This is a genomic window from Pseudomonas sp. LBUM1644 (genome assembly GCF_059716195.1).
Genome location: NZ_CP166812.1, coordinates 4,026,077 through 4,137,591, shown reverse-complemented (window position 1 = coordinate 4,137,591; position 111,515 = coordinate 4,026,077). Strand labels below are relative to the sequence as shown.

Below are 111,515 nucleotides of genomic sequence, written 5' to 3'. Positions count from 1 at the left end.
TCTTCAGGCTTGAAGCGCGCGGCTTCTTCCTCAAGCTGTTGCTTGGCCAGGTTCAGGGTGAACGGGTCGAATTCGGTGGCACGGGCCGGGAAGTCCTTGCGCAGCGGGTGACCTTCCCAGGTCGGCGGCATCATGATGCGGGTCAGGTGCGGGTGGCCGGCAAAGTCGATGCCGTACATGTCCCACACTTCACGCTCGTACCAGTTGGCGTTCGGCCAGATGCCGGTCACGGTGGGTACGCTGAGGTCGCCCTCGGACAAGGCGACCTTGATCATCACGTCACTATTACGTTCGATCGACATCAAGTGATAGAACACAGTGAAGTCGGCGCCGCTTGGCAGCCCTTGACGCTTGGTGCGCAGACGCTCGTCCACGCCGTGCAGGTCATACAGCATGACGTACGGCTTGGGCAGGTTGCGCAGGAAAGTCAGGACTTCGACGAGTTTGGCACGGGCAACCCAAAGCACCGGCATGCCGGTGCGGGTAGGCTGGGCGGTGAACGCCTCGGGGCCAAAACGGTTATTCAGTTCGACGACCACATCCTGGTCGTCTGCCTTGTAAGGCGGGATGTACAGAGCACTGCCTGTAGTCATGGTTATTTATCGCTTTCGGTCAACGTAAAGAATGAAGCCAGTGTCTCGTTCTATTAAAGAAGCAGATCTGGATCAGACTTCGTCGGGGCTGCGCAGGTTGGTGACTGCGATTCGCTGTTCGCGGCGCTGTTCCTTTTGCGAAGGCATCTCGGCGCGATACACGCCTTGATCACCGACGACCCAGGAAAGCGGACGACGCTCCTGTCCAATCGACTCCTGCAGGAGCATCAAGCCTTGCAGAAAAGCTTCAGGGCGGGGCGGGCAGCCAGGCACGTAGACGTCCACGGGCAGGAACTTGTCCACCCCTTGAACGACGGAGTAGATGTCGTACATGCCACCGGAGTTGGCGCACGAACCCATGGAGATCACCCATTTAGGTTCGAGCATTTGCTCGTACAGACGCTGAATGATCGGCGCCATCTTGATGAAGCAGGTACCGGCGATAACCATGAAATCCGCCTGGCGCGGCGATGCCCGGATAACCTCGGCGCCAAAGCGCGCGATGTCGTGGGGCGCCGTGAAGGCGGTGGTCATTTCCACGTAGCAGCACGAAAGACCGAAGTTATACGGCCACAGGGAGTTCTTGCGCCCCCAGTTGATCGTGCCGTTAAGCACGTCTTCGAGCTTGCCCATGAAGATGTTTTTGTGAACTTGATCTTCTAACGGATCGGAAACGGTTTCCCGTTCGCCAATCGGATACTGCTCGTTAGGAGCATCGGGGTCGATCCTGGTGAGATTGTATTGCATTGCCAAAGCCTCATTGTTTCAGCTTCGCCTGCCGCTTGCGACGAGCTTCCGGAGCCCAGTCAAGGGCGCCCACTCGGAACAGGTAGACAAGACCTGCCAACAGAATTGCTATGAAAACGAGAGCTTCGACGAATCCGGTCCAGCCGCTTTCGCGGACGGACACAGACCAGGCAAAGAGAAAGAGGGCTTCGATATCGAAGATCACGAAGAGCATCGCGACCAGATAGAATTTGGCTGAGAGCCGCAAGCGGGCGCCACCTGTAGGTAGCATGCCGGACTCGAACGGTTCGTTTTTGCTGCGGCCCCAGGCTTTTGACCCGAGGAGGCTGGAAACGCCAAGCATGAAGGCGCAGAGGCCGACAACGCCCAGAAGGAAAATGGCAAAGCCCCAGTTGTGGGCCATGAGTCCTGTCGCTTCGGGCATGCTGGTAATCCTTAACAGAGAGCAAAGGTCTCTGAGCTTGAAAAAGAAACAACGCAGTGACGATATGTCGCAGCAATCAATCCCGCTGATTTTATGGCACAACACCGTGCAAGTAAAATTCAGATAGCGAAATTATTTAATGGAATAAGGACATAGCATGCCTTCATAGCCCCGCAGCCCATGCGTTGCGGGCATTAGCCGGCATTTCATCAATTATGTTTTGTGGGGAATGTAACGAACATAGTTGCGTCTAAATGATAATCAATATTGTTTGGATTGGTTTTTAATCTGTTTAACGAGTGGATGGTCAGGAAGTTGACTTATATGCGACTTGTAGGAGCTGTCGAGTGAAACGAGGCTGCGATCTTTTGATGTTGTTTTACCAGCAAGATCAAAAGATCGCAGCCTCGTTTCACTCGGCAGCTCCTACAGGGTTGTGTCGTATCGAAAATCGTCGGCAAAAAAACGCCCCGAACCAGTCGGGGCGTCAGATGTGCGACGTTGCGGTTAGCTTTCTATTCGGTCCGCAACGGCCGTTTGCTCAGGCGAAACAGATCAGTGGAACTGTTCTTCTTCAGTCGAACCGGTCAGCGCGGTTACCGAAGACGAGCCACCTTGAATCACAGTGGTCATGTCGTCGAAGTAGCCGGTGCCCACTTCCTGCTGGTGAGCCACGAAGGTGTAACCCTTGGAAGCGTCAGCGAACTCTTGCTCTTGCAGCTTCACGTAGGCAGTCATGTCGTTGCGGGCGTAGTCGTGCGCCAGGTTGAACATGCTGTGCCACATGTTGTGAATGCCGGCCAGGGTGATGAACTGGTGCTTGTAACCCATGGCAGACAATTCGCGCTGGAACTTGGCGATGGTCGCGTCGTCCAGGTTTTTCTTCCAGTTGAAGGAAGGCGAGCAGTTGTACGACAGCAGTTGGTCCGGGTATTCCTTTTTGATCGCTTCAGCGAAGCGACGAGCCTCGTCCAGGTCCGGCTTGGCGGTTTCGCACCAGATCAGGTCGGCGTACGGAGCGTAAGCCAGGCCGCGGGCGATTGCCTGGTCCAGGCCAGCGCGCACTTTGTAGAAGCCTTCCTGAGTACGTTCGCCAGTCACGAATGGCTGGTCGTACGGGTCGCAATCCGAGGTCAGCAGGTCAGCTGCGTTAGCGTCGGTACGGGCCAGGATGATGGTCGGAGTACCGGCAACGTCAGCCGCCAGACGGGCAGCGGTCAGCTTCTGTACAGCTTCCTGGGTAGGAACGAGTACCTTGCCGCCCATGTGGCCGCATTTCTTCACGGAAGCCAGTTGGTCTTCGAAGTGAACGCCGGCGGCGCCTGCTTCGATCATGCTCTTCATCAGCTCGTAAGCGTTCAGTACGCCGCCGAAACCGGCTTCGGCGTCAGCCACGATTGGAGCGAAGTAGTCGATGTAGCCTTCGTCGCCCGGGCCTTTGCCGGCTTTCCACTGGATCTGGTCAGCACGACGGAACGAGTTGTTGATGCGCTTGACCACGGTTGGAACCGAATCCACCGGGTACAGCGACTGGTCCGGGTACATCGATTCTGCGGAGTTGTTGTCCGCAGCGACTTGCCAGCCCGACAGGTAGATTGCCTGGATACCGGCTTTAACTTGTTGTACAGCCTGGCCGCCGGTCAGGGCGCCCATGCAGTTGACGAAATCTTTATCAGGGCGGAAGGACGGCTTGGCACCCTGGGTGACCAGGTTCCACAGCTTCTCGGCGCCCAGTTTTGCGAAGGTGTGCTCAGGTTGAACCGAGCCACGCAGGCGGACGACGTCAGCAGCGGAGTAAGCGCGTGTCACGCCTTTCCAGCGTGGGTTTTCAGCCCAGTCTTTTTCGAGGGCTGCAATTTGCTGTTCGCGTGTCAGTGCCATGGAGATAAACCTCGTCGCGTCTTTTACGGAAAGTTGTGAAGCGGTGGAAAATTCATGCGCTCGCAGACCAGAAGCTTGGGTGGTCAAGTCGGATTCGGCGGGGGTGGCGACAGGATGAACGATGGGCTCGAGGGGAAGTGAGCAGGTAAGGGCGAACTGGCGAGCGCATTCGGGCGTCGTGGGCCTTGGTGCGAACTTCAGTGTGGAGCCGGGTTACCTAATTACGCTTCCGTCCCTCGGGACAACTTCGTTCCAGTCGGCAACCTCGTCAAACACACCTTGTGGGCGGTACAGACACGAAGCGGCTCGCGGAGTAGGTGCGAGCATCGCCTCGAAGGCCCTTGCCAGGGCCCCTGATTAGCGGGAGCGAGGCCATCATGCCTTTGCTTTTTTCGATCGTCAAATGTTTTGTAGTGCTTTTTTTTGAGCACTACATCTTTGGTCTAATACGACTAATCAGTCAGTTTTAGGTGGTTTAGTCCAAAGTATCGACTTTCACGCGCAGGGTCATGTCATCCCGGCCCTGAGTCGAGTAGCTGCGGGTCTGGCCCTGTTTGTCGGCCTGAGTCTGGCGGTTTACGCCGGCCAGGGTGATCCACTCACCGACCCGTCCCGTGACAGTTGTGTCTGTACTTTGCACATTCACTACATCGGGACGTTCCTGGCTCATACGGTCACGGTTGGTACTGATCGACAAGTGAACGATCTCGCCGGTAATGCTGGCGGTGACGTAGAAACCCTGGGTGACGTTGCGGTACTCGGTCTGGCTGCGAAGATCGCCGTAGGAATCGGTCTGCGAGCTGGTCAGCGGCACGCTTTGGCCGACCTGGATCAGTGCGGGTGCACCTTCGCTGGCCTGGACTTGCTGGATACCACCGTCGCGACTGTCGGTGCTGCGATTGATGATTCGGGGCTGGCTGGGTTTTGCCCCATTCACCGAATAACCCTGATCGCCCTGGAAGTTGTTTTCATTGGTGTCGACGGTGATCAGCAGGCGCTTGGGTTGGGTATCGAGTTGCGAGATAAGTGCTTTAAGTTCGTCGATCTTGCGCTGATCGGCATTGACGATCAACTGATTACCATAGGCGCTGACCTGGCCGTCCTTGCCAATAAAATCCTGCGCCATCGGCAGCATGTCGGCACTGGTGTGGTAGTTCAGCGGCACGATCTCGGTGGCGGCCATGACCGAAAAACTGCAGGTCAGCAGCAGCGTGCAGAGCAGGGTGCGTAGGGACATATCCGTTATCTCCGACAACATAAAGTGTTGATATTGCCAGTTTGTCGGCCCGGCGTGGGGCAAGTTGAATCGTAGACAGCAAAACGCCCCGGCATCCGAAGATGGCGGGGCGTTTTGAGGTGTTCTTCAGCGCCATTGTGGCGAGGGGGCAAGCCCCCTCGCCATAGGGTTTAAGCGGAGTGGCGTACCATGTCCACGTGCGGAATCCCGGCTTCCAGGAACTCCTCACTGACCATGCTGAAGCCCAGGCGCTCATAGAACGCCGTGGCTTGAACCTGAGCACTCAGCATCTGCTGCTTCAGCCCGCGCTTCTCGGCTTCCCCGATCACCGCTTGCATCAGCGCATCGCCGACTTTCAAGCCGCGCCAGTCCTTGAGCACCGAGACCCGGCCGACATGCCCATCGGGCAGCAGGCGGGCGGTGCCAATCGGGAAGTCGCCTTCGAAGGCCAGAAAATGCACCGCTGTCGCGTCATCGGCATCCCATTCCAGCTCGGGTGGAACGGATTGCTCGGCGATGAACACCGTCTCACGAATGCGCCGGATCTCGGCGTTGTCCTTTTGCCAGTCTGCGACACGTACGTGAATTTTATTCATCAGCAAACCCCAGGCTTCCTTGCTTGATCAGTTCACACAGCAGGCCGCGACCGTCTTCGTCGCTCAGCCAGTCGCCAAGATTGTCGACGTGCAGCGCATCGGCGGCGCAAATCATTTTCAGCAGCTCGCGCAGCTTGCCCGGCAGGTAGCGGCTCTGGCCGCTGGCGAACATCAGCAGGTCGTCATCGACTTCGGACCAGGCCATGCGTGCGCTCGGGTTACGAATCAGCACCGCACCTTGCTCGAGGCTGGCGAGCAGGTCGTCTTCTTCGATTTCTTCCGGGCCCACCACCAGTTCCGGGTAGCGCGGCTCGGTCATGAACTGGCCGAACCAGGTCAGCAGCAGGCGCTCATCGCTCATGTGCTCGGCCAGCAAGCCTTTCAAGCGATCAAGGGCGTCGTGCTGGATCTGGTGCGGGTCGACGGATGGCAGCGCGTCGGCGTCGGTGTAGCGCTCTTCGTCCGGCAGGAACTGGCTGAGGAAGTCGGTGAAGTGGGTCAGCACTTCAGCGGCGCTCGGCGCGCGGAAACCTACGGAGTAGGTCAGGCAATCGTCAACGGCTACGCCGCAGTGGGCCAGGCGCGGCGGCAGGTAGAGCATGTCGCCCGGTTCCAGGACCCACTCATCGGTGGCTTCGAAATCAGCCAGGATGCGCAAGTCTGCGTGTGGCAGCAGCGGGCTCTCGGAATCGCACATCTGGCCGATTTTCCAGTTGCGCTTGCCATGGCCCTGCAGCAGGAACACGTCGTAGTTATCGAAATGCGGGCCCACGCTGCCACCCGGAGCGGCGAAGCTGATCATCACGTCGTCGATGCGCCAGCTCGGCAGGAAGCGGAAGTGCTCCAGCAACTCGCTGACTTCCGGCACGAATTGGTCAACGGCTTGAACCAGCAGGGTCCACTCGCGTTCCGGCAATTTGCTGAATTCGTCTTCGGCGAACGGGCCACGACGCAATTCCCAAGGGCGCTCGCCGTGCTCGAGAATCAGGCGCGATTCGACTTCTTCTTCCAGCGCCAGGCCGGCCAGTTCGTCGGCGTCGATCGGGCTTTCGAAATCAGGAATCGCCTGGCGGATCAGCAGCGGTTTTTTCTGCCAGTAGTCGCGCAGGAATTCGCGTGCCGTGATGCCGCCCAGAAGTTGAAGAGGAATGTCAGGATTCATGTGTAACCTATTGAAAAAAAGCACTTTTCAGACGGGAATAAAAACGCCCGGCGCTGCCGGGCGTCTCAAACGGGTAAAACGGTCGATCAGATGCGCTTGGCTTGCTCTACAGCGTTACCGATGTAGTTCGCCGGGGTGAGCAATTTCAGCTCGGCCTTGGCGGCGGCTGGCATGTCCAGGCCATCGATGAAAGTCTGCAGCGCTTCAGGGCTGATGCCCTTGCCGCGGGTCAATTCTTTCAGCTTTTCGTAAGGGTTTTCGATGTTGTAGCGACGCATCACGGTCTGGATCGGCTCGGCCAGGACTTCCCAGCACGCGTCCAGGTCGGCAGCGATTTTCTGAGCGTTCAGCTCAAGCTTGCTGATGCCCTTGAGGCTGGCTTCGTACGCGATCACGCTGTGGGCGAAGCCGACACCGAGGTTGCGCAGCACGGTGGAGTCGGTCAGGTCACGCTGCCAGCGGGAGATCGGCAGCTTGCTCGCCAGATGCTGGAATAGTGCGTTGGCGATACCCAGGTTGCCTTCGGAGTTTTCGAAGTCGATCGGGTTGACCTTGTGCGGCATGGTCGACGAGCCGATTTCGCCAGCGATGGTGCGCTGCTTGAAATAACCCAGGGAGATGTAGCCCCAGATGTCGCGGTCAAAGTCGATCAGGATGGTGTTGAAGCGGGCGATCGCGTCGAACAGCTCGGCAATGTAGTCGTGCGGCTCGATCTGCGTGGTGTAAGGGTTGAAGCCCAGGCCCAGCTCGTCTTCGATGAAGGCGCGAGCGTTCTCTTCCCAATCGATCTCAGGGTAGGCCGACAGGTGAGCATTGTAGTTGCCGACAGCGCCGTTGATCTTGCCCAGCAGCGGAACGGCAGCGACCTGAGCGATTTGACGCTCCAGGCGGTAAACCACGTTCGCCAGCTCTTTGCCCAGGGTGGTTGGCGAAGCCGGTTGACCGTGGGTGCGCGACAGCATCGGCACGTCGGCGAAACGGATCGCCAGTTCGCGGATGGCTTCGGCAGTCTGGCGCATCAATGGCAGCATCACCTCATCACGGCCTTCGCGCAGCATCAGGGCGTGGGACAGGTTGTTGATGTCCTCGCTGGTGCAGGCAAAGTGGATGAATTCGCTGACGGCGGCCAGTTCCGGAAGCTTGGCCGCTTGCTCTTTGAGCAGGTACTCGATGGCTTTGACGTCGTGGTTGGTGGTGCGCTCGATCTCTTTGACACGCTCGGCGTGCTCCAGAGCGAAGTTTTCCGCCAGGGTGTTCAGCACTGCGTTGGCTTCGGCGGAGAATGCCGGCACTTCGCTGATGCCAGGGTGAGCGGCCAGGCGCTGGAGCCAGCGCACTTCAACCAGAACGCGAGCACGGATCAAACCGTATTCGCTGAAAATTGGGCGCAGGGCCTGGGTTTTGCCGGCGTAGCGGCCGTCAACAGGGGAAACCGCAGTGAGCGAAGAAAGCTGCATGGGGTGTTCTCGGACAGTCGGGCAACGAAATGGGGCGCGTATCATACATGAAAAAATCCGACGGTCCGTTGCCAACTGACCGGCGTACTACGCGTTACAGATTAAAAAACGTGTTGCGGGCGCGGTTCAGCTGCTGCGCATCAGCGGGTAAAGCTCTTTGAGTAATTTGCGCCGGCTGACCACCAACTGCCAGCGATGACCGCCCAGCTGTCGCCACAAGCGCGCCGAACGAATCCCTGCGAGCAGCAAGGCGCGGATCTTCGAGGCGTTGCTCGGTTGTTGCAGGTTGCGCATGTCGCCGTGAACCTGGATCCGTTGGCGCAGGGTGCTCAGGGTGTCCTGATACAGCGCACCGCAGGCAGCGATCACGTTCTCGTGCGCCGGGCCGAAGTGTTCGACCTGGGACTGAATCTGCGGCAGGCGCTTGCCGATCACGTCCAGCATGTCACCGCGTTTGGCCAATTGGCGCTCCAGGCCCAACATCGCCAAGGCATAACGCAGCGGCTCACGCTGAAGGGCGCTCGGGTCGCGTTCCAGGGCGCCAATCAAGGCGCGATAGCCCTCGCGCAGATTGATGTCGTCGCCGCCGTAGACTTCCAGCGTGTCCTTGGGGTCGCGAATCAACAGGCTGCCGAGCATGCAGGTCAAGCCGGCTTCGGCGGTCTGGCCGGTCTTGGCAATCTTGTCGACGAGGACGGCGGCGAGAAACACACCGCCCAGCGCCGTCAGTTGCTCCTGGGTCGGGCTCATTGTTGCTGGCCTTTGCTGGTCCACGGTTCGGCAATTTCGATCACGCCGCCGCCGAGGCAGATTTCGCCGTCGTAGAACACCACGGATTGTCCCGGGGTGACTGCGCGCTGCGGATCGTCGAAGGTTGCGCGGTAGCCGGTGGCGGTCTTCTCGAGTGTGCAGGGTTGATCGCTCTGGCGGTAACGGACTTTGGCCGTCAGCTTGCGCGGCTCGCTCAGGTCGATCGGGTTGACCCAATAGATGTCCGAGGCGAGCAGGGCGCGGGAGAACAGATACGGGTGATCATTGCCTTGGCCAACGATCAGCTCGTTGTGCTCCAGGTCCTTGATCAGCACGTACCACGGCTCGTCACTGGCGTCTTTCAAGCCGCCAATGCCCAGGCCCTGGCGCTGGCCGATGGTGTGGTACATCAGGCCGTGGTGGCGGCCGATGACTTCACCTTCGGTGGTCTTGATTTCGCCCGGCTGCGCCGGCAGGTACTGCTTGAGGAAGTCGCTGAAGCGGCGTTCGCCGATGAAGCAAATCCCGGTGGAGTCCTTTTTCTTTGCAGTCGCCAGTTCGTGTTTCTCGGCAATCGCGCGGACTTCGGGTTTTTCCAGCTCGCCGACCGGGAACAGGGTCTTGGCGATCTGTTCGCCGCCGACGGCGTGCAGGAAGTAGCTCTGGTCCTTGTTCGGGTCCAGGCCCTTGAGCAGTTCGGTGCGGCCATCAATGTCACGGCGACGCACGTAGTGGCCGGTGGCGATCAGGTCGGCGCCGAGCACCATGGCGTAGTCGAGGAATGCCTTGAACTTGATTTCGCGGTTGCAGAGGATGTCCGGATTCGGCGTGCGGCCGGCCTTGTATTCGGCCAGGAAATGCTCAAACACGTTGTCCCAGTACTCAGCGGCGAAGTTGGCGGTGTGCAGCTTGATGCCAATCTTGTCGCACACGGCCTGGGCGTCCGCCAGGTCATCCATGGCGGTGCAGTATTCCGTTCCATCGTCTTCTTCCCAGTTCTTCATGAACAGGCCTTCCACCTCATAACCTTGCTCGATCAGCAGGAGAGCGGAAACGGAAGAGTCCACGCCGCCGGACATGCCGACAATGACGCGCTTCTTTTGTGTGTCAGAAGGGGCTGGATCACGCATAGGGATTCAATGAGTGTCTTGAAAAAGGACGCGATTCTAGCAGGCCGAAGCCCACAAGGCTAAAGAGAAGGGCGGATCAGTTCGAGACCGAAGTGAAAGCCTTCCAGGTAATCATCGATGCAACGGATGATCAGCTCACTGCGCCAGTTTGCGCGCTGGGCGAGCAGTTCGTCACGCGTCAGCCATTTTGCGCCGACAATTCCGTCGTCGAGCTGATAGTCGGGGTGGTGCTTGAGCGGTTTTGCGCTGAAACAGACCCGCTGATAGGTCACACCGTTGCTCGGGGCAGTGTAAAGGTAAATCCCCACCACGCCGGTCGGCTCGACGTCCCAGCCGGTCTCCTCGAGTGTTTCGCGCACGGCGGCGTCGATCAGGGTTTCGTCCGGGTCGAGATGGCCGGCGGGCTGGTTGAGTACCGCTCGTCCGCCCTTGAGTTCTTCGACCATGAGGAAGCGGCCATTGTCTTCGACGATGGTGGCGACGGTGATGTGGGGTAGCCAATCCATAGGACTTCCTCGGTTGCAGATGTTGCGAAACGCTAATGTGGGAGCGGGCTTGCTCGCGAAAGCGGTGGGGCAGTCAACATTGAAGTCGGATGATAAACCGCTTTCGCGAGCAAGCCCGCTCCCACATTTAATCCGGTTTCGACAGACGGAGTAGTGTGAAAGCCACAAACAAAAACCCCGGCACGAGGCCGGGGCTTCTTTGCATCGTTACAACCTTAAACCAACGCAGCGATCGCGGTGTTGAAAGTGTTGCTTGGACGCATGGCCTTGCTGATCAGTTCGGCATTGGCGCTGTAGTAACCGCCGATGTCGACTGGCTTGCCCTGAACGGCGTTGAGCTCGGCAACGATGGTTGCTTCGTTCTCGGTCAGGGTCTTGGCCAGTTCGCCGAACTGCGCTTGCAGTGCAGCGTCTTCAGTCTGGGCGGCCAGGGCTTGAGCCCAGTACAGCGCCAGGTAGAAGTGGCTGCCGCGGTTGTCGATGTTGCCGACGTTGCGCGATGGCGACTTGTTGTTGTCCAGGAACTGGCCGGTGGCCTGATCCAGGGTCTTGGCCAGAACCAGCGCCTTAGGGTTGTTGTACGTCACACCCAGGTGCTCAAGGGAGGCGGCCAGGGCCAGGAACTCGCCCAGGGAGTCCCAACGCAGGAAGTTTTCTTCCAGCAGTTGCTGCACGTGCTTCGGTGCCGAACCGCCAGCGCCGGTTTCGAACAGGCCGCCGCCATTCATCAGCGGCACGATCGACAGCATCTTGGCGCTGGTGCCCAGTTCCATGATCGGGAACAGGTCAGTCAGGTAGTCGCGCAGTACGTTGCCGGTCACCGAAATGGTGTCGAGGCCTTCGCGGGTGCGGCCCAGGGTGAACGCCATCGCGTCGACTGGCGACATGATGCGGATGTCCAGGCCGGAAGTGCCGTGATCCTTCAGGTAAGCCTGAACTTTCTCGATCACTACGCCGTCGTGAGCGCGCATCGGGTCCAGCCAGAAGATTGCCGGAGTGCTGCTTGCGCGAGCGCGATTGACGGCCAGTTTGACCCAGTCCTGGATCGGCGCGTCTTTGGTCTGGCACATGCGGAAGATGTCGCCAGCTTCAACCGACTGTTCCAGCAACAGGCCGCCTTTGCTGTCAGTAACGCGGACAACGCCGTTGGTCTTGATCTGGAAAGTCTTGTCGTGCGAGCCGTACTCTTCGGCTTTTTTCGCCATCAGGCCAACGTTTGGCACGCTGCCCATGGTGGTTGGATCGAAAGCGCCGTTCACCTTGCAGTCTTCGATCACCGCTTGGTAGATGGTGGCGTAGCAGCGATCCGGGATCACCGCCTTGGTGTCGTGCAGCTGACCGTCGGTGCCCCACATCTTGCCGGAGTCACGGATCATCGCCGGCATCGAGGCGTCGACGATCACGTCGCTTGGCACGTGCAGGTTGGTGATGCCTTTGTCGGAGTTGACCATGGCCAACGACGGACGAGCGGCGTAGACCGCCTGGATGTCCGCTTCGATCTGCGCTTGTTGCTCAGCGGGCAAGGCCTTGATGCGAGCGTACAGGTCACCGATGCCGTTGTTCAGGTTGAAGCCGATTTGCGCCAGCACGTCTGCGTGCTTGGCCAGGGCGTCTTTATAGAACTCGGCAACGATCTGGCCGAACATGATCGGGTCGGAGACCTTCATCATGGTGGCTTTGAGGTGAACCGACAGCAGCACGCCCTTGGCTTTGGCGTCTTCGATCTCGGCAGCGATGAAGCTGCGCAGAGCGTTTTTGCTCATGACCGCGCAATCGAGGATCTCACCGGCTTGCACGGTGGTTTTTTCTTTCAGGACGGTGGTGGTGCCGTCTTGAGCGATCAGTTCGATTTTGACGGCGTCAGCGGCGTCGATCAGGGCAGCTTTTTCGCTGCCGTAGAAATCACCGGTGCTCATGTGCGCGACGTGCGACTTGGAGTCCGCAGCCCATGCACCCATTTTGTGCGGATGCTTGCGTGCGTAGTTCTTGACCGACAGCGGGGCGCGACGATCGGAGTTGCCTTCGCGCAGAACCGGGTTCACGGCGCTGCCCTTGATCTTGTCGTAACGCGACTTGGCGAGCTTGTCGGCGTCGCTGGTCACGGTTTCCGGGTAGTCCGGCAGTGCGAAACCTTGGGCTTGCAGCTCTTTGATCGCGGCTTGCAATTGCGGAACCGAGGCGCTGATGTTCGGCAACTTGATGATGTTGGCTTCAGGCGTAACGGCCAGGTCGCCCAGTTCGGCAAGGTGGTCGGCTACGGCTTTGTCGCCCAATTGCTCGGGGAAGCTGGCCAGGATGCGCCCTGCAAGAGAGATATCGCGGGTTTCCACGGCGATATCAGCCGAGGCGGTGAAGGCCTCTACGATAGGCAACAGTGAATAGGTGGCGAGGGCGGGAGCTTCGTCGGTGAAGGTATAGATGATCTTCGAGCGGGTGGGCATATTCGGATTAACTCTCTCTTCTATGCTAAAGCGTGCGCAGAAACTCGAGGGCGCCGGGTAAGCGCGTTCGTTCAAAGTCATCCATGAGCCGAATGTCGAGATTTGTGCGCGATGATGTTGGGTGCATCAGTCGAGCGGCAAGCGGGTGGACTGCGATAACAATCCTGCTTTTTCGGGTCCGAAGTCTCGTCGTAGAGAGGTCGGCCGTAGTGACTCTGTGGTCAGCGGGCGGCATTATACATAGGTAGCTGGCAATCTGCCGATGGTTCATACGCAACGAATATCGTCCATTGGTCTAAAGGTCGCAGGGGCGGGTGGGGCGTAGAGTCTTGCACCGTGCTTGAGTTTGGCGCTTTTCCCTTTGCTTTCAGGCTTGTACGCCGCGAACTGTGCAGCTTTGCGGCAGATGGATGGAACATAGGGTTTGCGTGCCGATTTAACTGGGGTACGCTCGAACGAAGCCAGATGTTCAATCCAAACAATGGAGTTCAGCATGGGATACAAGAAGATTCAGGTTCCAGCAGTCGGCGACAAAATCACCGTCAACGCGGACCATTCTCTCAATGTTCCTAACAACCCGATCATCCCCTTCATCGAAGGCGATGGTATTGGCGTTGATATCAGCCCGGTCATGATCAAGGTTGTCGATGCTGCTGTTAAGAAGGCTTACGGCGGCGAACGCAAAATTTCCTGGATGGAAGTCTACGCCGGAGAGAAAGCGACTCAGGTTTACGATCAGGATACCTGGCTGCCCCAGGAAACCCTGGACGCAGTCAAGGATTACGTGGTTTCCATCAAGGGCCCGTTGACCACACCGGTTGGTGGCGGCATCCGTTCCCTGAACGTTGCCCTGCGTCAACAGCTCGACCTTTATGTGTGCCTGCGCCCGGTGCGCTGGTTCGAAGGTGTGCCTAGCCCGGTCAAGAAACCAGGCGACGTCGACATGACGATCTTCCGTGAGAACTCGGAAGACATCTATGCCGGTATCGAATGGAAAGCCGGTTCGCCGGAAGCCACCAAGGTCATCAAGTTCCTTAAAGACGAAATGGGCGTTACCAAGATCCGTTTCGACGAAAACTGCGGTATCGGCATCAAGCCGGTTTCCCTGCAGGGCACCAAGCGTCTGGCGCGTAAAGCGCTGCAGTATGTGGTTGATAACGACCGCGACTCGCTGACCATCGTGCACAAAGGCAACATCATGAAGTTCACCGAAGGTGCCTTCAAGGAATGGGCCTACGAAGTGGCCGCTGAAGAGTTCGGCGCGACCCTGCTCGACGGCGGTCCGTGGATGCAGTTCAAAAACCCGAAAACCGGCAAGAACGTCATCGTCAAGGACGCCATCGCCGACGCCATGCTCCAGCAGATCCTGTTGCGCCCGGCAGAGTACGATGTGATCGCGACCCTGAACCTGAACGGCGACTACCTCTCCGACGCCCTGGCGGCGGAAGTGGGCGGTATCGGTATCGCGCCAGGTGCCAACCTGTCCGACACCATCGCCATGTTCGAAGCGACCCACGGAACCGCGCCGAAATACGCCGGCAAGGACCAGGTCAACCCGGGCTCGCTGATCCTGTCCGCAGAAATGATGCTGCGCCACATGGGCTGGACCGAAGCGGCCGACCTGATCATCAAGGGCACCAACGGCGCGATTTCCGCGAAGACCGTGACCTATGACTTCGAACGTTTGATGGAAGGCGCGAAACTGCTGTCTTCTTCAGCGTTCGGCGACGCGCTGATCTCACATATGTAAGCAAGTCGGCACAAAAAAACCGCCTTCGGGCGGTTTTTTTTTTGACTGGATGATCGGTTGCGTCAACTCGATACCTTTTCGTGGTGAGTGGAAGGCGTGGCCGGTTCATTCACGACATCCGCAGACGTGATTTTCACCGCGTGCAGGCCTTTGGGTCCCTGGACGATCTCGAAGTTTACGGCTTGTCCGGCCTTGAGGGTCTTGTATCCTTCCATTTCGATGGCCGAATAGTGGGCAAAGAAGTCGATCTCTTTGCCATCCTCGTCGCGTCCTTCCCTGGCTTCGGTGTTAATGAAGCCGAACCCCTTCGCATTGTTGAACCACTTCACCTTGCCGACTGCCATGCTCATATCCCTCTGCAACAGACTCCATCACTGGAGTATCATCCAGTACATCCGCAGTCGAATCTTAGAAATAAGATTGACTCCGCGGACCTTTTTTACCCACTGTGGGCTCTATTGGTTGTAACACCGTTTTGCCGATAGTCAAGTTGACCAGGCGCTCGGAGTTGAAAACGTTCATAACCGTCCCCACTACTGTATTCGCACAACTGACGAACCTTTCTTTCCATGCATGCAATCAGCCAGATTCGACTAACATTCAATCAGGATCGCCCGACTCTCCAGAAGGACCACCCGGAGGAACACGACGACGATTCCGCAGGCATTGCTGTTCAGGAGGCGAAGCCTGCTTTACAGGCACCGCCGATGTACAAGGTGGTTTTGTTTAATGATGACTACACACCGATGGATTTCGTCGTCGAAGTGCTCGAGGTGTTTTTTAACCTGAATCGCGAGCTGGCGACCAAGGTCATGCTGGCCGTCCACACAGAAGGACGGGCAGTATGTGGAGTGTTTACCCGCGACATCGCCGAGACCAAGGCCATGCAGGTCAACCAGTACGCCAGGGAAAGCCAGCATCCGCTACTCTGTGAAATCGAGAAGGACGGTTAATCGCCGGACACTTGGGTATGAGGTGAAGCTATGTTAAACCGCGAGCTCGAAGTCACCCTCAATCTTGCCTTCAAGGAGGCTCGTTCGAAACGTCATGAGTTCATGACCGTCGAACACCTCCTGCTGGCCCTATTGGACAATGAGGCTGCCGCCACCGTTTTGCGTGCCTGCGGCGCAAACCTCGACAAACTCAAGCATGACCTGCAGGAGTTCATCGACTCCACCACGCCGTTGATCCCTGTCCATGACGAGGATCGCGAGACCCAACCAACCCTGGGCTTCCAGCGTGTTCTGCAGCGTGCTGTTTTCCACGTACAGAGCTCGGGTAAACGCGAAGTGACTGGCGCCAATGTGCTGGTTGCGATCTTCAGTGAGCAAGAGAGTCAGGCAGTGTTCCTGCTGAAACAGCAGAGCGTTGCGCGCATTGATGTCGTCAACTACATCGCTCATGGCATTTCCAAAGTGCCCGGGCATGGCGATCACTCTGAAGGTGAGCAAGATATGCAGGACGACGAGGGCGGTGAGTCTTCTTCTTCAGGCAATCCTCTGGATGCTTATGCCAGCAACCTCAACGAACTCGCACGCCAGGGTCGAATCGATCCATTGGTAGGCCGTGAGCTCGAAGTCGAGCGTGTCGCGCAGATCCTGGCGCGTCGTCGCAAAAACAATCCGCTGCTGGTGGGCGAGGCAGGCGTGGGTAAAACCGCGATCGCCGAAGGCCTGGCCAAACGCATTGTCGACAACCAGGTGCCGGATCTGCTGGCCAACAGCGTGGTGTATTCCCTCGATCTGGGTGCCTTGCTGGCCGGGACCAAATACCGCGGCGATTTTGAGAAGCGCTTCAAGGCGTTGCTCAATGAGCTGAAAAAACGTCCGCAGGCGATCCTGTTCATCGACGAAATCCACACCATCATCGGTGCGGGTGCCGCGTCAGGTGGCGTCATGGATGCCTCGAACCTGCTGAAACCGTTGCTGTCGTCCGGCGATATCCGCTGCATCGGCTCGACCACGTTCCAGGAATTCCGCGGGATCTTCGAGAAGGACCGAGCCTTGGCCCGGCGCTTCCAGAAGGTCGACGTGTCGGAGCCTTCGGTGGAAGACACCATCGGCATCCTGCGCGGCCTGAAAGGTCGTTTCGAAGCGCACCACAACATCGAATACAGCGATGAAGCGTTGCGTGCCGCTGCCGAACTGGCATCGCGTTATATCAATGACCGGCACATGCCGGACAAGGCCATCGACGTGATCGACGAGGCGGGTGCCTACCAGCGCCTGCAACCGATCGAGAAGCGCGTAAAACGCATCGAAGTGCCTCAAGTCGAGGACATCGTCGCGAAAATCGCGCGGATTCCGCCTAAGCACGTCACCAGTTCCGACAAAGAACTGCTGCGTAATCTTGAGCGTGACCTGAAGCTGACGGTGTTTGGTCAGGATGCGGCGATCGACTCGCTGTCGACCGCGATCAAACTGTCCCGTGCCGGCCTCAAGTCGCCTGACAAGCCTGTCGGTTCGTTCCTGTTCGCAGGGCCTACCGGTGTCGGTAAAACCGAAGCGGCGCGGCAGTTGGCCAAGGCGTTGGGCATCGAACTGGTCCGTTTCGACATGTCCGAGTACATGGAGCGCCACACCGTATCGCGTCTGATCGGTGCACCTCCAGGTTATGTCGGGTTCGATCAGGGCGGTCTGCTGACCGAAGCCATCACCAAGCAGCCTCACTGCGTGCTGTTGCTCGATGAGATCGAGAAGGCGCATCCGGAAGTCTTCAACTTGCTGTTGCAGGTGATGGACCACGGTACGTTGACCGATAACAACGGGCGCAAGGCGGACTTCCGTAACGTGATCGTCATCATGACGACCAACGCCGGTGCCGAAACCGCAGCGCGTGCGTCGATCGGTTTCACCCATCAGGACCACTCGTCCGATGCGATGGAAGTGATCAAGAAGAGCTTCACGCCGGAATTCCGTAACCGTCTGGACACCATTATCCAGTTTGGTCGACTCAGTCATGAGGTCATCAAAAGCGTGGTGGACAAGTTCCTTACCGAGCTTCAGGCGCAGTTGGAAGACAAGCGTGTGCAGCTGGAAGTGACAGACGCTGCGCGCAGTTGGCTGGCGGCGGGAGGTTACGACTCGGCAATGGGTGCTCGGCCGATGGCGCGTTTGATCCAGGACAAGATCAAGCGTCCGCTGGCGGAAGAGATTCTCTTTGGCGAGCTGGCCGACCATGGTGGGGTGGTGCACATCGATCTCAAGGACGGCGAGCTGACCTTCGAGTTCGAGACCACGGCTGAAATGGCCTGACGTTAACCGCAACAAAACATAAAGGCGCCGAAAGGCGCCTTTTTGCTGCCCAAAATCCCTGTAGGAGCTGCCGAAGGCTGCGATCTTTTGATCCTAAAAATCAAAAGATCGCAGCCTTCGGCAGCTCCTACAGGGATATTCGTCAAATCGCAGACAAACAAAAACGCCCGGCAAAAGCCGGGCGTCTTGTATTGACTTGATTAGCGAGCGGGCCCTATCAGTGTAGGAGCGAGCTTGCTCGCGATGGTCGTCAACGATGAAGCGGGGAATCTGACTTGACGCGGTGCTCTCAGGTTTTTCGCGAGCAAGCTCGCTCCTACCTTAGCGAGCGCGGTAAGTGATGCGCCCTTTGCTCAAGTCATAGGGCGTCAGCTCGACGCGCACTTTGTCACCGGTAAGAATACGGATGTAGTTCTTGCGCATCTTGCCGGAGATATGCGCGGTTACGACGTGCCCATTTTCCAACTCCACACGAAACATGGTGTTGGGCAGGGTGTCGACGACAGTGCCTTCCATTTCGAAGCTGTCTTCTTTCGACATGCAGTAAAGCCCTCGGTGTCCAATGAATGGCCCGGTGCAACTGCGCCAGGCAAAAGCGGCGTGCATTGTGCCCGAAAAATGGGGTTTACGCCAAGGGGTTTAGGGCCTGCTCTAGTTCAGGATGACCCAGCGCTGATTAATCAGCAGTTCGATAGGGCGATATTGCGTCTTGTAGCTCATCTTTTTGCAGTTTTTGATCCAGTAGCCCAGATAGACCGCTTCCAGTCTCAGCCGCCGGGCCTCGGTGATTTGCCAGAGGATCGCGTAACGCCCCAGGCTGCGGCGTTCTTCGGCGGGCTCGTAGAAGGTGTAGACCGCCGACAGGCCGTTCGGCAGCAGGTCCGTGACGGCGACTGCGAGCAAGCGGCCGTCGAGGCGGAATTCGTAGAACCGTGAAAATGGCAGATCTCGGACCAGGAACGTCGAAAACTGATCGCGACTGGGCGGGTACATGTCGCCATCGGCATGGCGCTGTTCGATATAGCGCTGATAGAGGTCGAAATATTCTTCGCTGAATTGCGGTTTGGCCGGGCGCACCTGCAAATCGACGTTGCGCTTGAAAATGCGTTTCTGCTGACGGTTGGGCTCAAACTGCGCCACAGGGATCCGCGCCGGTACGCACGCATTGCAATTCTGGCAATGAGGCCGGTAGAGATGATCGCCACTGCGACGAAAACCCATTTCGGACAGGTCTGCGTAGACATGCACATCCATGGGCTGGCTAGGGTCGAGAAACAGCGTAGTGGCCTGTTCCTCGGGCAGATAGCTGCAAGAGTGGGGCTGAGTGGCATAAAACTTCAAACGCGCCAACTCGGTCATGATCAACCCTCGGGATAAGCTTTGAATTAAGTGTAAGCCACTCGCGCAAAAGTCGCTCAGCAAACCCAGGTGGCGCTGTTGCGTTGGTCCAGATGCTGGGCAAGGTAGCCGGCAAACGCGCTGCGCGGAATCGCTCGGGCGCCGAGACTGTGCAGGTGGTCGGTCGGCATCTGGCAGTCGATCAGCACAAAACCCGAGTCTTTCAGATGCCGGACCAGTGTGGCAAAGCCAAACTTCGAGGCGTTGTCGGCGCGACTGAACATGGATTCACCGAAAAACAACTGGCCCATCGCCAAGCCATAGAGCCCGCCCACCAGTTCCCCGTCGTCCCAGACTTCCACCGAATGCGCGTAGCCGCGCGTGTGCAGGTCGAGATAGGCGTTTTGCATCGCTTCGGTGATCCAGGTGCCATCGGCGTAATCCCGTGGCGCGGCGCACGCTTGAATGACAGCGGTAAAATCCCGATCGAAGGTCACTTGATAGCGCTGTTGGCGCAGCAGCTTGTTCAGGCTGCGCGACACATGCAGTTCGTCGGGAAACAGCACCGTGCGTGGATCCGGCGACCACCAGAGAATCGGCTGGCCTTCCGAGAACCATGGAAAGCAGCCGTGGCGATACGCCTGGATCAAGCGATCGGCGGACAGATCGCCGCCCGCCGCCAACAGCCCGTTGGGGTCGCGCATGGCTTTTTCCAGGGGCGGGAAGGTCAGGGTGTTGCGTTGTAACCAAGTCAGCATGGTATCCGGGCTTACAGAAGGGGAGGGCAGTGGCGGGCTGATCGGCCCGCCGTGAAGTGTGCCGTCAAACGGTCGGAATGTCGTCGAGGTATTTTTCGGCGTCGAGGGCGGCCATGCAACCGGCGCCGGCCGACGTGACGGCCTGGCGGTAAACGTGATCGGCCACATCACCCGCCGCGAACACGCCTGGGATAGCGGTGGAAGTGGCGTCACCTTCGCTGCCGCCCTTGATCAATAGATAGCCGTTACGCATGTCCAGTTGGCCTTCGAACAGATCGGTATTGGGCTTGTGGCCGATGGCGATGAACACTCCGGTCAGCGGCAATTCACTGGTTTGTCCTGTATGGCTGTCCCGCAGGCGTGCGCCGGTGACGCCGCTGGCATCACCCAGTACTTCGTCGAGATTCTGGTTCCAGTGCAGGCGAATATTGCCGTTGGCGGCTTTTTCAAAGAGTTTGTCCTGAAGAATCTTCTCCGAGCGCAACTTGTCGCGGCGGTGGATCAGATGAACTTCCTTGGCAATGTTCGACAGATACAGGGCCTCTTCAACGGCGGTATTGCCGCCGCCAATAACCGCGACCACTTGATTGCGGTAGAAGAAACCATCGCACGTTGCGCAGGCAGAAACGCCTTTGCCGGCAAAGGTTTCTTCCGACGGCAACCCCAGGTATTGCGCCGAGGCGCCGGTGGCAATGATCAGCGCATCACACGTGTAAGTGCCGCTGTCGCCGGTAAGTTCGAACGGGCGTTGTTGCAACTTGGCAGTATGGATGTGGTCGTAGACGATCTCTGTGTCAAAACGCTCGGCGTGTTTTTGCATGCGTTCCATCAGCACAGGTCCGGTGAGGCCTTCGACGTCACCAGGCCAATTGTCGACTTCGACGGTGGTGGTGAGCTGGCCACCTGCCTGTATGCCGGTGATGACAACGGGTTTGAGGTTGGCGCGGGCGGCATAAACGGCTGCGCTGTAACCGGCAGGGCCGGAACCCAGAATGATCAAGCGTGAATGCTTCGCTTCGCTCATAAAAACACCTCATAAGCCTTTGTCACAAAAGAGAATGCATGCTCAAATTGAACCGCGCGTAATGCGCAATTGGCTATGCTGCAACCAAGAGTCTCAAGCATGGCATCGGACGAACAAACCCGTACAATGCCTGCTTGTTACGTAATATTCAGTGTGCGCCGTGTTTATAAAAACCGGGGCGCAGTGTTAAAAGTAGTCCCAGTTACGCCTGTTAACTTTTTTACCTGCCTGGATTGGGCAGTTTTTTATAGTCATTCAACAGATGGACGCGCCATAGGCGCAGGAAAAGTAGCGTTTTGAAGAAATCCACCGCAGCACCCAAAACAGTCGTCGTTCCGCTCTGGCGCCAACACTTGCACTACCGGCTCAAGGAAGGTGCATTGATCGCCATCGGCGGGTTGTGCCTGTTCCTGATGATGGCCTTGTTGACCTACGGCAAGGACGATCCGGGCTGGAGCCATAACAGCAAGATCGACGATGTGCAGAACTTCGGTGGGCCGGTCGGCTCCTACAGCGCCGACATCCTGTTCATGGTGCTGGGTTACTTCGCCTACATATTTCCGCTGTTGCTGGCGATCAAGGCGTATCAGATCTTCCGTCAACGCCACGAGCAGTGGCAGTGGAGCGGGTGGCTGTTTTCCTGGCGCCTGATCGGCCTGGTGTTCCTGGTGCTGTCGGGCGCAGCCCTGGCGCACATCCACTTCCACGCGGCGACCGGTCTGCCGGCCGGTGCTGGCGGCGCGTTGGGCGAAAGCCTGGGTGACCTGGCCAAGAATGCCCTGAATATCCAGGGCAGCACGCTGCTGTTCATCGCGCTGTTCCTGTTCGGCCTGACGGTGTTCACCGACCTGTCGTGGTTCAAGGTGATGGACGTCACCGGCAAGATCACCCTCGACCTGTTCGAATTGTTCCAGGGCGCGGCCAATCGCTGGTGGGCGGCCCGTGTCGAACGCAAGCACCTCGTTGCACAGTTGCGTGAAGTCGACGACCGCGTGCATGACGTGGTCGCGCCGACCGTTACCGACAAGCGCGAACAAGCCAAGGTCAAGGAACGTTTGATCGAGCGTGAACAAGCGCTGAGCAAACACATGCTGGAGCGCGAGAAGCAGGTGCCGCCAGTGATTGCGCCTGCGCCGCCCAAACCCGCCGCTCCGAGCAAACGCGTCGAAAAAGAGAAACAGGCGCCACTGTTCGTCGACAGCGCCGTCGAAGGCACCTTGCCGCCGATCTCGATTCTCGACCCGGCCGAAAAGAAACAACTCAACTATTCCCCGGAGTCGCTGGCAGCCGTCGGCCACTTGCTGGAAATCAAGCTCAAGGAATTCGGCGTCGAAGTCTCTGTGGACTCGATTCACCCGGGCCCGGTGATTACCCGTTACGAAATCCAGCCAGCGGCGGGCGTCAAGGTCAGCCGCATTTCCAACCTGGCGAAAGACCTGGCGCGTTCCCTGGCCGTGACCAGCGTGCGCGTGGTGGAAGTAATCCCAGGCAAGACCACCGTTGGTATCGAGATCCCGAACGAAGACCGCCAGATCGTGCGCTTCTCCGAAGTGCTGTCGACGCCTGAGTACGACAACTTCAAATCCCCGGTCACGCTCGCCCTCGGTCACGACATCGGCGGCAAACCGGTCATCACCGACCTGGCAAAAATGCCGCACTTGCTGGTGGCCGGTACGACCGGTTCCGGTAAGTCGGTGGGTGTGAACGCGATGATCCTGTCGATCCTGTTCAAGTCCGGCCCGGAAGATGCCAAGCTGATCATGATCGACCCGAAAATGCTTGAGCTGTCGATCTACGAGGGCATTCCGCACTTGCTCTGCCCGGTCGTGACCGACATGAAAGACGCAGCCAACGCCCTGCGCTGGAGCGTGGCGGAGATGGAGCGTCGCTACAAACTGATGGCGAAGATGGGGGTACGAAACCTGTCCGGCTTCAACGCCAAGGTCAAGGAAGCCCAGGACGCCGGCACGCCGCTGACCGATCCGTTGTATAAGCGCGAAAGCATTCACGACGAAGCGCCGCTGCTGACCAAGCTGCCGACCATCGTCGTGGTCGTCGACGAATTCGCCGACATGATGATGATCGTCGGCAAGAAAGTTGAAGAACTGATCGCCCGTATCGCCCAGAAGGCCCGTGCTGCGGGCATCCACTTGATCCTCGCGACCCAGCGTCCGTCGGTCGACGTGATCACCGGTCTGATCAAGGCCAACATTCCGACGCGCATGGCGTTCCAGGTGTCGAGCAAGATCGATTCGCGGACCATCATCGACCAGGGCGGCGCCGAACAATTGCTGGGCCACGGTGACATGCTCTACATGCCACCGGGCACCAGTCTGCCAATTCGTGTCCACGGTGCTTTCGTCTCCGATGACGAAGTTCACCGAGTGGTCGAGGCCTGGAAGCTGCGCGGTGCGCCGGAATACAACGACGAGATCCTCGCCGGTGTCGAAGAGGCGGGCAGTGGCTTTGAAAATGGCGGTGGCGGCGGTGATGACGATGCTGAAACCGATGCCCTGTACGACGAAGCGGTGCAGTTCGTCCTGGAAAGCCGTCGCGCCTCCATTTCTGCGGTTCAGCGCAAGCTGAAAATCGGCTACAACCGCGCTGCGCGCATGATCGAATCCATGGAAATGGCCGGGGTCGTGACGTCCATGAATACCAACGGTTCGCGTGAAGTCCTGGCGCCTGGCCCGGTACGCGACTGATTTGAATTGAAAAAGGGTGGCGCCGATGCGCTACCCGCTCTCCCCACGAATGTTAAGAGGACTCCCATGCGTCTTATCCGCATGCTGTTGCTGCCGGTACTGGCTTTGACCACGCTCCAGGCTAACGCCGATGACAAGGACGTGGCGCGTCTGACCCAACTGCTGGAAAAATCCCAGACCCTGACCGCGCGTTTCTCCCAGCTGACCCTCGACGGTAGCGGCACCCAGTTGCAGGAAACCGCCGGTCAGATGTCGCTGCAGCGTCCGGGCCTGTTCTACTGGCACACCGACGCACCGCAAGAGCAAACCGTGGTCTCCGACGGCAAGAAGGTGACGCTGTGGGACCCTGACCTGGAACAGGCCACGATCAAGACGCTCGACCTGCGTTTGAGTCAGACCCCGGCGCTGCTGCTGTCCGGTGATGTGTCCAAGATCAGCCAGAGCTTCGATATCAGCGCCAAGGAAGCCGGCGGCGTGATCGACTTCACCTTGAAGCCGAAAACCAAGGACACCCTCTTCGACAGCCTGCGCCTGTCGTTCCGTAACGGCCTGGTCAATGACATGCAACTGATCGACAGCGTCGGCCAGCGCACCAATATCCTGTTCACCGGTGTGAAGGCCAACGAGCCGATCCCGGCGTCCAAGTTCAAGTTCGACATCCCCAAGGGTGCCGACGTCATCCAGGAATAAAACGCAGAACCCTTGTAGGAGCGAGCTTGCTCGCGATGGTCGTCAACGATAACGATGGCCGCGCTGACACAGCGCGGCGTACTCAGGTTTTTCGCGAGCGAGCTCGCTCCTACAGGGTATGTAAAACCAGTGAGGTTTCATAAGAGTGATGGACCTGTTTCGCAGTGCCCCGATTGCTCAGCCCTTGGCCGCCCGCTTGCGTGCGGCCAATCTGGACGAGTACGTCGGTCAGGAACACCTGCTCGCTCGCGGCAAGCCTTTGCGCGAGGCGCTGGAGCAGGGTGCCCTGCACTCGATGATTTTCTGGGGCCCGCCGGGCGTGGGTAAGACCACCCTGGCGCGGTTGCTGGCGGAAGTCTCGGATGCGCACTTCGAGACGGTGTCGGCGGTATTGGCTGGCGTGAAGGAAATCCGTCAGGCCGTGGAAATCGCCAAGCAACAGGCCGGTCAGTACGGCAAGCGCACCATCCTGTTCGTCGATGAAGTGCACCGTTTCAACAAGTCGCAGCAGGATGCATTCCTGCCGTATGTCGAAGACGGCACGCTGATTTTCATCGGCGCGACCACCGAAAACCCCTCGTTCGAATTGAATAACGCCTTGCTCTCCCGGGCGCGCGTCTACGTGCTGAAAAGCCTCGACGAAGCGGCCCTGCGCAAACTGGTGCATCGCGCGCTGACCGAAGAACGTGGCTTGGGCAAGCGGCAACTGACCCTCAGCGATGAAGGCTTCCAGATGCTGTTGTCCGCCGCCGATGGCGATGGCCGGCGCCTGCTAAACCTATTGGAAAACGCCTCGGACCTCGCCGAAGACAACAGCGAAATCGGCGTCGATCTGCTGCAAAGCCTGCTGGGCGATACCCGTCGGCGGTTCGACAAGGGCGGCGAAGCGTTTTACGACCAGATTTCCGCGCTGCACAAATCGGTGCGTGGCTCCAATCCCGACGGCGCGTTGTACTGGTTCGCGCGAATGATCGACGGCGGTTGCGATCCGCTGTACCTGGCCCGACGCGTGGTGCGCATGGCCAGCGAAGACATCGGCAATGCCGACCCGCGCGCGCTGAGCCTGTGCCTGGCCGCGTGGGAAGTGCAAGAGCGCCTTGGCAGCCCCGAAGGCGAGCTGGCGGTGGCCCAAGCCATCACGTATCTGGCCTGCGCGCCGAAAAGCAACGCGGTCTATATGGGTTTCAAAGCTGCGATGCGCAGCGCCACCGAACACGGTTCTCTGGAAGTGCCGCTGCACCTGCGCAATGCGCCGACCAAGCTGATGAAGCAGCTCGGCTATGGCGACGAATACCGTTATGCCCACGATGAACCGGACGCCTACGCCGCTGGCGAAGACTATTTCCCGGAAGAACTCGAACCGCAGCCGTTCTATCAACCGGTGCCACGTGGCCTGGAATTGAAGATCGGCGAGAAGCTCAATCACCTCGCACAACTTGACCGTCTAAGCCCCCGGCAGCGGAGAAAATAGTGATTCCTTTGATCGTTGCGGTTTCCGTCGGCGGGATTGCCGGCACACTGTTGCGCTTTGCCACCGGTAATTGGGTCAACGCAAATTGGCCACGGCACTTCTATACCGCTACGCTGGCCGTTAATATCGTGGGCTGTTTGCTGATCGGCGTTCTATACGGCCTGTTTTTGATACGCCCGGAAGTGCCGATTGAGGTGCGTGCCGGGTTGATGGTCGGCTTCCTCGGGGGGCTGACCACTTTTTCATCCTTTTCACTGGATACGGTGCGCCTGCTGGAAAGCGGGCAAGTGCCGCTGGCCCTGGGCTATGCGGCGATCAGCGTATTCGGCGGGCTGCTCGCCACCTGGGCTGGCCTATCCTTGACCAAACTTTGATAAACGAGAGACCGACATGCTCGATTCCAAACTGTTACGTAGCAACCTTCAGGACGTAGCGGACCGCTTGGCATCCCGTGGCTTTGCCCTGGATGTTGCGCGCATCGAAGCGCTGGAAGAACAGCGCAAGACCGTCCAGACCCGCACCGAAGCACTGCAGGCTGAGCGTAATGCGCGTTCCAAATCCATCGGTCAGGCCAAGCAGCGCGGCGAAGACATCGCGCCGTTGATGGCGGATGTCGAGCGCATGGCCAACGAGTTGGGCGCCGGTAAAGTCGAGCTGGACGGGATCCAGACCGATCTGGACTCGATCCTGCTCGGCATTCCAAACCTGCCGCACGAATCGGTGCCGGTCGGTAAAGATGAAGAAGACAACGTCGAAGTGCGCCGCTGGGGCACCCCGGCTGCGTTCGATTTCCCGGTTCAGGACCACGTTGCGCTGGGCGAGAAATTCGGCTGGCTGGACTTCGAAACCGCGGCCAAACTGTCCGGCGCGCGTTTTGCCCTGCTGCGCGGCCCGATCGCGCGTATGCACCGCGCCCTGGCACAGTTCATGATCAACCTGCACACCAGCGAACACGGTTACGAAGAGGCCTACACGCCTTACCTGGTTCAAGCGCCGGCGCTGCAAGGCACCGGTCAACTGCCGAAATTCGAAGAAGACCTGTTCAAGATCGCGCGCGAAGGCGAAGCCGACCTGTACCTGATCCCGACCGCTGAAGTGTCGCTGACCAACATCGTGGCTGGTGAGATCGTCGATTCGAAACTGCTGCCGATCAAGTTCGTCGCCCACACGCCGTGCTTCCGCAGTGAAGCCGGTGCGTCGGGTCGCGATACGCGCGGCATGATTCGCCAGCACCAGTTCGACAAGGTCGAGATGGTCCAGATCGTTGAGCCGTCGACCTCGATGGAAGCGCTGGAAGGCCTGACTGCCAACGCCGAGAAAGTCCTGCAATTGCTGGAACTGCCTTATCGCACGATTGCCCTGTGCACCGGTGACATGGGCTTCAGCGCGGTCAAGACCTACGACCTGGAGGTGTGGATTCCGAGCCAGGACAAGTACCGCGAGATTTCGTCGTGCTCCAACTGCGGCGATTTCCAGGCCCGTCGTATGCAAGCGCGTTTCCGTAACCCCGAAACCGGCAAGCCTGAACTGGTTCACACCCTGAACGGTTCGGGTCTGGCGGTCGGTCGTACCCTGGTTGCCGTGCTGGAAAACTACCAGCAGGCCGACGGTTCGATCCGTGTGCCTGAGGTGCTGAAACCGTACATGGGTGGCCTTGAGGTCATCGGCTAAATGGACTATCTGCCGCTGTTTCATAACCTTCGCGGCAGTCGTGTGTTGGTCGTCGGTGGGGGGGAAATTGCCTTGCGCAAATCCCGCCTGCTGGCCGAAGCCGGTGCGCTGCTGCGGGTGGTCGCGCCTGAAATAGAACCGCAACTGCGTGAACTGGTGGCCGGCAGCGGTGGCGAGTGCCTGTTGCGGGGCTACGTCGAAGCGGATCTGGACGGTTGCGGGCTGATCATCGCCGCCACCGACGATGAACCGCTGAACGCACAGGTGTCTGCCGATGCTCATCGGCGTTGCGTGCCGGTCAATGTGGTGGATGCGCCCGCGTTGTGCAGCGTGATTTTCCCGGCCATCGTCGACCGTTCTCCCTTGATTATTGCAGTGTCCAGCGGCGGCGATGCACCGGTGCTGGCGCGGCTGATCCGCGCCAAGATCGAAACCTGGATTCCTTCCACCTACGGGCAATTGGCTGGTCTGGCGGCGCGTTTTCGCAACCAGGTCAAAGGACTGTTCCCGGATGTGCAACAGCGTCGGGCGTTCTGGGAAGATGTGTTCCAGGGCCCGATTGCCGACCGGCAACTGGCCGGGCAGGGCGCCGAAGCCGAGCGTCTGCTGCAGGCAAAAATTGATGGCGAAGCGCCGGTGACGACTGGCGAGGTGTATCTGGTGGGCGCAGGGCCGGGTGACCCGGACCTGCTGACCTTCCGTGCCCTGCGCCTGATGCAACAAGCCGATGTGGTGCTGTATGACCGCTTGGTGGCGCCGGCGATTCTGGAATTATGCCGACGCGATGCCGAGCGGGTTTACGTCGGCAAGCGTCGCGCCGATCACGCAGTGCCGCAGGATCAGATCAACCAGCAATTGGTGGACCTGGCCAAACAGGGCAAGCGCGTGGTGCGGTTGAAGGGCGGCGATCCGTTCATCTTCGGGCGTGGCGGTGAGGAGATTGAAGAACTGGCGGCCCATGGCATCCCGTTCCAGGTCGTGCCGGGCATCACGGCGGCCAGCGGTTGTGCGGCGTATGCCGGGATTCCGCTGACCCATCGCGATTACGCGCAGTCGGTGCGGTTTGTCACGGGGCACCTGAAGGATGGCTCTACCGATTTGCCGTGGGCCGACCTGGTCGCGCCGGCACAAACCCTGGTGTTTTACATGGGGCTGGTGGGCTTGCCGATCATCTGCGAACAGTTGATCAAGCATGGTCGAGGGGCGGATACCCCGGCGGCGTTGATTCAGCAGGGCACCACCGTTAATCAGCGGGTGTTTACCGGCACGTTGGCGGACCTTCCGCGGCTGGTGGCGGAGCATGAAGTGCATGCGCCGACGCTGGTGATCGTTGGGGAAGTGGTGCAGTTGCGCGAAAAACTGGCGTGGTTTGAAGGCGCCCAATCACAAGTCTGATGTGTCTGTTGGAAAAAGATCGCAGCCTCCGGCAGCTCCTACAGGATTGCACGATCCCCCTGTAGGAGCTGCCGAAGGCTGCGATCTTTTGATCTTAACTTCTGCGCCAAACCCCTTTCCCGCTCAACCGCGCCCGATCGTGCGCCACAGTGAAGTCCTGCGCCGGTCCTTTCGGCACCACCCCCGTCGGGTTGATGGTCTTGTGACTGCCGTAATAGTGATTCTTGATGTGCTCTAAACTCACCGTCTCGGCAATCCCCGGCCACTGATAAATCTCCCGTAGCCAGTTCGACAGATTCGGATAATCGGCAATCCGCCGCAGGTTGCACTTGAAGTGCCCGTGGTACACCGCGTCAAAACGAATGATCGTGGTGAACAGCCGAATATCCGCCTCGGTCAGGTATTCGCCCACCAGATAACGATTGGCGCCGAGCAGCGTTTCCAGTCGATCCAGTTCCGCAAACAAACCATCGAACGCTTCTTCATAAGCCATCTGCGACGTGGCAAATCCGGCGCGATACACGCCGTTGTTCACGGCCGGATAAATCCGTTCGTTCAACGCATCGATTTCGCTGCGCAGGGGTTCCGGGTAGAAGTCCAGGTCATTGCCCGTCAGGTCATCAAAGGCGCTGTTGAACATGCGGATGATCTCCGCCGATTCGTTGCTGACGATGCGATTCTGCTGCTTGTCCCAGAGCACCGGCACGGTCACGCGGCCGGTGTAGTCGGCCGTATCGGCGGTGTAGCGCTGGTGCATGAAGTTGAAGTGATCGAGTTTGTCGCCGGTGGAGCCAAGGCTCTGGTCGAACGTCCAGCCGTTTTCCAGCATCAGCCAACTGACCACCGAGACGTCGATCAGGTTTTCGAGGCCTTTGAGCTTGCGCAAGATCAGCGTGCGGTGCGCCCACGGACAGGCGAGTGATACGTAGAGATGATAGCGCCCGGCTTCGGCTGCAAAACCACCGACACCGCTCGGGCCCGGCTTGCCGTCAGCGGTCACCCAGTGGCGACGTTGCGCCTGTTCGCGTTGGAACGCGCCGTCCTTGCTGCTTTCGTACCACTGGTCATGCCAGCGACCTTCAACTAACAAACCCATGTTCAAGACTCCTCAACCGATAAGCGTTGGAGAGAAGTCTATTCCCATAGGTTCGATAAAATAGCGCAAAGGTTGGGCGTTGATGATCGATTAAATCGATCTGTCTCGCGCGTCCCAGTAGTGCCGGGCCGTTTCGAAGGCTTGCTCGCGAGTCTGGCCGAGGCCGCGCAAGGCCAGGGCCATGGTCGCGATCAGGGCCATTTGCGGGTAGCTGTCGACCACGTCACCGCGCCATACGGCTTTCATGTGCTCGGGGTCGAGCGAGGCGGGTTTGACGTGGCGCTGGCTCGACAGCTGCGGCCATTCCTCATCCCAGCTTTCACCGCCGGTGGTGCCGTACAAGTGACTGTCGGCATCCGGGTTGATCTCGATCTCGCCGCCGTCGCCCTTGACCACAATGGCGGTGTCGCCGAGCAAGCCACTGGCATCGCGATGCACAGCCTGGTAGCCGGGATGGAAAATGCTTTGCAGGCCGCAGCGCGCGCGCAGTGGATTGAGAATGCGTGTCAGGGAATGGATCGGTGAACGCAAGCCCAAGGTATTGCGCAGATCGATCATGCGCTGGAGTTGAGGGGCCCAGTCCACCAGCGGCATGAACGCCAGGCCGCCGTTATCGAGCGCAGCCCCGACCTGTTGCCAGTTGCGACACAGCGGGATGCTCAGCTGATCCAGCAATTGCTCGCTGTACAACCGGCCGGCCGTGTGTGCGCCACCGCCGTGCATGAAAATCCGCACGCCGTTCTGCGCCAGGCACTTGGCTGCCAGCAGATACCACGGCAGATGACGCTTCTTGCCGGCATACGTCGGCCAGTCCAGGTCAACATTCAGGGTCGGGGCCTGCAGGCGTTCGCGCAAGGCTTCGGTGAACCCGGCCATTTCCTCGGCGCTTTCTTCCTTGTGCCGCAGCAGCATCAGAAACGCACCGAGCTGCGTGTCCTCGACCTTGTCGTCGAGCACCATGCCCATGGCGACCCGGGCTTCTTCGCGAGTCAGGTCGCGGGCACCCCGTTTGCCTTTGCCGAGGATCCGCACGAACTGGGCGAATGGATGTTCGGCAGGCGTTTGCAGGGTCAGCGCTGGGTAGTCGGTCATAAGCAATTCGTCGGTTTGGGCAGGCCCGCCAGTTTCGCGGCGAGTTTGGCAGGGGTGCCTTTGAACAGTCGGTTCAGGTGCAGGCTGTTACCTTTTAGCGGGCCGAGCTTGATGGCGGTGTACTTGATCAACGGGCGAGTTGCCGGGGACAGCTGGAATTCGGCGTAGAAACTGCGCAGCAGTTCGAGGATTTCCCAATGTTCAGGGCTCAACTCGATGTCTTCGGCGGCGGCGAGGGCGGCGGCCACGTCGTTGGACCAGTCGCCGAGGTCGACCAGGAAACCGTCTTTGTCCAGCTCAATGGCGCGTGCGCCGACTGTCAGGGAATTCATAGCCAACTGTTGACCTTGTCGTAGTGAATCGACAGCTCGACGAAGGCCGGATAGTCGATGGCCTTGGCCGTGTCAGGAATCGCCAGGGCGCGAGCCTGGGCGTCTTCGGCCAACACGAACAACGTCGGGTTGCGGGTGTTCAGCGCAGAGCGCGGCGTGGTGCCGGGTTGCAACGCATACACCGCGTCGCCCGTCAGCAACAGCGCATCGTTGGGACCGATCACACGCAGGCAACTGGTCAGGCGGTCGTCGCCGAATGGGGAATGAGACAACACATGCAAAGTCGACATCAGAGGGTGATCACCTGGTCGTAACGGTCAATGAGTGCGTTGATTTCGTCAGCGGCCAGCACCTGGGCTTCCTCAAGGGACAAACCGCTCGGGTCCAGACCGCGTTCAATGGCGCTGTCGCCACAAACGAACAGGTCTTCGACACCGAACATCGGCAAGGCTTGCAGGTTGGCGCTCAGGTCTTTCTGCTGCAGGGCCTTGGCGTCCTGTTTCGCCGCGAGCTGGAACACGCCGTCATCGAGAAACAGCAGGCCGATTGGCAGGTCGAAAGCGCCGCCGGCCAAGACGATGTCCAGCGCTTCCCGCGCATTTGGCCCGGACCACGGCGCCTGGCGGCTGATGATCAGCAAGGATTTAGGCATGTCACGCGCCCCCAAAACAGATCAGGCGGTCAGCGTCTTGAACCGCGTCATGCAACTGGCCGAGGCCGGACAGCTCCCAAGGTGCGTCAACCGCCACGGCGTCACGCTGATAGCGCTTGGCTTCTTCTTCATTGAGCACGCCACGGCGCAGGGCGGCGGCGATGCAGACGACGCCGTCCAGCTGGTGCTCGGCGACGAACGTGCGCCATTGCTTGGGCAAGTCCTGCTCGTCCTGAGGCGTGACCACGCTGCCGGAGGCGTTATAAACGCCGTCCTGGTAGAAAAACAGCCGGACAATCTCATGCCCGCCGGCCAGCGCGGCCTGGGCGAACAGCAAGGCGCGGCGCGAGGAGGGCGCATGAGCGGCGGAAAACAGCGCGATGGCGAACTTCATGACGGACTCGATCAGCAAAACTGCGGCCATGATAATGCTTTATCGACGGGGCGGCGAAGGGCGTTTGCCATCAATCCACCTGTAGGAGCTGCCGAAGGCTGCGATCTTTTGATCTTGTTTTTTAAAAAGCAAAGTCAAAGGATCGCAGCCTGCGGCAGCTCCTACAGTGAATCAAGGGCTCAGCGCGGCATGTAGCCCAACTGCCAACGCCTTGGGATTTTCAGCGACAGCAGGCCCAGCACGCCGGCCAGCAAACCGCTGACGAACAGCGCCTTGAGCCCGAGCTGATGCTCCAGAAGAGCGCCAAGCACCGCGCCGGCAAACATCCCGGTCCACGGAATCAACTGGACCCGCCAGCCATTGCGTCGCTCGCCAAGCAACCAGCGCCCCAGCCCACGGCCGAAGCGCGACAGGGCGCCGGTGACGTAGGTCAGGCCAACGGGCAGGCCGTTCACCTCTTCCACGGCGGCATTGAGCATGCCCATGGCGATGATCGCCGCCAGTAACGCTGGCAATTGTTCGTCATACGGCCAGGCCGCGGCGGCACACAGCAGCATCGCGATACACAACAACAAGGGCAACGCGCGACGGCCACCGAGGCGGCTGACGACGATGCCCAAGGCGTTGCCGACGATGAACGTGGCCACTAGGATCAGCAGGCGCAGGGTCAGCCCGAGATCGCCGTCGCTGATCGCCACGGCCAGGCGCGTGGTGTTGCCGCTCATGAACGAAACGAAATCGCCACTGGCCATGAAGCCGATGGCGTCGGTCATGCCGGCGAGCACCGAGAGGCTGGCGACCAGCGACAGGCCGATGCGGCCGCGCCATTTCTGGGTGTGCAGATGACCCGGACTGGCGCGGTGACTGGAGGGTGAAGGCAGCATCGGTGGAGGCATCCTTGAGCAGCGACGGTTACTTGCCTAATCCATATAACTCGCAATATTCCAGCCAGTCCATGCCGGCCATCTCGGCCACTTCCTTGTGCACTTCCATACGCTGGGCCAGATAGTCCTCGGCGGTGGCCGCCGTCAATTGCAGCGTCAATTCCCAGGCAAACAAGCCCAGACGCTCGGCCTCCGCTTCGAAGGCTTCATGCAGGCGCTCGTCGCGATACTGCGCCGGGGTTTCGCCCTTGGCCTGTGCCATCAGCGGGTTGAGGTTGTCGAGTTCGTGGCGCAGTTCCGGGCGCTCATCGAGAAATTTTGTCAGCGCCTGTTCGTGTTGCTGTTCGGTTGCCGCCATGGTCGCTCCTTGAAAACGGGTTACGAATTCTGCTTCTTGCTGGCCTTGGCCGCAGCGGCCAGGCACTCGAGGGCAAACTGCTCGGGGTAAGTCATTTGGATCGGCGTCGTTTCGCCCTTGACGGTTCTTTCGCCATCGAGGATGTAACGAATCCGCTTGTCGGTGACGCCGATTCGCTTGGCGATCCAGGAAGGCGTCTGACCGATCTGGCTGATGAGCTTGTCGGCGTATTCAGCGGTCGGTTTGTAAAACTCGGCGTTGGGTGTCATGGCCTTTCCAGAAAAATGAGCCCGGGACAATGGGCGATAGGGCGTTAATAGCGCGACAGGGTGCGCGAATCGTCACGCGGTGTCGCGGTATAAATGAAGTAAAGCAGAACGATACGCCGTGCCACGGTGATACAGTCCGCTTTTTATTGATGAGCGAACGCAATGCGAATTCTGATGGTGGCGCTGGCCGTGACGTTGCTGGCGGGATGTGCTGGCTCGGTGATGGACGATGCCCGCACGCGAACCCCGTACAAAACCCTGAACTCGGACAAGCCGGAAAAAGATGTTGCCCAGTGCGTGCAGTTTTCCTGGCAGGACGAGGCCGTGTTTGGTGTCGATGCAGGGGCGTATCTGCAACCGGGCAAGAAGGGTGGTTCCACGGTTTATACGCGTTCGGCAGAGTCTTTTGTCGATGTGACCACCGACGCCTCGGGCACGGTGCTGAGTTACTACGCGCAGCATGATGACTTCGTCGCCAAGCGCCGATTGGCGGCCCTGGCGACCTGCCTGTAAAAAGGCCAAAAGATCGCAGCCTGCGGCAGCTCCTACAGAAATTTGCGAACCTGTAGGAGCTGCCGAAGGCTGCGATCTTTTGCCTTAAACGTTAATCAGGCGCTTCTGGAAAAAGAAGCGCTTGTGGCCCGGCGGGTAGTCACTGATCTGGCCCAGCTCGCTGTACCCGAGCTTCTTGTAGAACTCCGGCGCCTGAAACTCGAAGGTGTCCAGCCAGATCCCGATGCATTCCTTCTCCAGCGCTTGGTCTTCGGCCATCTGCATCAACTTCGAGCCGATGCCCTGTCCCCGACCCTGTTCCGGCACCGAGAGCAGTTCGACGTACAACCATTGATAAAAAAACCGGCCATACAGACCGCCGAGAATCTCGTCGTTGTTGTCGCGGACCAGCAAGGCAATTGGCTCTGCGATAGAGACACCGGCCTTAGCGGCGTTATAGGCGCGCAATGGCAAGAGCAGCGCCTGCCTCTCGTCCTCCGTGGGGTTTTGCGATTGTTCGATTCGCAAGTTCATCAGCTCAATCCTTATGGCTAAGAGGGGTGCAGCGGCCTCAAGCGTAACGCGCGACCAAGGGATTGTTCCAGCCCCTTGAGTGGAACCGTCGCTTGCGTGCAGCTGTCTAGCCTTTAGAGCGTCATTCCAGAACGCGGACGATGAGGGTACCCCCGTGAACATTTTTGAAGCACTGCGCGAAAGCCATGACCGCCAACGCTCTTACGCCGAAGCGCTGATCCGGACCAGTGGCGACACCCCGGAACGGGTCGAGGCCTACAAACAACTGAAGTCCGAACTCCAGGCCCACGAAACGGCCGAAGAACGGCACTTTTACATCCCGTTGATGGAATTCGATAACGGCGTCGACCTCAGCCGCCATGCGATTTCCGAACATCATGAAATGGACGAGATGATGGAAGAACTCGATAAGACCGAGATGTCCAGCCCAGCCTGGCTGGCGACCGCGAAGAAGCTGTCGGAGAAGGTTCATCACCACCTGAAGGAGGAAGAGCAGAAGTTCTTCCAGATGGCCGGAAAATTGCTCGACGACAAGCAGAAAGAGACACTCGCGGGGCAGTATGTGAAGGAATACGAGGCTCAACTTTCCTGAACGCATTTTTCCCTTACTATGCGGGTCTTCTGACGAAATAAGGATGCGTTGTCATGTCGAACACAGCCGAGCGGGTCAACATCATCGAATCCCAGGTGTTGTCCCACGACTGGTATTTGCTCAAGAAAATTACCTTCGACTACCAACGCAACAACGGCGAATGGCAACGCCAGACCCGCGAGGTTTACGACCGTGGCAATGGCGCGGCCATTTTGCTGTTCAATCGGGAACAGAAAACGGTCGTGCTGACCCGACAATTCAGATTGCCGGTGTTCGTCAACGGTCACGATGGTTTGCTGATCGAAGTGGCGGCGGGGTTGCTCGAAGGGGCAGCACCCGAAGAGCGCATCCGCGATGAGGCGGAGGAGGAGACCGGTTACCGCGTGCACCATGTGCAGAAGGTGTTCGAGGCCTACATGAGCCCGGGCTCAGTGACGGAAAAGCTGCATTTTTTCGTCGCGCAATACGACGCCGCTTCAAAGGTCAGCGACGGTGGCGGGCTCGAGGAAGAAACCGAAGAACTGGAAGTGCTGGAGTGGGCCTTCGACGACGCGCTTGAGGCGTTCTATCGCGGTGAAATCTGCGACGCGAAGACCATCATGCTGCTGCAATACGCCGCAATGAAAAACCTCTTCGCCTGAACGCGATCCCTGGCGATGACAAACCTCTTCGCCTGAACGCGATCCCTGGCGATGACAAACCTCTTCGCCTGAACGCGATCCCTGGCGATGACAAACCTCTTCGCCTGAATGCGGTCCCTGGCGATGATAAACCTCTTCGCCTGAATGCGATCCCTGGCGATGACAAACCTCTTCGCCTGAATGCGGTCCCTGGCGATGACAAACCTCTTCGCCTAAATGCGGTCCCTGTAGGAGCTGCCGAAGGCTGCGATCTTTTGATCTTTTGATCTTTTGATCTTTAGCGTCTTCAAATCCGATGAAAATCAAGATCAAAAGATCGCAGCCTGCGGCAGCTCCTACAAAGATCAAAAGCCTTCGAGGCGGCCTGTTTCGCCTGGTTGCCCGCCTTCCAGCGTGAGCAATAGCTGCTTCGCCTCCAGTCCCCCGGCAAACCCCGTCAACTTCCCCGACGCGCCAATCACCCGATGGCACGGTGCAACAATCGAAATCGGATTTTTGCCATTCGCCGCGCCCACGGCCCTGACCGCAGTGGGATTACCGATCTGCCGGGCAATCTCGCTATAGCTGCGGGTCTCGCCAAACGGAATGGTCAGCAGCGCCTCCCAGACTCTTTTCTGAAAGTCCGTGCCGGAAAAATCCAGCTCCAGCTCAAAACGATCACGCGTCCCAGCGAAGTATTCCTGCAACTGCTGCGTGGCGCGCACGAGGATCGGCTGGTCTGGCGCTTTGTTCATCGGCCCTAGTCGCACCCGGTTCGGTTTGTCGTTTTCCCAGAGGATGGCCGCCAGTCTTGAACCGTTCGCGACCAGCGTCAATTCGCCGACCGGGGAGGCCATGGTGGTGAAGGTGTAACTCATCGGCGCGTACTCCAAAAACCACTAAACAGGTGGCAAGCATACTGCCTCGACGGGGAGGCGCAATGCGCAATCCCAGCCATACTTGCTTCTGCTGTTGAAGCGCTTTCTCTGTTTTTTACAGAGCCTAAAAACAAAAAGAGACCGACTCATGAAGTTCGAACCTTTTGCCAAATCGCTGATTGCGACCTCATTGGCGCTCAGTTGCCTCAGCACTTACGCGGCCTCGGTGGCGCCGGTCGCCGCCGAAAACGGCATGGTCGTCACTGCCCAGCATCTGGCCAGTCATGTCGGCGTCGATGTGCTCAAGAACGGTGGCAACGCCGTCGATGCCGCCGTCGCGGTGGGTTATGCGCTGGCGGTGGTGTATCCCGCGGCGGGCAACCTGGGGGGTGGTGGTTTCATGACCATTCAGCTGGCCGACGGGCGTAAAACCTTCCTCGATTTCCGCGAAAAGGCACCGCTGGCCGCCACCGCCAACATGTACCTCGACAAGGAGGGCAACGTCGTTCCAGACCTGAGCACGCGTGGCCATCTGGCCGTCGGCGTGCCAGGCACCGTGTCCGGCATGGAGCTGGCGCTGTCGAAATACGGCACCAAGCCGCGCAAGGATGTGATCGCGCCAGCCATCAAGCTCGCCGAAGACGGCTTTGAGCTGGAACAAGGCGATGTCGATTTGCTGGATTACGCCACCGACGTGTTCAAGAAGGACATCAAGGATTCCGGCGCGATCTTCCTGAGCAACGGCGAGCCAATGCAGGTCGGGCAAAAACTGGTGCAGAAAGACCTTGGCAAAACCCTGCGGGAAATCTCCGAGAAGGGCGCCGACGGCTTCTATAAAGGCTGGGTCGCGGACGCCATTGTCACCTCCAGCCAGGCCAACAAGGGCATCATCACCCAGGCTGACCTCGACAAATACAAGACCCGCGAACTGGCGCCGATCGAGTGCGATTATCGGGGTTACCACGTAGTCTCGGCACCGCCGCCAAGCTCCGGTGGGGTCGTGATCTGCGAGATCATGAACATCCTCGATGGCTATCCGATGAAAGACCTGGGTTACCACTCGGCCCAAGGCATGCATTATCAAATCGAGGCGATGCGCCACGCGTACGTGGACCGCAACAGCTACCTCGGCGACCCGGATTTCGTGAAAAATCCGATCGCGCATCTGCTGGACAAAAACTACGCCGCCAAATTGCGCACCGCCATCGACCCGAAAAAGGCCGGTGTGTCCCGCGAGATCAAGCCCGGCGTAGCGCCGCATGAAGGCAGCAACACCACCCATTACTCCATCGTCGATAAATGGGGCAACGCGGTGTCGGTGACCTACACCCTGAACGACTGGTTCGGCGCCGGCGTCATGGCCAGCAAAACCGGGGTTATCCTCAACGATGAAATGGACGACTTCACCTCGAAAATCGGCGTGCCGAACATGTACGGCCTCGTGCAAGGCGAGGCCAACGCCATCGCGCCCGGCAAGGCACCGTTGTCGTCCATGAGCCCGACCATCGTCACCAAGGATGGCAAGGTCGTGATGGTCGTCGGCACCCCCGGCGGCAGCCGCATCATCACCGCCACGTTGCTGACCATGCTCAATGTGATCGACTACGGGATGAACATCCAGGAAGCAGTCGATGCCCCGCGTTTCCACCAGCAGTGGTTGCCGGAAGAAACCAACCTGGAAACCTTTACCACCAGCCCGGATACGGTGAAGATCCTCGAAAGCTGGGGCCACAAGTTTGCCGGGCCGCAGGACGCCAACCATGTGGCGGCGATTCTCGTCGGGGCACCTTCGCTGGAAGGCAAACCGGTGGGCAAGAACCGCTTCTATGGGGCGAACGATCCACGGCGTAATACCGGGTTGTCGCTGGGCTACTGAGGCAGATCCAAGGCCATCGACCCTGTAGGAGCTGCCGCAGGTTGCGATCTTTTGATCTTTGTTTTTGACGCTAAAGATCAAAAGATCGCAGCCTGCGGCAGCTCCTACACGTTAAATGGGGAACGGATTCGACATCTGTTTCCGATCTATCGACCGATCAAGGAAGGAACTCCTATGGCTACCGCACTGCTGATCATCGACGTTCAACGCGCCTTGTGCGCTGGCGAATATGAATGCTTTGAGATCCAAGGCGTTATCGAGAACATCAACGGACTGAGCGCCAGGGCCCGTAATGCCGACATCCCCGTCATTTTCATCCAGCATGAAGAGGGCGACCTGCTGAAACACGGTTGCGAAGGCTGGCAACTGGCCGAAGGGCTGGACACTTCACCGCAAGACCTGCGTGTGCGCAAAACCGCTCCGGATTCGTTCTACCAGACAAGCCTGCGGCAAGTGCTGCAAAAGCGGAATATCGATCGTCTGATCATCTGCGGCCTGCAGACTGATTATTGCGTCAACGCCACCGTTCGCCAGGCCCTGTCACTGGGTTATGACGTGGTGCTGGCAGCCGATGCCCACTCTACCGTCGACAACGGCAACATGCCTGCCGATGACATTATCGCCGAGCACAACAAGGATTTGGCGCACTTGACCGGTTCTGTGGCACGTATCGATGTCATACCCGCCAGAAAAATCACAATCTGAAATCACCAAAACTGTAGGAGCGAGCTTGCTCGCGATGCACCTCAACGATGACGCATTTTTTCTGAATTAACGCGCCGCTCTTGTGTTCATCGCGAGCAACCTACAGATAGGCATTCGTGTGACAGGCATTTTGGGTCTGACCGTGCTCGGGCGCGGCCCCAAACGTTCTCAAGGGGCAAACAACAAGCCCCTTTTCGCCTCCACAACCGTCGCCGCAGCCATTGCATAATCCGCATACTGCAGCGTCTGCCGCCCGGTGATGTGCGCCATCTGCCACCCAAGATTGGTGTACGTCCGGGTCGCTGACCAGATGAACAACATCAAATGTTCGGGATCCACCGGCGCCAACATTCCCCGATCAATCCAGCTGCGCAAACATTCGACATTGCGCTGGGCCTCGCCGAACAACAGGTCGCGGCACTCCTCAGGCAATTGCCTGGCCCCCAACAACAACTCGCCACTGAACACCTTCGCAATGTGCGGATGTTCCCGGGCAATGCGAATCCGCGCGTCAATGTTCGCCCTTATCCCAGCAACGGATCGTCGCTCTCGCGCAGGACCGCCGACGCTTCCAGCAGCGGCTCGACAAAGCCGAGCAGGACTTTGGCGTAGAGGTTCTCCTTGCTCTGGAAGTAGTCATAGAGATTCGCCTTCGGCACCCCTGCGCGCGCCGCGATGTCCCGGGTCTGGGTGACATCGAAACCTTTGGCGGCGAACTCTGCGCTGGCTGCAGCCAGAATGAGGTGCTGATTGTGCTGACGAATGCGGCTCATGAGGATGTCTTGGGGATTTGAGCTGTGAAATATACAAAACTATATAGCGACAGAGCCAGCCTCGTTGCTGCCGCAGCGCTCTGGACGCCGGTGCCCCGCCTATGTCATCGTCGAAATAATACGCCGTGTAGCAAACAGGATCAGCGCGATGGAGGAGGGGAATGAAGTCGACGTCAATACGTCGATGGCAACGCTGAAGGCGTTCAATCGTTGTGTTTTGCACTTGGGAAGGCTGGCTCGCGATCGCGGTGCCTCCCAATTCATCGCCGACGGCCTGCATGCATTCAGCCAACTGGTGCCCTTCGCTTCAGCCTGGTGGGGCGAGATGTCACCGGCGGACGCCACTGCACCCGCTCAAAGCTGGATGCACGGGCGAATCAATCTGCCCGAATCGTTTGCTGTCGAATGGCACAAGGTGGCGGTCAACGACAGATTTTCCCATGAGACCTTGAGCCAACTCGGGGAAGTCGTGCGCGACAGTGGGTTTACCGACCCCTGCGAGGAGGTGAACGATTTCGCACGGCGGCACGACCTCTACCATCTGATGTGCATCACCTTCGAACTGCCTGAAAGCGGCCTGGTGTTCTTTGTCTGTCTTTACCGCGGTCTTCACGCATCGGCATTCAACGACAGCGAGTCCGGTTTGTTTTCAGCCTTCTGCGATCACCTGTTGCAGCTGTGGCGATTCCAGGTGCAGGACATGATCCGGATCGACACGGGCAATGGCGCGACAGACTTCGGCGTTGCGCGCATGGATGGCAGCTTGCTGTACGTGGGGGCTAGCGTGTGTGCCGCCATTCAGCGCGAGTTCCCGGGGTGGAGCGGTTCGATGCTGCCCGTCGAGGTGATCGCGCAACTGCCAAAAGCGCCCAGCGTGATGCGCCTGGGTCGCTGCGCACTGACCCTGACCCCGAACGCCGACCACGTCATCCTCTCCCTCGAAGCGCAATCGCGCGGAGCGGTGCTCGCACCACGGGAACGCACGGCCGCGATGCTGTTCGCGGCCGGTCATTCCTACAAGGAAATCGCCAAAATCCTCGCCTTGAGTCCCGCGACAGTGCGCACTTATTTGCGTAATTGCTATTTGCAGCTGGGCGTCAAAAGCAAGGTGGAACTGGGCTCGGCCCTACGTTCGCCGACCTCGCTTGCGGACAGTGCACGCCGCGATTAATCCCCGCTGTAACGCGGTCTGTAGCAGCTGGCGAAGCCTGCGTCCGGCTGCGCAGCAGTCGTAAACCCGGAGCGCCCAGTGAATCTGACACACCGCATCGTCTGGTTTTACGACTGCTGCGCAGCCGAACGCAGCCTTCGGCAGCTGCTACACGTTATGCGTTGAAGCGTCACCACCAGTATTTGTCTTACCCCTCCTCATTTGCGGAGGTCCGTACTTCTGCTGCGCTCTATATCGTGTGCCCTGCATATCAAGGGCTTGCACGGCAGTCTGTTCGGGCCACTTCAAAACTATAAAAACAGGGGTGAGGCAGTTGAAATTGTCCAGGCTATTTGTTGCCGTTGCAGCGACAACCGCATTTTCCGGCGTGGCGTTGGTGGGGTGTCAGACCCAGGGTTCGACGGGCGCTGACATGGTCATGCGCAACGGCTACGTCTACACCGTCGACGGGCAGAATTCGGTGCAGCAGGCGATTGCTGTAACCGCGGGCAAGATCGTCTACGTCGGCAGCGATGAGGGCGTTGCCGCCTACATCGGTACGCAGACTCAACAGATCGATCTGGCCGGGCGCATGCTGATGCCGGGCTTCATCGACGCGCACATGCACCCGGGGGACGGCGGTCGCGCCATGACCCTGTGCGACCTGAAATACCAGACGATGACGCGCAAGGTGTTCCAGCAAACCATCCAGGCCTGCCTGGATGCCGACAAGGACAAGGGCCCCGATGTGTGGCTGGAAGTGGGCAGCTGGGATCGCATGGGCATGGACGGACTCGATGGCGACCCGGACAAATCGACCCTCGATGCACTCAAGACCCAGCGTCCGATCCAGGTCCGTTCCACCGACTTCCATACCGTGTTGACCAACTCTCGCGGCCTGGCTGTCGCGGGCATCAACAAGCACACGCCCAACCCCGGTGATGGCAAGTACGCCCGTGACAGCGCCGGCAACCCGACCGGTATTTGCGAAGACGGTGCGGCGGAGTCCATGGCCGCCGTGGTGCCGCCCGCCACCGATGCCGAGAAGCTGAACCAGACCCGCGCGGCGCTCGACGCGATGCGCCAGCAGGGTATCACCAGTTTCTTCGATGCCTTGTCGGGACCTGAAAACGGTAAAGCCTTCACCACCCTGCAGCAATCGGGCGAGCTGACCGCCCGGGCGTTGCTGGCGATCAAACTGGACCCGGCCGCCGCCGCGGCGGACCCGGTGAAAACCATCGCCGAGGCCAAGGCATTGGCCGACACCTATGACCAGGGCGAAGCCAAACCCGCGCCGGGTGTGAGCATGCGCCACGTTAAATTGTTCATGGACGGCATCATCAATGCGCCGGCCGATACGGGGGCCATGTTGACGCCGTACCTGCACAATTCCGGCACCGATAAGGCGCCGAAGTGGACGCCAGGCAAAAACCTCGGTGAGCTGTATTTCCCGTCGCAAGTCCTCAATCCTTTGCTGATGCAAGCTGTCCAGGCTGGCCTCGATCCGCACCTGCACGCCACCGGTGAGCGGGCGGTGCGTGATTCACTGGACAGCATTGAATACGTGCGCCGGCAACTGCCCGGCAATGGGTTCCGTCCCGCCATCGCTCACGCCGAGTCGGTGGCCCCGGCTGACTATGCGCGCTTCAAGGCGCTTGATGTGACCGCCACCATGTCCTTCCAGTGGGCTCAGCAGGCGCCGTCCACGGTCGATGGCACCAGCGATCATCTGGGTGCCGATCGTTTTTCCCGCATGGAACCCTCGGGCAGCATCGCGGATGCCGGCGGCCGTGTGGCCTATGGCAGTGACTGGCCGGTCGATCCGCTGGATGAATTCCTGGCGCTGAAAATCGGTGTGACCCGTTCGGGCGATCCGCTGAACCCGCACAGCTATGGCCCCAAGTACGCCGGACGTCTGAACAATGACCCAGCGCTGTCGCGCAGTGAAGTGTTGCGCACCATCACCCTGAACGCCGCCGAACAGCTGAAGTTGGAGAAGGTGCTCGGTTCGGTCGAAGTGGGCAAGTTTGCCGACTTGATCGTCCTCGACAAAAACTTCATGCAGGTGCCTGAGGACGAGTTGGGCCGAAATAATGTGCTGCTGACCGTGGTGGGCGGCAAGGTCGTCTGGGCCAAGGCCCCGTTCGTTGGCCTGCAAACGACTCAGGCATCCCTCTCCCAAACAGCTCAATAAAAAACAAGAGAGCGTTCCGATGCAGCGATTTATTCCAAACCTGTTGGCCGCCGCGCTGGCGTTTGCTTCGATGCAAGCCATGGCCGCCGCCGATCTGGTATTGCTCAACGGCAAGGTGTTCACCGCCGAGCCCGGTCAAGGCCTGGTGCAAGCGGTGGCGGTGCAAGACGGCAAGATTCTCAAAGTGGGCAGCAATGCCGAAATCAATGCCCTGGCCGACGCCCGGACCCAGCGTATCGACCTGGCCGGCAAGGTGTTGATGCCGGGGATGATTGATACCCATAGCCACCCGGTGGTGGCGGCTTTCGACAGCATGGGGGCCAATCTTCTGGACGAAGAAAAACCCTTGCCGGAACTTGAGCAATGGATCATCGAGCAGGATCAGGCGGGCCGTGCGCGGGCCGGTGATGTGATCAGCATCGCCGGGGTGAGCTCGGCTTATTGGGACAAAAGCCGCGAACTGGGCCAGCGTTTCAATCAAGGACGTTGGGCCGACCAACCGCTGGTGCTGAGCGGGATTGACGGTCACACCGGCTGGGCCAACAACGCCATGCTCAAGCGCCTGAAGATCGACGCCGCGCTGGTCAAGGGCCTGCCGGAAAATGAGCAAAGCTATGTCGGCCACGAGGCGGATTTCACGCCCAATGGCTATTTCGCCGAATCACGCTGGGATCAGGTTCGTAGCCAGATTCCGGCGCCCAGTGACGAGACCATGCTCAAGGCGGCGCGCGAGGCGGTGAAGGTCAACAACCAGTATGGCGTCACTGCCTGGATGGACGCCGCGGCGAATGCCGGTAATGAAGATTCACTGTTCGATTTCACCGCCACCGAACAGAGTGTCGGCGTCCTGCCGCTGTACCGTGAACTGGCCGAGAAGGGCGAGCTCAGTGCCCACGTCGCGGCGCTACTGGTCACCAACCCGAAAAGTAAACCGGCCGACCTCGAAGTACTGGCCACGGTGATGAAAAAATTCGCCGGCGTGCCCAACCTCACGTTCCCCGGCATCAAGGTATTTGCCGACGGTATTCTGGAGTTTCCAGGGCAGACCGCTGCGGTGATTGTGCCGTTCAAGAACAGCCATAAAAACGGTCAGTTGCTGATCGACCCGGCGCATTTTGGCGAGCTGGTGGTGGCGGCGGAAAAGCGCGGCTGGATCGTGCACATGCACGCCGTCGGCGACCGAGCCGTGCGTGAATCGCTCAATGGTGTTGCCTATGCGCGCAAGCTCAATCCGACCCCCGTGGCGCACAGCATCGCCCACTTGCAATTGGTCAATCCAAAGGAATTTCCACGCTTCAAACAGCTGGGTGTGATTGCCTCCATGCAGCTGCTGTGGGCTACCGGTGAGACGTACACCGTGGAATTGGTCAAGCCGTACATCAGCGCGTTTGCCTATGGCTATCAATACCCCGCCAAGTCCCTGCATAACGCCGGCGCGGTCATCGCTGGTGGCAGCGACTGGCCGGTGTCCAGCCCCAATCCATGGAACGCCATTGCGCAGGCCAGCACGCGCAAAGGGCCGCTGGGCGTGCTGAATGCCAAGGAAAGCATTGATCGCCAAACCATGTTCTATGCCTACACCCTCAATGCCGCCAAAGCCCTGCGACTGGAGCAGCAAATTGGCTCGCTGGCCCCCGGCAAGCAAGCCGACCTGATCATCCTCGACCGCGACGTGTTCAAGGTCAGCGACGATGAGCTGTTCGAGACCAAAGTCCTGAAAACCTACTTCGCCGGCAAAGAGGTCTACGCGCCCGCGTCCTGACGTCCAGCCCGACCGCAGTACCCAAAAACAATGCCCGGCTCCTCGTTCCGCGAGGGGCTCGGCATCGCTATGCCCGCCATCTGCGCACCTCCATAAAAATAAGAGACTTGTATGAACGCACGCTCGATCTTCACCCTGGCCAGTCTTGTATTGGCGCCCCTGACCACGCAAGCACTGCCACTGAACGACGACTTCAGCCTGGACATGAGCCTGACTGCCGTCAGCGATTATCGAACCCGAGGCATATCGCAAACCCTGGGTGACCCGGCGGTCCAGGCCGGTGCCACGTTGATGCACAGCAGCGGCCTCTACATCGGCGCCTGGACCTCGAACGTCGATTTCGGCGGCGAATTCAAGACTCGCCAGGAACTGGAATACTACGCTGGCTATTTCTGGCAGGCGACGGAGGCCATCAGCCTCGATCTGGGCTACATCAAGTACGACTATCCCAAGGAAGCTCAATTCAACCTGAGCGAGGTCTACGCCATCCTCGATGTCTACGGCGTCAAACTCGGCACCTATTACTCAAAAGACACACCAAACGTCTTTGGCGAAGACCAGGACACCCTTTACTCCTACCTCAGCTACAAGGTCGCCTTACCGGCCGAACTTGGCCTGGACCTGCGCGTGGGGCGCAACGATGTGAAAGACCCGGCGTTCTGGTCCACCAGCGGCGACAACCGTGAGTCCTACTATGAGTGGGAAGCCAAGCTGACCCGGGATTTCGTGGGTGTGACCTGGGGCCTCAGCTATATCGACACCAACCTGTCGAAAAGCGAATGTGCGGGCTGGTACGGCTATGGTGATCTGTGCACGGCCACGGTGGTCGCCAGTGCCAGCAAAACCTTCTAAGTGTTAAAAGCCCACACCATAAAAACAAGTTCCTCGAAGGAAACACCTTAATGACCAAAGACAGCGATAGTCAGCAACGAAGTCCCCTGATCGAGACACGCTCGATCGATTACATTCCCGAGGCCGAGCGGCATGGCAGCCTCTACAGCCAGTTCACCCTGTGGCTCGGCGCCAACCTGCAGATCACCGCGATTGTCACCGGTGCGCTGGCGGTGGTACTGGGCGGCGATGTGTTCTGGTCACTCATTGGCTTGCTGATCGGCCAGTTGCTCGGTGGCGCGGTGGTGGCCCTGCATGCGGCGCAAGGGCCGAAGCTGGGCTTGCCGCAGATGATCTCCAGTCGTGTGCAGTTTGGCGTCTACGGGGCGGCCATACCGATTGTGCTGGTGTGCCTGATGTACCTCGGTTTCAGCGCCACGGGCGCAGTGCTGTCGGGGCAGGCGATTGCCCAGTTGATCCATGTCAGCGACAGCGCCGGGATCCTGATTTTCGCCGCCTGCATCGCATTTCTGACGATCTTCGGTTATCGCGTCATTCACCTGGTGGGCAGGGTGGCCAGCGTGCTGGGGATCATTGCCTTTGCGTACCTGTTTACCCGATTGATGACCCTCAACGATATTGGCCTGCTGCTGGAAAACCGTCATTTTGGCTGGAGTACTTTCCTGCTGGCCGTGTCGCTGTCTGCGTCCTGGCAGATCGCGTTTGGTCCGTACGTGGCTGACTACTCACGCTACCTGCCGAGCAAGACCTCATCCTGGAAAACCTTCACCGCTGTCGGTCTGGGCACGGTGCTCGGCGCCCAGGCGTCCATGGTGCTGGGTGTGTTTGCGGCGGCGTTGGCCGGTGCCAATTTTCGCGGGCATGAGGTGGCAACCATCGTCGGGCTGGGCAGTACCGGGCTGATGGCATCGTTGCTGTACTTGAGCGTGGTGTTCGGCAAGGTCACGGTGTCGACGCTCAACGCGTATGGCAGCTTCATGTGCGTGGCCACGATCATCAGCGGCTTTCGCGGACGTCTCGAAATCACCACCCGCCAGCGCATGGTATTTGTGCTGTTGATCGTCGTGGCGTCGACCACGCTGGCGCTGCTGGGGCAGTACTCGTTCCTGAACAGCTTCAAGTACTTCATCCTGTTCTTGCTGACGTTCTTCACGCCGTGGAGCGCCATTAACCTGGTGGATTACTACTTCATCAACAAGGAGCGCTATGACATTCCAGCGTTGTCCGACCCGGCGGGGCGCTACGGTCGGTGGAACGTGCTGGGGATCAGCGTGTATGTCATCGGCGTGTTGATCCAGCTGCCTTTCGTCGATACCCACTTCTACTCCGGGCCGATGGTCGCGCAGCTGGGCGGTGTCGATATTTCCTGGATCGTCGGGCTGGTAGTGCCGGGCATTCTCTATTACCTGCTGGCCAGATCCTCGGCACTGGCAGTGTCGGTCGAGCGGAGCTAAAAGGCATCAACGTCCGGGGAGGTTCCAGCGTTCGCGAAAACGTTCGTATTGCTCCTCGGGCATCTGAATCAGCAGCGGGGCCTGGCGAGGGTCGAGCCAACTGAACAAACGGTCAATATCCGCCGGGTCCATGGCGGTGCAGCCCAGTGTCGGGGCGTTCGGGTCACGCCAGATATGCAGGAAAATACACGAGCCTGAGGCGCGGGACGGCGGCGTGTTGTGTTCGACGACGATGCCTTTTCGATACAGCTCATCCATGCTGCGCATGTGTTCGGAACTGCTCCAGTCTTTCGCCACGGTCGCGCCGTCGACCAGTTCGTTGTAGCGTCTGGACTGGCTGTCATCCACGCATTCGATAGTGGGTGTCAGCGCCAGGTACGGCAGTCGGGTGTCGGCCGACGTGTCGTAGCCAAACGCCGTTCCCAGCTTGAAAATCCCGGCGGGGGCCTTTCCGTCGCCTTCATGTTTGATTGGCTCTTCGCCCGGGTCGATCCGGGTCAGACCCTTGCCCCAGGCCAGCCCGTTCTTGCCTAACACCACCGGAAATGCGGCTTGGTATTTTCGAAACGTGTTGCCCTGGCGTTCATAACGCTGGGCGGTTCCCTGAGTGTCCGTCCAGTTTTTACTCGTGACCACAATCAGCTGATTGCTGGTGTCGAGAACAGCGCCGGAAGGGAGCGCAGTGATCGGGAAGTCCATGACGTTGTTCAACCTTTCATCCCGCGAATACGTGAAATGCCACCACTCTTTGGAGTAGCCGGCAAACCCTTCTTTTTCCATGGTGCTGCTGAGTATCTGCCGATTTTTTCGGGCGATTGCGTTGATCGTCGGGTTGTCGGTGTGGGCTGGCTCATCGAAACAATCGAAGCCCGTGCCCATGTCCAGCGCGCCGTCGTGCCACCGCTGGCCATACGGTGCGGTGCAATCGACGGGGGTGGCTGAAGGTGTCCAGGTCTCGGCGGGCAGGGCGCCCGGACCGGTCAGTGTCAGGTCCACGGTGCTGCCTTTGGAATGGTTTGAAACCCGAGCCACATACCCCAGGCGCCAGAAGTCATGCTTGTCCAGGCGCGGATAGAACTCGGCCTTGAGCGGGTCACCCGGCTCTGTCGCGAAACGCCCCATGTCAGCCACGGCGCGACTCGGTCGATAGCAGTCGAATACCTTCAAGCCGTAGCCTTGCGTGCGAAGCGCCGTTTGCACCCGAGCCAGTGCTTTGGCGGCCTCCAGCGACAACAAGCACTCTGGCGCCGCGTAACCGGCGAGCGGGTGGCCGGTGAAGTTGTGAGCGCCGGCGTATCGGATGTCCTGCTCGATGCCCGGCTCAACCGTACGCAAATACACCATGTGTTCGGGCCGTGGCTCGGCGCTGGCGAGGCACGGCACGACGAGGCCCAGGAAGAGGATTTTGCACAGAACGCGGCGCATGCGAGGCTTCCAGAAAGAATGGATGCCTCATCATGGCTTCAAAGCCGCTGCGCTTCCATGCGGTTGTTGTTCGACACGTGCGGGACGGCCGGGCCGACCCTGGTCGCCTGTAGCAGCTGTCGAGCCTGCGAGGCTGCGTTCGGCTGCGCAGCTGTCGTGAAATCAGGCTATGCGGTGTTTCAGAAAAACTTCGCACTCAGGTTTACGACTGCTGCGCAGCCGAACGCAGCCTCGCAAGCTCGACAGCTGCTACAGGGCCGAACAGCTGCTACCGGGATTGCGTACGCCGCGCATTTGTAGCAGCTGGCGTAGCCTGCGTTCGGCTGCGCAGCAGTCGTGAAATCAGGCTATGCGGTGTTTCAGAAAAACCTCGCACTCAGGTTTACGACTGCTGCGCAGCCTCGCAAGCTCGACAGCTGCTACAGGGCCGAACAGCTGCTACCGGGATTGCGTACGCCGCGCATTTGTAGCAGCTGGCGTAGGCTGCGTTCGGGCGCGCAGCGGCCGTGAAATATTGGATGCCGAACGCAACCGGCGGAACGCGGGTTGCGCCGGACCGAGGTAGGGATCAGTCGCGGTAAACCGGGAAATCACTGCACATCGCAGCGGCCTGGCGGGCGACGTGTGCCTCGACATCGGCGTCGCCGAGATGATCGAGGAGGTCGCAGATCCAGCCGGCCAGTTCGATGCTCTGGGCTTCCTTGAAACCACGGCTGGTGATCGCTGGCGTGCCGATGCGCAAGCCCGAGGTGACGAAGGGCGATTGTGGATCGTTCGGTACCGCGTTCTTGTTCACTGTGATTCCGGCACGGCCGAGGGCGGCGTCGGCGTCTTTGCCGGTCAGGCCCTGACGGATCAGGCTGACCAGGAACAGGTGGTTGTCAGTGCCGCCGGACACAACGTCGTAGCCACGGTCGATAAAAACCTTGGCCATCGCCTGGGCGTTGCGGATCACTTGCGCCTGATAGGTCCTGAACGCTGGCTCTAGCGCTTCTTTGAAGCACACGGCTTTGGCCGCGATCACGTGCATCAACGGGCCACCCTGGCCACCGGGGAACACCGCGGCGTTGAGTTTTTTCTCCAGCTCCGGATTGGCCCTGGCGAGGATCAGCCCACCCCGCGGGCCGCGCAGGGTCTTGTGGGTCGTGGTGGTGACGACATCGGCAAAAGGAATCGGATTCGGGTACAGACCCGTCGCCACCAGCCCCGCAACGTGCGCCATGTCGACGAACAAGTAGGCGCCCACTTTGTCAGCGATCTGGCGAAAGCGTGGGAAATCCAGGGTCTTCGAATAAGCGGAGAACCCGGCGATGATCATTTTCGGTTGGTGCTCGATCGCCAGGCGTTCGACTTCGTCGTAATCGATCAGGCCGGTCGCGGTGTCGATGCCGTACTGCACGGCGTTGTACAACTTGCCGGAAAAGCTGACTTTGGCACCGTGGGTCAAGTGACCGCCGTGCGCCAGGCTCATGCCCAGCACGGTGTCGCCCGCATTCAGCAACGCCAGATAGACCGCGGCGTTGGCCTGGCTGCCGGAGTGGGGCTGCACGTTGGCGTAATCGGCGCCGAACAGCTGTTTCGCCCGATCAATCGCCAACTGCTCGACCACGTCCACGTGTTCACAGCCGCCGTAATAGCGCTTGCCCGGATACCCTTCGGCGTATTTGTTGGTCAGGCCGCTGCCTTGCGCTTCCATCACCCGTTGGCTGGTGTAGTTTTCCGAGGCGATCAATTCGATGTGATGCTCCTGCCGCGCGTCTTCGGCGTGGATCGCCGCCAACAGTTCGTCGTCGTAGCCTTTGATCTGGTCATGCTTGCTGAACATGGTGAAGTCCTCTGTTAGTTCATGTCATCCCTTGTAGGAGCTGCCGAGTGAAACGAGGCTGCGATCTTTTGATTTTTTAAACGCCAAGATCAAAAGATCGCAGCCTCGTTTCACTCGACAGCTCCTACAGGGATTGTGTGATTAGCAGGTTGTCAGGCGTCGGTGTTGGTCAGTTGCTCATAAGCAGCCTGGTCGAGCAAGGTGTCCATGGCGCTGGCGTCGCTTGGGCGCATCCGGAAGAACCAGCCCGCACCCAGCGCGTCTTCGTTGATCAATTCGGGGGAGTTTTCCAGCGTCGAGTTCACCTCGACCACTTCGCCGTCCAGGGGCATGTACACACCGCTGGCGGCTTTCACCGATTCCAGCACCGCCACCTCATCGCCGGCAGCGAATGCGCGCAATTCCGGCACTTGCACAAAGACCACATCGCCCAGCGCTTGCTGGGCGAAAGGGGTGATGCCGACGGTAATCAGGCCATCGCTCTCAAGACGCAGCCATTCGTGGTCGGCGGTAAAACGCAGTTCGCTCATATCGACTCCCTTATTATTTTTGTGACTAGGGGAGAGATAGCAAAGGCGATGCCAAGTGTATTTAGTTGTTTTTAATCAATGGGTTGAGTTGATCTAATCGGAATGTATGAAGCGCGTGTGTATTGAAATCAATACAGGTGACAGAGGTGAGAGAAGATAAATCAGGTCGGACGGGTCACAGGCTTTGTCTTGAATTCAATACGCTGTATCGATTCAAAGACATGGCGCCCTGTAGGAGCTGCCGAAGGCTGCGATCTTTTGATCTTGATCTTTTCATGATCAAGCCGCCGAAGATCAAGATCAAAAGATCGCAGCCTGCGGCAGCTCCTACAGGGGCTAGGGTTACGGTTTGTTGGGAATGCCGTACTTGCGCAAGCGGATGGCAATCGCGCTGTGCGAGGTTTGCAGGCGGGCCGCGAGCAAGCGGCTGGAGGGGTAGCTGCGGTAGAGCTGTTCCAGCAGGTGCTTTTCAAACCCTTCGACGGCTTCTTCCAGGCTGCCCACTTCACCGTCGTTCTGGCGCTCCATGGCCGTCCGGGCGATGTCCAGGTCGTCAATGCCCACCAGCGGATTTTCGCAAATGGCGGCGGCGCGAAAGATCACGTTTTGCAGTTGCCGTACGTTGCCTGGCCAGCGATTGCCAAGCAGGGCAGGGTAGGTACCGGGCGCCAGTCGACAGAGCGGACGCTGAATCTGCGCGCACGCCTGTTGCATGAAGTGATTAGCCATCAGCAGGATGTCATGCCCGCGTTCACGCAATGGCGGCACTTGCAGATTGAGCACGTTCAAACGGTAGAACAGGTCTTCGCGAAAGCGGCCCTCGGCGACCATTTTTTCCAGGTCGCGATGGGTCGCGCTGAGGACCCGCACATTGACCTTGACCTCACGATCGCCGCCGACTCGACGGAAGCAGCCATCGCTCAAAAAACGCAGCAACTTGGCTTGCAGATACGGCGACATTTCACCGATTTCATCCAGGAACACCGAACCCTGATCGGCCAATTCAAGCAGGCCGAGTTTGCCGCCTCGTTGGGCGCCAGTGAAGGCGCCGGAGGCATAGCCGAACAGCTCGCTTTCGGCGAGGCTCTCCGGCAGCGCCGCGCAGTTCAGGGCCAGGAATGGCGCGTCCCGTCGGGTGCTGAGGGCATGGCAGGCGCGGGCCACCAGCTCTTTGCCGGTGCCGGTTTCACCCTGGATCAACAGCGGCGCATCGAGCGTTGCAACACGTTGTGCGCGGGCCTTGAGCGCACGAATCACCGGGGACTCGCCGAGCAACGTATCGAAGCCTTCAGCGTGGTCGTGGTGCAGCGCCGACAGGCGTTCACCAATGCGGCTCGGTTGATACAGCGTCAGCAGAGCGCCGGCGTCGGTGATCGGCATCGCGTCGAGCAGCAAGGTCTGGCCTGCCAGGCTGACCTCATGCATCGGCAAGCGAAAATGGTGTCCGATCAATGTGCGGTACAACGAAGGGTCATCGAACAGCGCCGTCAGCGGCTCACCCGCCGGTTCACGTCCACACAGCGCGATCAGCGCCGGATTGGCCAGCAGCACCTGGCCCAGACCATCCACCGCCAGCACCGGATCTGAGCTGGCCGCCAGCAACGCATCCAGTTGCAGGCGCCGGCGTTGCCCCGGCAGGATGTCGACCATCGTTACCGCTTGCACACCGCGCACATCGAGCAAGGCATCGCGCAGTTCTTCCAGCACGTCGGCGCCGAGGGTCGGCGCATCGATGTACACATTCGGCGGGACCATTTCCACAGCATCCAGGTTGAAACTGCGCCCACCGAGCAGGGCCAGCACTTCCTGGGTGATGCCGACGCGGTCGATGAAGGTGACGTGGATACGCATGGTGGGCCTGCAAGGTTGGCGAACGAAATGAGTATGACCGGCAAGCGTCGTGTCTGTCAGGTGCTGCCGCTGTTGCGCGAACACGCGGCCAGGTCTTCGAGAAACGCCTCGAGGATCGGCGGCGGGGCAATGCCGCGCCGGGTGATCACGTCGAACGGCGACATCAATTGCAAGCTGGCCGGTGCCAGTTGGTGCATCTCGCCGGTCTTGATCCACTGCGCGGCGAAGTGCGCGGGCAGAAAGCCCAGATAGGCACCGGAGATGATCAGGATCGCCAGCGCTTCGATGTTGTCGACGGTGGCTGCCGCCTTGCTGACCCCCAGGTGTTCCAGGTCGTACTGCTGCATGTAGCCCCTGACGACAATCCGGCTTGCGGAAATCTCTTCGAGCAATTCCCCGCCCTCGGCCGTGCTGCCATGCAGCGGGTGTCGCCGCCCGCAATACAGGCCCAAGGCTTCCTGATACAGCGGTGAGTGCAGCAAGCCCGGCACATAGATCGGAAAGTGCCCGATGGCCAGGTGCAAGCGGCCGTCGAGCACGCGTTCTTCGAGTTCGGCGGGGGTACCGACGTACACGTTCAGGTGCACGTCATGCCCCCTGGATACGAAGCGCTGGGTGGTGCGCGGGATCGGCGAGTCCGGGTCGGTAATGGTGGTGTCGATGATCCCCAGGTTGAGCTTGCCGCTGATGTGCTGCTTGAGCACGTCGGCGTCCATGCAGAAATTTTCCACCGCCGACAGCAGGCGCTGGGTTGCTTCATGGATCGCCACGCCTTGTTCAGTCAGGCGAAAGCCGCTGCGCCCTCGCTGGCAGAGCTTGACCCCGAGCCGGGTCTCCAGATGAGTCATTTGTTCGCTGATGGTCGACTGGCCGGCATTCAGCGCGGCCTGCGCCGCGGAAAAGCCGCCGCACCTGACAATCGTGGCAAACACCCTGAGCAGTTTCAGATCGACATCGTGCAGCTGGATCACCTTGGACCTCCCGCGTGTGGATGCATCGGCAATGCCGATATGAGTATCTGATGTTTGGCATTTTTTCCACGAAAACCTGCGCCCATAGTCATTCCAACGGCGAACACCTTCCACGTCCGCCGAGCCGAAAACAAGCATTGGAGAGGCCTGAAATGTCGAACAACGGTTATGAATCCGGTCGCCTGAACCTGCCCTTCGTAGGGCACTGCACCTTTGGCAAATCCCCGGTGTGCACCGACTGGGATGCACTGGACGCAGACGTGGCGGTGCTCGGCGTGCCCAACGACATGGGCACCCAATGGCGCTCCGGCGCACGCTTCGGACCCCGCGGCATTCGCGAGGCATCGACCTTGTTTTCCTTCGGCCATGCCGGCGCCTATGACCACGAAGACGACGTCATGTACCTGACCGCGGCTGACGTGCGGATGGTCGACGTCGGTGATGCCGACATCGTGCACACCGACATGGTCACCAGTAACCAGAACACCGAATACGCGGTGCGCAAGATTCTCGATGCCGGGGTCATGCCCGTCGTGCTCGGCGGCGACCACTCGGTTCACGCACCGGTGATCAAGGCCTTCGAGGGACGCGGGCCGATCCACATCATTCACTTCGATGCCCACCTGGACTTCGTCGACGAACGTAATGGCGTTCGCTATGGCCATGGCAACCCGCTGCGCCGTGCCTCGGAAATGAACCACATCGTCGGCATGACCCAGATGGGCATCCGCAACGTGTCGTCCTCCAATCGCGATGACTACGAAGCGGCCCATGCGGCGGGTTCGAAGATTCTCTCGGTGCGCGATGTGCGCAGACTCGGCGTCGAGGGCGTGCTGGCGTTGATTCCGCAAAACATCAATTACTACATCACCATCGACATCGACGGTTTCGACCCGTCCATCGCGCCCGGCACGGGTACGCCGAGCCATGGCGGTTTCCTCTACTACGAAGTGCTGGAAATCATCCAGGCCCTGGCCAAGCGCAGCCAGGGCAACATCGTCGGCATGGACCTGGTTGAGGTTGCACCGGTGTATGACCCGACGGGCATGACTTCGATCCTGGCGGCGCAACTGCTGCTCAACAGCATCGGTTTCATCTTCCACGAGCGGGCCAAGGTGCGTTCGGTGAAGAGCGAAACCACCACGGCCTCGGCGTGACCTGACCGCCTCAAAGAGAGCATAGAAATGGACACGATCGTTAAGCAGTACTTGCAGAAATTCGGTGTATCCGAAGCCACCCAGACCTTCCTCAGCAAAGTGCAGAAGATGTTCATCGGTGGCGCCTGGGTCGAGGCCAGCGATGGCCAGACTTCCGAGGTCATCGAGCCATCGACCGAGGGCCTGATCACACGTATTCCCATGGGCACGACCGAGGATCTTGACCGCGCTGTGCAAGCCGCCCGAGCGCAGTTCGACGGTGGCACCTGGCGTCAGGCCAAGCCGGCGGAACGCGAGCGGATGATGCAGCGCCTGGCCGACTTGATTGAAAGCAACGCCTTCGAGCTGGCGGAAATCGAATCGATCGACATGGGCAAGTCGGTGGCGTTTGCCAAGGATGTCGATATCCAGGGCACCGTCGATACCCTGCGCTATTTCGCTGGCTGGGCGACCAAGCTTCATGGGCGCACGGTCGAGCCCTCGTTGCCGGGCAATTACCTGGCCTATACGCGCAAGGAAGCGGTGGGCGTGGTCGGCGCCATCGTGCCTTGGAACTTTCCGCTGCAAACCATGGCCTGGAAGCTCGGCGCCGCGCTGGCGACCGGTTGCACCGTGGTGGTCAAACCGGCGGAACTGACCTCGCTGTCGGCCTTGCGTTTTGCCGAACTGGTGCAGGAAGCGGGCATTCCGGACGGGGTGATCAACATCGTCACCGGACGCGGCAGCGTGGTCGGTGCAGCCATGGCCACGCACCCTGGCATCGACAAGTTGACCTTTACCGGTTCAACCCCGGTAGGCCGCACCGTCGGGCGGGCCGCGCTGGACGAAATGAAGCGACTAACCCTCGAACTCGGAGGAAAATCACCGGTAATCGTGCTGGCCGATGCGGACGTTCCGGCCGCTGCGCAAGCTGTCGCCAACGGAGTTTTCTTCAACTCTGGTCAGGTATGCGATGCCGGTACTCGCGCTTATGTTCATCGCAGCATCTACGACGAATTCCTGCGTGAACTGATCGCCTACACCCGGACCTTGAAAATGGCGCCGGGGCTGGACCCGGACTGCTTCATCAGCCCGCTGGTCTCGGCGTTGCAAAAGGAGCGCGTGACCGACTACATCGAGACCGGCAAGCGTGAAGGCGCCGAGCTGGTCTATGGCGGCCAGCCCGTCGATGGGCCCGGGTTCTTCGTTGAACCGACGATCTTCGCCCATTGCCGCAATGACATGCGCATTGTCCAGGAAGAGATCTTCGGTCCGGTGCTGGTGACCGCACCGTTCGATGATGAAGAAGAGGCGCTGGCGTTGGCCAATGACTCGCCGTACGGCCTGGCTGCCGCACTCTATTCCAATGACCTTGGAAAGGTGCACAGCCTGATTCCACGGTTGCGAGCCGGCTCGGTCTACGTCAACGCCCACGGCACCCTCGACCCGTCGATGCCGTTCGGTGGCTACAAGCAGTCCGGATTCGGCAAGGACCTGGGCGCCGAGCAACTCGAATACCTGCTCGAAACCAAAGCGGTCTGGATCACACTGCCCTGAGTCAGTGATTGCGCAACACAATTTGTAGCAGCTGCCGAAGGCTGCGTTCGGCTGCGAAGCAGTCGTTAAAACAGAGCTCGCGCAATGTCAGGTAAACCATGCAGACCGGGTGTACGACTGCTGCGCAGCCGAACGCAGGCTTCGCCAGCTGCTACAAAAATGTGCTTTCAGAGATTGGGAACAGCAAGGAGGCATTCGGGCGTCGTTCACCCAAAGCAATGCAGTTACTCAGTCATGATCTTCCAACAATAAGAGACCATCATGAACACTAACGCCAAGTCAGCCCCGAGCGTGTCGGTCCTCGATGACAAGCCCGTCGTCGAGAGCCATTCGATTGATTTCATCCCGGAGAGCGAACGCACCGACAAGCTGTCGAGCCAGGGTCCTTTCTGGTTTCTCGGCAATTTCACCTTCTTCACCATGACCATCGGTTTCGTCGGCCCCAGTGTCGGCCTGACCGCACTCTGGACCACACTCGCCGGCACGCTGGGCATCATGTTCGGCACGCTGTTCATGGCCTTTCATGGCTCGCAAGGTCCACACCTCGGCCTGCCGCAAATGATCCAGTCGCGTGCTCAGTTCGGCTATCGCGGGGTGATTCTGGTGCTGCTGGCGACGCTGTTCGTGTTCGCCGGTTTCAACATCGTCAATCTGGTGTTGATGATGCAGGGCTTGCACACGCTCTTCGGCTTCAACCCCGCCGTAATCGCCGTGGCGGTGACGATTCCGGCGGCAGTCCTGGCGATCCTCGGCCATGACTGGATGCACCGCAGTTTCAAATGGGCCTTGTACCTGTCGCTGCCGCTGTACGGCCTGGTGACGCTGGCGGTGTTGATGGGCTGGGTTCCCGATGCGGCGATGCCGGTGCTCGCGGCCGGCGAAGTGGCCCCGCCGCCTCTGGGCTTCAACTGGACCGGTTTCATCGCCCAGTTCGCCGCAGCGGCGAGTTACAACATCGCCTACGCGCCGTATGTGTCCGATTATTCGCGTTACCTGCCGAAGAACACCTCCAGCGGCAAGCTGATTGCGGTGGTGTTCCTGGGCGCCTCGTTGTCCGGTGCGTGGATGATTTCCGTGGGTGGCTGGCTGGCCGATCACCTGCATTCCACGGATGTGCTGGTTGCCCTTGGACAAGTCGGCAATACCGTGTCGCCGCTGATGGGAACCGCCGTCGTGGTCATTACGATTCTGGCCTTCCTGCCGGTGATCGCGATGAACATCTACAGCGCGAAACTGACGACGCTGACCTGCGTCGACTCGATCAAACACATCGAACCGACCCGCAAGGCGCGGATCCTGGCGATTGGTTTTGTGATCCTGCTGCAACTGGGCGTGGCCCTGAGTATCCAGAGTTCCGGCAAAGGCCTTTCAGTGCTCGGCATCTACCTGGTGGTGATGTTGTACTTCCTGGTGCCCTGGACTTCGGTGAACCTGACCGACTACTTCTTCGTCCGCAAGGGCCGCTACGCCATCCCGCACTTCTTCATGCCCCACGGCAACATATACGGCAGCTGGGGCCTGCGCGGCATCGCGGCGTATGCCATCGGTTTCATTTCGATGATCCCGTTCTTCTATATCTACGACGGTGTCGAGCAGCGTGAAGTCTACGTCGGCCCGCTGGCCAAGGCCCTGGGCAGCATCGACATCGCCTGGCTGGTCGGCCTGATCGTGTCGGGGCTGGTGTACTACTGGTTCAGCCGTTCGATCGATCTCAAACGCGAAGAAACCGTCATCCAGCACATCGAAAAAACCACCCCGCAATACACCACCGGCGACACGTCGACCCAGCACTCGTTGCCGGTTTTCAAAGAATCGACGGTCGGGAGATAACCATGTCTACGCAAAAATACGACTACATCATCATCGGTGCCGGCTCGGCGGGTTGTGTGTTGGCCAACCGCCTCAGTGAAGACCCCGACACCTCGGTGCTGGTCCTGGAGTTCGGCGGCAGCGACCGCAGTGTGGTGATCCAGATGCCCAGTGCGTTCTCGATCCCGATGAACACCAAGAAGTACAACTGGCGCTACGAAACCGAACCGGAACCGTTCCTCAATGGCCGACGGATTCACTGTCCGCGGGGCAAGGTGCTGGGTGGCTCATCGTCGATCAATGGCCTGGTGTATATCCGTGGCCACGCCTATGACTTTGACGAATGGGAATCGCTCGGTGCCCGGGGGTGGGGCTACCGCAATTGCCTGCCGTACTTCAAACGTGCCGAAAGCTACGAGGAGGGCGGTGACAACTATCGTGGGCAAACCGGGCCCCTGCACACCACCAACGGCAACCACATGAAAAACCCGCTGTACGGGGCCTGGGTCGAAGCGGGCGCCGAAGCGGGCTACATCAAGACCGACGACTGCAATGGCTTCATGCAGGAAGGTTTCGGCGCGATGCACATGACGGTGAAAAACGGCGTGCGTTGCTCCACCGCCAACGCTTATCTGCGCCCGGCCATGGGCCGTCCGAACCTGACCGTGATCACCCACGCGATGACCCGACAGATCATCCTCGAAGGAAAGCGGGCGGTGGGCATCAGCTATGACCACCAGGGCCAGACCCATCAGGTCTACTGCAACCGTGAAGTGCTTGTCTCGTCCGGGCCCATTGGCTCGCCGCACTTGTTGCAACGGTCCGGTATCGGCCCGGCTGCCGTGCTGCGCAACGCCGGGATCGACGTCCGCCATGACTTGCCGGGAGTAGGGGAGAACCTGCAGGATCATGCCGAGGTGTACATCCAGTTCGGTTGCAAGGAACCGGTGTCGCTCAACAGCAAAATGGACCCGTTGAGCAAGCTGCTGATCGGCCTGCGCTGGTTGTTGTTCAAGGACGGGCTTGGCGCGACCAACCACTTCGAGGCCGGCGGTTTCATCCGTTCCGAGAAGGGCCTGCGCTGGCCGGACATTCAGTTTCATTTTCTGCCGGCAGCCATGCGCTACGACGGCAACAAGCCGATCAAGGGCCACGGCTTCATGGTGCTCACCGGGCCGAACAAACCGAAAAGCCGCGGCTATGTGCGGGCCCGATCCGCCGACCCTTACGAGCATCCGCAGATCCAGTTCAACTACCTGCAACGCGAAGAAGATCGGGAAGGCTTTCGCCGCTGCATTCGCCTGACCCGGGAGATCATCGGCCAGAAAGCGATGGACCGCTTCCGCGACGGCGAGATCGCACCGGGGGCATTGGTCAACACCGACGCAGAAATCGATGCCTTCGTGCGGGAAAACCTTGAGAGCACTTACCATCCCTGCGGCTCGTGCCGCATGGGCGAGGACGACATGGCGGTGGTCGACTCCCAATTGCGTGTGCACGGCATCGCCGGTTTGCGCGTGATCGATTCGTCGGTGTTCCCGACCGAGCCGAACGGGAACCTCAATGCCCCGACCATCATGCTCGCCGAACGGGCCTCCGATCTGGTCCGTGGACGTGCGATGTTGCCGGCCTCTGAGGCGCCCGTCGGTGTGGTCCAGGATTGGGAAACCAGCCAGCGCTCATCGCTGCCAGGACGCAACGTCCGGGTTTGATTCGTCGAGCCGGGCCAGGCGACCGGGAAGGGTCGCCTGGCGGTAAGGCATATTGCTGGCCCCCAAGCTTCCCAGTTACCGCCAAAATCACTTTATTTTCAGGTGGTTAGGCGGAATGGAAATGCGCAAGGTATTGATCACGCTGGTTTCGTTTTCTTTAGTCGGTGTTGCAGCCGAGGTCCAGGCCAAAGAACTGCTGCCCAATGACCGGTTCATGTGTAGCTGGGGCGCGGGGACGGCGGCGAGGGCCCAGGAGCTCAAGCTTTCCGGTGTCTCGCTGTATGCCGCTCGGCAGAAAATACACAGTTACAACTTCAAAAAATCGTGGATGCGGATGATGGCCATGGGCATCACCGAGCAAACCTACGACAGCCCGTCGCGGTATAAACCCGCGGCTGTCCGGGAGAGCTTCTATGAGGAGTGCCTGCGCTACAAGTTGGCCCGTAAATAACCAGAAGCGAATCACGCCTTGTGTAGCAGCTGCCGAGGCACGAGGCTGCGTTGGGCTGCGAAGCGGCCCCAGAGGGCGGTCCTGCGGACACGCAACGCAGCCTCGTACCTCGGCAGCTGCTACAACGGACGCACATAAGGCGACCCCCCATCTCCCTCCGTGATAATCCCTACTTAGTCCCCTATCGAAAAACGCCACGACTGTCGTGAAAACGACCTGTTTACGCTGAACGCGCAGCGCAACAATTTTTCTGTTGAACGAGTGTTCAGCTTCGACTATGTTCGTTCCACCTCCCCGGCTGGTTGCGCGGGCTTGCGTTTCTTCTATTCGAACGAGGCACTGGCATGCGGTTTTCACCCTTTGTTGAGCGAATTTCAGGCGACGGCGTTGCCGCTTGGGATATTCATTACGCGGCCTTTGAAGCCCAGCGCCGTGGTGAGGATGTCATCATCCTCAGCGTTGGCGACCCGGATTTCCCCACCCCCGATTTCATCACCGATGCCGCGATCCATGCGCTGCGCGAAGGTGACACTCACTACACCGAAATCGCTGGCCGCCTGGCCTTGCGCGAAGCCATCGCCGCCCGGTACAGCACGTTGTTGGGACGTGAACTGCGAGCGTCCAGCGTCATCATGACAGCGGGGGCGCAGAACGCCCTGTTTGCCGTCTCGATGTGCCTGCTGACCGCGGGCGACGAAGTGATTGCCCTGGATCCGATGTACGTGACCTACGAGGCGACACTCAAGGCCTCCGGCGCGACTTTGGTGCGCGTGCCTTGCTCGGCGGAAGCGGATTTCAGACTGGATGCCGCCGTGCTGGCGAAGGCCATTACCCCGCGCACCCGGGCGATTTTCCTCTCCAATCCCAACAATCCCACCGGCGTGGTGCTCAGCCGCGAAGAACTGCAAGCCATCGCTGAACTCGCCATCGCCCATGATCTGTGGGTCGTGGTGGACGAGGTGTACGAGAGCCTCTGTTTCGAGCGCGAACACCTGAGCCTGGCGGCCTTGCCGGGCATGGCCGAGCGTTGCGTGGTCATCGGCAGCCTGTCCAAATCCCATGCCATGACGGGCTGGCGCATCGGCTGGATCGTCGCCGATGAAAAACTGGTGGCGCATGCCGAAACCCTGGTGCTGAGCATGCTCTACGGCTTGCCGGGGTTTGTCATGGAAGCTGCGCTGGAAGCCGTGAAAGCCCATGACGAAGTGACCCACGGCATGCGCGACATCTATCGCCGGCGCCGCGATCTGGTGGTCGCCGGGTTGTCTGATTGCCCGGGCATTTCCGTACTTAAACCCGATGCCGGCATGTTCGTGCTGGTGGACGTGCGGGGCACCGGGCTGACGTCCCTGGAATTCGCCTGGCGGCTGTTGCGTGAGGCCCGTGTCTCGGTGCTGGATGCGGCCGCTTTTGGCGAGCCGGCCCAAGGCTTTGTGCGGCTCTCGTTCACCCTGGGCGAGGAACGCCTGGAACAGGCCTGCCAACGTATTCGCGATTTTGTCCTGGTGTTGAAAGGCGAGGCGCCGAGGCCAGTGATCAGCCGGGTCACGTGCGAAGCGACTGTTGCGCCAGCCGCGGACAAGAAGACCATGATCGAAGTCGATCGCCTGCACAAACGCTTCGGCAATATCGAAGTCCTCAAAGGCGTCTCGCTGACGGCCCGCGAAGGCGATGTGATTTCCCTGATCGGCGCCAGCGGTTCCGGCAAAAGTACCTTGCTGCGTTGCATCAACATGCTCGAAATACCCGATCAGGGACGCATTCTGGTCGACGGCGAAAGCATTCACTTGAATCAGAATCGCCCCGGCATGCCGCTGGTGTCCGACGCCAAACAGCTGGTACGGATTCGTTCGAGCCTGGGCATGGTGTTCCAGAACTTCAACCTCTGGCCCCATCGCACGGTGCTGGAAAACCTCATCGAAGCGCCGACCCAGGTCCTGCGTGAAAGCCGTGCGGAGGCCACTGAACGGGCTGAAGCCCTGCTTGAACGCGTGGGGCTGGCGGCCAAGCGCAACGAGTACCCGGCGTTTCTCTCCGGGGGGCAGCAACAACGGGTGGCCATCGCCCGGGCCCTGGCCATGCGGCCCAAGGTCATGCTGTTCGATGAACCCACCTCGGCACTCGACCCGGAACTGGTCGGCGAAGTGCTGCGGGTGATCCGCTCTCTCGCGGAAGAAGGCCGGACCATGATCCTGGTGACCCATGAAATGGCTTTTGCCCGCGATGTCTCTTCCAAAGTCGCCTATTTGCACCAAGGGCTGATCGAGGAAGCCGGTACGCCGGACGAAGTGTTCGTACACCCACGCAGCGAACGTTGCCGGCAATTCGTCAACGCTCATCAGACTCGCTAAAACAACATAAAAAGACGGGGAAAAATCATGGGAAATCGACGTTTGGCAAACTGGATGACAGGCGTGGCCTGTGTATTGCTGGCCGGCATGAGCGCGGCACAGGCGCAGCCGATCAGGTTCGCGGTGGCGGCCGAACCCTATCCGCCCTACACCGAGAAGCAGGCCAATGGTGAGTGGAAAGGCTTTGAAGTCGACCTGATCCACAAGCTGTGCAGCGAAATGAAAGCCGAGTGCGAGATCAAGGAAGTGGCGTGGGACGGCATCATTCCATCGCTGCTGGCGAAAAAGATCGACGTGATTTTCTCCTCCATGTCCGTGACCGAAGAGCGCGAAAAACAGATCGCATTCAGCAAGGCCTATTACGACTCGGTGATCGCGATCGTCGGCCCGAAGGGCACTTCGGTGAAAAAATACCCGGATGACCTCAAGGGCAAGATCATCGGCGTGCAGAACTCCACCGTGAGCGCCAGCTACCTGAAGCAGTACTACGAGAAAATTGCCGACGTGAAGTATTACGACACCCAGGACTCGGCCAACGCCGACCTGATTGCCGGCCGTATCGACCTGATGATGGCCGACGGCACCGCCATGGCCGCTTTCGTGCAGACGCCGGATGCCAAGGACCTGGCTTACCTCGGCGCGGTGCCTTATGACCCGATCTTCGGCAAGGGTGTAGGCGCGGGTCTGCGCAAGGATGACACCGAGCTCAAGGCCAAACTCGATAAAGCGATTGCGTCGTTGCTGGCGAGCAAAGACTACGACGACCTCTCCCAACATTACTTCGGCACCAGCGTGAAACCGGCGTTCTGACCTGAACACAGATCCCTGTAGGAGCGAGCTTGCTCGCGATGGACGTCAGAGCGCCGCGGTTCGCCAGACCCCCCGCGTTATTGTTGTCGTTTCTCGTCGGAGCGCCGCCCGGAGCAAGCTCGCTCCTACAAGGGATCGCGGTAACCGGTTGGTTGCGATATTGGGAGAATGAAATGCCAGCAATGTTCGAGTTGATCAATTTCAGCGAAACAGGATGGGGCGGTGCGCTGCTCAAGGGCCTGTTGATGACCCTGCAGATTTCGGCCGGGGCCTTTGTGGTCGGGCTGTTCATCGGGCTGGTGGTGGCGTGCCTGAAGTTGGGCGCACCCAGGCCGATCGCGGCGCTGATGCGCGGCTACACCACCTTGTTCCGCGCGGTTCCGGAGTTGTTGCTGATCCTGCTGCTGTACTACGTCGGTTCCATGCTCCTCAATTCGCTGATGGCCCGCATGGGTTACGACGCGGTGAATGTCAGCGGTCCCCTGGCGGCGATCCTGGTGCTGGGGCTGGTACAAGGCGCCTACGCCTCGGAGATTTTTCGGGCGGCCATCCAGGCGATTCCCTTTGGCCAGATCGAGGCGGCGCGGGCGTTCGGCCTGAGCGGGTTCGGACTGTTCCGGCGCGTCACGCTGCCAATCATGGCGCCCTACGCGATGGCGGGCATGGCCAATTTGTGGATCAACCTGATCAAGGACAGCGCGTTGATCAGCGTGGTCGGTACCAATGAGCTGCTGTACACCGCCAAGCAAGGCGCGGGTTCGACGCGTCACTACCTGTTGTTCTACCTCACGGCCGCGGCGTTGTATTACGCGGTAACGTTGGTGTCCAACTACCTGTCGGGACGGCTTGAGCGACGCATCCGTCGCTGGATGCCTTTGGCTGAGTGAATGAAATGATTCCAGCGTGGATAGTTGAATACGCGGCGCTATTGGTCCGGGGACTGCAAACGACCATCACCATTTTGTTGATCTCCATGGTGTTCGGTTTCGTACTCGCGGTGCTGGTGGCGCTGGCGCGGATCTCAAAGAACAAAGTGATCGCCAAGGCCAGCCTGTTCTACACCAGCGTCTTGCGCGGTACGCCGTTGCTGATCCAGATCTACATTTTCTACTACGGGCTCGGCAGCCTGTTTGCGCAGTTTCCGCTGATACGCGGCAGTTTTCTCTGGCCGTATCTGCGTGACGGTTACTGGTACATCGTGTTTGCCCTGGTACTGTCGGTGGGCGCTTACGTGGGCGAAGTGATTCGCGGTGGCCTGCTGGCGGTGCCCAAAGGCGAGATGGAAGCGGCGTCGGCCTTCGGCATGACCCCGCGCCAGTCGTTGCTGCGGGTGCGCTTGCCGCGGGCGATGCGCTTGCTGTTGCCGACCCTGGCCGGGGAGACCGTGATGTTGCTGAAGTCCACGGCGCTGGCGTCGACGATTGCGATCATCGACCTGCTGGGCGCCGCGAACGTGGTGCGGGCGCAAACCCTGCAGGTCTATGAGCCTTTGCTGCTGGTGGCAGGGGTATATGTCTGCCTGACATTCATGATCGAGTCGCTGTTTGCCTTTGCGGAACGGCGCGGGACGCCGATTCGCAGGTCGGTGTAATGACTGCGCCACGGATCGTCGACCGCTCGTTGCAGGGCATTGGCCTGTGCACCTTGGGCTACGCGTTCCTGGCGTTGCAAGACGCGGTCATCAAATGGTTGGTGGCCGATTATTCGGTGGTCAGCATCCTGTTCTGGCGCAGCCTCGTGGTGGTAGTCGCTTGCCTGGTGGCAGGGCGTCTGCGCCTGGTCAGGCGGGCCTGGCGCTCGTCCAGCCGACGCTTGTTGGTGGTGCGGGGTTTGCTGTCGCTCGTGGCCTGGCTGCTGTATTACACGGCGGCGAGGGATCTGACCCTGGCGGAAATGACCACGCTGTATTTTTCGGCACCGATCATGGTCACGGTGTTGGCGGCGGTGATTCTCAAGGAGCGCGCCAGCGGCTGGCAGTGGTTTTCGCTGATCATCGGTTTTGTCGGGGTGATCATCGCCTGCCGCCCGAGCAACATCACCGATCCCTTGCCGATTGTGCTGACGCTGCTGGCTGCGATGTGCTGGGCGTTCACCTACATCCAGTTGCGACAGGTGGATGAGCAGACGTCAGTGCTGGAGCAGATGCTGATCACCAACGTGGTGTTCGTCATTTGCATGACCGTCGCGCTGCCCTGGACTCACACGCCGGCACCGACCCCGGCCTGGCTGGGAATGGTCGGGGCCGGGGTGGTGGGGGGCATCGGCCAGTTCTTGCTGTTCGCCAGTTTTCAGCGCGCCACCGCGACCCTGTTGGCGCCGTTCGAGTACACCGGGCTGATTTGGGCCTTCGCGCTATCGAGCCTGATCTGGGGCACCCTGATGGACGTGTCGTTGATCATCGGTGCCGGTCTGATCGCCGTCAGCGGCACCCTGGCGATGATCTTCGGGCGCCATCCATCACACGACGTCGTCGGCGCTGAATGCTCCGTGACGCAATCCCTTTACCCAGCAACGACAGATATGGAGGCCGTTGGCGGGGCTGAAGGTTTCGGGGTTCAGGCACCACTCGATCCAGAGTCCGTCGAGCATCGCCGATAAACCGATGGCGGCCAGGCGGGTGTCGTGGATCACAAAACCTTCGCTGGCCGCCAGGTCATCGAGCAGTTGGCACAGCAGATCGAGGTAGGCGCGATAGCTTTTTTCATGAGACTGGCTGACGTATTCGGAGTGACGAATCAGGCTCCAGAACACCACCCAGGCGCCGAGTAATTTCGGGTCGAGCACCCGCGGTGAAAACGAGCCGGTGAGGAACGCGTCCATCTTTTCGGCCGGTGTGCCGGCCTGGGCGATTTCCAGGTGCAGGGCACTGGTCAGTTCGCTCGCGAGCTTTTGGTACGTGTCGGCAATCAATGCATCGATGCTGCCGAAATGGTGGTTGAGCAGGCCAACAGACACCCCGGCCTCGGTGGCGATGCGTCGCACGGAAATGCCGGCGTGCCCATCGCGGACCAGGCAGCGCAAGGTGGCGGCAACCAGCATCTCACGGCGCTCATCGGGTTCAGCGCGACGGTTTTTTGCAGGAGTGGTTGTCACAAGGGAATCCTTGGATGCAGTGCCTGGTTGGCGAGCTTAGTTGAACGCACGTTCAATCACCAGCCTCGGCGGCGGTGACACAGTGGTTTTAAACGGTCATGACAGGAGGACAAGCGGATGGCGCAGGATATTTCGTTCAGTGTTCGCAACAACAACGGTGGCACGGTGCAGGTCGGTGCCTGGCGTTTCGAGGGCGATGGCAGCGGGCCGACCGTGCATTTGCAGGCTGGTGTACATGCTGATGAAATCGCCGGGATGCTGGTGCTGCACCTGTTGATGCAGCGCCTTCAAATCGCCGAGGCTGAGGGCCGGATCAAGGGCAACATCACGGTGGTGCCACAGGCCAATCCGTTGGGCATTGGGCAGTTTCGCCAAGGGCGGATTCTCGGTCGTTATCACGATGCCACAGGCCATAACTTCAACCGTGCGTTCGACCAGTCGGCGGCCATGGCCCAGCCTTCGACCAATGTCCAGGAATGGCAAAAAAGCCTGGTGCAACTGGCGTCCTCGGCGCAGGTCATGCTCGACCTGCACACCGACGACGAAGCCTTGCCGTACCTCTACGTGCACCGCAGCTTCTGGCCCCGTGGCCGCGAACTGGCGGCGGCGATGAAAATGGACGTGGCGATCATCTGGGATGACGGCGGCGACGGCTCTTTCGAGGAAACCATCATCGCGCCCTGGCTGCGCGATGGCATCACCGACAAACACATGGCGGCAACGCTGGAGCTGCGCGGGCAAGGCGATGTCAGCGACCGGTTTGCCGAGCAGGACGCCGAGGGGCTGTATGCCTGGCTGTGTGGGTGTGGGGTTATCGACGAGGCCATGACGCCCGGCGACTGGCCCGTTGAAGCGGTGGAGATGGGCCATATGGAAACCCATCTGGCGCCGCAACCTGGCGTGCTGATCTTTGAAAAAGAACTGGGCGACTTCGTCGAAGAAGGGCAGCGGTTTGCGCGGATTTTGCGACGCCCGGGTGATCCGAGTTCCGAAGTGGTGCTAGTGGCTGAACAGGCAGGACGTATGGTGACGCGCTATCGGGACCGGCTGGTGTCACAGGGCATGGGGGTGGCGAAATTTACCGGCAGCCGCACATCGCGCAACTGGAGCGGCGGGCTGTTGGACCCGAACTAGCGGAAAATACCTGCGCGGGGAATGCCCCCTGTAGGAGCTGCCGCAGGCTGCGATCTTTTGATCTTGAAAATCAAAGTCAAAAGATCGCAGCCTGCGGCAGCTCCTACAGAGGTCATTCCCCGAACGGGCGCACGCTGTCTCAATACACCTGCGGCACAATGATTTCCGGCGGCGTCGGATTGCGTGAGTAATCTTCCTGCCGCTCGCGTTCCGGTAATTCGATCACCGCCTGTTCGACCTCTTCATAAGGCATTTGCCCAAGCAGATGGCTGATGCAGTTGAGGCGGGCTTTTTTCTTGTCGTCCGCTTGCACCACCCACCACGGCGCTTCGCTGATGTGGGTGCGTTCGAGCATGATTTCCTTGGCCTTGGTGTAGGCCTCCCAGCGGCGTCGGGATTCCAGGTCCATGGGGCTGAGTTTCCATTGCTTGAGCGGGTCATGAATGCGACTGAGGAAACGCAGGTGCTGTTCCTGGTCGGAGATCGAGAACCAGTATTTGATCAGCTGAATACCCGAGCGCGCGAGCATCCGTTCGAACTCCGGTACGGTGCGAAAGAACTCTTCATATTGGTCGGCGTTGCAAAAACCCATGACTTGCTCGACGCCCGCGCGGTTGTACCAACTGCGGTCGAACAACACGATTTCGCCGGCGGCTGGCAGGTGCGAAACGTAACGCTGGAAGTACCACTGGGTGCGTTCGCGGTCATTGGGCGCGGGCAGGGCGGCCACCCGGCAGACCCGTGGATTCAGGCGCTGGGTAATGCGCTTGATCACGCCGCCCTTACCGGCAGCATCGCGGCCCTCGAACAGAATCACCACTTTGTGCCCGGTCTTCACCACCCAGCTTTGCAGCTTCACCAGCTCGCCTTGCAGGCGGAACAGTTCGCTGAAATAGCGGCGTCGCTCTTCCCTTTCGCTGCTGTCGCCGACGTGCTCATCGAACAACGCGTTGAGGTCGTGATCGTCCTCCAGCAGTTCCAGTTCCAGCTCTTCGTCACTGTGATCGAGCAGCTCGCGGTGGATGCGTTGCATCAGGGTATCGTTGGTCAACAGCATGGTGGGAACTCCCGACGAGGGTGGAAGTGGCCATGCTAAGCCTGTGGATGTGACGGGCTGGTGACGGTGTAATGCTGTTCACTTAAAAAGGTTTTGGATCCGGTAGTGTGCATATCCGTTTTTGCTTTGATGGCGGCTATTGGTTCCGCCCTTACGGCGGGTCACTTGGAAGAGCTCCAAGTAACCAAGGGCTTCTGCCCCTTTCGTTCGGTGCCTCGCTGTGGCTCGGCATGCCCTCGCTCCGGTCCTGCTCCGTGGGCCCGCCGCGATCGGCCATCCATGGCCGTGCGCGGCTGTGCGTCCAGATCAAAAGCGGAAGGCGAGCTAACGCTCGGCCTGATGAATGGTGAGGCGCGGGTGTCATATTGATCGTTGGTGTGTGGTGACGAACAAAAATCAAAAGATCGCAGCCTTCGGCAGCTCCTACATCGATCCCTGTAGGAGTTGCCGAAGGCTGCGATCTTTTGATCTGGCTGTTGCTTTAGATCTTGATCTGCCCCGTCGGAAGGCCGAGTGGAGGTTCTGCGCAGTGGGCAACCCGGCATGGATGGCGGCGGGCCCACGGAGCAGGACCGGAGCGAGGGCATGCCGAGCCACAGCGAGGCACCGTACGTCAGGGGCGCGGGCGCTTGGAACCAATACCCCTCATTACCGCAAAAACGGATATACACACTGTCCCCATCCCACGAAGACATTCCCCCTCACCAAAGATTTCAGAGCCACTCCAAAGTGAACAGCATAACGGTGAAGGCTGATGCAAAAATGGGAGGTGTCATCGGAGTGTCACCTACGGCGTGGCAGGATCTTCACAAACCGACTTATACGCTCAGCGGAATTCCGTCTGCTGGCTGATGCATCTGCCAGGAATCCCCACTATGAAAGGCGACGCCTCCCTGTTTGCGGCCATTGACCTGGGGTCCAATGCATTTCGCATGATGATCGGTCAGTCGGTGCGACGGAATCAGCAGTGGGTGATCCAGGAAGTGAAAACCCTGCGTGAGCCAGTGCGCCTGGCAGAGGGATTTCGGGCCGGGGCGCTGGACGAGTTGGCGCTGGATCGGGGATGGCAGGCGCTCGCGCGATTCGGCAAAAAACTGCGTGGCTTTGAGGCGGGTCGCGTACGGGCCGTGGCGACCAGCGCGGTGCGTGAAGCCGACAATGCGCAACTTTTCCTCGCCAGTGCCGAGCGGCACTTGGGCTTCAGTATTGATGTCATCTCCGGGCACGAAGAGGCCCGGCTAGTGTATGCCGGCGTGGCCCACACGCTACCGGCCGCGCAGGACATGCGACTGGTGCTGGACATCGGCGGCGGCTCCACGGAACTGATTCTCGGGCGGGGGGCTCAGCCGCTGATCACCGAAAGCATTGCCATTGGCAGCGGCACCTTTGGTGCACGTTACTTCCAGGGCGGCAGCATCACTGCACATGCGCTGCAGGAGGCCGAGCGCGTTGCCACGCTGCAATTCGAAAAAGTTGCACGTCGCTACCGCGAGCTGGGTTGGCAGCAGACCATCGGCTCGTCCGGCACCGCGCGGATGCTGGCCAAAGTGCTCAAGGCCAACGGGCTGAACGACTACGGCCAAATCGGAATCACCTACAGCGGCCTGCTGCGGCTGTCGTTGCGCCTGCTCGAAGTGGGCCATGTCAAACAACTCAAACTGGCAGGATTGCAGAGCCATCGACTCAGTATCTTGCCCGGCGGCCTCGTGGTTATGCTGGCCGCGTTCAAGGTATTCGGGATTTCGCACATGACGCCTTCGGAACCCGGCCTGAGGTTTGGTGTGCTGCATGGGTTGATCCATAAGAGCTGCTAGGCTTGGTTGTTGATCTCATCCACCGAGTGAACCCCTGTCATGGCTGTCCAAGTCCTGCGCGCCGACGCAACCCACCTCGATAAAATCGCCAGCCTGTTCGACGCCTACCGAGGCTTCTACGGCCAACCTTCGAACCTGACGCAGTCCCGCGACTTTATCGCCGAGCGTATCGCCCGGGATGAATCGGTGATTTTCTACGTCCAGGACGCCACGGGTGAGGCGCTGGGTTTCGTCCAGTTGTACCCGACGTTTTCCTCCATCGATGCGCACCGCACCTGGCTGCTCAGCGACCTGTTCACCACACCCTTGGCCCGCGGGCGAGGTGTCGGGACGTTGCTGATGAACGCCGCGCGCGACTTTGCGCTGGCGACCGGCGCCAAGGGCATGGTGCTGGAAACAGCCACGGATAACGTCGGGGCGCAGCGCTTGTATGAGTCCTTGGGCTACGTGCGCGATCCGGGTTACTACACCTATTGCCTCGATTTGAGCAAAGGCTGAGCCTTTGCATCAAGTGGCGCGGTCAGGCGCGGTCACCCAACACCGGCCTGAAGAACGTCCGTTCATAGCTGAGGATGCACTTAGTGTCCTGGGCATACTTGAAGGCCGCGAGGCAGTCCGCGTCCTTCATCGAGTCTTGGCGATAGCGCTCGTAGGCTGAAAGGCTGGGAAAGGTGAACATCGCCATCGCGATATTGTTAGCGCCTTCGGACGGCAGGAAATAGCCGTGATGCGTGCCACCAAATTTTTCAACCAGTGGAATCCACAACAGCGCGTAGTGTTCGAACGCTTCGATCTGGTAGGGATCCAGCACGTATCTCAGGTGACAAGTGACCATTGTTTTCTCTCTTGGGTTATTGGGGAAATCGTCAGTGGCGTGAACTAGACTTTGCCTCAGATTTCTCTGGAGGTCTCTAGCGATGAGCGCCTTTGAGGTTTACTGGTTTCCCGTCATCGACGCGGCCGGCAGCACGGTTTTTGGTGTGTTGCTGTCGCCATGGTGGGCTAATTACCAGAGCACCCGGGCCTACCGGCGCGAGGACAACTATCTCGGAGACTGGGAGTCCACATGGCAGGACGCTGATGACCCGAAAAAATGGGTCACCGAGAAAGTTAAAGTGGATGTCGCCAAGGGGCGATTCCGGTTGTTGAATTCCGACAGTGAGGGCGGTTACCTATGGCAGGGCACCTGCGATATCTATGACAAGCGTTATCTCTACGGCACCTGGAAGTCGCGAAAAAATGCCGCACACTCGACGGGCGTGTTCAGCTTCCTGACGCTGCCTCAAGGACAGGTTCTGGTCGGTCAGGCGTTGGGTCAGGACCGCAATGGTGTCGCTCGAACGTCAGACTGGATCCTTGCACGAAAACCAGAGGGTCTTGATGAAGGGAAGAAGTGGCTGGTCGAGCATGCGACTTACTATCACGGTGATGCTTGATCGCTGCCGGCAACCGACAACCCCCCGAGGAGAAGGATGACCATTATGAACAAAGAGAAAACCGAGGAGGGCGTCTCTGCCTCCAGTCTGATAGACGGCAGAATCAAGGAACTGACCGATTGGCGGGGCGAGACGCTGGCGCATATCCGGGCGCTGATCCGCGAGGCCGATCCCGACGTGGTCGAAGAGTGGAAGTGGCGAGGCGTACCGGTGTGGTCGCATGCCGGCATCCTCTGCACCGGCGAAACCTACAAGAGCGCGGTAAAGATGACCTTCGCCAAGGGCGCCTCGCTGGAGGACCTTTCAGGTCTCTTCAACTCAAGCCTCGAGGGCAATACCCGGCGGGCAATTGATGTGCATGAGGGCGATAAAATCGATGAAAAAGCCCTGAAGACGCTGATTCAAGCGGCCGTGGCGCTGAACACCGCCAAAAAAAGACCGGCGACTCAATCTGTGTAGGAGCTGCCGCAGGCTGCGATCTTTTGACTTTGCTTTTAAAGATCAAGGTCAAAAGATCGCAGCCTGCGGCAGCTCCTACAGCGACCGGGTGTTGGCGATAGAATTTTTCCGATTTTGCGCGCGTTCCGCTGGATGAAATCGGTCTAAAAATGCCCTGGCCCGCCTTTGAGCCGTTGCTATCCTTGAAGGTGTAGGTGAAGACGCAGACTGATGCGCAAAGCGGATAGCGAGGAGACGCGGGGTAGCGTTCCGAAGGGTACACGGTTAGAAAGATCTCCGCGCTGAGATCCAGCCCTTATGCCGTGTGAAGCAGGACAGCACAAAACTGTTCTGTGGGAGGCCTGATAAACCTTGTAAGCCGGAGACCAGCACTGGCCACCTACTCGATTTTCAAAGCCCGCCTTGTGCGGGCTTTTTCATGTCCGCACGTTCGAATTGTTGTAGCCAGGCCTTTGGCGAGCACCCGGTTTTTTGTTTGAAACAGCGGTAAAACGTCGACAGCGAGTTAAAGCCCGAAGCGCGGGCAATCTCGTCAATTCGTGAGGCGTGGCGTTGCGCATTCAGCTGTTCAAGGGCTTCATCGAGACGCAACTGATTGAGGAAGCTGTAGAAGGTTTGCCCCCGAACCTGGTTAAGGAAGAAGGAGATCTGGTTGCGCGAATACCCGGTCGATGCCGCCACATGAGAAAGATCCAGCGTGGGATCGAGATAAGGCTTCGACTGCTCGAAATATTGCTGCAAGTCATTGGACAGCGCGCCCACCTGACGGGCCGACAACCCCAGGCGGCTGACGGCGTCTGCGCTGTAGCGCGGGCGTGGTCCCGGTGGAACATCACGGACCAACACCGCATGTTCGTTGACTTTGACAATCAACCCGTCCTTGACCGAGAGGGCTTCAATTGCCCGGAATGACACCAGGCCATCGCTGCCCTTGAGCGTCACCCGGTACTGCAAGAACGCCGTATCACCATCGATCCGCAAGCGGTCGGTGTAAGTCTGAAGTTCCTCCAATCCCAGGGGCATGCTCGCGCCAAGGTAGTCGCGCAATTGCGCGTGTTCGATCGTGCAGTTCTGGAAAAAATCGTTGTACTCGATGGTTGGGTGATAGAGCGCCATCACGCCGTCCAGGTCCCGCCGCTTCCAGGCTTGGTGATAGCGCACCGCAACTTCATGAGTGTGAGCGCTCGCAGAGTCCGCGAGAAAAGTGGGGGTAGTGGGTAAGTCTGATACTTCCACGACAAGCTCCATGCGCAGATCAGGCAACGTCATGCGCAGAGTATTCCAGAAGCGCTGTTTTTCCGCCCGTGTCCGCTGCAATGTTTGCCGCCTCCTCTTGCCTGTGAAAACGCTTGCGATTGCTTTAGCGTCAGCCCATGAATTTTTTGCGGAGCATGCGTGCATGACATTTCACAGCGCGAACCGGTCCCTGGCTGACGCCCGGCCCTATCCGTTCTGGCAGGAGACGCGACCGCCAACGACCGTCGCACCGAGGCTCACGGGCGACGTGGTGTGTGACATCGCGATAGTCGGTGGCGGATTTGTCGGCCTGTGGACGGCGTTACTGGCTCGTCAACGCTGGGCTGACGCCACCATTGTCGTGCTCGATGCCGGGCAGTGCGGTGGTGAGGCCAGCGGACGCAACGGCGGGTTCTGCGCCCCGAGTATTTCCCATGGCGTGTCCAATGCACTGAAACGCTGGCCCCAAGAAGCGGAGCAATTGGTGCGGCTGGGAAGGGAAAACCTGGTGGCGTTCGAGGAAGACCTTCAGCGTTACGGCATGGACGCAGCATTCGAACGATCCGGAAAGTTGAACGTGGCGAGCCAGCCCTGGCAAGTGGAAGGGCTGCGGGCGATGCAGAAGAATTACGCGCACTTTGGCATTGACTGCGAATTTGTCGAAGGCGATGAACTCAAGTCGCTGCTGGATTCACCCGCTTATGTCGCCGGGGTATTCGAGCCCAATTATGCGTTGCTGAACCCGGTCAAAATGGTCTCGGAATTGCGGCGTGTGTGCCTGGAGCAAGGTGTGCAGCTGTTCGAGCATTCAGCCGTGACCGAATTGCGGACGGAGGGTCATCATCAGCGATTACAGGCTGGTTTGGGCAGCGTCAAAGCCGCCAAAGTTGCTCTGGCCACCAACATTGCACCGCCGCTTCTAGGAGCGTTGAAGTCGGCCGTCATCCCCATTTATGACTACGCCCTGACGACCCAGCCCCTTGAGGACGAACAACTGCGTGCCATTGGCTGGGTCGGGCGTTACGGCATTGCCGACAGCGGCAATCAGTTTCATTACCTGCGCAAAACCGAGGACAACCGCATTCTCTGGGCGGGCTACGATGCCATCTACCACTACGGGAGCCGGCGCGACGAAGCGTTGACGCAACGCCCCGAAAGTTTCGCAACGTTGGCGCGGCAATTTCAATCAGCGTTTCCGGTATTGGCCGACGTCATGTTCAGTCATGCCTGGGGAGGCATCATCGATACTTCGGCGCGCACCACGATGTTCTGCGGAACATCATCCGAAGGGCGCATTGCCTACGCGCAGGGCTTTACCGGGCAGGGCGTGTCTGCCAGTCGTTTCGCCGCATTGACCCTGCTTGATTTGCTCGAGGGCAAATCCACCGAACGCACGAAACTGGCCATGACCTCGACTGCACCTTTTCCGTTTCCACCAGAGCCTTTGCGTTATGTAGGCGTGTCGCTGGCGCAACGTTCACTGGCGCGCGAAGACCTCACAGGGCACCGCGACTGGCTGCTCAAAGGGTTTGACGCGCTGGGTATCGGTTTTGATTCTTGAACGGTATAGAGAATGAACATGAGTAAACCTGAGCACATCATCGATTTCACGAACCCCGATTTGCCGGTGATCGAGTTGGAAACCAGTGATCCCGATTGGGTCGATATCCCCTATCGCAGCCGCAGCTGGCGGCACTTTGTGGCGCCGGAGAAAAAAGCCGTCGCAGGCATCTGGGAAGCACCGGAGCACCTCGAACGGTGTGAATGCGACTACGACGAGCTGTGTCATTTGCTCGAAGGACACGTTCGGTTGACCGACAGCCATGGCAACAGCCAGGAGTTCAAGGCCGGCGCGACATTTGTAGTCGCCGCCGGGTTCAAAGGCACCTGGGAAAACCTGAGCCCGGTACGCAAGGTGTTCATGATCCTCAGGGGCTGAGGTTTGAGTCCACGCTCCTTCAGCTGTACCCATTTCTTGTAGGAGCGAGCTTGCTCGCGAAAGTGGTACGGCCAGCGACATTTCTGCTGGCTGGAAGTAAATCATCGCGAGCAAGCTCGCTCCTACAAGGGAGGCAGTGTCAGGATCGCTCGTGCGGCTATGTCGGTGCCGCGGGTTGCCTGCATGTTTTTGCTGATCGCTTCTAGGCGCTGTTTCATCGATTGATCGGCCAGCAGCTGTTCGAGGGCGGCGGGGAGCGCAGCCAGCGGATTGTCGAAGCGTGGCAAATAGCGGCCGACACCGACTTCCTCGGCGCGCGCGGCGTTGTCGTGACCGTCCCAGCAGTAAGGAATGATCAGCGACGGCAATTCAAAATACAGCGCTTCGCAGAAGCTGTTGTTGCCACCGTGGTGGATGAACAGCTGGCATTCCTTGAGTACGGCAGGCTGTGGAAACCAACTGTCCAGGTACACGTTGTCCGGGACGGTGGTGTACATGTCCCGATAGGCGCCCACGTTGATGAGGAAGCGATAGGGCAAAGTTTCGATGGTGCCGATCAGACGCTTGATCATGTCGGTATCGGCGGCGCCGAGGCTGCCGAAGCTGATGTAGATCAGTGGTGCGTCGTTGTGCCGTGGGAAGTCGGGAACGATGTAAGGCGCCTCGCGGCGAACGCAACCGTCGAGGTACACATAGCGTTGCGCGTCCAGCGGCGACTGGCGTTCATAACGCACCGGCGTCGGCGACAGCAACAGGTTGAGCCACGGTGAATCGATGAGGAACTGGCCACGCGGGCAGGGTGCCGTGCCGTTGCTCGCGAGAAACTGCGAAAAGCGTTCATGCGCCGGCGCTACGGCTTTTTGGTAATGCTCGGCAAAATGCTCGCGGGCATCCGTATCGCTGGCCAGGCAGCCTGACAAATAAGGCGGCACGGCGGCATCCGGCAGTTCGGTCTCGGCGCAGGAAACCATTCGCACCCACGGGCATCCCGCGTTGGCAATGGCGGGGAACATGACCACGTTGTCGAGGACGATGACGTCCGGTTTCAGGCGGCCGAGTAGCTGCTGCAGCGGCTTTTCCGCTTCGATCGCCGTGTCGATGATCGCTTCCCAGGCCGGCGCCACGTAGCTGTCGATCTGTGCCAGTGGAGTCTGGTCAAAGTAGGGAATGTTGCGCTCGATAAAGCGTTCCCAGTAATGCTGGTGTTCCGCCGCCGACAATGGGCTGGCTTGCGGAATCGGGTACTCGTCGAATCCGTATTCGGCGAAGAGTCCCTGAAAATGTTCGTGGCAGATGAAGACCGGTTTTGCTCCCAGCTCACGCAGCGATTGGGCGATGCCAATGCAGTTCAAGGCCGCGCCGAAACTGGCTTCCGGAAACAAGGCGATAAGTTTTTGTGTGTGCATGGCGAAAGAAGTCCATGGCGGGTAAAGCCCGCTGCTCCTGAAGATGACTGGATGCTGTCTTATTTCATAAAAAAAATCATCATGTTTTTTTGAGCTAATCAACGACGCCCGAGCATCTGGCCCTGCGGGATGCCGCGGTTGGCCGTTTGCGGCCGCTGTGCGGCGCTGAGGCGCAGGTGCAGGCGCAGCAGGTCGGCGGCGATCTCCAGCTGTCCGCGTTCGATGTGCGCAATGATTTGCAGGTGCTCGCGCAATGCTTCCTGCAGGCGGTGCACGCTAACGGTCGGCAACAGGTTCGGTAAGCGCCGAAGGCTCTGATGCTGGAGCAGGGCATCACCGATAAAGCGGTTGCCGCAGCTCTGGCCGAGCAGTTCATGGAAGCTGATGTCCAGCTCGCGGAACTGCTGGATATCGAAATGTTCCACCGGGCTCGAGAGCAGGAGTTGCATGGCGCCGCGCAGCAGTGCCAGGCGTTGCGGGTCGGCGTTGAAGTGCGGGCTGAGCAGGGCTTCCGGCTCCAGAATCAGGCGGAATTTCAGGCTTTCTTCGAGGGCGGCAAGACTATTCAACGATGGCCGAAACAACCAGGACTGGCCGGGACCGCGCTCGATGGCCTGGTTTTCACTCAGTTGTTGCAGGGCTTTCTGTGCGGCCGGTCGACCGATGTCGTAGCGGCGCATCAGTTCGCTGATGCTAATGCTGTCCCCAAGGCGTCCGGCCATGCGATCACGCAGGACCGAGGTCGCCAGTTCTTCTTCCTCGGCTTGTGGCAGTGCGGCATTGAACGTCTGGCCGGTCGGTGGTGCGAGCAGCCGATAGCCTTTGCCGGCTTCATGGCTGAGCAGGTTTTCTTCCAGTAGCACTTTCAATGCGCCACGAATCAGCGTGCGCGACACCTGGAACACCCGCGCCAGCGCTTGTTCGGCGACCGGATCGCCGGCGACCAGCCCGGTTTCCTGGGTGTGCTCCAGAATCCGCCGGGCGAGTTCCAGGTGATTGGTGCGAGGTTTTTTCTCGGGTGTTGTGCTCAAGCGTCTTATCTCTTTTGGTCGCATCGGACTCAGGTGCTCATCTTAAGCCATGCATCGCAAAACCGTCAGGCGCAAAAAAACCGTTGACATCCCATCGTGCTGGTCCTAATTTCTAAAAAAAAACACAAGCAATCGTTTCTCTTTTTGCCGTACTGCCTTCGAACACAACAATAAACAATCGTCGGGTGAGTATTATGAGAAAGCTGAAAGGCCTTATGTGTCTGGGATTGAGCGTCTCCCTGGCGATCGCATCACAGGCTGCAAGTGCAAAAGACATGGTGATTTCGATCTGGGACGGCTACATGGCCCCGGATGCGCTGGACAAGTTCAAGGCAGCCAGCGGCGTTGACGTCGACAAGGCGCTGCACGCGACCAACGAAGAAATCATGGGCAAGCTGATGGCGTCTGGCGGTGAAGGCTATGACGTTGTGTTTGTCTCCTCGCCCTTCGCCGAAGTCCTGCACAAGCAGGGTCTGCTGGCCGATATCGATCCGGTCAAAGTTCCCAATCTCAAAAACCTCTACCCCGAAGCCAACAAACTCGCATATGACCCAGGCAACCATTACTCGGTGCCGTACACCTGGGGCACGACCGGTATCTGTTACCGCTCCGACAAGGTCACGCCAGCGCCGCTCAGCTGGAACGAACTGCTCAATCCAAGCGATGCGCTCAAAGGCAAAGTGACGATGCTCGCCACTGACCGCTGGATGCTCGGGGCCGGTTTCCTGGCCAAGGGCTGGTCGGTCAACGACAGCGATCCAAGCCACATCGCCGCCGTACGCGACCAACTGATCGCCACCAAGAAACGCATCCTCGCGTTCGACGACACCACCTTTTACTCCAAGCTTGCTTCCGGCGAATCGCTGATGGCGCACGCCTGGGATGGCTGGTGCAACTACGGTACCCAAGCCAACGCAGCCATCAAATTTGTCGTGCCCAAGGAAGGTTCCGACCTGTGGGTGGACACCATGGTCGTGCTCAAAAGCTCGAAGCATCAGGAAGAGGCATTCAAATTCGTCAACTTCATGCTCGCCAAGGAAAACCACGTCTGGGTCGCTGAAAACATCCTCTACAAAATCCCCAACCAGGCCGCAATGGCCGGTTTGTCCGCTGACCTGCTCAAGCAATACCCCAATTTGACGATCGCCCCAAGCGAGCTGTTGAAGCTGGAGCAGTTGCGCGATCTGGGTGGCACCACGCAAAAAGCCTACACCCGGGCTGTCACCGAAATCATGGCGGCGCAGAACTAAGCCTTAAAAAACGTAAGCCGCTTCGATCCGAGGCATGCCCGGCATGCCTCGCCACGCTCGCAAGCCGCCTCTGTTCGGGGGCGGGAGGATATGGGTAATGAGTGCTTTGCATGCTGACAGGCGTCTGTCGGCCTGGCTTCTTGCGCCCGGCTTTGGCTGGCTGCTGATATTTCTGGTGGTGCCGTGCGTCCTGGTGCTGGTCTACAGCTTCGTCGAACGCGGTGCCTACGGCGGTATCGACTGGCTGTTTACCTGGGAAAACTACCAGCGCGCGTTTGATCCGCTGTACCTCGGCATCCTGCTCAAATCGGCCAAGATCGCCGGGCTGGCGACGGTGTTTGCGGTGCTGATCGGCTACCCGGCGGCGTACGCCATTGCCCGCGCACCCAGGCGCCGGCAAGCCGTGTTCCTGTTTCTGGTGATGCTGCCATTCTGGAGCAACTACCTGATCCGCACCTATGCCTGGATCGTCCTGCTCAATCGCGAAGGCCTGATCAACCGCCTGCTGCAACTGTTCGGCTACAGCGGCGAACCGATCAGCTTGCTGTACACCGAAGCGTCGGTGGTGCTGGGGCTGGTCTACAACTACATCCCGTTTGTGATCCTGGCGATTTTCTCCTCGCTGTCACGCATCAACAACGAACTCTGGGACGCGTCGAAAGACCTCGGTGCCTCGGGTTGGATGACCTTTCGCCGGATCATCCTGCCGCTGAGCGTGCCCGGTGTTGCGGCCGGCGCGGTGTTTGTCTTCGTCCTGAGCATCGGCAACTTCATTACGGCCGACCTGTTGGGTGGCAAGCAGGTGCAGATGGTCGGCAACCTGATCTACTCGCAATTCCTCACGGCGCGGGACTGGCCGTTCGGTGCGGCGCTGAGTTTCTTCCTGATCGCGATCATGCTGATTCTGTTGTTCGTCCAGGCATTGGTTGCCCGTCGTGCAGAAGGGGGCCGCGCATGAGCCAGTCACGTTCAGTGGGCGGCACCGTGCTCAGCACGCACCTGGGATTGGTGTATGCCTTTCTTTATGTGCCGATCCTGGTGCTGATCCTGTTGTCGTTCAACAAGTCCGGATTGCCGACCGCCTGGGGCGGTGTTTCGCTGAAGTGGTACGTCTCGCTGGCGCACAACTCGGCCATTCTGTCGGCGGCCCTCAATACCTTGATCGTCGCGCTGTCGGCAACGTTCATTGCCTGCGTACTGGGGACGTTCCTCGCCTTGGGCATCGAACTGCGCCGCAAAGACAATGACAAGGGGCAAGTGGTCGACACCCTGTTGATGGCGCCGATGATCATTCCCGACATCGTCCTGGCGATTGCGCTGTTGAGCTTCTTCAACTTGCTCAAGGTCGGGCTGGGCCTGCACTCGATCATCATCAGCCACGCCGTGTTCAACATCGCCTTCGTCTGCGCGGTGGTGCGCACACGGCTCAAACACTTCGACTATTCGATTCTTGAAGCCTCGATCGACCTGGGTGCGAGCTGGTTAACCACGTTTCGCCGGGTGCTGTTGCCAGCGATTTTCCCCGGCGTGCTGGCAGGCGGTTTGCTCTCGTTCACGTTGTCGGTGGACGAATTCATCATTGCCTTTTTCAACTCCGGTTCCGGCCAGGCTTCCACCACGTTGCCGATGCAGATCTACGCCATGATCCGCTTTGGCGTCACCCCGGAAATCAACGCCCTGGCGACGCTGGTGATGCTGGTCAGCATCACCGCGCTGCTGGCTTCGCAGCGTCTCAACAAGGCTCCTCGCACCCATGAATAATTCATCTGCGGTACTGATCCTGGACAAGGTCAGCAAGTCTTATGGCAATGGTCTGGCGGTTGACGAGGTGTCGCTGAACATCCGCGAGAACGAGTTCTTTGCGTTGCTGGGGCCGTCCGGCTGCGGCAAGACCACGCTGTTGCGCATGCTCGCCGGCTTCGAGACCCCCAGCGCCGGTTGCATCTATCTGGACGGCAAGGACATCTCGCCACTGCCGGCCAACAAGCGTCCGCTGAACCTGATGTTCCAGTCCTATGCGTTGTTTCCCAACATGACCGTGCGCAAGAACATCGCTTACGGACTGGAAATGGAGCGTCTGCCCGAGTCGGAAATCCGCCGTCGGGTCGATGAAGTGCTGAGTACCGCGCAGCTCGGTGAACTGGCCGAGCGCAAACCGGATCAGCTGTCCGGTGGTCAACGGCAGCGCGTCGCACTGGCGCGGGCGCTGGTCAAGCGGCCACGGGTGCTGTTGCTCGATGAGCCGTTGGGCGCGCTCGACAAAAAGCTCCGGGAAAAAATGCAGCTGGAACTCAAGCGCCTGCAACTCGAAAGCGGCATCACCTTCATCATCGTCACCCACGATCAGGAAGAAGCGCTGGTGATGTCGGATCGCATGGCCGTGCTCGATGGCGGCAAAGTCTGCCAGTGCGGCAGCCCGACCGAACTCTATGAAAACCCCAACAGCCGTTTTGTCGCCAACTTCATTGGCGTCAGCAATCTGTTTGAAGGCGTGCGTTCGGGGGAGCACTCGGTCCGCGTCAACGGCCAGGAGCTGACTGTCGACACCGATGCGCCGCTGGTGCCGGGTCAGAAGGTTGCGGTGGTGGTGCGTCCCGAACGCTTGCAGGTGTTGATGGAGCAGGGCGGCGATTGCGCCAACCAGGTGACCGGCAAAATCGTCGAAATCGCCTATCACGGCCTCGACACCAACGTGCATGTGCAGACCACCCTCAGTGACAAAGCCTTGATCGTCCGGGTGCCGTCCTCGCAGTTCGAATTCGCTCATTTTGCTATCGGCATGAACATCCGGCTGGGCTGGCAGGCTCGCCACGCCCGCGTATTGACGCGCTGAACAATAAAAAAAGACCAGGCAGGAGTACCTCTCGATGAAACAGAAAGTGATCGCCTTCTTTCCGGAAGCCGCTTATGGCCCGGCATTGAACTCAGTCGGTATCGCCCAGGCTTGCGAAGCCCTGGGCCACAAAGCGGTATTCCTCACCGACCCCGGCATGAGCGGGGTGTATGCCGGCTATGGGTTTGAAGAGCACATGGTCAACATGTCGGCACCGATGCCCGCCGAAGAAATGGCCCGCTACTGGGTCGATTTCATCAACGGCCACATTCCCAACTTTCGCAAATCCCCGCTCGATCAAATCGACAACTACGTGAAGGAATGCTGGGCCGCCATCGTCGACACCGCAAAATGGGCGCAGAAGGATTTGCCGGCCGTGCTGGACAAGGTCAAACCCGACCTGATCTGCGTTGACAACGTGATCCTGTTTCCGGCGATCAAGCAATACGGCAAGCCTTGGGTGCGGATCATTTCCTGCTCGGAGAACGAGATCGAAGACCCGGATATCCCGCCACACCTGTCGGGCATGAGCGTCGACGACAAGGCCGGCCACGCTCAGTTTCGCCAGCGTTTCGAGGAGGTGGTCGGGCCGATTCACGAAGACTTCAACCAGTTCCTGCAAGCCCATGGCGAGCAGCCGTATCCGCTTGGCACGTTCTTCGAGGCGTCGCCTTACATGAACCTGTTGCTGTACCCGGACGCGGTCAAGTTCGAGCGCCGTCATCCATTGCCGGCTGAACGTTTCCATTACCTGCAAGGGTGTGTGCGTCACGACACGACGTACGAGATTCCACCGTTTCGCGCCAACAACGACAAGCCATTGCTCTACGTCAGTTTCGGCAGCCTCGGTTCTGGCGACGTCGACTTGCTCCAGCGGCTGATCAGTGCCGTGGGCAAGTTGCCTTACCGTGCGTTGTTCAATGTCGGTGAGCACCTCGATGAATACCCGAACCTGCCCGACAACGTGCTGATCTCCAACTGGTTCCCGCAGCCGTCGGTGATTGCCCAAGTCGATGCGGTGATCCACCACGGCGGCAACAACAGCTTCACCGAATGCCTGTTTTTCGGCAAACCGGCGATTGTCATGTCCTACGTCTGGGACGGCCACGACAACGCCATGCGTGCCGAAGAAAGCGGTCACGGTTTTAAACTCGATCGTTACGAGTGGAGCGAAGCGCAACTGGCGGAAAAACTCGCCGCGTGCCTCAACGATGAGGCGATGCGCCAACGTTTGCAGGACACCAGCGCACACATGCAATCACGCAAAGGGCCAGCAGACGCCGCCGACATCCTCGACAAGGTGCTTAACGATGCCTGATCAAAACACCACGGCGGGTACTACGCCGTATCTCGAAGCCGTCAGCAGTCGCATCGATCTGGTGGACTGGGGCGTGCAGAGCGACGCCGTCGAAGGCGTCTCGCATTCCAGCGGACGGCTGCTGTTCAAGGGCCCGAACAACAGTCCCGAAACCGGGTTGTGGGTGTGCACGCCTGGCCGCTGGCGGCTGTCGATTCCCCGTGACGAGCTGTGCCACTTCATCGCCGGCGCCGCCACTTACCGCAATGACAATGGCGAAGTGATCGAAGTTCGTCCCAACACGCTGGTGCTGTTCCCGGCCGGCTGGACCGGCGAATGCCATGTCCGGGAAACCCTGCGCAACGTGTACATGCTGGCCTGAACCCTGTAGGAGCTGCCGCAGGCTGCGATCTTTTGATCTTGCCTTTAAAAGATCGAGATCAAAAGGTCGCAGCCTGCGGCAGCTCCTACAAAGACCAGATATGAACCTGATTTTTTTGGAGAACAACACATGACTACCCCGTTTCTGTACGACCCGCTGAGCATCACTGACGTTAAAGACTGGGGCGTGATCCCGACCATGCTCGAAGGCGAATCCCGCGTCTCTGGCGTGGTGCTGCACAAAGGTCCCGAAGGCCAGTCCGAGTGCGGTGTGTGGATCTGCACGCCGGGTAAATGGTTTTGCCACGTCACCAGCGACGAGTTCTGCCATTTCCTCGAAGGCCGTTGCACTTACGTCCACGAATCCGGCGAAGTGATCGAGATCAAGCCCGATACGGCAGCCTTCTTCGGCAAGGACTGGAAAGGCGTGTGCACCGTCCATGAGACGGTGAAAAAGGTCTACATGATCCGGTGATTGCCATGACTGAGACACAGGCGTCATCGCCAACCCGTGAGGACCAGCGCGCAGCCTTTCTGGCCCGCGCCGGCTTCGCCGAGGCGCAATTGATCGCGCTGCCGGCGGATGCTTCCACGCGGCGCTATTTTCGCTTGAGCGGCGAAGGTTTGCTGCTGATGGATTCGCCACCGCACAGCGAACCGATCGCCCCGTTTGTGCTGGTAGCCCGTCACTTGCAGGGGTTGGGCCTTTCCGCGCCGGCCTTGTTGCAGGTCGACGAAGAGGCCGGGTTGGCGCTGATCGAAGATTTTGGTCACGACACCTACACCCGTCTGCTGGCGGCCGGGCATCCGGAATCGGCGCTGTATCGGCTTGCGGTCGATGCGCTGGTGACGTTGCATCGCGCGCCGCTGGCAACAGAAATAGCGCCATACGATGCCAGGCAACTGAGTGACGAGTATGCGCTGCTGATTGACTGGTACATCCCGCTGCTGATTGGCAAGGACGCGGCGCTGGACGTGCGCGAGTCGTTTCTGGCGCTGTTCGCCGAGGCCTGTGGCGATGTCGCGCAGCGTCGCGAAGCGCTGGTGTTACGCGACTTTCACGTCGACAACCTGATGCTGCTGAAAGGCCGCCAGGGCGTTGCCGCCTGCGGTCTGCTGGATTTCCAGGACGCCTTGCTCGGTGCGGCGGCGTACGACTTGATGTCGTTGCTCGAAGACGCTCGCCGCGATGTGCCCGAAGCATTGCGCGTGGCGCTGCTGACGCATTACTTGATGCAACGACCGGAGCTCAACGCGCCGCGTTTTCTTGAGGATTACCGGCGGCTGGCCGCCCAGCGTCATGCCAAGGTGCTGGGGATTTTTGTGCGCCTGGCCGGCCGCGACGGCAAGCACGGTTACCTGGCGCATCTGCCACGCACCCTGGGCTTGTTTGTTCGAGCGCTGGACGCCGATGCCTTTGCGCCGTTGCGCGCCTGGCTCAACGGGCATGTGCCGGGTTGGCAGGATGAGTTGCCGCCCGCAACCCTGGCTGCGTTGCGCGAAACCCCTTATCGATTGGTTCAAGGATCATCCCATGGCCACCTTTAACACAGACACCGCATTGCGTTTTATCAACTCCGAATTTTTGCCGCTGGGCAATGACCGCGTGCGCGACGTGCTCGATCCGGCGACGCTGCAACGTGTCGGGCAGGTCGGCCTGTGCGACGAGGCAGACGTGCAAGCCGCCGTCGAGGCCGCCACCGCCGCGCAAAAACAGTGGCGACTGATCGACGCGAAAAGCCGTGCCGCGCGCTTGCATCAGTTGGCCAATGCCATTGAGCAGGATGTCGCGTGCAACCGCGAAGTCGCACGGTTGATGACCCTGGAAATGGGCAAGCCGTTTCCCGAAGCCATGGGCGAATTGGCCAACTGCGCGCCGATCTTTCGCTACTACGCGGAAATGGCCCGCGACGATGCCGGCAAGGTCGCCGGCACCACGCAAATCGGCTCCTTTCAGCATGTGCGGTATGAGCCGTATGGCGTCAGCGTGCACATCATGCCGTTCAACTTTCCGATCCTGTTGATGTGCTGGACGGTCGCGGCCTCGTTGGCGGCGGGCAATGCCTGCATTGTCAAACCGGCGGAAGCCACGACGCTGTGCACACTCAAGTTCATGGAGCACTTCACCTCACTGTTGCCGGGGCTGGTGTCTTGCGTGCCGGGCGATGCGCTGACGGCGCAGTTGCTGGTGAAGTCGGCCGGAACTCATGCGGTGGCTTTTACCGGCAGCGTCGCGGCGGGCAAAGCGGTGGCGGTGGCGTGTGCGGAACAGATGAAACCCTGTGTCATAGAAGCCGGTGGCAGCGACCCGCTGATCATCTCCCGGCACGCGCCGCTTGAAGTCGCAGCGGCGGGCGCAGTGACCGCCGCGTTCCACCTGAGCGGGCAGATTTGCACCTCGGCAGAACGCTTCTACGTGGTCGATGAGGTCCACGATGAGTTCGTCGAAAAGTTCGCCGAACGCACCCGTGCGTTGCGCATCGGTCATGGCCTGGAGCGTACCGAAATCGGGCCGATGGTCAGCGAAGCCGCGCGCAACAAAGTCATGCGCCTGGTCGACGATGCCTTGGCCAAAGGCGCGACATTGATCTGCGGCGGGCGGATCCCACCGCAACACACCGTCGGCTGGTTCTATGAACCGACCATTCTCACCGGCGTGACCGGCGACATGGCGATTCTCCAGGAAGAGTGTTTCGGACCGGTCGCGGCGATCTGCCGAGTCAGCGATTTCGACGAAGCGGTGCGCCTGGCCAATGACTCGCCGTTCGGGCTTGGCGCGTCGCTGTTCACCACCGATCTTGCCGAAGCCATGGAGGCTGCCGAGCGTCTCGAAGCCGGGATGGTCTGGGTCAACAACCCGCTGATCGACAACGACGCCTTGCCGTTTGGTGGCTGGAAGATGTCCGGCCTGGGGCGCGAACTCGGGCGCCAGGGCCTTGAAGCGTTCCGGCGCTCGAAAATGGTCATCATCGATCACCAGCCGAAGATTCAGGACTGGTGGTATCCGTATGCCGACGATGCGTTCTATCGCGATCAGGCTTGAGTTGCCGCCACAGGAGGGGATCGTATGAGCGACAACGTTTCCTGGCCCACCCTGGCGGTGATTCTCGCCGCCGGGCAGGGCACTCGCATGCAATCGCCGCTGCCGAAGGTCATGCATCTGGTGGGCGACCAGCCGTTGCTTGGTCACGTGCTGGCGGCGGTCGAGGCGGCGGATGTCGAGCACTGCGCAGTAGTGGTGGGCGCTGGCAGTCGGTTGGTGGCCGAGTATGTGAATCAGGCCGCGCCGAGGGTGCGCACGTTTACCCAGAATGAACAGCTGGGCACGGCACACGCGCTGCTCGCCGCCCGGCCCGCATTGCAGGCCCATGAGCAGGGCTGCGTGCTGGTGCTGTTTGGTGACTCACCGTTGATCACCGCGCAGACGTTGTTGCAGCTGCGTCAGGCGTTGATCGAGGGGGCTGCCGTGGCGGTCGCCGGGTTTCACACCGAACAGCCAGGCCCTTACGGGAGACTGCTGGTAGAAGGAGGACGTTTGCTGGCGATTCGCGAAGCCAGGGACGCCAGTCCACAAGAACTTGAGGTCAATTTCTGCAACGGCGGGGTGATGGGTTTACGCGCCGACACCTGCCTCTGGCTGCTCGACCGGATTGGCAATCAGAATGCCCAGGGCGAGTATTACCTCACCGATGCGGTGGCGGTGGCCAACAACGCCGGCCTGCCCGTCACGGCGGTGGAGGTGGATGAGGCCGAGGTGCTCGGGGTCAATGATCGTGAACAATTGCAGGCAGCCGAACAGCTTTTCCAGCAGCGTCGATGCCGCCAATGAAGGAGTGTGCCATGGGTGATTATCAACGGCTGTACATCGGTGGCGAATGGATCGCTCCGGTACAGCGTGGGGTTTTCGAGACGCTTGACCCCAGCGACGAATCGGTTCTGGCGCAGGTCGCCGCTGCCACGGCGCAAGACATCGACCTGGCCGTCGCCGCCGCGCGCAAGGCCTTCGACGAAGGTGACTGGCCACGTTGGACCGGCGCGCAGCGGGCGCATGTACTACGGCGAATCGCCGAGGGCATCCGCACGCGTCAGGACGAACTGGCCGCCATCGAAGTCCGCGACAACGGCAAGCCACTGCCGGAAGCGCTGTGGGACATCGCCGACACCGCCGGTTGTTTTGACTTCTATGCCGGGCTGGCCGAAGGCTTGGATCAACACAGCGAACAGTCGATCAGCGTACCGGATGAGCGCTTCAGTTCCTCGGTGATCAAGGAGCCAGTGGGCGTGGTCGCGGCAATCATCCCATGGAATTTCCCGATGCTGATGGCGTCGTGGAAAGTCGCGCCTGCGCTGGCGGCCGGCTGCACCGTGGTGCTCAAACCTTCAGAACTGACGCCACTGACGGCCCTTGAACTGGCGAGCATTGCCGATCAGGCAGGCTTGCCGGCCGGAGTGCTGAACGTCGTCACTGGACTGGGGCGTGAAGCCGGAGCCCCGCTGGCCGAACACCCGGACGTGGACAAGATCGCCTTCACCGGCAGCGTGCCGACCGGGCGCAAGATCATGCAGGCAGCGGCGGCCGAGATCAAAAACATCAGCCTGGAGCTGGGCGGTAAATCGCCCTTCGTGATCTTCGCCGACAGTGACCTCGATGCGGCGGTGGAATGGATTCTGTTCGGGATTTTCTGGAATCAGGGCCAGGTCTGTTCGGCCACCTCGCGCGTATTGGTGGAGCGTGCGTTGTATCCGGCGCTGCTGGAACGATTGATTGTTGCCTCCGAGCAGATCCAGATCGGTCATGGTTTTACCGACGGCGTGAAACTCGGGCCGCTGGTGAGTCAGGGGCAACTGGACAAAGTGCTTGAGGCCATTGCGGCCGGTCTGCGGGAGGGCGCCCGACTGGTCTCGGGCGGCACTCGTCCGGCCCATCTGCACAAGGGTTACTACCTGACCCCGGCGATTTTCGCCGATGTGCCGGAACAAGGTTCAGTGTGGCGCGAAGAGATCTTCGGCCCTGTGGTGTGCCTGCGTGCGTTCGACACCGAAGCCGAAGCGATTCGCCTGGCCAATGACTCGCCGTTTGGTCTGGCGGCAGCGGTCATGTCCCGCGACCTCTCGCGTTGCGAACGCGTCGCCCGACATTTTCGCGCCGGGATCGTCTGGGTCAACTGCTCGCAACCGACCTTCGTCGAAGCACCCTGGGGCGGCTACAAGCAGAGCGGTATCGGCCGCGAGTTGGGTGAGTGGGGCTACAACAATTACCTCGAAACCAAGCAAATCACCCGATACAACGGCGAAGCGTGGGGCTGGTATCTGAACTGAACCTCACCCTGTAGGAGCGAGCTTGCTCGCGATGGACGACAACGATATCGCGTGCTGTCTGAATGAGCGCGTTCTCCTGACGTTTTTCGCGAGCAGGCTCGCTCCTGCAAGGGTTTCGGCTACGTTGCCCTCAGGTATCCAGGTCAATTACGCAGGCTTCAGCAAAATCAGGGTTTTCATTCACGCCAAGATGGGCACTGCATTTCTTGCCTGCAAAGAGTCCGCAGCAAGTCCCGCCCATCGCAAAGCCCTTTCGTTGAGACAGCCGGGATCCACGACGCTCCCTGATTCGTCACGAAAGTGGCAGGCGTTGATGGACGAAATCGTCGGGGAAATGCCGAAAATCTTGGGTAAATATTGTTTGCATGGGTGAGCGACGTATTCAACGGCAAGATCAAAAGATCGCAGCCTTCGGCAGCTCCTACAGAGCGTACGCAGTCCCCTGTAGGAGCTGCAGAAGGCTGCGATCTTTTGATCTAAATCCCATGTAGAAACCGTTTTTCAATGGCATCCGCAAACGGATAAAGCGAAAAGTAAGGCCTGGCTTCATCAATCACCCGCTGAACCGAAGCCCTCTGCACCAACCTGTCGAAATACGCCCTCAAATGCCCAAAATCCTCAGGAAACGGCACCAGCGTACACGCATAGAAAAGCGCCGGAGCCGCCGCACAGTCGGCCATGCTGAACGCCGAACCGGCCACCCACGGCCTGGACGCTACCTGACGATCAATCATGCCGTAAGCCGTCATCAACCTGGAGCGCTCTTGGGTCAGGTCACCATTAGCCGCCCGCAGCCGATCACCGACAATCGCTTGCAGCGGTCCCTGGACATAAAGATCAAAAAACCGATCCCACAGCCGCACCTCCAGCGCGGAATCCCAATCGCCTGGAATCAGCCGGGACTGACCGAAATAAAAACGATCCAGGTATTCAATGATCACCGTGGACTCGGCGACGCTACGGTGATGGGCATCATCGCGGATCACCGGGAATTTACCGATCGGCCATAGCGCCTGAAGCTCCGCCCTGTCGGCCTCGTTCCCGAGATCGATCATCCTCTTCTCGAAATCAATGCCGTGTTCATAAAGCGCAATGAGCACCTTGTGACAGAACGACGACAGCGGATGGTAGTAAAGCGTCAGCGACACGGTTCAACTCCTCGGCGCAAGGGTGAAGCGCACGGTTGTCAGCAACGAAGACCTTGAAGTATTGGCCAATGTCCAAAAATGCGCGAGGGACGCCCAAGACGGAAGACAAGCAGCCCAACCTGATGAAAATCCGCCTGACCGAGTTTCAAAAACGCGGACCGCCCATACCTCTGTGCGACAACCCTTATCCCTCTACGAAAATTACTTTCGCCTCGTTTGAAAATCACGCCTCGAAATGTTTTATGAGTTTCACAACCCATTCGACGTGACCCTTTCGAGGAGTACCGCATGACCCTGTCCTTCGGCTATTGGCTGCTGGTATATGCCGCCATCGCCATCATTGCGCTGATCGTTCTGATCGCCCGTTACCGACTTAATCCGTTCATCGTGATCACCCTGGTGTCGATTGGCCTGGCGTTGCTCGCCGGCATGCCGGCCTCCGGCGTGGTCGGCGCCTACGAGGCGGGGGTCGGCAAGACCCTGGGGCACATCGCGCTGGTGGTGGCGCTGGGCACGATGCTTGGCAAGATGATGGCCGAGTCCGGCGGTGCCGAGCAGGTGGCGCGCACCTTGATTGACCGTTTCGGCGAAAAGAATGCGCACTGGGCCATGGTCTGCATCGCGTTCCTGGTCGGGCTGCCGCTGTTCTTCGAGGTCGGTTTTGTACTGCTGGTGCCGATCGCCTTTACCGTGGCGCGGCGCGTCGGCGTGTCGATCCTGATGGTCGGTTTGCCGATGGTTGCCGGGCTCTCGGTGGTGCATGCCCTGGTGCCACCGCACCCGGCGGCAATGCTGGCGGTGCAGGTGTATCAGGCGTCGGTGGGGCAGACTTTGCTCTACGCAATTCTGATCGGCATTCCGACCGCGATCATCGCAGGTCCCCTGTACGCCAAATTCATCGTGCCGCGCATTCAACTGCCGGCGGAAAACCCGCTGGAGCGCCAGTTCCTCGACCGCGAACCGCGTGACAGCCTGCCGGGGTTCGGCATCACCATGGCGACCATTCTGTTGCCGGTGGTGCTGATGCTGATCGGCGGCTGGGCCAACCTGATCTCCACGCCGGGCAGCGGTTTCAACCAGTTTTTGCTGTTCATCGGCAACTCGGTGATCGCCTTGCTGCTGGCGACCTTGCTGAGTTTTTGGACCCTCGGCATCGCCCAGGGCTTCAACCGCGAATCGATCCTCAAATTCACCAACGAGTGCCTGGCGCCAACCGCCAGCATCACCTTGCTGGTCGGCGCCGGTGGTGGCCTGAACCGGATTCTGGTGGAGGCCGGGGTCACCGATCAGATCGTCAGCCTGGCCCATGAATTTCACCTGTCGCCGCTGATCATGGGCTGGCTGTTCGCCGCGCTGATGCGCATTGCCACCGGTTCCGCCACGGTGGCCATGACCACCGCATCGGGAATTGTCGCGCCGGTGGCCATTGGTCTGGGGTATCCGCACCCGGAGTTGCTGGTGCTGGCGACCGGCGCCGGGTCGGTTATCTTTTCCCACGTCAACGACGGCGGCTTCTGGTTGATCAAGGAATACTTCAACATGACCGTTGCCCAGACCTTCAAGACCTGGACCGTGCTCGAAACCATCATTTCGGTGGTCGCGTTCGGCCTGACCGTGGGTCTTTCTTACCTGATTTAGCTCGAACTCCCGATCGCTTTCCCCACGCTCATGGTTTCCATCGGGCGCGCCATTGTGCGCGCCGGTGGTGGATGCCAGCGGCGGATTGCGCTCGTTTAAAACTCAAAAAAAACATAAAAAAATCACCCTGGAGCACTGTATGTTCAAGCGAGCAATCCCCACCGCACTCTTGTTGGCCACCGGTTCCATGTGCGCACAGGCCGCCGACCCGGCCGCGCACGGTTTTCTGGAGGACAGCAAAGCCACGCTCTCGATGCGCACCCTGTATTTCAACAGCGATAATCGCGACGGCACCGCCGATCCTTCAAAAACCGAAGAGGCCGCGCAGGGTTTTGTCCTGCGCTATGAATCCGGGTTTACCCAAGGCGCGGTTGGTTTCGGGGTCGATGCGCAAGCGCTGCTCGGGATTACGCTGGACAGCGGCACCGGGCGCCACAATGGGAGCGGCATGATCCCGACGGATGGCGACAGTGCCGTGGATGCCTGGAGCAGCTTCGGCCCGACGGCGAAGATGCGCATTTCAAAAACCGAATTCCGCTACGGCACCCTGCTGCCGAAGTTGCCGATCCTGCTGTCGAACGATGCGCGTGTCTTGCCGCAATCGTTCACGGGCGCGCAGGTCACGTCGAACGATATCGATGGCCTGATGCTGACGAGCGGGGTGCTTGAACACGCGGTCGGCCGTGCCTCGACGGACCGCACGGGTTTGTCGGTTCCGGGCGGCACCCAGGACAGCAACAAGTTCTACTTCGCCGGCGGCGACTACAACGTCACCAAGGACCTCAAGGCGCAGTACTACTTCGCCCAGCTGGAGGACTTCTATAACCAGAATTTCTTTGGCCTGACCCACGTGTTGCCGATCGATGGCAAAAGCTCTTTCACCACCGACCTGCGTTATTTCCGCACCACGTCGACCGGAGCCAACAGCTCCGCCGCTGGCCGCGCGCAAGGCTATCGGACATCGGGTTACACCGAGGACAACAATGGGGAAATCGACAACAACACTTGGGTGGCGATGATGACTTATGCGAACAGTGGTCACGCGGTGTCGCTGGGGCATCAACAGGTCGGTGATGGCAGCAACTTCGTTCAGCCCAATCAAGGCAGCCTGGTCGATAAAGGGGCCGGTGGCGGCAGCGTCTACTTGCCCACGGATCGCATGATCCAGAACTTTGCGCGGGCTGGCGAGCAGACCAACTTCGGTCAGTACAGCTATGACTTCGCGCCGCTGGGCGTACCAGGCCTGAAGGCGACGATCGCGTATCTGAAGGGCACGGACATCAAGGCGCAAAACGCTGGTGATCAGTCCGAGTGGGAGCGCGACATGACCCTGGACTACGTACTGCAGTCGGGCTCGCTCAAGGGGGTTGGTTTCAGTTTGCGTAACGGCAAGTCAAACACTGACGCCGGCCGTAACGTGGAGCAAAACCGTTTCATCATCAACTACACGCTCTCGTTGCTGTAATCGCCAAGGCTGGCAAGATCAAAAGATCGCAGCCTGCGGCAGCTCCTACAAGGGAATGCGTACCCTGTAGGAGCTGCCGCAGGCTGCGATCTTTTGCTAAAGAACATCAGGCAGAGGGCTAGTTACCGTCCGCGACCTTGCGTTCTATCTCGTCTGTTTTTCGCTTCAACTCCTCAGCGACCTGCTCCTTGGTGCGGGTGGAAGAGGGCGTACTGGCTTGATCTATCTCTTCTGATTCCAGGTCGTTATCGCGGTCATCATTGTTCATGTGCGTACCTCCATTGGCGTACACATTGGATGCGGCGGCGTGGCGTGAGTTCGAGATTTTTTAGCTATTGACCTTCGGTCGACCGCGATGAACCTGTGTAGCGTCCTGCTGCTCCACTCGGAAACAACTCTGGATTACGCCGCCATGAACTCATTCAGAAATCAGCTGACGAGGGCTCAAGAACAAAAACTGCAGGCCCTGGATTCCTGGCACCGAGCGCTGGAGAACAGGTCGCTGCGTATGGAGTGCCCGGATGCCTATCATGAGGAACTGCTGCGGCAGGCGGATGAAATGGATCGCCAGGGCATCATCGATTGGGAGGAGTGGCGAGACTTGCGAGCGGAGGGAGATGAGGCTTATCTGCGTGCGGTCGCGGGTGCTGACTACCACGGGCCCACAGCCGGTGCATCCGGCAGAACGACCTGAATGTTCAGCGGGATTGGAGCGTTTGCCCCAATCCCGCCCGCTTCATTTTTGCCCGGCGGACAATGGCGGGGTCCGAGGCGGAATCATCCGTTTCGTCCCGGTCGATTCAAACGCCGAAGCAAAGCGCAGCAGCGACGAATCGTCATAGGCACGACCAGCAAATGTCAGCCCGACCGGCATGCCGATATCCGGCATGATGCCCATCGGCACCGTGACGGTCGGAACACCCAAATGGCGAATGGCGAGGTTGCCGTTGGCGACCCAGACGCCATTGCTCCAGGCGATGTCCGCAGACGCCGGATCGACATCGGCGTTCGCCGGCGCCACGTCGGCGACCGTCGGGAACAGCACCGCGTTCAGCCCGAGCCGATCCATCCAGTCCTCGAGATCGACTCGACGGGTTTCTTCAAGTCCGCGCAGCCCGTCGGGCACTGTGCTGATCTGGTCCCACGGCGTAATGCCACGCTCGGCCATCTTCACGTACTCGTCCATGCCCGCGACAAGATCGCCCTCGCGGTTGGGCAGCGTGCCTGGGTCGTGCGGGAAAATCAGCGGCCCATCGACGTCAACCAGACGGTTCAATTTCGGGTCGCCGTTGGCCTGCAGGAAATCATCGAACGCCCAGGCCGTCAGGTCCCACAACTCATGATGCAGGAACTCTTTGGACACCAGGCCCCGGTTGTACACCGTTGGTGCGCCCGGACGATCACCCTCGCAATTGGAGACGAGCGGGAAATCAACTTCGATCACTTCGGCACCGGCGGCTTCAAGTGCCTTGCGTGCGGCTTCCCAGAGCCCGATCACGCTCGGACGGGTGTTGATTTTCTGCCCTGTCGGGCCACCGATCCCCGGCGCTTCGCTGGTACCGGCCTCAGGGTCCGCATTGATGTACATGCGTGGAATACCGAAGCGCTTTCCAGCGAGCGCATCGGGCTTCGCGGCCAGTTCGGCGTAGGAAACAGGACGCACCGAGGCAACGCTCGGAATGGGCACCCAGGGTTGCAACCGCCATAGGTCGCCCCGCGTGTCGGGGTCCTCCGCCACCACCACGTCGAGCACCTCGAGCAGGTCGGCCATGGTTCTGGCAAACGGTACGACCACGTCCATCGTCGGTGTCAGCGGCCAGTTGCCGCGCACCGAGATCACCCCGCGCGAGGGCGTATAGGCGCACAAACCATTATTGGAGGCAGGACCGCGTCCGCTGGACCAGGTTTCTTCTGCAAGGCCGAATGCCGCGAAGCTGGCGGCGGTTGCAGTCCCTGCGCCGTTCGATGAGCCGGAAGCAAAAGGTGCGGTCAGATAGTCCGCGTTGTACGGGCTCTCGGCGCGGCCATAGACCCCGCGTTGCATACCGCCGTTCGCCATCGGTGGCATGTTGGTCTTGCCCAGGCAAATGGCGCCAGCGGCGCGCAGTCGTTCAATGGTGAACGCATCGCGATAAGCGATCAGGTTGGCAAAGGCCGGGCTGCCGGAGGCGGCCGTCAGCCCCTTGACCAGATAACTGTCCTTCGCGGTGTAGGGAATGCCGTCGAGCGGACCCCGTGTCTTGCCCGTGGCGCGGCGAGCATCGGACGCCTGCGCTTCGTCGAGCGCCTCAGTATTGCGAACCACTACCGCGTTGAGCGCGGTGGGCGTGTCGGCGCCATCGTAGGCGTCGATGCGGGCGAGATAGGCCTGGACCAGCTCGACGGCCGTGGTCTGGCCGGACTCGAGCGCCGCGCGCAGTTCGGCTATGGAAACTTCGGTGACCTCGATCATGCTGTTACCACCGGCTGCTGATGGATGTTGGGCTGAAGGACATCACTTTGTTCAAAATGGATTCTCATATCGGCTCTCGTTGCGCAGCATTGCACGACAGGGTCTGGGCTTACTGGCTGAACAGTATATTTAACACCGACCCTTCGTGGAATGCCCCGGGCGTGATTGCCGGTCGGCTCAGTCGCGGGCGATTTGCGGCAGCCTGGCGATCACCTTGATCTCGAACTGGAAACCATACAGCCATGTCACGCCGACGCCTGTCAGCGTCGGGTGGGGCGCGCTGCCCCAGAATTCGGGCACCACTTTCCAGATCGTTTCGAATGTCGTTTCGGGATCGACGATGAAGACGGTGACGTCAACCACGTCGTCGAAGGTGCACCCGGCGGCGACCAGAATCGCGTTCAAATTGTTGAACGCGAGCCGGACCTGAGCCACCAGATCCGGCTCGGGCGAGCCGTCTTCTCGACTGCCGACTTGCCCCGAAACGAATAAAAAACCATTGGAGCGGATGGCGGGCGAATAGCGATTGCGCTCGTAGAGCGCTTGGCGTCCGGACGGGAATACAACATCACGCTGGGTCATACAGTGTCTCCTTTAGGGGTCAACGTTGACCCGAAACTAACGATGAGAAGACTGTAGGGGCTTGCACATGCCCGATAAACGAGCAACCGTGGCTATCACTGTTTGGAAAAACCAAATAATCCGATAAGCGATCAGGGGCAGAAATGGACCGTTTCGATGCGATGCAGGCCTTTGTCCGGGTAGTGGAGGCGGGCAGCTTCACCAAGGCTGCTGAAACACTGCACATGAGCAAGACCACGGTGACGCAACTGGTGCAACAGCTGGAGGCCCGGTTGCGGGTCAAACTGCTCAACCGCACGACGCGCAAGGTTAACGTCACGGCCGACGGCGCAGTCTTCTACGAGCGCGCGGTGCGTCTGCTCGCCGACATGGACGACGCCGAGACCAGCCTGTCTGCCGCCTCGGTAGTGCCCAGGGGGCGGTTGCGAGTGGACGTGCCCAGCCCGTTGGCCAGCCTGATCCTGATGCCCGCATTGCCTGCGTTTCACGCGCGGTACCCTGACATTCAGATCGACATGGGCGTCAGCGACCGGCTTGTGGACATGATCGATGAGAACGTGGACTGCGTGGTGCGCGGCGGCGAACTCACCGATCAGTCGCTGATGGCACGGCGAGTAGGCGATCTGCAGCTTGGCGTTTTTGCTGCGCCCGGCTACCTCGAGCGCGTCGGAACGCCTTCACATCCCAGGGAGCTGGAAGACTCGAACCATCGCATCGTCGGCTTCCTCTGGGCGCGCACCGGCAAAGCGTTGCCCTACGCCATGCGTCGTAACGATGAGCAGGTTCAGATCCAGGGTCGCCCTGTGTTGTCCGTCGACGATGGCAACGCCTACCTCGCGGCCGGCCTGGCCGGCATGGGCGTTCTTTGGTTGCCGGACTACATGTCCAGGGCCCACGAAGCACGTGGCGATCTGGTGCGCCTGTTCGAGGATTGGCGCCTCGATCCGATGCCGCTCTACGTGGCCTTCCCGCCGAACCGGCATATCAGCATCAAAGTGCGGGTTTTTATTGACTGGGTGGCAGAGCTGATGGCGGAGCATGCGCCTGTGACGCAAAGGCAGGCCGTTTAAGGCACTTGTAGGAGCGAGCTTGCTCGCGATGGACTCGAGAGCGCCGCGTTTAGCCAGTAAACACGCGTTTTCGTTAACGACCATCGTCTAAACGCCGCCCGGATCAAGCTCGCTCCTACAAAGGCTCACGTCGGAGCCGCCTCTATTCAGTGATTACCCTCGTTTCGGCAGTTTCCAGTTCGGTCGAATGAAGTGACAGGTGTACCCGTTGGGATAGTGTTCGAGGTAGTCCTGATGTTCCGGTTCTGCCTCCCAGAATGGGCCTGCGGGGGTGACTTCGGTGACGACCTTGTCGGGCCAGAGACCGGATGCATCCGCGTCGGCCACGGTGTCCTCGGCGACACGCTTCTGCTCTTCGTTCAGATAGAAGAGGGCAGAGCGATAGCTTGTCCCCATGTCATTGCCCTGGCGATTACGGGTCGTCGGGTCGTGGATCTGGAAGAAAAACTCGAGGATTGCGCGATAGCTGATCTGATCCGGATCAAACACGATCTCGATCGCTTCCGCGTGTGTGCCGTGGTCGCGATAAGTTGCATTGGGCACGTCTCCGCCGGAGTAGCCCACACGCGTGGACACCACGCCCGGTTGGCGCCTCAGCAGATCCTGCATGCCCCAGAAACAGCCACCCGCGAGAATGGCCGTTTCGGTTCGAGTTGTCATAGTGCGGTCCTTTCCATCAGTGAAGTGGCCCTTTGAATGTGCCGCTTACAGGTTATTGTGGGCCGACCGGACTGTTGAACTGGTCGGAATAACTGCCGGTCATGAGCGAGGTCGCCACTCGATCGGATCCCACACCAACGCGAGCGCCATACGCGAGACGAGCGGCGTTGAGTTTATCCGAGCCATCGGCAGCAAGCGCACCGGCGCCGACGTGATCTGCGCCATCGGCGGCAACGGCACCAGCACCTACATGATCTGCACCGTCAGAGGCAACAGCGGCAGCGCCGACGTGATCTGCGCCATCAGAGGCAACCGAACCGGCGCCGACGTGATCTGCGCCATCAGAGGCAACCGAACCGGCGCCGACGTGATCTGCGCCATCGGAGGCGACCGACCCAGCGCCGACGTGATCTGCGCCATCAGAGGCAACCGAACCGGCGCCGACGTGATCTGCGCCATCGGAGGCGACCGACCCAGCGCCGACGTGATCCGCGCCATCGGAGGCGACCGACCCAGCGCCGACGTGATCTGCGCCATCGGAGGCGACCGAACCGGCGCCGACGTGATCTGCGCCATCAGAGGCAACCGACCCGGCGCCGACGTGATCCGCGCCGTCAGCGGCGACCGAGCCAGCGCCGACATGATCCGCGCCATCAGAGGCCAATGCCTGGGCTCCTGCAGCCCAGACAGTGTTGACGCCTGACGGTATGGCCACTGTTGCCGCGACCGCAAACAAAACGCCTGAAAAAATCTTATATTTCATGATCTTCTCCACCACCCGCTAGCCTCAAAGCGACTGAGCGCAGCCCTCCGTTCGATCCTTGGCGACACGGCTCATTGGCTCGGGATTGATTACGTTGGCGATAGGCACGGGCGCACCACAATAGCGCGCGGGTGTCGACGTACTGCATGACACAAAAATAGCTGACCGAAAGAGTATAGATCGCATTTGAGTGTGGCTTTTCAATCATTGAATGTCTTAGGGTTCGCACCGCGTTATGACCTGGAAACGAGCATGAACAAAACCGTAGCCTTCACCTGCTTGCTTTTAAGCGCAGGCGCATTCAGCACACCCGCAACAGCGGCCGGCGATGCGGACGCGGGGCAGAAGCTGTTCAACCGAACCTGTGGCGGTTGCCACCAAGTGGGGGGGGCGGCCCGCGGTTCTTTCGGGCCACAACTCAATGGCATTTTCGGGCGCCTTGCCGGCAGCACGACGGACTATCAGTATTCCAGTGCCATGAAGTCTTCCGGCGTGGTCTGGACCCGCGAAACACTGGCGAAGTACATCGAAGATCCCAAAAGCGTGGTATCTGGAACGCGGATGATTTTCTGGGGAATCAGCGACCCGGAAAAGATCGACAACCTGTTGGCCTACCTCCAGACGTTTCAGCCGCAGTGAGTGACGCGCAAATCAGCCTGCTGGCCTAAACTTATGTCCCCTTGTCGGAGGGCAGCCGTTCATGGATGTTCTCGCACTTCTATATGACCACCTGATCCAGTGGGTGATCGAACCCGTCACCGAGCAGTTCCTGGGTCTTTTCGATCTGGACGGCCGCTTCAGCGTGGTGTTTGTCTGCGTGTCCTTCGGCATCGCCTTCTGCCTGTTCCGATTCAGGAAGTCTCGCGGCCTGACGGACGCACGTTCATTCGGGCAATTCATTGGCGGGAGCCGGGTTAATTTTCATCGTTCGGCGCTGCTGGATTACCGGTATTACTTCGTGCGTGCGATCCTGAAAGTCGCACTGGTGGTGCCCATCGTGGGCCTGGTTGATCCGCACGTTTTGCGCTCCGGGGACTACATCGCGTTTTTCACTCATCTTTGGGGCGCTCGGCCGCAAGTGGGTGAAAACCTCTCACTTTCCTTGCTCTACGGGCTGGGGACGTTTCTTGTCAGCGACTTCATCCGCTATTGGGCCCACCGCGCCTATCATTCCCGGTATCTGTGGGCGTTCCACAAAGTCCATCACTCGGCGACGGTGCTGGTACCTGCCACCGCGAGCCGGGTTCATTTCGTGGAAAAAATCGTCGAAAAACTGCTGGTTACCCTCAGCCTCGGTGCCTTCGCCGGAGTCTTCTGGTACGCCTGTGGCGGGAGGGTCAGCCCGTACACCTTGTTCGGCGTGACCTATGTGGTGTTGATCCTCAATGGACTGGCGGCGAACCTGCGTCATAGCCATGTCTGGCTGTCCTTCGGACCCGTGATCGAGCATGTGCTGAACAGTCCTGCGCAGCACCAGATTCACCACAGTGACGCGCCTCGACACTACAACAAGAACTTCGGCATCAACCTGTCACTTTGGGACTGGATGTTCGGCACGCTCTACCTCACAGACGCGAAGCCCGAACCCATTTGGTTCGGCACCGGAGAGCAGGATCACGACCGGTACCTGACGGTTTACAGTCTGATCGTCACGCCGTTTGTGGACATCGCCACCCGACTTACCCAGCGTTATTTACCGGGAGGCGAGGTGCGGGGTGGTCGGGATTCTTGTCTGCCAGCCACTGCACCTCGCCGGAGAAACTACGTCAGCGGGCTTTGCTGGCCGCCAGGTAAGCGCCGAGTCGTTGCCCCATTTGTTCACCCAAGGCTTGCAAGCCGCTCAAGGGACGGACCATGACCTCAAACTCAACGATTTTTCCTTGTTCATTGAATCGGATCATGTCGATACCCTTCAGCTCTTTTCCGCTGACGCTGGCGCTGAATTCCAGGACCACGTTCAGCCCGTCTGCCGTCGCCAGTTCGCGGTGATAGGCAAAGTTTTCAAAGACCTCGAATACCGTATTGAGGATCATCGATACCACCGGCGCACCAGGGTATGGCGTGTGCGCCATCGGCGAGCGAAATACCGCTTGCGGGTCCAGCAATTCGGACAGCGCCTGCAGGTCGCCCGTGCGGATCATGTCGTGCCATTGGCGCAAGGTTTCAGCAGCATTGGGGTGCAGTTTCAGTTCAGACATTTCAATTCCTGTATTTTTGTTGTTCTGCAAACGACTGTATATCGACATTTTATGATACCGCCAAGATCACAGCCTGCGGCAGCTCCTACAAGGGCGGGCACGGCTGCGATCTTGACCGTTATTGTTCAGTGATACACAACTCCCCGGTCGCGCGTATCAGTGCCTGACCGTGCAGTTGATCCTTGATCAGCCCGGCTCGCGCAGTGCCCAGCCAGCTCGGGCAGCTTGGATCCTGGCGATAAGGGGCGAAGTCGGCGTATTGCTGCAACAGAAGGGTTTGCAACTCATCCAGCCGAGGCCTGACTTGATGGGTGAGGTCGGGCCGCGGCAGGTCAGGCGCCTTGTCAGCCGCTCGCCATTGAGCAAGCAGTCCGTACTGCACCAGCTTGTTGGCTTCGATCTGTGCGGCGGTCAAATCGGCGACTTCGTCGGGGTCCAGTTTTCGGTCAACGGCCATCTTCCTGGCGTTGGCGATGATTTGCGCTTCCCGGGCACTGTCCTGGATCGGTTTACCACTGTCCCACTTGGTCAGCGCCACCTGATCACCAATGTTCAGACGCTCGTTTATCGTCACCAGCAGCGGCTGCAAACTGTCGGGCACCGGGGAGGGCGTGCTGGCCTGCGCGCTGCAGGCAAGTAAACCGATCAGGGTGCAGGTCAGCAGGTGCGGTAAGCGGGGGGTGAGAAGCATGGGCAACACTCTTCTGTAAGCGATTTGCGTCGCCCATAAAACGCGCTAACGAGGGTCGTTGGCAAGCCTGCCAGCACTCTCGGACAACAATCGCTCAATCTGCGCCAGTTCCCAGGTACTGAGCAGACTGACCGGGTCGGTGCCGTAACGTTGCCAGCTTTCAAACTCACCCTCGCGGCCGTCCGGGCTCTGACAACGTTGGCAGTGGCGCAGGTGATTGCCATCGACATCGAGGGTCAGGCGCCAGCCTTCGACTTCGACCTGTACAAGGCCGGGTTCGGCGTGTTCGTCGAGGCGATGAAAGGGTCGAATGCCCAAAGCGGCGTCTCGCAGTTGCTGGTAAACCTCGCGGGCGGTCAGGGGGTGCACAGGCATCTCCGATGAATTGGTCGTTGTAGGAGGGCGTTGCATCTTCACTCGACCATCGATGATGGCGAGTGGATATCTGCGCGAAGCTGATTATGCTTCAAATAACCGTGCAGCGAGGTGAGGCGGTCAGCCTGTTTCAAGCGTTGCGCAATCCGCAGTCCGAAATCCTTCCCTGAGGCAGCTCCTACTGTAGGAGCTGCCGCAGGCTGCGATCTTGGCGCATGCTCCAACACCGCGGACGTCCGGTTTCATGCAGGCATAAAAAAACCCGGCTGCTATTGCCGGGTTTTTCTTGAGTACCGCTGTAGAGCCATTCATTCAAGCATTGCGGTTCTGGTTCAGACGGTCGGAACCACCTTCAGCGACACGGTTCTGAATCAGACGATCCGAACCACCTTCGGCAACGCGGTTCTGGATCAGACGATCCGAACCACCTTCAGCAACGCGGTTCTGGATCAGACGGTCGGAACCACCTTCAGCAACGCGGTTCTGGATCAGACGGTCGGAACCACCTTCAGCGACGCGGTTCTGGATCAGACGGTCAGAGCCACCCTCAGCCACACGGCTTTCGATCAGACGATCCGAACCACCCTCAGCCACACGGCTTTCAATCAGACGATCCGAACCGCCTTCAGCGATTGCCTGGTGAGCAGGGGCTGCGGCGAAAGCGTTAGCTGCAAAAACCGAGAAAGCGATGCTGAGGAAGATTTGGCGTTTCATGATTGTGTGCTCCGGGGTGTTATTGGTTGGTATGGATGCGATGTTACGCCCCGGAGTTTTTAAGAGAACTTCATTGAGTTGATGGTGACTATCGACGTCGGCGATGGTCGCTTCCGGACAATATCGATAACGCCCTCGCTCACGGGGGAGAGGGCAACATTTTCAAGGCTGACGTTGGCTGACCCAGTGCCGGGCCACCGCGCCATCCCCACCCTGAACCGGATCGCGGTCGGGAAATGGCAGCGTGTCGATGCTTGCCAGTTGCGCCGCGCTCGGCGCCTCGCGGCAAATATCGGCGTGCTGCCCGGGCGGATAGGCACCGACCACTAGAAAGTCGTCGCTGGAATCGAGGTTGCGGTGGCCGGTGCCCGCCGGCAGCAGCACCACATCGCCGGCACTGACCTCCACCACATGACCCTCTGGGCCACCCAGCATCAAACGCGCATGACCACAGGCGACGCCCAGTACCTCATGGCCTTCGGTGTGATAGTGGTGAAAGTCATAGACGCCATAACGCCATTGGGGCGGCCAGCCGTTGGCGTTGAACATGTTTTCGAACAGCGCCGCCGGGTCGCTGCCATGGACGGCAATCGCCTTGGGGTAAATCAGCACCGGCAGGCGCGGGTTATTGGGCACCCAACCGTTACGTTCGAGCAGCAGGGTTTGGGTGGGAGCCGTTTCGGTTTGCGAGCTGGCCATTGGAGGGCCTCCAGAGCGGGTTGACGCTAATTCCCGTTTGACCCAAAACCTCGGTGAAAAATTCGGGTCCATCTGCTTGAGTGGGCGTGATCTAATTTCTGCGCAGTAAAAGCCGGGCATGTCAGGCCGAGCGTTTTGTTCGTATTCAGGATCAAAAGATCGCAGCCTGCGGCAGCTCCTACAGAAGTGCGCATTCCCCCTGTAGGAGCTGCCGCAGGCTGCGATCTTGGCGCATGCTCGACCACCGCATGACGTCCGGTTTTTTGCAGGCATAAAAAAACCCGGCTGCTGTGGCCGGGTTTTTTCTTGAGTACCGCTTTAGAGCCATTCATTCATGCATTGCGGTTTTGGATCAGACGGTCAGAACCACCTTCAGCAACGCGGTTCTGGATCAGACGGTCGGAACCACCTTCAGCGACGCGGTTCTGGATCAGACGATCCGAACCACCTTCAGCAACGCGGTTCTGGATCAGACGGTCGGAACCACCTTCAGCGACGCGGTTCTGGATCAGACGATCCGAGCCACCTTCAGCAACGCGGTTCTGGATCAGACGATCCGAGCCACCTTCAGCAACGCGGTTCTGGATCAGACGATCCGAACCACCTTCAGCAACACGACTTTCGATCAGACGATCCGAACCACCTTCGGCAACGCGGCTCTCGATCAGACGATCCGAACCACCCTCAGCCACACGGCTTTCAATCAGACGATCCGAACCGCCTTCAGCGATGGCCTGGTGAGCAGGGGCTGCGGCGAAAGCGTTAGCTGCAAAAACCGAGAAAGCGATGCTGAGGAAGATTTGGCGTTTCATGATTGTGTGCTCCGGGGTGTTATTGGTTGGTATGGATGCGATGTTACGCCCCGGAGTTTTTAAGAGAACTTCATTGAGTTGATGGTGACTATCGACGTCAGCAATGGATGGACAAAGCTCCCTATTGCTTGGGTGATGGCAACCGGTCACGCCTCTACGGACAGCTTTTAGCCTACAAGGCGCCCCATCAAGCCTCGCTGATCTTGCTGACACTCGTCACCTGGCCATTCCAGATCATCTCGTAATGCGCCGCTTGAATAACCGATAAAACCGGCCTCGGCGTCATCAGCGCCCAGCAATAACTGCCCTGCATACGCACCGAGTGGTAACGAATACCGGGGCATCCAGCTTTTTTAACGGACTTCCCCAGCCGACGGGAATGCGTGTAATCGTCGGGATCATAGACAGGATCGGTCATCGGAATACCGGCAGCATCCCTCATCGCGACATCGACAAAAGAGCAGGACAGCCCCCGGAAAACGAACCGCTCATAGTTGAGGCTCGGAACATTCGACCAATACAGACTCTGGTGATGCCGCACCTCGGCGAGCGCCGTGTCCAAGGAGTCGGCCAGATACAACACCCCGAAACTGCCATCGCTGAACCGTGAACCCGCCGGGTTAACGTGGGTAAACGGTGCTGTCGCGTAGGAGCAGCCAGCAATGCCGAACGGAATTTCACTGCGTGGAATCAACTCAAGGTGACCCACTTCATTTTTCAGCCGGGGATTGGTCAGCGCTTGTATCTGGTACAGCACCTCAAATTCGTCCGCATCCGCGACGTCATCAAACAACGCTATCGGTGGAAACTTCGAATTGACCAGTCGGTAGGCTTGTAACGGCTCGCCAGCAAGTTCTGCCAGTTCGCTGAGCCTCACCATTGCGCGCCTCGCAGCACATCAATGCGCCGAAAGGTTTCATACAGCGAAATCATATCGCCCTGAGCCATGATCTCGAGCGGGCTGCGCCCGTTGAAAAACTCGTTGTCGTTAGCCATCGACGGGAAGCCGTAGACGTTTTCCGGATTGTCGAACACAAGGCGCAGCGCGGCATGGATGTTGAGCACAAAACTGATGCGCTGCATCTGGTCCGAGTCCAGCGCCACGGCCCACTCGGGATCGCGCTGCCGGGCGCGGGTGTAAGTGCTGCGGGAGATACGCAGGATGCGGCAAGCTTGTTCGCTGGACGCCGACCATTTTTCGAGGATGCCCACAGCGGCACGCAGGCCCGTTACGCACTGGCTCTTGGTAAACGCTTGTTCCTGAAGGGCGACTGCCATGTTCAGTACCTTATTTTGAATCTATGGACTCAAATGTAGGTAAAAAGAATCTGTAGAGCAAGTTTTCAGCGACCGATGGAGGTTGGAGATGCTTCGATGATTTTCCCTTTGGGACTAATCCGCTGCTCGCGCCACCATCAGCAACGACTGCGGCACAGAGCTTTGCGGATGCTGCGGTTCCTGCAGGCCCACCAACCGAAAACCGGCCATGTCCAGTGCGTTGAGCCAACTGGACAAGGTGCGGAAATACCATGGCATCGGTCGCCACTGCCCATTGAACCCGGCGAAGGTCTCTTCCCGCCAACCGTCCTGATAGTCACCCGCCGCCGCGCTCCACGGATGCAGCGTCTGAATCACCAGCGCGCCGCCGGGGGCGAGCAGGGCATTCATGGCTGCGAGTAGCGGGATGATGTCCTGATGCAACAGGGCAAAGTTCGCGCAGATCAGGTCGTAGTCGCGGCCGATGTCCACCTTCGCCTCCACCAGCGCTTCATAACTTGCCAAATGCACCTGTGAAGCGCCCGCCGCCCGCGCTGCCTCGACCAGCGTCGCATCGCCGTCCACGCCGACCACTTTGATGGCCCGGTCTTCCAGCGCACGCAGAAGCCAGCCCTCGCCGCAGCCGAGGTCGAGCACGCGTTCGGGCTGGCGTCCCAGCACCGCCAGCAGGATGGCCTGGTCAGTGACCCTTAGGCGACTTTCGATGGTGCCGGTGCGGATGGCTTCGATCCAGGATTGAGCGTTGTGGTGCCAGCTTTGGAGGAGGACGGATTCGGGGGCGGCCATTTCGATATCCGGCGTTGTGGGTTGGATGTAAGGATAGATCAGCCGTTACGTGCGCAGTGGCGAGGTACGCACAGGCGAGTTCGAAGCGGTGGAGTAGGAAGGCCCGTCACCCGGGCCCGGCCATCAAGGATCGACTTGCGCCATCAGTTCAGCCACCGATTCCTGGCGCTTGGCATAGCGCTGCGCGAGCACGGCACAGACCATCAGCTGAATTTGATGGAACAGCATCAGCGGCAGGATCAGCACGCCGATGGTACTGCCGGCGAACAGCACCTGGGCCATCGGCACACCGGTGGCCAGGCTTTTCTTCGAACCGCAGAACAGTATGGTGATCCGGTCCTCCTGACTGAAGCCAAACGCTTTGCCCAGCAGGGTAGCGGCCACTAGCACCAGCCCCAGTACCACGCAGCAGACGACGACCAACCCGGCCAGATCCCAGAGCGGAATCTGGTGCCAGATGCCTTCGATCACCGCTTCGCTGAACGCGCCGTAAACCACCAGCAGAATCGAGCCTTGATCGACGAACTTCAGCCAGCCCTTGTTGCGCGCAACCCAGGCGCCGATCCATTGCCGCGCGATCTGCCCGGCAATGAACGGCAGCAACAGCTGCACGCTGATTTTCAAAATCGCATCAAGCGTGGAGCTGCCTTCGCCATGCACGTCCAGCAGCAGGGTGACCAGCAACGGCGTGAGAAAAATCCCGAACAGACTGGATGCCGCCGCACTGCAAATCGCGGCTGGAATGTTTCCCCGTGCCAGCGAGGTAAAGGCAATCGCCGATTGCACCGTGGCGGGCAGCGCGCAGAGGTACAGCATGCCCATGTACAGATCGTTACCGATCAACGGCGACAGCAACGGCTTGAGCGCCAGGCCGAGTAGCGGGAACAGCACAAAGGTCAGGCTGAACACCAGCAAATGCAGGCGCCAGTGCCCGGCACCAGCGATGATCGACTCGCGCGACAGTTTGGCGCCATGCAGGAAGAACAGCAGGGCAATGGCAATGTTTGTCAGCCAGCCGAAGCCCACCGCCACCTGGCCGCTGGCGGGCAGCAAGCTGGCGATCAGGACCACGCCGATCAAGGCCAGGGTGAAGTTATCAGGTAAGAAGCGGGGGCGGGTCATCAGCATCATCCGGATTTGCCAGGAACGTGCTGACGACTCTAACGCGGCTGCGGATTGCCGACTAACGCTAATAAGCCAGTAGATGTCGCGTAACGGACATGGCGCGGGCATTTGCGCTTTAGCTGACAACGAATAGCTTCACTGCCTCATCTTTTCCTACGGCATTGCACCAGCGGTTGCGCGTCAATTAAACATCGCAGATGCGAGCTTGTTTAAACGTCCTCAAGCTTACGTCCTGAAAGCTACAAGACCTTGCGCCGTTGCCTACGGGTACGCCAGAATCGGCCGGCTTGTGCGCCTTGGGGCCACTCGGTAACTTGATTCGTGTCACTGCCCATCAGTGATCGGGTTTCGCAGCCCGGGTAATCTCTAGACGCACAACGTCTTCCGTTCGTGAGCAGATACTTCATTAGGTCTGTCACTCGTGTTATGGCGGCTGTGCGTGGGAGGCCTTCGGGTCTGCCGGGTTCCTAGAGTCCTGGTCTGCGAACCCGCGTACAGTTGCCACCTTATTTTCGTTTCGCAGCGAATGGTGGCGACTCCATCTCTCTAGGAGTTTCACCATGTTCAAAGTTACACCTAACCCGCCGGACACCGATCCGGTCTCCCCGTACGAACCCGACTCGAACAAACTCAACGAGGCCGCCGAGCGGGCTCTCGACTATCACTTCCCGTCGGCTGCCGACATCAAAGCCAAACCGCGTACACCCAGCACCTTGTTTACCGTGGACCCTGGTGTCACGACTGAAACGCTGGCGGTTTATTTGGTCGAGACGCTGGCCTCGGTCGATGTGATGGTCCACCACTTGGTGGACCTTCTCGATGGTGGGTCGCGCAATGCGCTGTTGGGCATCTCCAACAGCATCATGCTGGCGGAAATCACGGCTAATCGGATGTTGGATCAGATAGACCCCACTGAGTAAGTACGGGCCTTTGTGGCAAGGGAACGTTCCCTTGCCACGGAAACCATCTGCTTTTGAATCGAAGGCGCCAAGGCAACTTTCTATAAACCGGAGATTGGCCATCAAAACAGAGACTCGTGGACGTGAGGCTAATGCCGGCAGTTAAGAATTAGCAGGTAAAACACACTTATGTAGCAGCTGGCGAAGCCTGCGTCCGGCTGCGCAGCAGTCGTAGAACCTGAGTGCAGGGTTTACCTGAAACTCCGCATCGCCTGATTTTACGACTGCTGTGCAGCCGGACGCAGGCTTCGCCAGCTGCTACAGACCGTTTTACGGCTTAACTGATCGGCATTAGGACGTGAGGTCCATATTTCCCAGCCCCCCCCTTGGTCTGTGGCTTAGGGCTCCTGCACACATCGAATCAACGCGTGCGCAGCCGCTCGCCGCTCTCAAGCGTTCGATCCACCAGGCGAATGCTGTCGCGTCCACCGCGCTTGGATTCATACAACGCGCTGTCACCTTGCTCGATCAAGGTTTGTCTCGACTGCCGGCAGTTGACCGGTTGGCTGCGCAGCTAGAATCAATGCGTCAGTTTCCGATCTGGAGAACCAAAATGCTCAGCAAAAACACGATTTGTCTTTGTTTCGACGGCAACGCATTGGACGCGGCGACGTTCTACGCCGAGACGTTCCCGGACAGCGCCGTGGCCGCTGTGCATCGCGCACCGGGCGACTATCCGGCGGGCAAGCAGGGCGATGTCTTGACGGTCGAGTTCTCGGTAATGGGCATCCCTTGCCTCGGGCTGAATGCAGGGGCAGGGTTCAAACACAGCGAGGCTTTTTCGTTCCAGGTGGCGACCGACGACCAGGCCGAAACAGACCGCCTGTGGAACGCGATTGTTGGAAGCGGTGGCCAGGAAAGCGTCTGCGGCTGGTGCAAGGACAAGTGGGGCGTGTCGTGGCAGATCTCGCCACGCGTCCTGACCGACGCGATAACCAATCCTGATCAAGCGGTGGCCAAGCGTGCGTTCGACGCGATGATGACGATGGGCAAGATCGACATCGCGGCTATTGAGGCCGCGCTTGGGCGTTAGCCGACGTTTCGTGTTCCAGCCACTCCAGGAACTCGGAAAAACCGCTTGAGTGCTTCACCCGCTTCGGATACACCAGCGTGTACCGTCCGCCGGTGATGATGCTGCCAGCATGCACGCGCGTCAGTTGCTGGGTGAGCAACTCATCGCGGGCGAGAACGGCGTCGACGAGTGCGATGCCCTGGCCGCATTTCACGGCCACGATAGCGGATTCCAGCGTATCGAACGTCAGGTGGGCGTTATCCGGTCCGGTTGAGCCCGCGTAGTATTCTTCCCAGCGGCGCCAGTCCAGGCGATCCATGCTCGAGTCCACCAGCCGCGCAGTCTTGAGCACCTCGTGCGGGGTCGTCCCCTCGAGCAATGCCGGGGAGCACACCGGGATCAGTTCCTCTTCCCACAGTTCCAGCGCTTCGAAGTCGGGCCAGGTGGCGGTGCCGTACGCGATCATGGCGTCGATCGATTCAAACGCGAAGTCGGGAAAACGGTGATACACCGTGTCGACACTGACAGTCACTTGCGGATGCAGGCGATAAAACGCCGTAAGCCGTGGAATCAGCCAGCGCGCCGCCATGGTCGGATGCGCGCGCAGGCTGACGCTCCTACCCACGCTTGCCAGCATGTGCGACGCATCCGACAGCAGGCCGATGACCTGCTCCGCCACCGGTACCAGCGATCGGCCTTCGGCAGTGAGCACGATCTTGCGCGTGTGGCGTTCGAACAGACGGTGCTCCAGGCGCGCCTCCAGCTGCGCAACCTGCCGGCTCACCGCGCTCTGGCTGAGGTGGAGCTGCTCACCCGCCTGGCCAAAATTGCCCGTTTTCGCAACCGTCAGGAAAGCCTGCAAAAGCTCGATGGATGGCAGTTGGCGGCTCATGTGTCTATGCGCTCCTCGCATGGGATTAATGCAGATACATCACTGTCATTCCGAATGATCGGGGCACATTCTTAGCCCAAATCCCGACGCTGCGCTACGCGTCATTCTCAACCTGACGGTTCCCCTTATGAACTCTCCAGAAAC

General features: G+C 59.6%; 114 protein-coding genes and 2 pseudogenes (2 of these 116 running past the window's edge). 57 read left to right on the top strand and 59 right to left on the bottom strand.

From position 1 onward, the window contains the following. The 12 genes from nuoC to ACA052_RS18760 all read right to left on the bottom strand — a co-directional run. Positions 1-593 carry the 5' end (the start) of an NADH-quinone oxidoreductase subunit C/D gene (nuoC, locus tag ACA052_RS18815; protein ID WP_497646232.1) on the bottom strand. Its footprint begins 1,192 nt before the window's first position, so only the first 593 of its 1,785 coding nucleotides appear in the window; its start codon is at positions 591-593; its stop codon lies off the left edge, out of view. A gap of 72 nt (positions 594-665) precedes the next feature. Continuing rightward, complete coding sequence (locus ACA052_RS18810) at positions 666-1,340, bottom strand: NuoB/complex I 20 kDa subunit family protein (RefSeq protein ID WP_008146035.1); 675 nt, start codon at positions 1,338-1,340, stop codon at positions 666-668. 10 nt (positions 1,341-1,350) lie between these two features. Next, positions 1,351-1,764 carry an NADH-quinone oxidoreductase subunit A gene (locus ACA052_RS18805; RefSeq protein WP_003223812.1) on the bottom strand — a complete coding sequence of 138 codons (414 nt, stop codon included), beginning with the start codon at positions 1,762-1,764 and terminating at the stop codon, positions 1,351-1,353. A gap of 555 nt (positions 1,765-2,319) precedes the next feature. Next, positions 2,320-3,645, bottom strand: coding sequence for an isocitrate lyase (aceA, locus tag ACA052_RS18800; RefSeq protein ID WP_033057066.1), 1,326 nt, complete (start codon positions 3,643-3,645; stop codon positions 2,320-2,322). Between the two features lie 475 nt (positions 3,646-4,120). After that, the gene (locus tag ACA052_RS18795) at positions 4,121-4,882 is read right to left on the bottom strand and encodes a secretin N-terminal domain-containing protein (RefSeq protein WP_497646231.1); all 762 of its coding nucleotides are present in this window, start codon (positions 4,880-4,882) and stop codon (positions 4,121-4,123) included. Positions 4,883-5,052: 170 nt separating this feature from the next. Beyond that, positions 5,053-5,478: a GNAT family N-acetyltransferase gene (locus ACA052_RS18790; protein ID WP_497646230.1), complete on the bottom strand. Its 426-nt coding sequence runs from the start codon at positions 5,476-5,478 to the stop codon at positions 5,053-5,055. After that, positions 5,471-6,640 carry a ribosomal protein uL16 3-hydroxylase gene (locus ACA052_RS18785; protein ID WP_497646229.1) on the bottom strand — a complete coding sequence of 390 codons (1,170 nt, stop codon included), beginning with the start codon at positions 6,638-6,640 and terminating at the stop codon, positions 5,471-5,473. The genes ACA052_RS18790 and ACA052_RS18785 overlap by 8 nt, the downstream gene beginning before the upstream one ends. Positions 6,641-6,726: 86 nt before the next feature. Continuing rightward, positions 6,727-8,097: an adenylosuccinate lyase gene (purB, locus tag ACA052_RS18780; RefSeq protein WP_497646228.1), complete on the bottom strand. Its 1,371-nt coding sequence runs from the start codon at positions 8,095-8,097 to the stop codon at positions 6,727-6,729. A gap of 126 nt (positions 8,098-8,223) precedes the next feature. Beyond that, positions 8,224-8,847 carry a high frequency lysogenization protein HflD gene (gene hflD / locus ACA052_RS18775; RefSeq protein WP_497646227.1) on the bottom strand — a complete coding sequence of 208 codons (624 nt, stop codon included), beginning with the start codon at positions 8,845-8,847 and terminating at the stop codon, positions 8,224-8,226. Next, positions 8,844-9,977, bottom strand: a complete 1,134-nt coding sequence (gene mnmA / locus ACA052_RS18770) for a tRNA 2-thiouridine(34) synthase MnmA (RefSeq protein WP_497646226.1) — start codon at positions 9,975-9,977, stop codon at positions 8,844-8,846. The genes hflD and mnmA overlap by 4 nt, the downstream gene beginning before the upstream one ends. A gap of 59 nt (positions 9,978-10,036) precedes the next feature. Then, on the bottom strand, positions 10,037-10,483 hold the full coding sequence (locus tag ACA052_RS18765) for an NUDIX hydrolase (RefSeq protein ID WP_497646225.1): 447 nt from the start codon (positions 10,481-10,483) through the stop codon (positions 10,037-10,039). A gap of 215 nt (positions 10,484-10,698) precedes the next feature. Further along, the gene (locus tag ACA052_RS18760) at positions 10,699-12,924 is read right to left on the bottom strand and encodes an NADP-dependent isocitrate dehydrogenase (protein ID WP_497646224.1); all 2,226 of its coding nucleotides are present in this window, start codon (positions 12,922-12,924) and stop codon (positions 10,699-10,701) included. Positions 12,925-13,417: 493 nt separating this feature from the next. On the opposite strand from ACA052_RS18760, the gene icd reads away from it, so the two are divergent. Further along, on the top strand, positions 13,418-14,674 hold the full coding sequence (icd, locus tag ACA052_RS18755) for an NADP-dependent isocitrate dehydrogenase (protein WP_008146904.1): 1,257 nt from the start codon (positions 13,418-13,420) through the stop codon (positions 14,672-14,674). Positions 14,675-14,736: 62 nt separating this feature from the next. Here the strand turns inward: icd and ACA052_RS18750 are convergent, their stop codons facing one another. After that, positions 14,737-15,018, bottom strand: coding sequence for a cold shock domain-containing protein (locus ACA052_RS18750; RefSeq protein WP_497646223.1), 282 nt, complete (start codon positions 15,016-15,018; stop codon positions 14,737-14,739). 225 nt (positions 15,019-15,243) lie between these two features. Between ACA052_RS18750 and clpS the strand changes: the two genes are divergently transcribed. Together clpS and clpA are read left to right on the top strand one after the other, a co-directional pair. Continuing rightward, positions 15,244-15,627, top strand: a complete 384-nt coding sequence (clpS, locus tag ACA052_RS18745) for an ATP-dependent Clp protease adapter ClpS (RefSeq protein WP_034146919.1) — start codon at positions 15,244-15,246, stop codon at positions 15,625-15,627. Between the two features lie 30 nt (positions 15,628-15,657). Then, positions 15,658-17,928 (top strand): ATP-dependent Clp protease ATP-binding subunit ClpA, encoded by a 2,271-nt coding sequence (clpA, locus tag ACA052_RS18740; RefSeq protein WP_007946437.1) that lies wholly within the window; start codon positions 15,658-15,660, stop codon positions 17,926-17,928. A 321-nt stretch (positions 17,929-18,249) separates the two neighbouring features. Here the strand turns inward: clpA and infA are convergent, their stop codons facing one another. The 4 genes from infA to trxB form a co-directional block, all read right to left on the bottom strand. After that, positions 18,250-18,468 (bottom strand): translation initiation factor IF-1, encoded by a 219-nt coding sequence (gene infA / locus ACA052_RS18735; RefSeq protein WP_002553999.1) that lies wholly within the window; start codon positions 18,466-18,468, stop codon positions 18,250-18,252. 111 nt (positions 18,469-18,579) lie between these two features. Then, complete coding sequence (locus ACA052_RS18730) at positions 18,580-19,287, bottom strand: arginyltransferase (protein WP_497646222.1); 708 nt, start codon at positions 19,285-19,287, stop codon at positions 18,580-18,582. Between the two features lie 56 nt (positions 19,288-19,343). After that, entirely contained in the window at positions 19,344-20,024 is a 681-nt protein-coding gene (gene aat, locus ACA052_RS18725) for a leucyl/phenylalanyl-tRNA--protein transferase (protein ID WP_497646221.1), read from the bottom strand. A gap of 64 nt (positions 20,025-20,088) precedes the next feature. After that, positions 20,089-21,048 (bottom strand): thioredoxin-disulfide reductase, encoded by a 960-nt coding sequence (gene trxB / locus ACA052_RS18720; protein WP_497646220.1) that lies wholly within the window; start codon positions 21,046-21,048, stop codon positions 20,089-20,091. Positions 21,049-21,344: 296 nt separating this feature from the next. Here trxB and ACA052_RS18715 point away from each other — a divergent pair, with 296 nt between their 5' ends. From ACA052_RS18715 to cysG, 6 genes are all read left to right on the top strand, one after another. After that, entirely contained in the window at positions 21,345-23,753 is a 2,409-nt protein-coding gene (locus ACA052_RS18715; protein ID WP_497646219.1) for a DNA translocase FtsK, read from the top strand. A 66-nt stretch (positions 23,754-23,819) separates the two neighbouring features. Next, the gene (gene lolA / locus ACA052_RS18710; RefSeq protein WP_497646218.1) at positions 23,820-24,443 is read left to right on the top strand and encodes an outer membrane lipoprotein periplasmic chaperone LolA; all 624 of its coding nucleotides are present in this window, start codon (positions 23,820-23,822) and stop codon (positions 24,441-24,443) included. A gap of 148 nt (positions 24,444-24,591) precedes the next feature. Then, positions 24,592-25,914 (top strand): replication-associated recombination protein A, encoded by a 1,323-nt coding sequence (locus tag ACA052_RS18705; protein WP_027925133.1) that lies wholly within the window; start codon positions 24,592-24,594, stop codon positions 25,912-25,914. Beyond that, positions 25,914-26,288 carry a fluoride efflux transporter CrcB gene (crcB, locus tag ACA052_RS18700; protein ID WP_217830445.1) on the top strand — a complete coding sequence of 125 codons (375 nt, stop codon included), beginning with the start codon at positions 25,914-25,916 and terminating at the stop codon, positions 26,286-26,288. Before ACA052_RS18705 ends, crcB begins: the two co-directional genes overlap by 1 nt. Positions 26,289-26,304: 16 nt before the next feature. Continuing rightward, positions 26,305-27,585, top strand: coding sequence for a serine--tRNA ligase (serS, locus tag ACA052_RS18695; protein ID WP_497646217.1), 1,281 nt, complete (start codon positions 26,305-26,307; stop codon positions 27,583-27,585). Further along, positions 27,586-28,980 carry a siroheme synthase CysG gene (cysG, locus tag ACA052_RS18690; RefSeq protein ID WP_497646216.1) on the top strand — a complete coding sequence of 465 codons (1,395 nt, stop codon included), beginning with the start codon at positions 27,586-27,588 and terminating at the stop codon, positions 28,978-28,980. A 94-nt stretch (positions 28,981-29,074) separates the two neighbouring features. Here the strand turns inward: cysG and ACA052_RS18685 are convergent, their stop codons facing one another. The 9 genes from ACA052_RS18685 to ACA052_RS18645 form a co-directional block, all read right to left on the bottom strand. Beyond that, the gene (locus ACA052_RS18685) at positions 29,075-30,076 is read right to left on the bottom strand and encodes a glutathione S-transferase family protein (protein WP_497646215.1); all 1,002 of its coding nucleotides are present in this window, start codon (positions 30,074-30,076) and stop codon (positions 29,075-29,077) included. 90 nt (positions 30,077-30,166) lie between these two features. After that, positions 30,167-31,168 carry a glycosyl transferase family protein gene (locus ACA052_RS18680; protein WP_497646214.1) on the bottom strand — a complete coding sequence of 334 codons (1,002 nt, stop codon included), beginning with the start codon at positions 31,166-31,168 and terminating at the stop codon, positions 30,167-30,169. Continuing rightward, the gene (locus ACA052_RS18675) at positions 31,165-31,500 is read right to left on the bottom strand and encodes a TusE/DsrC/DsvC family sulfur relay protein (RefSeq protein ID WP_497646213.1); all 336 of its coding nucleotides are present in this window, start codon (positions 31,498-31,500) and stop codon (positions 31,165-31,167) included. The genes ACA052_RS18680 and ACA052_RS18675 overlap by 4 nt, the downstream gene beginning before the upstream one ends. After that, positions 31,497-31,790, bottom strand: a complete 294-nt coding sequence (gene tusB / locus ACA052_RS18670; RefSeq protein WP_497646212.1) for a sulfurtransferase complex subunit TusB — start codon at positions 31,788-31,790, stop codon at positions 31,497-31,499. The genes ACA052_RS18675 and tusB overlap by 4 nt, the downstream gene beginning before the upstream one ends. Continuing rightward, a complete protein-coding gene (gene tusC, locus ACA052_RS18665) occupies positions 31,790-32,152 on the bottom strand; it encodes a sulfurtransferase complex subunit TusC (protein WP_497646211.1) in 363 nt (120 codons plus the stop codon). The genes tusB and tusC overlap by 1 nt, the downstream gene beginning before the upstream one ends. Before the next feature lies 1 nt (position 32,153). After that, a complete protein-coding gene (gene tusD / locus ACA052_RS18660; protein WP_497650360.1) occupies positions 32,154-32,546 on the bottom strand; it encodes a sulfurtransferase complex subunit TusD in 393 nt (130 codons plus the stop codon). Between the two features lie 179 nt (positions 32,547-32,725). Beyond that, positions 32,726-33,430: a YoaK family protein gene (locus tag ACA052_RS18655; protein ID WP_497646210.1), complete on the bottom strand. Its 705-nt coding sequence runs from the start codon at positions 33,428-33,430 to the stop codon at positions 32,726-32,728. A 28-nt stretch (positions 33,431-33,458) separates the two neighbouring features. Continuing rightward, positions 33,459-33,788 (bottom strand): DUF6388 family protein, encoded by a 330-nt coding sequence (locus ACA052_RS18650; RefSeq protein ID WP_497646209.1) that lies wholly within the window; start codon positions 33,786-33,788, stop codon positions 33,459-33,461. A 20-nt stretch (positions 33,789-33,808) separates the two neighbouring features. After that, positions 33,809-34,057 carry a hypothetical protein gene (locus ACA052_RS18645; RefSeq protein WP_497646208.1) on the bottom strand — a complete coding sequence of 83 codons (249 nt, stop codon included), beginning with the start codon at positions 34,055-34,057 and terminating at the stop codon, positions 33,809-33,811. A gap of 162 nt (positions 34,058-34,219) precedes the next feature. Between ACA052_RS18645 and ACA052_RS18640 the strand changes: the two genes are divergently transcribed. Next, a complete protein-coding gene (locus ACA052_RS18640) occupies positions 34,220-34,570 on the top strand; it encodes a hypothetical protein (RefSeq protein WP_497646207.1) in 351 nt (116 codons plus the stop codon). An 84-nt stretch (positions 34,571-34,654) separates the two neighbouring features. Here ACA052_RS18640 and ACA052_RS18635 read toward each other — a convergent pair whose 3' ends face one another. Next, a complete protein-coding gene (locus ACA052_RS18635) occupies positions 34,655-35,083 on the bottom strand; it encodes a GNAT family N-acetyltransferase (RefSeq protein ID WP_497646206.1) in 429 nt (142 codons plus the stop codon). 154 nt (positions 35,084-35,237) lie between these two features. Here ACA052_RS18635 and ACA052_RS18630 point away from each other — a divergent pair, with 154 nt between their 5' ends. Next, entirely contained in the window at positions 35,238-35,675 is a 438-nt protein-coding gene (locus ACA052_RS18630; RefSeq protein ID WP_497646205.1) for a hemerythrin domain-containing protein, read from the top strand. A gap of 53 nt (positions 35,676-35,728) precedes the next feature. Next, entirely contained in the window at positions 35,729-36,316 is a 588-nt protein-coding gene (locus tag ACA052_RS18625; protein ID WP_497646204.1) for an NUDIX domain-containing protein, read from the top strand. A 344-nt stretch (positions 36,317-36,660) separates the two neighbouring features. On the opposite strand, the gene ACA052_RS18620 is transcribed toward ACA052_RS18625, so the two are convergent. After that, positions 36,661-37,173 (bottom strand): methylated-DNA--[protein]-cysteine S-methyltransferase, encoded by a 513-nt coding sequence (locus ACA052_RS18620; RefSeq protein WP_497646203.1) that lies wholly within the window; start codon positions 37,171-37,173, stop codon positions 36,661-36,663. Positions 37,174-37,321: 148 nt separating this feature from the next. Between ACA052_RS18620 and ggt the strand changes: the two genes are divergently transcribed. Together ggt and ACA052_RS18610 are read left to right on the top strand one after the other, a co-directional pair. Then, complete coding sequence (ggt, locus tag ACA052_RS18615) at positions 37,322-39,049, top strand: gamma-glutamyltransferase (protein ID WP_497646202.1); 1,728 nt, start codon at positions 37,322-37,324, stop codon at positions 39,047-39,049. A gap of 174 nt (positions 39,050-39,223) precedes the next feature. Further along, on the top strand, positions 39,224-39,754 hold the full coding sequence (locus ACA052_RS18610; RefSeq protein ID WP_497646201.1) for a cysteine hydrolase family protein: 531 nt from the start codon (positions 39,224-39,226) through the stop codon (positions 39,752-39,754). A 168-nt stretch (positions 39,755-39,922) separates the two neighbouring features. Here ACA052_RS18610 and ACA052_RS18605 read toward each other — a convergent pair whose 3' ends face one another. Beyond that, the gene (locus ACA052_RS18605; protein ID WP_497650359.1) at positions 39,923-40,231 is read right to left on the bottom strand and encodes a TetR family transcriptional regulator C-terminal domain-containing protein; all 309 of its coding nucleotides are present in this window, start codon (positions 40,229-40,231) and stop codon (positions 39,923-39,925) included. A gap of 47 nt (positions 40,232-40,278) precedes the next feature. Beyond that, positions 40,279-40,527 carry a TetR/AcrR family transcriptional regulator gene (locus tag ACA052_RS18600; protein WP_497646200.1) on the bottom strand — a complete coding sequence of 83 codons (249 nt, stop codon included), beginning with the start codon at positions 40,525-40,527 and terminating at the stop codon, positions 40,279-40,281. 148 nt (positions 40,528-40,675) lie between these two features. On the opposite strand from ACA052_RS18600, the gene ACA052_RS18595 reads away from it, so the two are divergent. The 5 genes from ACA052_RS18595 to ACA052_RS18575 all read left to right on the top strand — a co-directional run bounded on the left by ACA052_RS18595 (position 40,676) and on the right by ACA052_RS18575 (position 47,939). Next, positions 40,676-41,698, top strand: a complete 1,023-nt coding sequence (locus tag ACA052_RS18595; protein ID WP_497650358.1) for a helix-turn-helix transcriptional regulator — start codon at positions 40,676-40,678, stop codon at positions 41,696-41,698. Between the two features lie 313 nt (positions 41,699-42,011). Further along, complete coding sequence (locus ACA052_RS18590; RefSeq protein ID WP_497646199.1) at positions 42,012-43,871, top strand: amidohydrolase; 1,860 nt, start codon at positions 42,012-42,014, stop codon at positions 43,869-43,871. Between the two features lie 19 nt (positions 43,872-43,890). After that, positions 43,891-45,633, top strand: a complete 1,743-nt coding sequence (locus tag ACA052_RS18585; protein WP_497646198.1) for an amidohydrolase — start codon at positions 43,891-43,893, stop codon at positions 45,631-45,633. Between the two features lie 111 nt (positions 45,634-45,744). Further along, positions 45,745-46,485 (top strand): TorF family putative porin, encoded by a 741-nt coding sequence (locus tag ACA052_RS18580; RefSeq protein ID WP_497646197.1) that lies wholly within the window; start codon positions 45,745-45,747, stop codon positions 46,483-46,485. 50 nt (positions 46,486-46,535) lie between these two features. Further along, entirely contained in the window at positions 46,536-47,939 is a 1,404-nt protein-coding gene (locus ACA052_RS18575; RefSeq protein ID WP_497646196.1) for a purine-cytosine permease family protein, read from the top strand. Between the two features lie 6 nt (positions 47,940-47,945). Here ACA052_RS18575 and ACA052_RS18570 read toward each other — a convergent pair whose 3' ends face one another. The 5 genes from ACA052_RS18570 to ACA052_RS18550 all read right to left on the bottom strand — a co-directional run bounded on the left by ACA052_RS18570 (position 47,946) and on the right by ACA052_RS18550 (position 54,541). Further along, the gene (locus ACA052_RS18570; protein WP_497646195.1) at positions 47,946-49,364 is read right to left on the bottom strand and encodes a M15 family metallopeptidase; all 1,419 of its coding nucleotides are present in this window, start codon (positions 49,362-49,364) and stop codon (positions 47,946-47,948) included. Between the two features lie 568 nt (positions 49,365-49,932). Next, entirely contained in the window at positions 49,933-51,189 is a 1,257-nt protein-coding gene (gene glyA / locus ACA052_RS18565) for a serine hydroxymethyltransferase (RefSeq protein ID WP_497646194.1), read from the bottom strand. Positions 51,190-51,341: 152 nt separating this feature from the next. Further along, on the bottom strand, positions 51,342-51,719 hold the full coding sequence (gcvH, locus tag ACA052_RS18560) for a glycine cleavage system protein GcvH (RefSeq protein ID WP_497646193.1): 378 nt from the start codon (positions 51,717-51,719) through the stop codon (positions 51,342-51,344). A 342-nt stretch (positions 51,720-52,061) separates the two neighbouring features. Continuing rightward, on the bottom strand, positions 52,062-53,570 hold the full coding sequence (gene gcsR, locus ACA052_RS18555; protein WP_497646192.1) for a transcriptional regulator GcsR: 1,509 nt from the start codon (positions 53,568-53,570) through the stop codon (positions 52,062-52,064). Between the two features lie 56 nt (positions 53,571-53,626). After that, positions 53,627-54,541: a LysR family transcriptional regulator gene (locus ACA052_RS18550; RefSeq protein ID WP_497646191.1), complete on the bottom strand. Its 915-nt coding sequence runs from the start codon at positions 54,539-54,541 to the stop codon at positions 53,627-53,629. A 152-nt stretch (positions 54,542-54,693) separates the two neighbouring features. On the opposite strand from ACA052_RS18550, the gene speB reads away from it, so the two are divergent. From speB to ACA052_RS18500, 10 genes are all read left to right on the top strand, one after another. Beyond that, positions 54,694-55,698, top strand: a complete 1,005-nt coding sequence (gene speB / locus ACA052_RS18545; protein ID WP_497646190.1) for an agmatinase — start codon at positions 54,694-54,696, stop codon at positions 55,696-55,698. Positions 55,699-55,725: 27 nt separating this feature from the next. Continuing rightward, positions 55,726-57,234, top strand: coding sequence for an aldehyde dehydrogenase family protein (locus ACA052_RS18540; protein WP_497646189.1), 1,509 nt, complete (start codon positions 55,726-55,728; stop codon positions 57,232-57,234). Between the two features lie 261 nt (positions 57,235-57,495). Further along, a complete protein-coding gene (locus ACA052_RS18535; protein WP_497646188.1) occupies positions 57,496-59,064 on the top strand; it encodes a purine-cytosine permease family protein in 1,569 nt (522 codons plus the stop codon). 2 nt (positions 59,065-59,066) lie between these two features. Further along, entirely contained in the window at positions 59,067-60,755 is a 1,689-nt protein-coding gene (gene betA / locus ACA052_RS18530) for a choline dehydrogenase (protein ID WP_497646187.1), read from the top strand. A 121-nt stretch (positions 60,756-60,876) separates the two neighbouring features. Then, the gene (locus ACA052_RS18525; protein ID WP_497646186.1) at positions 60,877-61,206 is read left to right on the top strand and encodes a hypothetical protein; all 330 of its coding nucleotides are present in this window, start codon (positions 60,877-60,879) and stop codon (positions 61,204-61,206) included. A gap of 344 nt (positions 61,207-61,550) precedes the next feature. Then, positions 61,551-63,557, top strand: a complete 2,007-nt coding sequence (locus ACA052_RS18520) for an aminotransferase class I/II-fold pyridoxal phosphate-dependent enzyme (protein ID WP_497646185.1) — start codon at positions 61,551-61,553, stop codon at positions 63,555-63,557. A 27-nt stretch (positions 63,558-63,584) separates the two neighbouring features. After that, entirely contained in the window at positions 63,585-64,367 is a 783-nt protein-coding gene (locus ACA052_RS18515) for a transporter substrate-binding domain-containing protein (RefSeq protein ID WP_497646184.1), read from the top strand. 173 nt (positions 64,368-64,540) lie between these two features. Next, positions 64,541-65,254: an ABC transporter permease gene (locus ACA052_RS18510; RefSeq protein WP_497646183.1), complete on the top strand. Its 714-nt coding sequence runs from the start codon at positions 64,541-64,543 to the stop codon at positions 65,252-65,254. A 5-nt stretch (positions 65,255-65,259) separates the two neighbouring features. Then, the gene (locus ACA052_RS18505; RefSeq protein ID WP_497646182.1) at positions 65,260-65,958 is read left to right on the top strand and encodes an ABC transporter permease; all 699 of its coding nucleotides are present in this window, start codon (positions 65,260-65,262) and stop codon (positions 65,956-65,958) included. Next, positions 65,958-66,965, top strand: a complete 1,008-nt coding sequence (locus ACA052_RS18500) for a DMT family transporter (protein WP_497646181.1) — start codon at positions 65,958-65,960, stop codon at positions 66,963-66,965. The genes ACA052_RS18505 and ACA052_RS18500 overlap by 1 nt, the downstream gene beginning before the upstream one ends. On the opposite strand, the pseudogene ACA052_RS18495 reads toward ACA052_RS18500, so the two are convergent. After that, positions 66,921-67,406: pseudogene (locus ACA052_RS18495) on the bottom strand (TetR/AcrR family transcriptional regulator); the annotation flags it as partial. The gene ACA052_RS18500 and the pseudogene ACA052_RS18495 overlap by 45 nt on opposite strands. A 171-nt stretch (positions 67,407-67,577) precedes the next feature. Between ACA052_RS18495 and ACA052_RS18490 the strand changes: the two are divergent. Next, positions 67,578-68,594: a M14 family metallopeptidase gene (locus ACA052_RS18490; RefSeq protein WP_497646180.1), complete on the top strand. Its 1,017-nt coding sequence runs from the start codon at positions 67,578-67,580 to the stop codon at positions 68,592-68,594. Between the two features lie 139 nt (positions 68,595-68,733). Here the strand turns inward: ACA052_RS18490 and ppk2 are convergent, their stop codons facing one another. Beyond that, on the bottom strand, positions 68,734-69,627 hold the full coding sequence (gene ppk2, locus ACA052_RS18485) for a polyphosphate kinase 2 (RefSeq protein WP_497650357.1): 894 nt from the start codon (positions 69,625-69,627) through the stop codon (positions 68,734-68,736). 899 nt (positions 69,628-70,526) lie between these two features. Between ppk2 and ACA052_RS18480 the strand changes: the two genes are divergently transcribed. Both ACA052_RS18480 and ACA052_RS18475 read left to right on the top strand, forming a co-directional pair. Further along, a complete protein-coding gene (locus ACA052_RS18480) occupies positions 70,527-71,465 on the top strand; it encodes a Ppx/GppA phosphatase family protein (RefSeq protein ID WP_497646179.1) in 939 nt (312 codons plus the stop codon). Positions 71,466-71,504: 39 nt separating this feature from the next. Beyond that, positions 71,505-71,963: a GNAT family N-acetyltransferase gene (locus tag ACA052_RS18475; protein WP_497646178.1), complete on the top strand. Its 459-nt coding sequence runs from the start codon at positions 71,505-71,507 to the stop codon at positions 71,961-71,963. A 22-nt stretch (positions 71,964-71,985) separates the two neighbouring features. On the opposite strand, the gene ACA052_RS18470 is transcribed toward ACA052_RS18475, so the two are convergent. Then, positions 71,986-72,300, bottom strand: a complete 315-nt coding sequence (locus tag ACA052_RS18470; RefSeq protein WP_497646177.1) for an NIPSNAP family protein — start codon at positions 72,298-72,300, stop codon at positions 71,986-71,988. Positions 72,301-72,382: 82 nt separating this feature from the next. Between ACA052_RS18470 and ACA052_RS18465 the strand changes: the two genes are divergently transcribed. Together ACA052_RS18465 and ACA052_RS18460 are read left to right on the top strand one after the other, a co-directional pair. Continuing rightward, entirely contained in the window at positions 72,383-72,901 is a 519-nt protein-coding gene (locus tag ACA052_RS18465; protein ID WP_497646176.1) for a hypothetical protein, read from the top strand. Positions 72,902-72,946: 45 nt separating this feature from the next. Then, positions 72,947-73,360, top strand: coding sequence for a DUF1801 domain-containing protein (locus ACA052_RS18460; RefSeq protein ID WP_497646175.1), 414 nt, complete (start codon positions 72,947-72,949; stop codon positions 73,358-73,360). A gap of 390 nt (positions 73,361-73,750) precedes the next feature. On the opposite strand, the gene ACA052_RS18455 is transcribed toward ACA052_RS18460, so the two are convergent. Then, complete coding sequence (locus ACA052_RS18455) at positions 73,751-74,608, bottom strand: helix-turn-helix domain-containing protein (RefSeq protein WP_497650356.1); 858 nt, start codon at positions 74,606-74,608, stop codon at positions 73,751-73,753. A gap of 151 nt (positions 74,609-74,759) precedes the next feature. Here ACA052_RS18455 and ACA052_RS18450 point away from each other — a divergent pair, with 151 nt between their 5' ends. Further along, on the top strand, positions 74,760-76,157 hold the full coding sequence (locus tag ACA052_RS18450; RefSeq protein WP_497646174.1) for an NAD(P)/FAD-dependent oxidoreductase: 1,398 nt from the start codon (positions 74,760-74,762) through the stop codon (positions 76,155-76,157). Between the two features lie 18 nt (positions 76,158-76,175). Continuing rightward, positions 76,176-76,535, top strand: a complete 360-nt coding sequence (locus tag ACA052_RS18445; protein ID WP_497646173.1) for a cupin domain-containing protein — start codon at positions 76,176-76,178, stop codon at positions 76,533-76,535. Between the two features lie 122 nt (positions 76,536-76,657). Here the strand turns inward: ACA052_RS18445 and ACA052_RS18440 are convergent, their stop codons facing one another. Together ACA052_RS18440 and ACA052_RS18435 are read right to left on the bottom strand one after the other, a co-directional pair. Next, the gene (locus tag ACA052_RS18440; protein WP_497646172.1) at positions 76,658-77,941 is read right to left on the bottom strand and encodes a nucleotide disphospho-sugar-binding domain-containing protein; all 1,284 of its coding nucleotides are present in this window, start codon (positions 77,939-77,941) and stop codon (positions 76,658-76,660) included. A 98-nt stretch (positions 77,942-78,039) separates the two neighbouring features. Further along, complete coding sequence (locus ACA052_RS18435; RefSeq protein WP_497646171.1) at positions 78,040-78,972, bottom strand: GntR family transcriptional regulator; 933 nt, start codon at positions 78,970-78,972, stop codon at positions 78,040-78,042. Between the two features lie 275 nt (positions 78,973-79,247). On the opposite strand from ACA052_RS18435, the gene ACA052_RS18430 reads away from it, so the two are divergent. The 12 genes from ACA052_RS18430 to ACA052_RS18375 all read left to right on the top strand — a co-directional run bounded on the left by ACA052_RS18430 (position 79,248) and on the right by ACA052_RS18375 (position 90,425). Next, complete coding sequence (locus tag ACA052_RS18430) at positions 79,248-80,222, top strand: polyamine ABC transporter substrate-binding protein (RefSeq protein ID WP_497646170.1); 975 nt, start codon at positions 79,248-79,250, stop codon at positions 80,220-80,222. A gap of 97 nt (positions 80,223-80,319) precedes the next feature. Continuing rightward, positions 80,320-81,180 carry an ABC transporter permease gene (locus tag ACA052_RS18425; protein WP_497646169.1) on the top strand — a complete coding sequence of 287 codons (861 nt, stop codon included), beginning with the start codon at positions 80,320-80,322 and terminating at the stop codon, positions 81,178-81,180. Further along, complete coding sequence (locus tag ACA052_RS18420; protein ID WP_497646168.1) at positions 81,177-81,983, top strand: ABC transporter permease; 807 nt, start codon at positions 81,177-81,179, stop codon at positions 81,981-81,983. Before ACA052_RS18425 ends, ACA052_RS18420 begins: the two co-directional genes overlap by 4 nt. Continuing rightward, positions 81,976-83,055, top strand: coding sequence for an ABC transporter ATP-binding protein (locus tag ACA052_RS18415; RefSeq protein ID WP_497646167.1), 1,080 nt, complete (start codon positions 81,976-81,978; stop codon positions 83,053-83,055). The genes ACA052_RS18420 and ACA052_RS18415 overlap by 8 nt, the downstream gene beginning before the upstream one ends. A 34-nt stretch (positions 83,056-83,089) precedes the next feature. Next, on the top strand, positions 83,090-84,373 hold the full coding sequence (locus ACA052_RS18410; RefSeq protein WP_497646166.1) for a nucleotide disphospho-sugar-binding domain-containing protein: 1,284 nt from the start codon (positions 83,090-83,092) through the stop codon (positions 84,371-84,373). Beyond that, a complete protein-coding gene (locus ACA052_RS18405; protein WP_497646165.1) occupies positions 84,366-84,734 on the top strand; it encodes a cupin domain-containing protein in 369 nt (122 codons plus the stop codon). Before ACA052_RS18410 ends, ACA052_RS18405 begins: the two co-directional genes overlap by 8 nt. A gap of 129 nt (positions 84,735-84,863) precedes the next feature. After that, positions 84,864-85,208 (top strand): cupin domain-containing protein, encoded by a 345-nt coding sequence (locus ACA052_RS18400; protein ID WP_497646164.1) that lies wholly within the window; start codon positions 84,864-84,866, stop codon positions 85,206-85,208. 5 nt (positions 85,209-85,213) lie between these two features. After that, entirely contained in the window at positions 85,214-86,281 is a 1,068-nt protein-coding gene (locus ACA052_RS18395; RefSeq protein WP_497646163.1) for an aminoglycoside phosphotransferase family protein, read from the top strand. After that, positions 86,268-87,776 carry an aldehyde dehydrogenase family protein gene (locus tag ACA052_RS18390; RefSeq protein WP_497646162.1) on the top strand — a complete coding sequence of 503 codons (1,509 nt, stop codon included), beginning with the start codon at positions 86,268-86,270 and terminating at the stop codon, positions 87,774-87,776. Before ACA052_RS18395 ends, ACA052_RS18390 begins: the two co-directional genes overlap by 14 nt. 24 nt (positions 87,777-87,800) lie before the next feature. Further along, positions 87,801-88,562 (top strand): NTP transferase domain-containing protein, encoded by a 762-nt coding sequence (locus tag ACA052_RS18385; RefSeq protein WP_497646161.1) that lies wholly within the window; start codon positions 87,801-87,803, stop codon positions 88,560-88,562. Positions 88,563-88,573: 11 nt separating this feature from the next. Then, positions 88,574-90,052, top strand: coding sequence for an aldehyde dehydrogenase family protein (locus ACA052_RS18380; protein WP_497646160.1), 1,479 nt, complete (start codon positions 88,574-88,576; stop codon positions 90,050-90,052). 31 nt (positions 90,053-90,083) lie between these two features. Beyond that, positions 90,084-90,425, top strand: coding sequence for a hypothetical protein (locus ACA052_RS18375; protein ID WP_497646159.1), 342 nt, complete (start codon positions 90,084-90,086; stop codon positions 90,423-90,425). A gap of 103 nt (positions 90,426-90,528) precedes the next feature. Here the strand turns inward: ACA052_RS18375 and ACA052_RS18370 are convergent, their stop codons facing one another. Further along, complete coding sequence (locus ACA052_RS18370; RefSeq protein ID WP_497646158.1) at positions 90,529-91,200, bottom strand: glutathione S-transferase family protein; 672 nt, start codon at positions 91,198-91,200, stop codon at positions 90,529-90,531. 288 nt (positions 91,201-91,488) lie between these two features. On the opposite strand from ACA052_RS18370, the gene ACA052_RS18365 reads away from it, so the two are divergent. Together ACA052_RS18365 and ACA052_RS18360 are read left to right on the top strand one after the other, a co-directional pair. Next, a complete protein-coding gene (locus ACA052_RS18365) occupies positions 91,489-92,838 on the top strand; it encodes a GntT/GntP/DsdX family permease (protein WP_497646157.1) in 1,350 nt (449 codons plus the stop codon). A 139-nt stretch (positions 92,839-92,977) separates the two neighbouring features. Beyond that, positions 92,978-94,303, top strand: a complete 1,326-nt coding sequence (locus ACA052_RS18360) for an OprD family porin (RefSeq protein WP_497646156.1) — start codon at positions 92,978-92,980, stop codon at positions 94,301-94,303. Positions 94,304-94,421: 118 nt separating this feature from the next. Here the strand turns inward: ACA052_RS18360 and ACA052_RS18355 are convergent, their stop codons facing one another. Continuing rightward, positions 94,422-94,571, bottom strand: coding sequence for a hypothetical protein (locus tag ACA052_RS18355; RefSeq protein ID WP_497646155.1), 150 nt, complete (start codon positions 94,569-94,571; stop codon positions 94,422-94,424). A 144-nt stretch (positions 94,572-94,715) separates the two neighbouring features. Here ACA052_RS18355 and ACA052_RS18350 point away from each other — a divergent pair, with 144 nt between their 5' ends. Next, positions 94,716-94,997 (top strand): hypothetical protein, encoded by a 282-nt coding sequence (locus tag ACA052_RS18350; RefSeq protein ID WP_497646154.1) that lies wholly within the window; start codon positions 94,716-94,718, stop codon positions 94,995-94,997. Positions 94,998-95,039: 42 nt separating this feature from the next. Here the strand turns inward: ACA052_RS18350 and ACA052_RS18345 are convergent, their stop codons facing one another. Together ACA052_RS18345 and ACA052_RS18340 are read right to left on the bottom strand one after the other, a co-directional pair. Then, entirely contained in the window at positions 95,040-96,755 is a 1,716-nt protein-coding gene (locus ACA052_RS18345; protein WP_497646153.1) for an amidase, read from the bottom strand. A gap of 177 nt (positions 96,756-96,932) precedes the next feature. Further along, entirely contained in the window at positions 96,933-97,337 is a 405-nt protein-coding gene (locus ACA052_RS18340) for a RidA family protein (RefSeq protein ID WP_497646152.1), read from the bottom strand. A 143-nt stretch (positions 97,338-97,480) separates the two neighbouring features. Between ACA052_RS18340 and ACA052_RS18335 the strand changes: the two genes are divergently transcribed. Beyond that, on the top strand, positions 97,481-98,407 hold the full coding sequence (locus ACA052_RS18335) for a LysR family transcriptional regulator (RefSeq protein ID WP_497646151.1): 927 nt from the start codon (positions 97,481-97,483) through the stop codon (positions 98,405-98,407). 153 nt (positions 98,408-98,560) lie between these two features. On the opposite strand, the gene msrA is transcribed toward ACA052_RS18335, so the two are convergent. Both msrA and ACA052_RS18325 read right to left on the bottom strand, forming a co-directional pair. Continuing rightward, complete coding sequence (gene msrA / locus ACA052_RS18330) at positions 98,561-99,067, bottom strand: peptide-methionine (S)-S-oxide reductase MsrA (protein WP_497646150.1); 507 nt, start codon at positions 99,065-99,067, stop codon at positions 98,561-98,563. Between the two features lie 52 nt (positions 99,068-99,119). Further along, positions 99,120-99,830, bottom strand: coding sequence for a hypothetical protein (locus tag ACA052_RS18325; RefSeq protein ID WP_497646149.1), 711 nt, complete (start codon positions 99,828-99,830; stop codon positions 99,120-99,122). A 252-nt stretch (positions 99,831-100,082) separates the two neighbouring features. On the opposite strand from ACA052_RS18325, the gene ACA052_RS18320 reads away from it, so the two are divergent. Next, entirely contained in the window at positions 100,083-100,469 is a 387-nt protein-coding gene (locus ACA052_RS18320) for a c-type cytochrome (RefSeq protein ID WP_497646148.1), read from the top strand. Between the two features lie 61 nt (positions 100,470-100,530). Continuing rightward, positions 100,531-101,688: a sterol desaturase family protein gene (locus tag ACA052_RS18315; RefSeq protein WP_497646147.1), complete on the top strand. Its 1,158-nt coding sequence runs from the start codon at positions 100,531-100,533 to the stop codon at positions 101,686-101,688. Here the strand turns inward: ACA052_RS18315 and ACA052_RS18310 are convergent. From ACA052_RS18310 to ACA052_RS18265, 10 genes are all read right to left on the bottom strand, one after another. Further along, positions 101,597-102,028, bottom strand: coding sequence for a nuclear transport factor 2 family protein (locus tag ACA052_RS18310; RefSeq protein WP_497646146.1), 432 nt, complete (start codon positions 102,026-102,028; stop codon positions 101,597-101,599). The genes ACA052_RS18315 and ACA052_RS18310 overlap by 92 nt on opposite strands. A 118-nt stretch (positions 102,029-102,146) precedes the next feature. Continuing rightward, the gene (locus ACA052_RS18305) at positions 102,147-102,719 is read right to left on the bottom strand and encodes a chorismate mutase (RefSeq protein ID WP_497646145.1); all 573 of its coding nucleotides are present in this window, start codon (positions 102,717-102,719) and stop codon (positions 102,147-102,149) included. A gap of 45 nt (positions 102,720-102,764) precedes the next feature. Next, positions 102,765-103,088 carry a DUF7693 family protein gene (locus ACA052_RS18300; protein WP_497646144.1) on the bottom strand — a complete coding sequence of 108 codons (324 nt, stop codon included), beginning with the start codon at positions 103,086-103,088 and terminating at the stop codon, positions 102,765-102,767. A gap of 318 nt (positions 103,089-103,406) precedes the next feature. Continuing rightward, positions 103,407-103,808, bottom strand: a complete 402-nt coding sequence (locus tag ACA052_RS18295; protein ID WP_497646143.1) for a hypothetical protein — start codon at positions 103,806-103,808, stop codon at positions 103,407-103,409. Between the two features lie 162 nt (positions 103,809-103,970). Next, entirely contained in the window at positions 103,971-104,507 is a 537-nt protein-coding gene (locus tag ACA052_RS18290; protein ID WP_497646142.1) for a cupin, read from the bottom strand. A 332-nt stretch (positions 104,508-104,839) separates the two neighbouring features. After that, a complete protein-coding gene (locus tag ACA052_RS18285; RefSeq protein WP_497646141.1) occupies positions 104,840-105,319 on the bottom strand; it encodes a phage infection protein in 480 nt (159 codons plus the stop codon). Between the two features lie 187 nt (positions 105,320-105,506). Beyond that, positions 105,507-106,199 (bottom strand): RES family NAD+ phosphorylase, encoded by a 693-nt coding sequence (locus tag ACA052_RS18280; RefSeq protein WP_497646140.1) that lies wholly within the window; start codon positions 106,197-106,199, stop codon positions 105,507-105,509. After that, complete coding sequence (locus tag ACA052_RS18275; RefSeq protein ID WP_497646139.1) at positions 106,193-106,597, bottom strand: antitoxin Xre-like helix-turn-helix domain-containing protein; 405 nt, start codon at positions 106,595-106,597, stop codon at positions 106,193-106,195. The genes ACA052_RS18280 and ACA052_RS18275 overlap by 7 nt, the downstream gene beginning before the upstream one ends. A gap of 114 nt (positions 106,598-106,711) precedes the next feature. Further along, complete coding sequence (locus ACA052_RS18270; RefSeq protein ID WP_497646138.1) at positions 106,712-107,383, bottom strand: class I SAM-dependent methyltransferase; 672 nt, start codon at positions 107,381-107,383, stop codon at positions 106,712-106,714. 123 nt (positions 107,384-107,506) lie between these two features. Next, entirely contained in the window at positions 107,507-108,505 is a 999-nt protein-coding gene (locus tag ACA052_RS18265) for a bile acid:sodium symporter family protein (protein WP_497646137.1), read from the bottom strand. A gap of 563 nt (positions 108,506-109,068) precedes the next feature. Between ACA052_RS18265 and ACA052_RS18260 the strand changes: the two genes are divergently transcribed. Next, positions 109,069-109,428 (top strand): DUF6124 family protein, encoded by a 360-nt coding sequence (locus ACA052_RS18260; protein ID WP_497646136.1) that lies wholly within the window; start codon positions 109,069-109,071, stop codon positions 109,426-109,428. A 400-nt stretch (positions 109,429-109,828) separates the two neighbouring features. Here ACA052_RS18260 and ACA052_RS18255 read toward each other — a convergent pair. Beyond that, positions 109,829-109,951, bottom strand: a pseudogene (locus ACA052_RS18255) (GGDEF domain-containing protein); the annotation flags it as partial. A 69-nt stretch (positions 109,952-110,020) separates the two neighbouring features. On the opposite strand from ACA052_RS18255, the gene ACA052_RS18250 reads away from it, so the two are divergent. Beyond that, the gene (locus ACA052_RS18250; protein WP_497646135.1) at positions 110,021-110,500 is read left to right on the top strand and encodes a VOC family protein; all 480 of its coding nucleotides are present in this window, start codon (positions 110,021-110,023) and stop codon (positions 110,498-110,500) included. On the opposite strand, the gene ACA052_RS18245 is transcribed toward ACA052_RS18250, so the two are convergent. After that, positions 110,475-111,371, bottom strand: a complete 897-nt coding sequence (locus ACA052_RS18245) for a LysR substrate-binding domain-containing protein (RefSeq protein ID WP_497646134.1) — start codon at positions 111,369-111,371, stop codon at positions 110,475-110,477. The genes ACA052_RS18250 and ACA052_RS18245 overlap by 26 nt on opposite strands. 127 nt (positions 111,372-111,498) lie before the next feature. Here ACA052_RS18245 and ACA052_RS18240 point away from each other — a divergent pair, with 127 nt between their 5' ends. Beyond that, a protein-coding gene (locus tag ACA052_RS18240; protein WP_497646133.1) for an NAD(P)/FAD-dependent oxidoreductase crosses the window boundary here: on the top strand, positions 111,499-111,515 show its beginning. Its footprint extends 1,327 nt past the window's final position; the window shows 17 of its 1,344 coding nt (coding positions 1-17); its start codon is at positions 111,499-111,501; its stop codon lies off the right edge, out of view.

What these genes read in the sequence shown, in the direction of transcription:
- ACA052_RS18810 (WP_008146035.1), bottom strand. Translation starts at nt 1,340, where the DNA reads ATGCAATACAATCTCACCAGGATCGACCCCGATGCTCCTAACGAGCAG.
- ACA052_RS18805 (WP_003223812.1), bottom strand. Translation starts at nt 1,764, where the DNA reads ATGCCCGAAGCGACAGGACTCATGGCCCACAACTGGGGCTTTGCCATT.
- aceA (WP_033057066.1), bottom strand. Translation starts at nt 3,645, where the DNA reads ATGGCACTGACACGCGAACAGCAAATTGCAGCCCTCGAAAAAGACTGG.
- ACA052_RS18795 (WP_497646231.1), bottom strand. Translation starts at nt 4,882, where the DNA reads ATGTCCCTACGCACCCTGCTCTGCACGCTGCTGCTGACCTGCAGTTTT.
- ACA052_RS18790 (WP_497646230.1), bottom strand. Translation starts at nt 5,478, where the DNA reads ATGAATAAAATTCACGTACGTGTCGCAGACTGGCAAAAGGACAACGCC.
- ACA052_RS18785 (WP_497646229.1), bottom strand. Translation starts at nt 6,640, where the DNA reads ATGAATCCTGACATTCCTCTTCAACTTCTGGGCGGCATCACGGCACGC.
- purB (WP_497646228.1), bottom strand. Translation starts at nt 8,097, where the DNA reads ATGCAGCTTTCTTCGCTCACTGCGGTTTCCCCTGTTGACGGCCGCTAC.
- hflD (WP_497646227.1), bottom strand. Translation starts at nt 8,847, where the DNA reads ATGAGCCCGACCCAGGAGCAACTGACGGCGCTGGGCGGTGTGTTTCTC.
- mnmA (WP_497646226.1), bottom strand. Translation starts at nt 9,977, where the DNA reads ATGCGTGATCCAGCCCCTTCTGACACACAAAAGAAGCGCGTCATTGTC.
- ACA052_RS18765 (WP_497646225.1), bottom strand. Translation starts at nt 10,483, where the DNA reads ATGGATTGGCTACCCCACATCACCGTCGCCACCATCGTCGAAGACAAT.
- ACA052_RS18760 (WP_497646224.1), bottom strand. Translation starts at nt 12,924, where the DNA reads ATGCCCACCCGCTCGAAGATCATCTATACCTTCACCGACGAAGCTCCC.
- icd (WP_008146904.1), top strand. Translation starts at nt 13,418, where the DNA reads ATGGGATACAAGAAGATTCAGGTTCCAGCAGTCGGCGACAAAATCACC.
- ACA052_RS18750 (WP_497646223.1), bottom strand. Translation starts at nt 15,018, where the DNA reads ATGGCAGTCGGCAAGGTGAAGTGGTTCAACAATGCGAAGGGGTTCGGC.
- clpS (WP_034146919.1), top strand. Translation starts at nt 15,244, where the DNA reads ATGCATGCAATCAGCCAGATTCGACTAACATTCAATCAGGATCGCCCG.
- clpA (WP_007946437.1), top strand. Translation starts at nt 15,658, where the DNA reads ATGTTAAACCGCGAGCTCGAAGTCACCCTCAATCTTGCCTTCAAGGAG.
- infA (WP_002553999.1), bottom strand. Translation starts at nt 18,468, where the DNA reads ATGTCGAAAGAAGACAGCTTCGAAATGGAAGGCACTGTCGTCGACACC.
- ACA052_RS18730 (WP_497646222.1), bottom strand. Translation starts at nt 19,287, where the DNA reads ATGACCGAGTTGGCGCGTTTGAAGTTTTATGCCACTCAGCCCCACTCT.
- aat (WP_497646221.1), bottom strand. Translation starts at nt 20,024, where the DNA reads ATGCTGACTTGGTTACAACGCAACACCCTGACCTTCCCGCCCCTGGAA.
- trxB (WP_497646220.1), bottom strand. Translation starts at nt 21,048, where the DNA reads ATGAGCGAAGCGAAGCATTCACGCTTGATCATTCTGGGTTCCGGCCCT.
- lolA (WP_497646218.1), top strand. Translation starts at nt 23,820, where the DNA reads ATGCGTCTTATCCGCATGCTGTTGCTGCCGGTACTGGCTTTGACCACG.
- ACA052_RS18705 (WP_027925133.1), top strand. Translation starts at nt 24,592, where the DNA reads ATGGACCTGTTTCGCAGTGCCCCGATTGCTCAGCCCTTGGCCGCCCGC.
- serS (WP_497646217.1), top strand. Translation starts at nt 26,305, where the DNA reads ATGCTCGATTCCAAACTGTTACGTAGCAACCTTCAGGACGTAGCGGAC.
- cysG (WP_497646216.1), top strand. Translation starts at nt 27,586, where the DNA reads ATGGACTATCTGCCGCTGTTTCATAACCTTCGCGGCAGTCGTGTGTTG.
- ACA052_RS18685 (WP_497646215.1), bottom strand. Translation starts at nt 30,076, where the DNA reads ATGGGTTTGTTAGTTGAAGGTCGCTGGCATGACCAGTGGTACGAAAGC.
- ACA052_RS18680 (WP_497646214.1), bottom strand. Translation starts at nt 31,168, where the DNA reads ATGACCGACTACCCAGCGCTGACCCTGCAAACGCCTGCCGAACATCCA.
- ACA052_RS18675 (WP_497646213.1), bottom strand. Translation starts at nt 31,500, where the DNA reads ATGAATTCCCTGACAGTCGGCGCACGCGCCATTGAGCTGGACAAAGAC.
- tusB (WP_497646212.1), bottom strand. Translation starts at nt 31,790, where the DNA reads ATGTCGACTTTGCATGTGTTGTCTCATTCCCCATTCGGCGACGACCGC.
- tusC (WP_497646211.1), bottom strand. Translation starts at nt 32,152, where the DNA reads ATGCCTAAATCCTTGCTGATCATCAGCCGCCAGGCGCCGTGGTCCGGG.
- tusD (WP_497650360.1), bottom strand. Translation starts at nt 32,546, where the DNA reads ATGAAGTTCGCCATCGCGCTGTTTTCCGCCGCTCATGCGCCCTCCTCG.
- ACA052_RS18655 (WP_497646210.1), bottom strand. Translation starts at nt 33,430, where the DNA reads ATGCTGCCTTCACCCTCCAGTCACCGCGCCAGTCCGGGTCATCTGCAC.
- ACA052_RS18650 (WP_497646209.1), bottom strand. Translation starts at nt 33,788, where the DNA reads ATGGCGGCAACCGAACAGCAACACGAACAGGCGCTGACAAAATTTCTC.
- ACA052_RS18645 (WP_497646208.1), bottom strand. Translation starts at nt 34,057, where the DNA reads ATGACACCCAACGCCGAGTTTTACAAACCGACCGCTGAATACGCCGAC.
- ACA052_RS18640 (WP_497646207.1), top strand. Translation starts at nt 34,220, where the DNA reads ATGCGAATTCTGATGGTGGCGCTGGCCGTGACGTTGCTGGCGGGATGT.
- ACA052_RS18635 (WP_497646206.1), bottom strand. Translation starts at nt 35,083, where the DNA reads ATGAACTTGCGAATCGAACAATCGCAAAACCCCACGGAGGACGAGAGG.
- ACA052_RS18625 (WP_497646204.1), top strand. Translation starts at nt 35,729, where the DNA reads ATGTCGAACACAGCCGAGCGGGTCAACATCATCGAATCCCAGGTGTTG.
- ACA052_RS18620 (WP_497646203.1), bottom strand. Translation starts at nt 37,173, where the DNA reads ATGAGTTACACCTTCACCACCATGGCCTCCCCGGTCGGCGAATTGACG.
- ggt (WP_497646202.1), top strand. Translation starts at nt 37,322, where the DNA reads ATGAAGTTCGAACCTTTTGCCAAATCGCTGATTGCGACCTCATTGGCG.
- ACA052_RS18610 (WP_497646201.1), top strand. Translation starts at nt 39,224, where the DNA reads ATGGCTACCGCACTGCTGATCATCGACGTTCAACGCGCCTTGTGCGCT.
- ACA052_RS18600 (WP_497646200.1), bottom strand. Translation starts at nt 40,527, where the DNA reads ATGAGCCGCATTCGTCAGCACAATCAGCACCTCATTCTGGCTGCAGCC.
- ACA052_RS18595 (WP_497650358.1), top strand. Translation starts at nt 40,676, where the DNA reads ATGGAGGAGGGGAATGAAGTCGACGTCAATACGTCGATGGCAACGCTG.
- ACA052_RS18585 (WP_497646198.1), top strand. Translation starts at nt 43,891, where the DNA reads ATGCAGCGATTTATTCCAAACCTGTTGGCCGCCGCGCTGGCGTTTGCT.
- ACA052_RS18580 (WP_497646197.1), top strand. Translation starts at nt 45,745, where the DNA reads ATGAACGCACGCTCGATCTTCACCCTGGCCAGTCTTGTATTGGCGCCC.
- ACA052_RS18575 (WP_497646196.1), top strand. Translation starts at nt 46,536, where the DNA reads ATGACCAAAGACAGCGATAGTCAGCAACGAAGTCCCCTGATCGAGACA.
- ACA052_RS18570 (WP_497646195.1), bottom strand. Translation starts at nt 49,364, where the DNA reads ATGCGCCGCGTTCTGTGCAAAATCCTCTTCCTGGGCCTCGTCGTGCCG.
- glyA (WP_497646194.1), bottom strand. Translation starts at nt 51,189, where the DNA reads ATGTTCAGCAAGCATGACCAGATCAAAGGCTACGACGACGAACTGTTG.
- gcvH (WP_497646193.1), bottom strand. Translation starts at nt 51,719, where the DNA reads ATGAGCGAACTGCGTTTTACCGCCGACCACGAATGGCTGCGTCTTGAG.
- gcsR (WP_497646192.1), bottom strand. Translation starts at nt 53,570, where the DNA reads ATGCGTATCCACGTCACCTTCATCGACCGCGTCGGCATCACCCAGGAA.
- speB (WP_497646190.1), top strand. Translation starts at nt 54,694, where the DNA reads ATGTCGAACAACGGTTATGAATCCGGTCGCCTGAACCTGCCCTTCGTA.
- ACA052_RS18540 (WP_497646189.1), top strand. Translation starts at nt 55,726, where the DNA reads ATGGACACGATCGTTAAGCAGTACTTGCAGAAATTCGGTGTATCCGAA.
- ACA052_RS18535 (WP_497646188.1), top strand. Translation starts at nt 57,496, where the DNA reads ATGAACACTAACGCCAAGTCAGCCCCGAGCGTGTCGGTCCTCGATGAC.
- betA (WP_497646187.1), top strand. Translation starts at nt 59,067, where the DNA reads ATGTCTACGCAAAAATACGACTACATCATCATCGGTGCCGGCTCGGCG.
- ACA052_RS18525 (WP_497646186.1), top strand. Translation starts at nt 60,877, where the DNA reads ATGCGCAAGGTATTGATCACGCTGGTTTCGTTTTCTTTAGTCGGTGTT.
- ACA052_RS18520 (WP_497646185.1), top strand. Translation starts at nt 61,551, where the DNA reads ATGCGGTTTTCACCCTTTGTTGAGCGAATTTCAGGCGACGGCGTTGCC.
- ACA052_RS18515 (WP_497646184.1), top strand. Translation starts at nt 63,585, where the DNA reads ATGGGAAATCGACGTTTGGCAAACTGGATGACAGGCGTGGCCTGTGTA.
- ACA052_RS18510 (WP_497646183.1), top strand. Translation starts at nt 64,541, where the DNA reads ATGCCAGCAATGTTCGAGTTGATCAATTTCAGCGAAACAGGATGGGGC.
- ACA052_RS18505 (WP_497646182.1), top strand. Translation starts at nt 65,260, where the DNA reads ATGATTCCAGCGTGGATAGTTGAATACGCGGCGCTATTGGTCCGGGGA.
- ACA052_RS18500 (WP_497646181.1), top strand. Translation starts at nt 65,958, where the DNA reads ATGACTGCGCCACGGATCGTCGACCGCTCGTTGCAGGGCATTGGCCTG.
- ACA052_RS18490 (WP_497646180.1), top strand. Translation starts at nt 67,578, where the DNA reads ATGGCGCAGGATATTTCGTTCAGTGTTCGCAACAACAACGGTGGCACG.
- ppk2 (WP_497650357.1), bottom strand. Translation starts at nt 69,627, where the DNA reads ATGCAACGCATCCACCGCGAGCTGCTCGATCACAGTGACGAAGAGCTG.
- ACA052_RS18480 (WP_497646179.1), top strand. Translation starts at nt 70,527, where the DNA reads ATGAAAGGCGACGCCTCCCTGTTTGCGGCCATTGACCTGGGGTCCAAT.
- ACA052_RS18475 (WP_497646178.1), top strand. Translation starts at nt 71,505, where the DNA reads ATGGCTGTCCAAGTCCTGCGCGCCGACGCAACCCACCTCGATAAAATC.
- ACA052_RS18470 (WP_497646177.1), bottom strand. Translation starts at nt 72,300, where the DNA reads ATGGTCACTTGTCACCTGAGATACGTGCTGGATCCCTACCAGATCGAA.
- ACA052_RS18465 (WP_497646176.1), top strand. Translation starts at nt 72,383, where the DNA reads ATGAGCGCCTTTGAGGTTTACTGGTTTCCCGTCATCGACGCGGCCGGC.
- ACA052_RS18460 (WP_497646175.1), top strand. Translation starts at nt 72,947, where the DNA reads ATGAACAAAGAGAAAACCGAGGAGGGCGTCTCTGCCTCCAGTCTGATA.
- ACA052_RS18455 (WP_497650356.1), bottom strand. Translation starts at nt 74,608, where the DNA reads ATGGAGCTTGTCGTGGAAGTATCAGACTTACCCACTACCCCCACTTTT.
- ACA052_RS18450 (WP_497646174.1), top strand. Translation starts at nt 74,760, where the DNA reads ATGACATTTCACAGCGCGAACCGGTCCCTGGCTGACGCCCGGCCCTAT.
- ACA052_RS18445 (WP_497646173.1), top strand. Translation starts at nt 76,176, where the DNA reads ATGAGTAAACCTGAGCACATCATCGATTTCACGAACCCCGATTTGCCG.
- ACA052_RS18440 (WP_497646172.1), bottom strand. Translation starts at nt 77,941, where the DNA reads ATGCACACACAAAAACTTATCGCCTTGTTTCCGGAAGCCAGTTTCGGC.
- ACA052_RS18430 (WP_497646170.1), top strand. Translation starts at nt 79,248, where the DNA reads ATGGTGATTTCGATCTGGGACGGCTACATGGCCCCGGATGCGCTGGAC.
- ACA052_RS18425 (WP_497646169.1), top strand. Translation starts at nt 80,320, where the DNA reads ATGAGTGCTTTGCATGCTGACAGGCGTCTGTCGGCCTGGCTTCTTGCG.
- ACA052_RS18420 (WP_497646168.1), top strand. Translation starts at nt 81,177, where the DNA reads ATGAGCCAGTCACGTTCAGTGGGCGGCACCGTGCTCAGCACGCACCTG.
- ACA052_RS18415 (WP_497646167.1), top strand. Translation starts at nt 81,976, where the DNA reads ATGAATAATTCATCTGCGGTACTGATCCTGGACAAGGTCAGCAAGTCT.
- ACA052_RS18410 (WP_497646166.1), top strand. Translation starts at nt 83,090, where the DNA reads ATGAAACAGAAAGTGATCGCCTTCTTTCCGGAAGCCGCTTATGGCCCG.
- ACA052_RS18405 (WP_497646165.1), top strand. Translation starts at nt 84,366, where the DNA reads ATGCCTGATCAAAACACCACGGCGGGTACTACGCCGTATCTCGAAGCC.
- ACA052_RS18400 (WP_497646164.1), top strand. Translation starts at nt 84,864, where the DNA reads ATGACTACCCCGTTTCTGTACGACCCGCTGAGCATCACTGACGTTAAA.
- ACA052_RS18395 (WP_497646163.1), top strand. Translation starts at nt 85,214, where the DNA reads ATGACTGAGACACAGGCGTCATCGCCAACCCGTGAGGACCAGCGCGCA.
- ACA052_RS18390 (WP_497646162.1), top strand. Translation starts at nt 86,268, where the DNA reads ATGGCCACCTTTAACACAGACACCGCATTGCGTTTTATCAACTCCGAA.
- ACA052_RS18385 (WP_497646161.1), top strand. Translation starts at nt 87,801, where the DNA reads ATGAGCGACAACGTTTCCTGGCCCACCCTGGCGGTGATTCTCGCCGCC.
- ACA052_RS18380 (WP_497646160.1), top strand. Translation starts at nt 88,574, where the DNA reads ATGGGTGATTATCAACGGCTGTACATCGGTGGCGAATGGATCGCTCCG.
- ACA052_RS18375 (WP_497646159.1), top strand. Translation starts at nt 90,084, where the DNA reads ATGGACGACAACGATATCGCGTGCTGTCTGAATGAGCGCGTTCTCCTG.
- ACA052_RS18365 (WP_497646157.1), top strand. Translation starts at nt 91,489, where the DNA reads ATGACCCTGTCCTTCGGCTATTGGCTGCTGGTATATGCCGCCATCGCC.
- ACA052_RS18360 (WP_497646156.1), top strand. Translation starts at nt 92,978, where the DNA reads ATGTTCAAGCGAGCAATCCCCACCGCACTCTTGTTGGCCACCGGTTCC.
- ACA052_RS18355 (WP_497646155.1), bottom strand. Translation starts at nt 94,571, where the DNA reads ATGAACAATGATGACCGCGATAACGACCTGGAATCAGAAGAGATAGAT.
- ACA052_RS18350 (WP_497646154.1), top strand. Translation starts at nt 94,716, where the DNA reads ATGAACTCATTCAGAAATCAGCTGACGAGGGCTCAAGAACAAAAACTG.
- ACA052_RS18345 (WP_497646153.1), bottom strand. Translation starts at nt 96,755, where the DNA reads ATGATCGAGGTCACCGAAGTTTCCATAGCCGAACTGCGCGCGGCGCTC.
- ACA052_RS18340 (WP_497646152.1), bottom strand. Translation starts at nt 97,337, where the DNA reads ATGACCCAGCGTGATGTTGTATTCCCGTCCGGACGCCAAGCGCTCTAC.
- ACA052_RS18335 (WP_497646151.1), top strand. Translation starts at nt 97,481, where the DNA reads ATGGACCGTTTCGATGCGATGCAGGCCTTTGTCCGGGTAGTGGAGGCG.
- msrA (WP_497646150.1), bottom strand. Translation starts at nt 99,067, where the DNA reads ATGACAACTCGAACCGAAACGGCCATTCTCGCGGGTGGCTGTTTCTGG.
- ACA052_RS18325 (WP_497646149.1), bottom strand. Translation starts at nt 99,830, where the DNA reads ATGAAATATAAGATTTTTTCAGGCGTTTTGTTTGCGGTCGCGGCAACA.
- ACA052_RS18320 (WP_497646148.1), top strand. Translation starts at nt 100,083, where the DNA reads ATGAACAAAACCGTAGCCTTCACCTGCTTGCTTTTAAGCGCAGGCGCA.
- ACA052_RS18315 (WP_497646147.1), top strand. Translation starts at nt 100,531, where the DNA reads ATGGATGTTCTCGCACTTCTATATGACCACCTGATCCAGTGGGTGATC.
- ACA052_RS18310 (WP_497646146.1), bottom strand. Translation starts at nt 102,028, where the DNA reads ATGTCTGAACTGAAACTGCACCCCAATGCTGCTGAAACCTTGCGCCAA.
- ACA052_RS18305 (WP_497646145.1), bottom strand. Translation starts at nt 102,719, where the DNA reads ATGCTTCTCACCCCCCGCTTACCGCACCTGCTGACCTGCACCCTGATC.
- ACA052_RS18295 (WP_497646143.1), bottom strand. Translation starts at nt 103,808, where the DNA reads ATGAAACGCCAAATCTTCCTCAGCATCGCTTTCTCGGTTTTTGCAGCT.
- ACA052_RS18290 (WP_497646142.1), bottom strand. Translation starts at nt 104,507, where the DNA reads ATGGCCAGCTCGCAAACCGAAACGGCTCCCACCCAAACCCTGCTGCTC.
- ACA052_RS18285 (WP_497646141.1), bottom strand. Translation starts at nt 105,319, where the DNA reads ATGAAACGCCAAATCTTCCTCAGCATCGCTTTCTCGGTTTTTGCAGCT.
- ACA052_RS18280 (WP_497646140.1), bottom strand. Translation starts at nt 106,199, where the DNA reads ATGGTGAGGCTCAGCGAACTGGCAGAACTTGCTGGCGAGCCGTTACAA.
- ACA052_RS18275 (WP_497646139.1), bottom strand. Translation starts at nt 106,597, where the DNA reads ATGGCAGTCGCCCTTCAGGAACAAGCGTTTACCAAGAGCCAGTGCGTA.
- ACA052_RS18270 (WP_497646138.1), bottom strand. Translation starts at nt 107,383, where the DNA reads ATGGCCGCCCCCGAATCCGTCCTCCTCCAAAGCTGGCACCACAACGCT.
- ACA052_RS18265 (WP_497646137.1), bottom strand. Translation starts at nt 108,505, where the DNA reads ATGACCCGCCCCCGCTTCTTACCTGATAACTTCACCCTGGCCTTGATC.
- ACA052_RS18260 (WP_497646136.1), top strand. Translation starts at nt 109,069, where the DNA reads ATGTTCAAAGTTACACCTAACCCGCCGGACACCGATCCGGTCTCCCCG.
- ACA052_RS18250 (WP_497646135.1), top strand. Translation starts at nt 110,021, where the DNA reads ATGCTCAGCAAAAACACGATTTGTCTTTGTTTCGACGGCAACGCATTG.
- ACA052_RS18245 (WP_497646134.1), bottom strand. Translation starts at nt 111,371, where the DNA reads ATGAGCCGCCAACTGCCATCCATCGAGCTTTTGCAGGCTTTCCTGACG.